Origin of the sequence: Mycobacteroides immunogenum (genome assembly GCF_001605725.1) — a bacterium.
Taxonomy (GTDB): Bacteria; Actinomycetota; Actinomycetes; order Mycobacteriales; family Mycobacteriaceae; genus Mycobacterium; species Mycobacterium immunogenum.
Genome location: NZ_CP011530.1, coordinates 2,973,704 through 3,089,046, shown reverse-complemented (window position 1 = coordinate 3,089,046; position 115,343 = coordinate 2,973,704). Strand labels below are relative to the sequence as shown.

General features: G+C 65.4%; 112 protein-coding genes, 1 pseudogene and 1 riboswitch (2 of these 114 running past the window's edge). Of the genes and pseudogenes, 81 read left to right on the top strand and 32 right to left on the bottom strand.

The window, feature by feature from the left end:
* Together coaBC and metK are read left to right on the top strand one after the other, a co-directional pair.
* Positions 1-296: the 3' end of a bifunctional phosphopantothenoylcysteine decarboxylase/phosphopantothenate--cysteine ligase CoaBC gene (gene coaBC / locus ABG82_RS15060; RefSeq protein ID WP_043075544.1), read on the top strand. It extends 967 nt beyond the left edge of the window; 296 of the gene's 1,263 nt are visible here — the last part of the coding sequence; its start codon lies off the left edge, out of view; its stop codon occupies positions 294-296.
* A gap of 82 nt (positions 297-378) precedes the next feature.
* Positions 379-1,581, top strand: a complete 1,203-nt coding sequence (metK, locus tag ABG82_RS15055) for a methionine adenosyltransferase (RefSeq protein ID WP_043075545.1) — start codon at positions 379-381, stop codon at positions 1,579-1,581.
* Between the two features lie 80 nt (positions 1,582-1,661).
* On the opposite strand, the gene ABG82_RS15050 is transcribed toward metK, so the two are convergent.
* Positions 1,662-2,453 (bottom strand): phosphatidylethanolamine N-methyltransferase family domain-containing protein, encoded by a 792-nt coding sequence (locus ABG82_RS15050; RefSeq protein WP_043075546.1) that lies wholly within the window; start codon positions 2,451-2,453, stop codon positions 1,662-1,664.
* A gap of 169 nt (positions 2,454-2,622) precedes the next feature.
* Between ABG82_RS15050 and ABG82_RS15045 the strand changes: the two genes are divergently transcribed.
* The 4 genes from ABG82_RS15045 to ABG82_RS15030 are packed head-to-tail and all read left to right on the top strand — an operon-like array spanning position 2,623 to position 7,392.
* Entirely contained in the window at positions 2,623-3,471 is an 849-nt protein-coding gene (locus ABG82_RS15045) for a nitrilase-related carbon-nitrogen hydrolase (RefSeq protein WP_043075547.1), read from the top strand.
* A gap of 9 nt (positions 3,472-3,480) precedes the next feature.
* The gene (gene hydA / locus ABG82_RS15040) at positions 3,481-4,902 is read left to right on the top strand and encodes a dihydropyrimidinase (RefSeq protein ID WP_043075548.1); all 1,422 of its coding nucleotides are present in this window, start codon (positions 3,481-3,483) and stop codon (positions 4,900-4,902) included.
* A gap of 25 nt (positions 4,903-4,927) precedes the next feature.
* On the top strand, positions 4,928-5,947 hold the full coding sequence (locus tag ABG82_RS15035; protein ID WP_043075549.1) for a TIGR03842 family LLM class F420-dependent oxidoreductase: 1,020 nt from the start codon (positions 4,928-4,930) through the stop codon (positions 5,945-5,947).
* Positions 5,947-7,392, top strand: a complete 1,446-nt coding sequence (locus tag ABG82_RS15030) for an NCS1 family nucleobase:cation symporter-1 (RefSeq protein ID WP_043075550.1) — start codon at positions 5,947-5,949, stop codon at positions 7,390-7,392. Before ABG82_RS15035 ends, ABG82_RS15030 begins: the two co-directional genes overlap by 1 nt.
* On the opposite strand, the gene ABG82_RS15025 is transcribed toward ABG82_RS15030, so the two are convergent.
* Positions 7,370-8,305 carry an alpha/beta hydrolase gene (locus ABG82_RS15025; RefSeq protein ID WP_043075551.1) on the bottom strand — a complete coding sequence of 312 codons (936 nt, stop codon included), beginning with the start codon at positions 8,303-8,305 and terminating at the stop codon, positions 7,370-7,372. The genes ABG82_RS15030 and ABG82_RS15025 overlap by 23 nt on opposite strands.
* Positions 8,306-8,483: 178 nt before the next feature.
* Between ABG82_RS15025 and ABG82_RS15020 the strand changes: the two genes are divergently transcribed.
* On the top strand, positions 8,484-10,499 hold the full coding sequence (locus tag ABG82_RS15020) for a primosomal protein N' (RefSeq protein WP_078343328.1): 2,016 nt from the start codon (positions 8,484-8,486) through the stop codon (positions 10,497-10,499).
* Between the two features lie 11 nt (positions 10,500-10,510).
* Here the strand turns inward: ABG82_RS15020 and ABG82_RS15015 are convergent, their stop codons facing one another.
* On the bottom strand, positions 10,511-11,077 hold the full coding sequence (locus tag ABG82_RS15015; RefSeq protein WP_043075794.1) for a TetR/AcrR family transcriptional regulator: 567 nt from the start codon (positions 11,075-11,077) through the stop codon (positions 10,511-10,513).
* A 179-nt stretch (positions 11,078-11,256) separates the two neighbouring features.
* On the opposite strand from ABG82_RS15015, the gene fmt reads away from it, so the two are divergent.
* From fmt to ribD, 4 genes are read left to right on the top strand one after another with little or no spacing between them, the layout of a single operon-like run.
* Entirely contained in the window at positions 11,257-12,180 is a 924-nt protein-coding gene (fmt, locus tag ABG82_RS15010; protein ID WP_078343221.1) for a methionyl-tRNA formyltransferase, read from the top strand.
* On the top strand, positions 12,177-13,592 hold the full coding sequence (locus tag ABG82_RS15005; protein ID WP_043075552.1) for an RsmB/NOP family class I SAM-dependent RNA methyltransferase: 1,416 nt from the start codon (positions 12,177-12,179) through the stop codon (positions 13,590-13,592). Before fmt ends, ABG82_RS15005 begins: the two co-directional genes overlap by 4 nt.
* A gap of 22 nt (positions 13,593-13,614) precedes the next feature.
* Positions 13,615-14,298 carry a ribulose-phosphate 3-epimerase gene (gene rpe, locus ABG82_RS15000; RefSeq protein WP_078343327.1) on the top strand — a complete coding sequence of 228 codons (684 nt, stop codon included), beginning with the start codon at positions 13,615-13,617 and terminating at the stop codon, positions 14,296-14,298.
* 1 nt (position 14,299) lies between these two features.
* Complete coding sequence (gene ribD, locus ABG82_RS14995; protein ID WP_043075553.1) at positions 14,300-15,322, top strand: bifunctional diaminohydroxyphosphoribosylaminopyrimidine deaminase/5-amino-6-(5-phosphoribosylamino)uracil reductase RibD; 1,023 nt, start codon at positions 14,300-14,302, stop codon at positions 15,320-15,322.
* Here ribD and ABG82_RS14990 read toward each other — a convergent pair.
* Positions 15,290-16,828 (bottom strand): MFS transporter, encoded by a 1,539-nt coding sequence (locus tag ABG82_RS14990; protein WP_043075554.1) that lies wholly within the window; start codon positions 16,826-16,828, stop codon positions 15,290-15,292. The genes ribD and ABG82_RS14990 overlap by 33 nt on opposite strands.
* Complete coding sequence (locus ABG82_RS14985; protein WP_043075555.1) at positions 16,825-17,502, bottom strand: LppX_LprAFG lipoprotein; 678 nt, start codon at positions 17,500-17,502, stop codon at positions 16,825-16,827. The genes ABG82_RS14990 and ABG82_RS14985 overlap by 4 nt, the downstream gene beginning before the upstream one ends.
* 171 nt (positions 17,503-17,673) lie before the next feature.
* On the opposite strand from ABG82_RS14985, the gene ABG82_RS14980 reads away from it, so the two are divergent.
* The 4 genes from ABG82_RS14980 (at position 17,674) to ABG82_RS14965 (ending at position 21,121) form a co-directional block, all read left to right on the top strand.
* The gene (locus ABG82_RS14980; RefSeq protein WP_043075556.1) at positions 17,674-18,405 is read left to right on the top strand and encodes an Rv1815 family serine proteinase; all 732 of its coding nucleotides are present in this window, start codon (positions 17,674-17,676) and stop codon (positions 18,403-18,405) included.
* 150 nt (positions 18,406-18,555) lie between these two features.
* Positions 18,556-19,422 (top strand): MetQ/NlpA family ABC transporter substrate-binding protein, encoded by an 867-nt coding sequence (locus ABG82_RS14975; protein WP_043075557.1) that lies wholly within the window; start codon positions 18,556-18,558, stop codon positions 19,420-19,422.
* Complete coding sequence (locus ABG82_RS14970; protein WP_043075558.1) at positions 19,419-20,462, top strand: methionine ABC transporter ATP-binding protein; 1,044 nt, start codon at positions 19,419-19,421, stop codon at positions 20,460-20,462. Before ABG82_RS14975 ends, ABG82_RS14970 begins: the two co-directional genes overlap by 4 nt.
* Positions 20,459-21,121 (top strand): methionine ABC transporter permease, encoded by a 663-nt coding sequence (locus tag ABG82_RS14965; RefSeq protein ID WP_043075559.1) that lies wholly within the window; start codon positions 20,459-20,461, stop codon positions 21,119-21,121. The genes ABG82_RS14970 and ABG82_RS14965 overlap by 4 nt, the downstream gene beginning before the upstream one ends.
* Here the strand turns inward: ABG82_RS14965 and ABG82_RS14960 are convergent, their stop codons facing one another.
* From ABG82_RS14960 to ABG82_RS14950, 3 genes are all read right to left on the bottom strand, one after another.
* Positions 21,122-21,835 (bottom strand): hypothetical protein, encoded by a 714-nt coding sequence (locus ABG82_RS14960; protein ID WP_043075560.1) that lies wholly within the window; start codon positions 21,833-21,835, stop codon positions 21,122-21,124.
* 114 nt (positions 21,836-21,949) lie between these two features.
* A complete protein-coding gene (locus ABG82_RS14955) occupies positions 21,950-22,636 on the bottom strand; it encodes an MspA family porin (RefSeq protein ID WP_062826718.1) in 687 nt (228 codons plus the stop codon).
* Positions 22,637-22,693: 57 nt separating this feature from the next.
* On the bottom strand, positions 22,694-23,368 hold the full coding sequence (locus ABG82_RS14950) for an MspA family porin (protein ID WP_043075562.1): 675 nt from the start codon (positions 23,366-23,368) through the stop codon (positions 22,694-22,696).
* 483 nt (positions 23,369-23,851) lie between these two features.
* Between ABG82_RS14950 and ABG82_RS14945 the strand changes: the two genes are divergently transcribed.
* From ABG82_RS14945 to eutC, 10 genes are all read left to right on the top strand, one after another.
* Entirely contained in the window at positions 23,852-24,454 is a 603-nt protein-coding gene (locus tag ABG82_RS14945) for a hypothetical protein (protein ID WP_043075563.1), read from the top strand.
* Between the two features lie 58 nt (positions 24,455-24,512).
* Positions 24,513-25,106, top strand: a complete 594-nt coding sequence (locus ABG82_RS14940; RefSeq protein ID WP_043075564.1) for a riboflavin synthase — start codon at positions 24,513-24,515, stop codon at positions 25,104-25,106.
* 152 nt (positions 25,107-25,258) lie between these two features.
* Complete coding sequence (locus ABG82_RS14935; protein WP_043075565.1) at positions 25,259-26,512, top strand: bifunctional 3,4-dihydroxy-2-butanone-4-phosphate synthase/GTP cyclohydrolase II; 1,254 nt, start codon at positions 25,259-25,261, stop codon at positions 26,510-26,512.
* Complete coding sequence (ribH, locus tag ABG82_RS14930; RefSeq protein ID WP_043075566.1) at positions 26,509-26,991, top strand: 6,7-dimethyl-8-ribityllumazine synthase; 483 nt, start codon at positions 26,509-26,511, stop codon at positions 26,989-26,991. Before ABG82_RS14935 ends, ribH begins: the two co-directional genes overlap by 4 nt.
* Positions 26,992-26,994: 3 nt before the next feature.
* Positions 26,995-27,438 (top strand): PH domain-containing protein, encoded by a 444-nt coding sequence (locus tag ABG82_RS14925; protein ID WP_043075567.1) that lies wholly within the window; start codon positions 26,995-26,997, stop codon positions 27,436-27,438.
* A 103-nt stretch (positions 27,439-27,541) separates the two neighbouring features.
* Positions 27,542-28,822 (top strand): helix-turn-helix domain-containing protein, encoded by a 1,281-nt coding sequence (locus ABG82_RS14920; protein WP_043075797.1) that lies wholly within the window; start codon positions 27,542-27,544, stop codon positions 28,820-28,822.
* A 105-nt stretch (positions 28,823-28,927) separates the two neighbouring features.
* Positions 28,928-30,451 carry an acetaldehyde dehydrogenase ExaC gene (exaC, locus tag ABG82_RS14915; RefSeq protein WP_043075568.1) on the top strand — a complete coding sequence of 508 codons (1,524 nt, stop codon included), beginning with the start codon at positions 28,928-28,930 and terminating at the stop codon, positions 30,449-30,451.
* A 73-nt stretch (positions 30,452-30,524) separates the two neighbouring features.
* Complete coding sequence (eat, locus tag ABG82_RS14910; protein WP_043075569.1) at positions 30,525-31,952, top strand: ethanolamine permease; 1,428 nt, start codon at positions 30,525-30,527, stop codon at positions 31,950-31,952.
* Positions 31,949-33,364, top strand: a complete 1,416-nt coding sequence (locus ABG82_RS14905) for an ethanolamine ammonia-lyase subunit EutB (RefSeq protein ID WP_043075570.1) — start codon at positions 31,949-31,951, stop codon at positions 33,362-33,364. Before eat ends, ABG82_RS14905 begins: the two co-directional genes overlap by 4 nt.
* Positions 33,361-34,134, top strand: coding sequence for an ethanolamine ammonia-lyase subunit EutC (gene eutC, locus ABG82_RS14900; RefSeq protein ID WP_043075571.1), 774 nt, complete (start codon positions 33,361-33,363; stop codon positions 34,132-34,134). Before ABG82_RS14905 ends, eutC begins: the two co-directional genes overlap by 4 nt.
* A gap of 9 nt (positions 34,135-34,143) precedes the next feature.
* Here eutC and ABG82_RS14895 read toward each other — a convergent pair whose 3' ends face one another.
* Complete coding sequence (locus ABG82_RS14895; protein WP_043075572.1) at positions 34,144-36,087, bottom strand: gamma-glutamyltransferase family protein; 1,944 nt, start codon at positions 36,085-36,087, stop codon at positions 34,144-34,146.
* Between the two features lie 60 nt (positions 36,088-36,147).
* Between ABG82_RS14895 and ABG82_RS14890 the strand changes: the two genes are divergently transcribed.
* The gene (locus ABG82_RS14890; RefSeq protein ID WP_043075573.1) at positions 36,148-36,969 is read left to right on the top strand and encodes a molybdate ABC transporter substrate-binding protein; all 822 of its coding nucleotides are present in this window, start codon (positions 36,148-36,150) and stop codon (positions 36,967-36,969) included.
* Between the two features lie 25 nt (positions 36,970-36,994).
* Here the strand turns inward: ABG82_RS14890 and ABG82_RS14885 are convergent, their stop codons facing one another.
* On the bottom strand, positions 36,995-37,627 hold the full coding sequence (locus ABG82_RS14885; RefSeq protein WP_043075574.1) for a hypothetical protein: 633 nt from the start codon (positions 37,625-37,627) through the stop codon (positions 36,995-36,997).
* Positions 37,628-37,644: 17 nt separating this feature from the next.
* Positions 37,645-37,929: a hypothetical protein gene (locus ABG82_RS14880; RefSeq protein ID WP_043075575.1), complete on the bottom strand. Its 285-nt coding sequence runs from the start codon at positions 37,927-37,929 to the stop codon at positions 37,645-37,647.
* A 164-nt stretch (positions 37,930-38,093) separates the two neighbouring features.
* Between ABG82_RS14880 and uvrC the strand changes: the two genes are divergently transcribed.
* The 10 genes from uvrC to tpiA all read left to right on the top strand — a co-directional run bounded on the left by uvrC (position 38,094) and on the right by tpiA (position 50,415).
* Positions 38,094-40,109, top strand: coding sequence for an excinuclease ABC subunit UvrC (gene uvrC, locus ABG82_RS14875; protein ID WP_043075576.1), 2,016 nt, complete (start codon positions 38,094-38,096; stop codon positions 40,107-40,109).
* Positions 40,081-40,986 (top strand): RNase adapter RapZ, encoded by a 906-nt coding sequence (rapZ, locus tag ABG82_RS14870; protein ID WP_043075577.1) that lies wholly within the window; start codon positions 40,081-40,083, stop codon positions 40,984-40,986. Before uvrC ends, rapZ begins: the two co-directional genes overlap by 29 nt.
* Positions 40,983-42,065, top strand: coding sequence for a gluconeogenesis factor YvcK family protein (locus ABG82_RS14865; protein ID WP_043075578.1), 1,083 nt, complete (start codon positions 40,983-40,985; stop codon positions 42,063-42,065). Before rapZ ends, ABG82_RS14865 begins: the two co-directional genes overlap by 4 nt.
* Positions 42,062-43,039, top strand: coding sequence for a DNA-binding protein WhiA (gene whiA, locus ABG82_RS14860; protein ID WP_078343326.1), 978 nt, complete (start codon positions 42,062-42,064; stop codon positions 43,037-43,039). The genes ABG82_RS14865 and whiA overlap by 4 nt, the downstream gene beginning before the upstream one ends.
* A 95-nt stretch (positions 43,040-43,134) precedes the next feature.
* A complete protein-coding gene (locus ABG82_RS14855) occupies positions 43,135-44,910 on the top strand; it encodes an ABC transporter ATP-binding protein (protein ID WP_043075580.1) in 1,776 nt (591 codons plus the stop codon).
* The gene (locus tag ABG82_RS14850; RefSeq protein WP_043075581.1) at positions 44,907-45,905 is read left to right on the top strand and encodes a phospholipase D-like domain-containing protein; all 999 of its coding nucleotides are present in this window, start codon (positions 44,907-44,909) and stop codon (positions 45,903-45,905) included. The genes ABG82_RS14855 and ABG82_RS14850 overlap by 4 nt, the downstream gene beginning before the upstream one ends.
* Before the next feature lie 167 nt (positions 45,906-46,072).
* The gene (locus ABG82_RS14845; RefSeq protein WP_043075582.1) at positions 46,073-47,296 is read left to right on the top strand and encodes an MFS transporter; all 1,224 of its coding nucleotides are present in this window, start codon (positions 46,073-46,075) and stop codon (positions 47,294-47,296) included.
* Positions 47,297-47,352: 56 nt separating this feature from the next.
* Entirely contained in the window at positions 47,353-48,375 is a 1,023-nt protein-coding gene (gene gap / locus ABG82_RS14840; protein ID WP_043075583.1) for a type I glyceraldehyde-3-phosphate dehydrogenase, read from the top strand.
* A gap of 4 nt (positions 48,376-48,379) precedes the next feature.
* Positions 48,380-49,618, top strand: coding sequence for a phosphoglycerate kinase (locus ABG82_RS14835; RefSeq protein ID WP_043075584.1), 1,239 nt, complete (start codon positions 48,380-48,382; stop codon positions 49,616-49,618).
* 11 nt (positions 49,619-49,629) lie between these two features.
* Positions 49,630-50,415, top strand: coding sequence for a triose-phosphate isomerase (gene tpiA, locus ABG82_RS14830; RefSeq protein WP_043075585.1), 786 nt, complete (start codon positions 49,630-49,632; stop codon positions 50,413-50,415).
* 1 nt (position 50,416) lies between these two features.
* Here tpiA and ABG82_RS14825 read toward each other — a convergent pair whose 3' ends face one another.
* Positions 50,417-52,063 (bottom strand): DUF2207 family protein, encoded by a 1,647-nt coding sequence (locus ABG82_RS14825; protein ID WP_043075586.1) that lies wholly within the window; start codon positions 52,061-52,063, stop codon positions 50,417-50,419.
* A gap of 152 nt (positions 52,064-52,215) precedes the next feature.
* Here ABG82_RS14825 and ABG82_RS14820 point away from each other — a divergent pair, with 152 nt between their 5' ends.
* The 5 genes from ABG82_RS14820 to ABG82_RS14800 all read left to right on the top strand — a co-directional run bounded on the left by ABG82_RS14820 (position 52,216) and on the right by ABG82_RS14800 (position 55,291).
* On the top strand, positions 52,216-53,277 hold the full coding sequence (locus ABG82_RS14820) for a neutral zinc metallopeptidase (protein ID WP_276049568.1): 1,062 nt from the start codon (positions 52,216-52,218) through the stop codon (positions 53,275-53,277).
* 57 nt (positions 53,278-53,334) lie between these two features.
* A complete protein-coding gene (gene secG / locus ABG82_RS14815) occupies positions 53,335-53,571 on the top strand; it encodes a preprotein translocase subunit SecG (RefSeq protein ID WP_043075588.1) in 237 nt (78 codons plus the stop codon).
* A gap of 265 nt (positions 53,572-53,836) precedes the next feature.
* Complete coding sequence (locus ABG82_RS14810) at positions 53,837-54,223, top strand: hypothetical protein (RefSeq protein ID WP_043075589.1); 387 nt, start codon at positions 53,837-53,839, stop codon at positions 54,221-54,223.
* Positions 54,220-54,552, top strand: a complete 333-nt coding sequence (locus ABG82_RS14805) for a hypothetical protein (protein ID WP_043075590.1) — start codon at positions 54,220-54,222, stop codon at positions 54,550-54,552. The genes ABG82_RS14810 and ABG82_RS14805 overlap by 4 nt, the downstream gene beginning before the upstream one ends.
* Positions 54,539-55,291, top strand: coding sequence for a hypothetical protein (locus ABG82_RS14800; RefSeq protein ID WP_043075591.1), 753 nt, complete (start codon positions 54,539-54,541; stop codon positions 55,289-55,291). The genes ABG82_RS14805 and ABG82_RS14800 overlap by 14 nt, the downstream gene beginning before the upstream one ends.
* Before the next feature lie 145 nt (positions 55,292-55,436).
* Here ABG82_RS14800 and pgl read toward each other — a convergent pair whose 3' ends face one another.
* The 5 genes from pgl to tkt are packed head-to-tail and all read right to left on the bottom strand — an operon-like array spanning position 55,437 to position 61,934.
* Complete coding sequence (gene pgl / locus ABG82_RS14795) at positions 55,437-56,180, bottom strand: 6-phosphogluconolactonase (protein WP_043075592.1); 744 nt, start codon at positions 56,178-56,180, stop codon at positions 55,437-55,439.
* Positions 56,177-57,085: a glucose-6-phosphate dehydrogenase assembly protein OpcA gene (opcA, locus tag ABG82_RS14790; RefSeq protein ID WP_043075798.1), complete on the bottom strand. Its 909-nt coding sequence runs from the start codon at positions 57,083-57,085 to the stop codon at positions 56,177-56,179. Before opcA ends, pgl begins: the two co-directional genes overlap by 4 nt.
* Positions 57,082-58,632 (bottom strand): glucose-6-phosphate dehydrogenase, encoded by a 1,551-nt coding sequence (gene zwf / locus ABG82_RS14785; RefSeq protein ID WP_043075799.1) that lies wholly within the window; start codon positions 58,630-58,632, stop codon positions 57,082-57,084. The genes opcA and zwf overlap by 4 nt, the downstream gene beginning before the upstream one ends.
* Before the next feature lie 35 nt (positions 58,633-58,667).
* Positions 58,668-59,795, bottom strand: coding sequence for a transaldolase (gene tal, locus ABG82_RS14780; protein WP_043075593.1), 1,128 nt, complete (start codon positions 59,793-59,795; stop codon positions 58,668-58,670).
* A 24-nt stretch (positions 59,796-59,819) separates the two neighbouring features.
* Entirely contained in the window at positions 59,820-61,934 is a 2,115-nt protein-coding gene (gene tkt / locus ABG82_RS14775) for a transketolase (RefSeq protein WP_174544366.1), read from the bottom strand.
* 219 nt (positions 61,935-62,153) lie between these two features.
* Here tkt and ABG82_RS14770 point away from each other — a divergent pair, with 219 nt between their 5' ends.
* Positions 62,154-63,089 (top strand): heme o synthase, encoded by a 936-nt coding sequence (locus tag ABG82_RS14770; protein WP_043075595.1) that lies wholly within the window; start codon positions 62,154-62,156, stop codon positions 63,087-63,089.
* A 112-nt stretch (positions 63,090-63,201) separates the two neighbouring features.
* On the opposite strand, the gene ABG82_RS14765 is transcribed toward ABG82_RS14770, so the two are convergent.
* Positions 63,202-64,179: a quinone oxidoreductase family protein gene (locus ABG82_RS14765; protein WP_043075596.1), complete on the bottom strand. Its 978-nt coding sequence runs from the start codon at positions 64,177-64,179 to the stop codon at positions 63,202-63,204.
* Between the two features lie 167 nt (positions 64,180-64,346).
* Here ABG82_RS14765 and ABG82_RS14760 point away from each other — a divergent pair, with 167 nt between their 5' ends.
* From ABG82_RS14760 to ABG82_RS14745, 4 genes are read left to right on the top strand one after another with little or no spacing between them, the layout of a single operon-like run.
* Entirely contained in the window at positions 64,347-65,624 is a 1,278-nt protein-coding gene (locus ABG82_RS14760) for a neprosin family prolyl endopeptidase (protein ID WP_052510888.1), read from the top strand.
* A 27-nt stretch (positions 65,625-65,651) separates the two neighbouring features.
* Positions 65,652-65,897, top strand: a complete 246-nt coding sequence (locus ABG82_RS14755; protein ID WP_131676206.1) for a hypothetical protein — start codon at positions 65,652-65,654, stop codon at positions 65,895-65,897.
* 9 nt (positions 65,898-65,906) lie between these two features.
* A complete protein-coding gene (locus ABG82_RS14750; protein ID WP_043075598.1) occupies positions 65,907-66,218 on the top strand; it encodes a hypothetical protein in 312 nt (103 codons plus the stop codon).
* Positions 66,200-67,165 (top strand): ATP-grasp domain-containing protein, encoded by a 966-nt coding sequence (locus ABG82_RS14745; protein ID WP_043075599.1) that lies wholly within the window; start codon positions 66,200-66,202, stop codon positions 67,163-67,165. The genes ABG82_RS14750 and ABG82_RS14745 overlap by 19 nt, the downstream gene beginning before the upstream one ends.
* On the opposite strand, the gene ABG82_RS14740 is transcribed toward ABG82_RS14745, so the two are convergent.
* The 4 genes from ABG82_RS14740 to mptB form a co-directional block, all read right to left on the bottom strand.
* Positions 67,118-68,104, bottom strand: coding sequence for a COX15/CtaA family protein (locus ABG82_RS14740; protein ID WP_043075600.1), 987 nt, complete (start codon positions 68,102-68,104; stop codon positions 67,118-67,120). The genes ABG82_RS14745 and ABG82_RS14740 overlap by 48 nt on opposite strands.
* A 68-nt stretch (positions 68,105-68,172) precedes the next feature.
* The gene (locus ABG82_RS14735) at positions 68,173-68,970 is read right to left on the bottom strand and encodes an ABC transporter permease (protein ID WP_043075601.1); all 798 of its coding nucleotides are present in this window, start codon (positions 68,968-68,970) and stop codon (positions 68,173-68,175) included.
* Positions 68,967-69,827: an ABC transporter ATP-binding protein gene (locus ABG82_RS14730; protein ID WP_078343325.1), complete on the bottom strand. Its 861-nt coding sequence runs from the start codon at positions 69,825-69,827 to the stop codon at positions 68,967-68,969. The genes ABG82_RS14735 and ABG82_RS14730 overlap by 4 nt, the downstream gene beginning before the upstream one ends.
* On the bottom strand, positions 69,808-71,598 hold the full coding sequence (gene mptB / locus ABG82_RS14725; RefSeq protein ID WP_043075801.1) for a polyprenol phosphomannose-dependent alpha 1,6 mannosyltransferase MptB: 1,791 nt from the start codon (positions 71,596-71,598) through the stop codon (positions 69,808-69,810). The genes ABG82_RS14730 and mptB overlap by 20 nt, the downstream gene beginning before the upstream one ends.
* A 133-nt stretch (positions 71,599-71,731) precedes the next feature.
* On the opposite strand from mptB, the gene ABG82_RS14720 reads away from it, so the two are divergent.
* The 7 genes from ABG82_RS14720 to ABG82_RS14690 are packed head-to-tail and all read left to right on the top strand — an operon-like array spanning position 71,732 to position 77,956.
* Complete coding sequence (locus ABG82_RS14720; protein WP_043075603.1) at positions 71,732-72,514, top strand: helix-turn-helix transcriptional regulator; 783 nt, start codon at positions 71,732-71,734, stop codon at positions 72,512-72,514.
* An 11-nt stretch (positions 72,515-72,525) separates the two neighbouring features.
* The gene (gene sufB, locus ABG82_RS14715; RefSeq protein WP_043075604.1) at positions 72,526-73,953 is read left to right on the top strand and encodes a Fe-S cluster assembly protein SufB; all 1,428 of its coding nucleotides are present in this window, start codon (positions 72,526-72,528) and stop codon (positions 73,951-73,953) included.
* Positions 73,950-75,110 carry a Fe-S cluster assembly protein SufD gene (gene sufD, locus ABG82_RS14710; protein WP_043075605.1) on the top strand — a complete coding sequence of 387 codons (1,161 nt, stop codon included), beginning with the start codon at positions 73,950-73,952 and terminating at the stop codon, positions 75,108-75,110. The genes sufB and sufD overlap by 4 nt, the downstream gene beginning before the upstream one ends.
* Before the next feature lie 27 nt (positions 75,111-75,137).
* Complete coding sequence (sufC, locus tag ABG82_RS14705; protein WP_043075606.1) at positions 75,138-75,905, top strand: Fe-S cluster assembly ATPase SufC; 768 nt, start codon at positions 75,138-75,140, stop codon at positions 75,903-75,905.
* Between the two features lies 1 nt (position 75,906).
* Complete coding sequence (locus tag ABG82_RS14700) at positions 75,907-77,163, top strand: cysteine desulfurase (RefSeq protein ID WP_043075607.1); 1,257 nt, start codon at positions 75,907-75,909, stop codon at positions 77,161-77,163.
* Entirely contained in the window at positions 77,163-77,615 is a 453-nt protein-coding gene (gene sufU, locus ABG82_RS14695; RefSeq protein WP_043075608.1) for a Fe-S cluster assembly sulfur transfer protein SufU, read from the top strand. The genes ABG82_RS14700 and sufU overlap by 1 nt, the downstream gene beginning before the upstream one ends.
* Positions 77,612-77,956: a metal-sulfur cluster assembly factor gene (locus tag ABG82_RS14690; RefSeq protein WP_043075609.1), complete on the top strand. Its 345-nt coding sequence runs from the start codon at positions 77,612-77,614 to the stop codon at positions 77,954-77,956. Before sufU ends, ABG82_RS14690 begins: the two co-directional genes overlap by 4 nt.
* Here the strand turns inward: ABG82_RS14690 and ABG82_RS14685 are convergent.
* From ABG82_RS14685 to ABG82_RS14675, 3 genes are all read right to left on the bottom strand, one after another.
* Positions 77,953-78,720 carry a DUF5666 domain-containing protein gene (locus tag ABG82_RS14685; protein WP_043075610.1) on the bottom strand — a complete coding sequence of 256 codons (768 nt, stop codon included), beginning with the start codon at positions 78,718-78,720 and terminating at the stop codon, positions 77,953-77,955. The two genes, ABG82_RS14690 and ABG82_RS14685, sit on opposite strands and share 4 nt — an antisense overlap.
* Before the next feature lie 109 nt (positions 78,721-78,829).
* Positions 78,830-79,324, bottom strand: coding sequence for a GNAT family N-acetyltransferase (locus ABG82_RS14680; RefSeq protein ID WP_043075611.1), 495 nt, complete (start codon positions 79,322-79,324; stop codon positions 78,830-78,832).
* 6 nt (positions 79,325-79,330) lie between these two features.
* On the bottom strand, positions 79,331-79,966 hold the full coding sequence (locus tag ABG82_RS14675; protein ID WP_043075802.1) for a DUF5666 domain-containing protein: 636 nt from the start codon (positions 79,964-79,966) through the stop codon (positions 79,331-79,333).
* 182 nt (positions 79,967-80,148) lie between these two features.
* Here ABG82_RS14675 and ABG82_RS14670 point away from each other — a divergent pair, with 182 nt between their 5' ends.
* The 8 genes from ABG82_RS14670 to ABG82_RS14635 all read left to right on the top strand — a co-directional run bounded on the left by ABG82_RS14670 (position 80,149) and on the right by ABG82_RS14635 (position 86,681).
* A complete protein-coding gene (locus tag ABG82_RS14670; RefSeq protein WP_043075612.1) occupies positions 80,149-81,276 on the top strand; it encodes an NADH:flavin oxidoreductase in 1,128 nt (375 codons plus the stop codon).
* A 43-nt stretch (positions 81,277-81,319) separates the two neighbouring features.
* Positions 81,320-81,673: a thioredoxin gene (trxA, locus tag ABG82_RS14665; protein WP_043075613.1), complete on the top strand. Its 354-nt coding sequence runs from the start codon at positions 81,320-81,322 to the stop codon at positions 81,671-81,673.
* A gap of 102 nt (positions 81,674-81,775) precedes the next feature.
* A complete protein-coding gene (locus ABG82_RS14660) occupies positions 81,776-82,489 on the top strand; it encodes a VC0807 family protein (RefSeq protein WP_043075803.1) in 714 nt (237 codons plus the stop codon).
* Positions 82,490-82,544: 55 nt separating this feature from the next.
* Positions 82,545-83,354 (top strand): enoyl-CoA hydratase, encoded by an 810-nt coding sequence (locus tag ABG82_RS14655; protein ID WP_043075614.1) that lies wholly within the window; start codon positions 82,545-82,547, stop codon positions 83,352-83,354.
* 39 nt (positions 83,355-83,393) lie between these two features.
* Positions 83,394-85,022, top strand: coding sequence for an ABC-F family ATP-binding cassette domain-containing protein (locus ABG82_RS14650; RefSeq protein ID WP_043075615.1), 1,629 nt, complete (start codon positions 83,394-83,396; stop codon positions 85,020-85,022).
* 118 nt (positions 85,023-85,140) lie between these two features.
* A complete protein-coding gene (locus ABG82_RS14645; protein WP_043075616.1) occupies positions 85,141-85,326 on the top strand; it encodes a helix-turn-helix domain-containing protein in 186 nt (61 codons plus the stop codon).
* 61 nt (positions 85,327-85,387) lie between these two features.
* A complete protein-coding gene (locus ABG82_RS14640; RefSeq protein ID WP_043075617.1) occupies positions 85,388-86,032 on the top strand; it encodes an AMIN-like domain-containing (lipo)protein in 645 nt (214 codons plus the stop codon).
* Positions 86,033-86,069: 37 nt separating this feature from the next.
* On the top strand, positions 86,070-86,681 hold the full coding sequence (locus tag ABG82_RS14635) for a hypothetical protein (protein ID WP_043075618.1): 612 nt from the start codon (positions 86,070-86,072) through the stop codon (positions 86,679-86,681).
* Here the strand turns inward: ABG82_RS14635 and ABG82_RS14630 are convergent.
* From ABG82_RS14630 to acnA, 3 genes are read right to left on the bottom strand one after another with little or no spacing between them, the layout of a single operon-like run.
* Positions 86,678-87,208, bottom strand: coding sequence for a DinB family protein (locus ABG82_RS14630; RefSeq protein ID WP_043075619.1), 531 nt, complete (start codon positions 87,206-87,208; stop codon positions 86,678-86,680). The two genes, ABG82_RS14635 and ABG82_RS14630, sit on opposite strands and share 4 nt — an antisense overlap.
* Positions 87,192-87,764 (bottom strand): TetR/AcrR family transcriptional regulator, encoded by a 573-nt coding sequence (locus ABG82_RS14625; RefSeq protein WP_043075620.1) that lies wholly within the window; start codon positions 87,762-87,764, stop codon positions 87,192-87,194. The genes ABG82_RS14630 and ABG82_RS14625 overlap by 17 nt, the downstream gene beginning before the upstream one ends.
* Before the next feature lie 27 nt (positions 87,765-87,791).
* Positions 87,792-90,581 carry an aconitate hydratase AcnA gene (acnA, locus tag ABG82_RS14620; protein WP_043075621.1) on the bottom strand — a complete coding sequence of 930 codons (2,790 nt, stop codon included), beginning with the start codon at positions 90,579-90,581 and terminating at the stop codon, positions 87,792-87,794.
* A 281-nt stretch (positions 90,582-90,862) separates the two neighbouring features.
* Here acnA and ABG82_RS14615 point away from each other — a divergent pair, with 281 nt between their 5' ends.
* The 9 genes from ABG82_RS14615 (at position 90,863) to ABG82_RS14575 (ending at position 99,956) form a co-directional block, all read left to right on the top strand.
* Positions 90,863-91,420 carry an Rv1476 family membrane protein gene (locus tag ABG82_RS14615; protein WP_043075622.1) on the top strand — a complete coding sequence of 186 codons (558 nt, stop codon included), beginning with the start codon at positions 90,863-90,865 and terminating at the stop codon, positions 91,418-91,420.
* A 326-nt stretch (positions 91,421-91,746) separates the two neighbouring features.
* Positions 91,747-93,189 carry an NlpC/P60 family protein gene (locus ABG82_RS14610; protein ID WP_043075623.1) on the top strand — a complete coding sequence of 481 codons (1,443 nt, stop codon included), beginning with the start codon at positions 91,747-91,749 and terminating at the stop codon, positions 93,187-93,189.
* Between the two features lie 29 nt (positions 93,190-93,218).
* Positions 93,219-93,941, top strand: a complete 723-nt coding sequence (locus ABG82_RS14605) for an NlpC/P60 family protein (protein ID WP_043075804.1) — start codon at positions 93,219-93,221, stop codon at positions 93,939-93,941.
* A gap of 183 nt (positions 93,942-94,124) precedes the next feature.
* Positions 94,125-95,273, top strand: a complete 1,149-nt coding sequence (gene moxR1 / locus ABG82_RS14600; RefSeq protein ID WP_078343212.1) for a chaperone MoxR1 — start codon at positions 94,125-94,127, stop codon at positions 95,271-95,273.
* Positions 95,270-96,241, top strand: a complete 972-nt coding sequence (locus tag ABG82_RS14595; RefSeq protein ID WP_043075624.1) for a DUF58 domain-containing protein — start codon at positions 95,270-95,272, stop codon at positions 96,239-96,241. The genes moxR1 and ABG82_RS14595 overlap by 4 nt, the downstream gene beginning before the upstream one ends.
* Entirely contained in the window at positions 96,238-97,248 is a 1,011-nt protein-coding gene (locus tag ABG82_RS14590; RefSeq protein ID WP_043075625.1) for a VWA domain-containing protein, read from the top strand. Before ABG82_RS14595 ends, ABG82_RS14590 begins: the two co-directional genes overlap by 4 nt.
* 74 nt (positions 97,249-97,322) lie before the next feature.
* A complete protein-coding gene (fabG1, locus tag ABG82_RS14585) occupies positions 97,323-98,069 on the top strand; it encodes a 3-oxoacyl-ACP reductase FabG1 (RefSeq protein WP_043075626.1) in 747 nt (248 codons plus the stop codon).
* Positions 98,070-98,114: 45 nt separating this feature from the next.
* A complete protein-coding gene (gene inhA, locus ABG82_RS14580) occupies positions 98,115-98,924 on the top strand; it encodes an NADH-dependent enoyl-ACP reductase InhA (protein WP_043075627.1) in 810 nt (269 codons plus the stop codon).
* A 9-nt stretch (positions 98,925-98,933) separates the two neighbouring features.
* Positions 98,934-99,956, top strand: coding sequence for a ferrochelatase (locus ABG82_RS14575; protein WP_043075628.1), 1,023 nt, complete (start codon positions 98,934-98,936; stop codon positions 99,954-99,956).
* Here ABG82_RS14575 and ABG82_RS14570 read toward each other — a convergent pair.
* Positions 99,953-100,780, bottom strand: a complete 828-nt coding sequence (locus ABG82_RS14570) for a hypothetical protein (protein WP_043075629.1) — start codon at positions 100,778-100,780, stop codon at positions 99,953-99,955. The genes ABG82_RS14575 and ABG82_RS14570 overlap by 4 nt on opposite strands.
* 65 nt (positions 100,781-100,845) lie before the next feature.
* On the opposite strand from ABG82_RS14570, the gene ABG82_RS14565 reads away from it, so the two are divergent.
* The 7 genes from ABG82_RS14565 (at position 100,846) to ABG82_RS14540 (ending at position 106,864) form a co-directional block, all read left to right on the top strand.
* On the top strand, positions 100,846-101,271 hold the full coding sequence (locus ABG82_RS14565; protein ID WP_043075630.1) for an NfeD family protein: 426 nt from the start codon (positions 100,846-100,848) through the stop codon (positions 101,269-101,271).
* Between the two features lie 25 nt (positions 101,272-101,296).
* Positions 101,297-102,439, top strand: coding sequence for an SPFH domain-containing protein (locus ABG82_RS14560; protein WP_043075631.1), 1,143 nt, complete (start codon positions 101,297-101,299; stop codon positions 102,437-102,439).
* Positions 102,440-102,494: 55 nt separating this feature from the next.
* A riboswitch (M-box (ykoK) riboswitch) is annotated at positions 102,495-102,663 on the top strand.
* A gap of 233 nt (positions 102,664-102,896) precedes the next feature.
* Positions 102,897-103,034 carry a hypothetical protein gene (locus ABG82_RS28595; protein WP_052510890.1) on the top strand — a complete coding sequence of 46 codons (138 nt, stop codon included), beginning with the start codon at positions 102,897-102,899 and terminating at the stop codon, positions 103,032-103,034.
* 132 nt (positions 103,035-103,166) lie between these two features.
* A complete protein-coding gene (locus tag ABG82_RS14550; protein ID WP_043075632.1) occupies positions 103,167-104,471 on the top strand; it encodes a magnesium transporter MgtE N-terminal domain-containing protein in 1,305 nt (434 codons plus the stop codon).
* Entirely contained in the window at positions 104,468-106,186 is a 1,719-nt protein-coding gene (locus ABG82_RS14545) for an Nramp family divalent metal transporter (RefSeq protein WP_043075633.1), read from the top strand. Before ABG82_RS14550 ends, ABG82_RS14545 begins: the two co-directional genes overlap by 4 nt.
* 97 nt (positions 106,187-106,283) lie before the next feature.
* The gene (locus ABG82_RS29165) at positions 106,284-106,415 is read left to right on the top strand and encodes a hypothetical protein (RefSeq protein WP_005101128.1); all 132 of its coding nucleotides are present in this window, start codon (positions 106,284-106,286) and stop codon (positions 106,413-106,415) included.
* Between the two features lie 53 nt (positions 106,416-106,468).
* Entirely contained in the window at positions 106,469-106,864 is a 396-nt protein-coding gene (locus tag ABG82_RS14540) for a DoxX family protein (protein WP_043075634.1), read from the top strand.
* Here the strand turns inward: ABG82_RS14540 and ABG82_RS14535 are convergent.
* On the bottom strand, positions 106,861-107,592 hold the full coding sequence (locus tag ABG82_RS14535; RefSeq protein ID WP_043075635.1) for a TVP38/TMEM64 family protein: 732 nt from the start codon (positions 107,590-107,592) through the stop codon (positions 106,861-106,863). The genes ABG82_RS14540 and ABG82_RS14535 overlap by 4 nt on opposite strands.
* A gap of 183 nt (positions 107,593-107,775) precedes the next feature.
* Here ABG82_RS14535 and mutA point away from each other — a divergent pair, with 183 nt between their 5' ends.
* The 4 genes from mutA to ABG82_RS14515 all read left to right on the top strand — a co-directional run bounded on the left by mutA (position 107,776) and on the right by ABG82_RS14515 (position 113,477).
* On the top strand, positions 107,776-109,599 hold the full coding sequence (gene mutA, locus ABG82_RS14530; protein WP_043075636.1) for a methylmalonyl-CoA mutase small subunit: 1,824 nt from the start codon (positions 107,776-107,778) through the stop codon (positions 109,597-109,599).
* A 1-nt stretch (position 109,600) separates the two neighbouring features.
* Positions 109,601-111,871, top strand: a complete 2,271-nt coding sequence (scpA, locus tag ABG82_RS14525; protein ID WP_043075637.1) for a methylmalonyl-CoA mutase — start codon at positions 109,601-109,603, stop codon at positions 111,869-111,871.
* Positions 111,871-112,851, top strand: coding sequence for a methylmalonyl Co-A mutase-associated GTPase MeaB (gene meaB, locus ABG82_RS14520; RefSeq protein ID WP_043075638.1), 981 nt, complete (start codon positions 111,871-111,873; stop codon positions 112,849-112,851). Before scpA ends, meaB begins: the two co-directional genes overlap by 1 nt.
* A 77-nt stretch (positions 112,852-112,928) precedes the next feature.
* Positions 112,929-113,477 carry an exonuclease domain-containing protein gene (locus ABG82_RS14515; RefSeq protein ID WP_043075639.1) on the top strand — a complete coding sequence of 183 codons (549 nt, stop codon included), beginning with the start codon at positions 112,929-112,931 and terminating at the stop codon, positions 113,475-113,477.
* On the opposite strand, the pseudogene ABG82_RS14510 reads toward ABG82_RS14515, so the two are convergent.
* Positions 113,466-114,526 (bottom strand): annotated as a pseudogene (locus ABG82_RS14510) (putative nucleotidyltransferase substrate binding domain-containing protein). The gene ABG82_RS14515 and the pseudogene ABG82_RS14510 overlap by 12 nt on opposite strands.
* Before the next feature lie 15 nt (positions 114,527-114,541).
* Positions 114,542-115,343 carry the 3' portion of a LysR family transcriptional regulator gene (locus ABG82_RS14505; protein WP_043075641.1) on the bottom strand. Its footprint extends 71 nt past the window's final position, so only the last 802 of its 873 coding nucleotides appear in the window; its start codon lies beyond the right edge, outside the window — the gene reads right to left on this strand; the stop codon is at positions 114,542-114,544.

Here is a 115,343-nt window from a genome sequence, read left to right as displayed (position 1 = left end):
CGCGCGCCGAGGGGCAGCTGCCCAAGATGCGGGCAATTGTCGGGTTTGCCGCCGAAACCGGTGACGCGAACGGGGACGTGCTCTTTCACGCCCGTGCCAAGCTGAAGCGCAAGGGCTGTGATCTGTTGGTAGTCAACGCTGTTGGCGAGGGCCGGGCCTTCGAGGTGGACAGCAATGACGGCTGGTTGCTTTCCGCCCAGGGCGGCGGCGAGGTCACCGAAGTTGTCCTCGAACACGGCACCAAAGTTCTGATGGCAAGCCGTATTGTGGATGCCGTTGCCGAGCTTTGTCAGTGAACCTGACAATTGGGCATGGCCCCGATCTTGCTTCGTCGGCCATAATGATTAGGACATGTAACGATCTGAAAGGGGCTGCGCTGTGAGCTCAGCTGGACGGCTTTTCACCAGTGAATCGGTGACCGAGGGGCATCCGGACAAGATCTGTGACGCCATCAGTGATTCGATCCTGGACGCCATGCTCGCGCAGGACCCGAAGTCCCGGGTGGCGGTGGAGACACTGGTGACCACCGGCCAGGTTCACGTCGCCGGTGAGGTGACCACCTCCGCTTACGTCGACATCCCGCACATCGTGCGCGAGCGGGTGCTGGAGATCGGCTACGACTCGTCGTCCAAGGGCTTTGACGGCAACTCCTGCGGCGTGAATGTCGCCATCGGCGCGCAGTCTCCCGACATCGCGCAGGGTGTGGACACGGCCCACGAGGCCCGCGTTGAGGGTGCCGCGGATCCGCTGGACGCGCAGGGCGCCGGCGACCAGGGCCTGATGTTCGGCTACGCCATCAACGACACCCCCGAGCTGATGCCGCTGCCCATCGCATTGGCGCACCGGCTGTCCCGCCGTCTCACCGAGGTGCGTAAGGAAGGCCTGCTGCCGTACCTGCGCCCCGACGGTAAGACCCAGGTCACCATCGAGTACGACGGCGACAAGGCCGTGCGGCTGGATACCGTCGTGTTGTCCACGCAGCATGCCGCGGATATCGACCTCGACAACCTGCTGACCCCGGACATCCGCGAGAAGGTGGTCCAGGTGGTCCTTGACGAGCTGAACCAGGACGGCCTGGATCTCTCGAATTACCGGCTGCTGGTCAATCCGACAGGCAAGTTCGTGCTCGGTGGCCCGATGGGCGACGCCGGCCTGACCGGCCGCAAGATCATCGTCGACACCTACGGCGGCTGGGCCCGTCACGGCGGCGGCGCCTTCTCCGGCAAGGACCCGTCAAAGGTGGACCGCTCCGCCGCCTACGCGATGCGCTGGGTCGCCAAGAACGTTGTCGCGGCCGGGCTGGCCGACCGGGTCGAGGTGCAGGTCGCCTACGCCATCGGTAAGGCGGCCCCGGTGGGTCTGTTCGTCGACACGTTCGGTACCGCCACCGTGGATCAGGTCAAGATCGAGAAGGCCATCAACGAGGTGTTCGACCTGCGCCCGGGCGCGATCATCCGCGACCTGGATCTGCTGCGTCCCATCTACGCGCAGACCGCCGCGTATGGCCACTTCGGCCGCACCGACATCGAGCTGCCGTGGGAGCAGACCGACCGTGTCGACGCCCTCAAGGCCGCCATCTAATCACGCACCCGAAAACGCCGAGTGTGAGCACCAGTGCTCACACTCGGCGTTTTTGTCGCACTGGCACTCACACTCGACGGCTAGAAGACGCCGGGAATCAACGCTTTCCGGTCGGCCGGATAGTCGTCGAACTTCTCCCGGTACCAGCGGTGCGTGGCCAGCGCACGGGGGATGAGATTGCCCGCCGTGACTAGCAAGATCACCACGCCGGGCAAGGCCCAGGTCAAGATCGCGAAGCCGGACCACGCGATGAGTTCGCCGAGGTATGCCGGGCTGGTGACGAACCGGAAGCCGCCGCCGAACGGGATGCGGTACTCGGCCGCGCCCGGGTTCTTTTTGTCCCGCAGGTTGCGCACTATCGACTCGGAACTGACCAGCAGTGCGAAGCCGCACAGGTAGAGCGCCAGGCCGACCAGGAATCGCGGGTCACGCAGCCACCCGGTGGAGTACTGCCCGAAGAAGTCGTGACTGAACAGGGTCCCGTTGAGATACCCGTGCATCGACGTCACCAACATGCCCATGACCACGACCGAGATGTTGAAGGTGCTGCGCTTGCCCGGCACCTGGCGGATGGCCAGTGGGAAGAACCAGCCGCGATTGGCGTAGTGCAGCATCCATATCGCGGCGAGCACCAGCGAGGCCGGCTCGAAGCGGTGTGGCCCGGCCAGATAGCAGATGAGAAACACCACAGTCGCGGGAATCTCCATCAGCCACCAACCGAGCTTCGGATTCAGATTGAGCCCGAGTTTCGTGGTGGAGAAGCGCCCGTAGGAGCTTTGGGCGAAAAAGCCTCCGATGATCACGAACGCCGCGAACGCGAAGGCCGCCGTCAACACGGTGTCGTACGCAGAATTGCCGGTATACCAGTGCATGGTGTCTTCCTCGGTGAGCGAGCGGAGTCGCCCTGACGCGAACCGCAAAACTGTAACGTGTTCTACCACGGCCGCGTGGAGTTCTGGGTACTGCCCGGTCGCGGGGCGGTGGGTTGTGCGTTGCGTCGTTTGGCGCGCGCCGAAAGCGTAGTGCGCATAAAGTCGGCCAATGACGGTGATCAGAGCCGCACTGACGCAAGCGACTTGGACCGGTGACAAGGAATCCATGCTCGTCAAACACGAGCGTTTCGTCGCCGAGGCCGCGTCCCGGGGTGCCCAGGTGATCTGCTTTCAAGAGCTGTTCTACGGCCCGTACTTCGGCATCGTGCAGGACAAGAAGTACTACGGTTACGCCGAATCCGTCCCCGGTCCGGTCACCGAGCGATTCGCCGCGCTGGCCAGGGAACACCGCATGGTCATGGTGCTGCCGGTGTACGAAGAGGAGCAACCCGGCGTCCTCTACAACACCGCCGCGGTCCTTGATTCCGACGGCACGTACCTGGGTAAGTACCGCAAGCACCACATCCCGCACCTCGACCGATTCTGGGAGAAGTTCTACTTCCGGCCCGGCAATCTCGGATACCCGGTGTTCGACACCGCCGTCGGCAAGATCGGTGTCTACATCTGTTACGACCGGCATTTCCCCGAGGGCTGGCGCAACTACGGCCTCGCCGGAGCAGAGCTGGTGTTCAATCCTTCGGCCACCAAACCCGGTCTGTCCAATAGGCTTTGGGAACTTGAGCAGCCCGCGGCGGCGGCCGCCAACCAGTACTTCGTCGGCGCAAACAACCGGATAGGCACCGAAAGCGGTGAGTTCGGGGACGCGGCAGTCACCTTCTATGGCAGTTCGTACTTCGTGGATCCGCGCGGCAACTATGTCGGTGACATCGCCTCCGAGAGTGATGAGGAGATCGTGATACGAGATCTCGACCTGTCGCTGGTACGGCAGGTCCGGGATGACTGGCAGTTCTATCGGGACCGGCGTCCCGACACCTACGGTCCGCTCGTGGCGCCGTAGGAGGACACGGTGGCAACGACTTTGATCCGTGGCGGCACCGTGGTGTCGGCGACCGGGCGCGGCGCCGCCGACGTATTGGTCGACGGTGAGAGGATCGCGGCCGTCCTGCTGCCGGGTAGCACCCTGCTGGGGATGGACCTCGCCACCACCGTCGACACCGTGATCGAGGCGCGCGACAAGTACGTCATTCCCGGTGGCATCGACGCGCATACGCACATGTCGATGCCCTTCGGCGGGACCACCGCCTCCGACGACTTCGAGACCGGTACCCGCGCGGCCGCCTGGGGCGGAACCACCACCATTATCGACTTCGCGGTGCAGAAATTCGGTGAGCTGCTGCAGGATTCGCTGCAGGCCTGGCACGAGATGGCGGCCGGGCAGTGCGCGGTGGACTATTCCTTCCATCAGATTGTGGGCGACGTCAACGATGCCTCGCTGGCCGCGTTGCGGGCGCTGGCCGACGAGGGCATCACCAGCTACAAGATGTTCATGGCGTATCCAGGGGTCTTCTACAGCGACGACGCACAGATAGTGCGGGCCATGCAGGTGGGTGCCGATACCGGGCTGATGACGATGATGCACGCCGAGAATGGCCCCGCGATAGATGTTTTGGTGGCCCAGCTACTCGCTGAAGGCAAGACCACTCCCTACTACCACGGCATCGCTCGAGCCTGGCAGCTGGAGGAGGAGGCCACCCACCGCGCCATCATGTTGTCCAACCTGACGGGTGCGCCGCTGTACGTCGTGCATGTCTCGGCAAAACAGGCCGTCGCGCAGTTGGCCGCCGCACGGGACGCGGGCCAGAACGTGTACGGCGAGACGTGTCCGCAGTATCTGTATCTGTCGCTTGAGGACAATCTGGGTGCGCCCGGGTTCGAGGGTGCCAAGTGGGTCTGCTCGACGCCGCTGCGCTCCAAGCACGAGCATCACCAGGATGACATCTGGCGCGCACTGCGCACCAACGATATTCAGATGGTGTCCACCGACCACTGCCCGTTCTGCATGAAGGGGCAAAAGGATATGGGTCTGGGGGATTTCTCCAAGATTCCCAACGGGATCGGATCCATCGAACACCGGATGGATCTGCTGTATCAGGGCGTCGTGGACGGGCGGATCACGGTGGAGCGATGGGTGGAGATCACCTCGACCACCCCGGCGCGGATGTTTGGGCTTTACGGGCGCAAGGGCGTCATCGCCCCCGGGGCCGACGCGGACATCGTGGTGTACGACCCCCACGGGCACACCTCCATCGGCCTGGGCAAGACCCACCACATGAACATGGACCACTCGGCGTGGGAGGGATACGAGATCGACGGTCATGTCGACACTGTGTTGTCCCGCGGGAAGGTAATTGTCGACGGCGGCGAGTATCTCGGCAGCAAGGGGGACGGTGTTTTCCTGCGCCGCGACCTGTGTCAATACCTCATCTGAGATCATCTGATAGAGAGGGCCCGCGATGGATTTCGGAGTTGTCCTGCAATGCGATCCGCCGGCCGCACGCACCGTGCAGTTGGCCAAACTCGCCGAGGCCCATGGCTTTAGCCATCTCTGGACATTCGATTCGCATCTGTTGTGGCAGGAGCCCTATGTGCTCTACAGCCAGATCCTGCATGAAACCCGGCGCATTGTGGTGGGGCCCATGGTGACCAACCCCGCGACGCGGGATTGGACGGTGACGGCGTCGTTGTACGCGACCTTGAACGACATGTACGGCAACCGCACCATCTGCGGTATCGGCCGCGGCGATTCGGCGGTCCGGGTGACAGGTGGGGCACCGACGACACTGGCCGCGCTCCGCGAATCGATACATGTCATCCGGGAGCTCGCGAACTCGCGGCCAGTCGAATATCACGGTGCCACCATGCAGTTTCCCTGGAGCCGGGGGTCGGAGCTGGAGGTGTGGGTAGCGGCCTACGGTCCCAAGGCTCTTGCCCTCACCGGGGAGGTCGCCGACGGTTTCATCTTGCAGCTCGCCGATATCGATATCGCGCGCTGGATGATCGGGGCGGTGCGCGAGGCCGCCGTGGCCGCCGGGCGCGACCCCCGCGAGGTGCGGATCTGTGTGGCAGCCCCCATGTATGTGGGATCGGACTGGGCGCATATGCGGGCGCAGTGCCGCTGGTTCGGCGGTATGGTGGGCAATCACGTCGCCGATATCGTAGCCAAGTACGGCGCCAATGGTGAAGTACCGCAAGCGCTTACCGCATACATCGCCGGACGTGACGGGTATGACTACAACCAGCACGGCCGGGCCGGGAACACGCACGCCGAGTTTGTCAGTGATGACATTGTGGATCGCTTCTGTGTGCTGGGTACCGCCGATGAACACATCGCCAAGTTGTCCGAGCTCAAGGCGCTGGGCGTGGACCAATTCGCCGGGTATCTGCAGCACGACAACAAGGAAGAGACATTGCGGGTGTACGGGGAAACAGTGATTCCCGCACTGTCGCAACACATCACGGCGAAGAGCAGCTGATGGTATTGGAGGCTCCGGGTCCCACGCGCGGCAGATTGAGCAACGAGGATCTGGCGCCTGCCACCGCGGCACAAGCAACCTGGCGCACCTGGGACATCTTCTGTCTCTGGATGACCTCGGCGCACAGCCTGGGAAGTTACGGATTCGCCGTCGGAATGCTGGCGCTGGGGCTCACCGGCTGGCAGACCATGGTGGCATTGTTCACCGGGGTGCTGGTGCTGTGGGTGGGCAGCAACCTGATCGGGGTCGCCGGCCAGCGGGTGGGGGTGCCCTTTCCGGTCTTCGCGCGGGCCACCTTTGGGGTGTTCGGTGCCAACATCCCGGCGCTACTGCGTGGGCTGGTCGCCATCTTCTGGTACGGAATCCAGACCTACCTGGCCTCTACCGCGGTCATCGTGCTGCTCCTGCGCCTGGACCCCGGACTGCGCTCCTGGACCGAGCCGACGTTCCTGGGTCTGCATGCCCTCGGGTGGGCCGCGTTCCTGTCGCTATGGACCGTGCAGCTCCTCATCCTGAACTACGGCATGGAGGTGGTGCGTAAGGCATCGGATGTGGCCGGCCCGGTGGTCTGGATCGGGATGATCGCGCTGGCCCTATGGATGTTGAACAGCGTGAGTTGGAGCATCGACTTCGGTGCCCGCGCCGGCGCCCCGCTGTCGGGGGGTGCCACGGCGCTGGCGTTTACCGGTGTGGCATTCCTGATGGTCGCCTTCATGGCGGGCCCGCTGGTCAACTACGCGGATTTCGCACGCTTCGCACCGAGCAGGCGCGCGATTCTGCGGGGAAACGCGCTGGGCATACCGCTCAATGAGACCGCCTTCGTGGTGATCTCGATCGTCATCTCGCTCGCCGCGCTGAAGAAGTACGGCAGCGCGATGGCGGACCCGGTGGAACTGGTCGCGGATATCGATTCGGACGCCGTCGTGGTGGTGGCCGCGGTGCTCTTCGCGATCGCCACCGTCGGCATCAACGTGGTACTGAACTTTGTCTCTCCGTCCTACGACATCTCCAACGTCGCTCCGAAGTACATCTCGTTTCGCACCGGCGGCATCATCACGGCGGTGCTATCGGTTGCGGTGCTGCCCTGGAAGATCTGGGGAAACGAGGCCGCGATCGTGTACTTCCTGGGCGGGGTGGGCGCATTGATGGGGCCGGTGTTCGGGATTCTGGTGGTGGACTACTACGTGCTGCGACGAGGGCACACCAACATCAGGGACCTGTACTCGGAATCCACGGACGGCGCCTACCAGTACACCCGCGGCGTCAATCCCGCGGCACTGATCTCGCTGGGTGTCGCCGGTGCGGTGGCGGTCGGCATCGCGTTGGTGCCGCGAACACAAAGCCTGACCGCACTGTCGTGGCCGGTCGGGGCTCTGCTGGGCGGCGCCCTGATGTACCTGCTGAGCCGTGCGCCGTACAGATCTAGCCGTGGAGGGCCCTCTTGAGCGCGGCCAGGGAACGGTCACGCTCCTCGGTGGCTGCCGGGACGATATCGGCGTAGCCGAGGTAGCCGTGGATCAGCGTCGGCGCATTGTGCAGCTCCACCGGCACACCGGCGGCGCTCAACAGCTCGGCGTACTTGGCGCCGTCGTCGCGTAGTGGGTCGAACTCCGCCGTGCCGATGAACGCGGGGGCCAATCCTTCGAAGCTCTCCGCGCGGGCCGGAACCAGGGTCGGGCCCGCGGTGGCCGGATTGGTGTCGCCGAGGTACCACTTGCTCAGTGAGGCGACGGTCTTGAAGTCAAGGACGGGTGCCTCGGCGTTCTCCACCATCGACGGCAGCGTCGTATCAAAGGTGGTGGCCGGGTACCACAGCAGCTGGAACGCCAGGTCGATGCCGTTGTCCCGGGCCAGCTGCGCCATGACGGCCGAGAGGTTGCCACCGGCGGAATCGCCGCCCACGGCGAGCCGCGCCGGATCGCCGCCGATTTCGGCGGCGTGCTCGTGTACCCACTGCAGCGCGGCCCAGCAGTCCTCGACCGCGGCGGGGTAGGGGTGCTCGGGCGCCAGCCGATAGTCCACCGAGACCACGACGGCGTCGGCTTGCACGGCGGCGGCGCGGGCCACCGCGTCGTGGGTGTCCAGGTCACCGATCACCCAGCCACCGCCATGGATCAGCAGGAACACCGGACGCGCTGCGCCTTCGGCGGGTGTGTAGATCCGCAGAGGGATTTCTCCGGCGGGACCCGCGATGGTGCGGTCCTCGACCTTGGCCACCTCGATCCACGGCGGGCGCGCCGTGGCGACCGCCCGGTAGGCATCGCGGGAGGCCTGCGGACCGTCCGGCGAAATGAGTTGAATCGGAACAGCTTCCAGAATCTTGATGATGATCGGATCGATACCGGTGGTGGCTGTCATGGCCTCACCTTAGCGGCAGGCTGGGCGGGGCATACCAGGACAGACCGCACCGGCCAGCCTTCGAGTGCGAGTCTGGCGTGGAAAACTGGCCGATTTTCCGCGCGAGGCTCGCACTCGGCGCTGGGCGTCGTGGCGATGGACCCATGGAGGCGTCGGGCGCGTCTGCTACAACGACCAGGTGACTGCGACACGGGTGGTGGCCGAGCACGAGCCCATTGCTCGGGTACTGCCCTTGCTCACCGTGCCGCATCTGGATCGCGAATTCGACTATCTGGTGTCGGCGGAACAATCCGACGACGCCCAGCCCGGCGTGCGGGTGCGGGTGCGCTTTCACGGCCGCCTGGTCGATGCCATCCTGCTGGAGCGCCGTTCGGAAAGTGATCATCCCGGCAAGCTCGGTTGGCTGGATCGCGTCGTGTCCGGCACGCGGGTACTCACCCCCGATGTGCGCCGGCTCGTCGACGCGGTGGCGGCGCGGTATGCGGGAACACGCGCCGATGTGCTGCGGCTTGCTCTGCCGCCGCGCCATGCGCGCGTCGAGAAGGAAAATCGCACCCCGGTCGCCATGGACGTTGCACCGGCGGCGGTGGAGGCCGCGGGCTGGAGTCGGTACCAGCGCGGCGAGCGCTTCCTGGAGGCGCTGTCGCATGGTCGCGCGGCACGGGCGGTGTGGCAGGCGCTGCCGGGCGAGGCGTGGTGCACGCGGCTGGCAGAGGCCGCCGCGGCGACCGCGGCCACCGGAAGGGGAGTGCTGGCGATCGTCCCGGATCAGCGGGACATCGATGCGCTGTCCGCCGAATGCGTGAAACACGTTGGTGCGCAACGTGTGGTGGCACTCGCGGCGGAACTGGGCCCCGCCGAACGTTATCGGAGATGGTTGGCGGTGTTGCACGGCCAGGCGACCGTGGTGATCGGCACCAGGGCCGCGGTGTTCGCACCGGTGACCGATCTGGGGCTGGTGATGGTGTGGGACGACGGTGACGACAACCTCGTCGAGCCCCGGTCGCCATATCCGCATGCCCGGGACGTGGCAATGCTGCGGGCACACCAGTTGCGCTGTGCCGCCGTGATCGGCGGATACGCGCGCACCGCCGAGTCGCAGGCACTCGTCGAGAGTGGTTGGGCGCATGACCTGGTTGGTGCCCGGCCCGTGGTGCGGAAGGCCTGCGCGCGGATCAATGCGCTCGACGACAGCGGGTATGCGCAGGAACGCGATCCGGCGGCGCGGTCGGCGCGTCTGCCGATGGTGGCCCTTGCCGCGGCCAGAGATGCGCTCAAACGCGGACACTCGGTACTGGTGCAGGTGCCGCGCCGTGGCTACGTGCCGGCGCTGGCTTGCACGAAATGCCGAACCGTCGCGCGGTGCCGGCATTGCACCGGCCCGCTCGGATGGGAAGGGCCGGGCGGGGCATCCAACAGCGCCAGCCCGAGCTGCCGATGGTGTGGGCGAGTCGATGCCGATTTACGTTGCGCGCGTTGCGGATCGAATGCGGTGCGGGCGGTGGTGGTCGGTGCTCGCCGGACGGCCGAAGAGCTCGGCAGGGCGCTGCCGGGAGTTCCGGTCGTGACATCCGGTGGTGGTGAGGTGCACGCCACGGTTGATGGGCCGCCCACTCTGGTGGTGTGCACGCCGGGAGCAGAACCGTTGACCCCCAACGGGTATGGCGCGGCGTTGCTGTTGGATGCCTGGGCGCTACTGGGCCGCCAGGATCTAAGGGCGGCCGAGGACACCCTGCGCAAGTGGATGGCCGCTGCCGCCTTGGTGCGCGGGCGCGACGAGGGCGGAACGGTCGTGGTGGTGGCGGACTCGTCTCTTCCCACCGTGCAAGCCCTGATCCGGTGGGATCCGGTGGGGCACGCGGCCGCCGAACTGGCGGCGCGTGCGGAGGTTGGGCTACCGCCGCAGGTGCATATCGCCGCGATCGACGGTCCCGGTCCGGCGGTGGCAGCGCTTGTCGACACCGCCGACCTCCCTGCCGGTGCCGAGCTGCTGGGTCCCGTCGAGCTGCCGGTGGGTGCGCGCCGGCCGGCCGGCATACCCGATGGCGTCGAGGTGGTGCGCATGCTCATCCGCGTTGAACGGGCTGCGGGACTGGAGCTGGCGGCGGCTTTGCGCCGCGGAGTCGCCACCCTGAGTGCCCGGCGGGACGCCGAGCCCGTCAGAGTTCAGATCGATCCACTCCACGTGGGCTGATCTGGCGAATTTCAGGTATTTGCGGTAGCGAGTCTGGCTCTATCGCCGATACCTTCGGCGAAGGTCTCCACGATGTAGCCGATGAGGTCGTCACGAGTCATCATGCGGGACGCACTCCACCAGTTGATGGTCATCAAGACGCCCCCGACCGCAAGCCGCGACCAGATGGGCGCCAGCCGCGTCATCTGGTCGCCGGGGAACTGTGCGTGCAAATGCTCCTCGGTCACCTGCGCGATGAGATCGAAGACTCCGTGATCGAGCTGCTCCTGGGCGGTGAGGTCGCGATCGAGTGCGATGTACAGCTCTGGTTCCGCGCTGATCCAGTCGATCACCAGAGCGGAAAAGGCCCGGATCTGGTCGCGGGTGGTACCGACCATGCTGTGTTGCCACGCTCCGGAGATCAGGCGGTCGGCGTGCCGACGGCTCAGGGAGCGCAGCAGGTCGGCCTTGGTGGGAAATATCGCGTAGCACGCTGACCTGGCGAACCCGGCCTCTCTGGCCACTTCGGCGATGGAGACGGTGCCGCCGCTGTTGCGAATCGCGCGCTCGGCGGCGTCGAGCAACTCCTCGGTTCGCAGCTTGCGATCGTAAGGAGCGCCACTGGGGCGGCCTCGTCCTCTGGTAGCCATCGAAATTATGGTATCGGATGTATCCAGAGTTGTTGCGGCTATCTATGGCGAACCTCATCACGCGCGCTGCGCCGTTCCGCTCTTCTCGGGATTCGATGTGGGCGGTGCATTCTTCCTAGACTGGCGCGGTGCGCATAGTGTTCGCCGGTACTCCGGCCCCGGCGTTGCCGGCTCTGGAGCGGTTGTTGGCGTCCCGTCATGAGGTGGTGGCGGTACTGACCCGGCCCGACGCGCGCGCAGGCCGGGGGAGGGCATCGGCGTCCTCGCCGGTGGCCGAGCTGGCGCGCGCGCATGGACTGCCGGTACTGACCCCGGCGCGTCCGAACGATCCTGAATTCGTCGCCGAGTTGGCGCAGTACCGCGCCGATTGCTGCGCGGTCGTGGCTTACGGCGCCCTGCTCAAACCCGACCTGCTCGCGGTACCCCGGCACGGCTGGGTGAATCTGCATTTCTCGCTGCTGCCGGCTTGGCGTGGGGCGGCTCCGGTGCAGGCGTCCATCGCGGCAGGGGATGAGATCACCGGCGCGACAACATTTCTGATCGAGCCAGCGTTGGACAGTGGGCCCGTATATGGAGTGGTCACCGAACGAATTTCGCCCACTGACACCGCCGGGCAACTGCTGGGCCGACTGGCCGTATCCGGCGCCGGCCTCCTCGAATCGACGATGGACGGGATCGAGGACGGGGCGTTGGTCGCCGTGCCGCAGTCGGCGGACGGCGTGAGCACGGCGCCGAAAATTACCGTGGAACAGGCGCGTATCCGCTGGGAGCTGCCCGCGCATGCGATCGATCGTCACATTCGTGCCATGACCCCGGAGCCCGGTGCGTGGACCACCATCGGCGACAGCCGGGTGAAGGTCGGGCCGATCGGCATTGCCGCCGACGAACAATTGCCGCCCGGTGCCATTGTGGTTCGCAAACGTGACGTCTTGGTGGGCACCGGCACGTCGGCCATCGCGCTCAATGAGGTGCAACCGCAGGGCAAGAAGCTGATGAACGCCGCGGATTGGGCTCGTGGCGTGCGATGGGACGCGGAGGTCACCGCACAATGAGCACCCGACCCTCGCGCCGGCGGCCCAATCAGGAATCCCGCCAGAACTCACGCCCGCAAGAGCGTGCGCGCCGAAAGCTCGATGCACCGCGCCAGGCCGCCCTCGACGTGCTGCGCGCGGTGTCACGCCACGATGCCTACGCCAACTTGGCACTGCCCGCGCTGCTGCGCGAACGCGGTATCACCGGGCGCGACGCTGCCTTTGCGACCGAGCTCACCTATGGAACCTGTAGGGCCCGTGGCCTTCTGGACGCGGTGATTGCTTCGGCGGCGGGCCGCACGATCGACCAGGTAGACGAGGGGCTACGCGATCCGTTGCGGTTGGGGGCGTACCAGCTATTGCGGACCCGGGTGGAACCACATGCCGCGCTATCGACCACCGTCGACGCGGTTGCCGTCGAATTCGACCAGGGTAGAGCGGGTTTCGTGAACGCGGTGTTGCGGACCATCTCGCGCCGGGACGAGGCGGATTGGGTTGGTGAGCTGGCGCCGCCGGAATCAGACCGGATCGGACGGCTCGCGTTCGCGACCGCGCACCCCCGATGGATTGCGCAGGCATTCTCCGATGCGCTGGGGCCGGCGGGAGTGGAACTGGGCGAGGTCTTGGCCAGCGACGACGAGCGTCCACTCGTGCATCTCGCCGCCCGGCCGGGCCGGATCGACGCGGAATCGCTGGCAGAGGCGGTGGGCGGCACAGTCGGCCGCTACTCACCCTTCGCCGTGTATCTCCCCGGTGGGGACCCCGGTCGCTTGGAGCCGGTCCGCGACGGTCTGGCGCAGGTGCAGGACGAAGGCAGCCAGTTGATCGCGAATGCGACCGCGTTGGCGCCACTGGACGGGTCCGATGAGCAGTGGCTTGATCTGTGCGCGGGGCCGGGTGGAAAGGCCGCCCTGTTGGGCGCGCTGGCCGCTCAGCGCGGTGCCCAGGTGACCGCGGTCGAGGTTGCCGCACACAGGGCGGAGCTGGTAGCCGCCGCCACGAAATCGCTGCCTGTAACGGTGGTGACCGCGGATGGGCGCGAGAGTGGTTTGGCACCCGCGTCGTTCGACCGGGTGCTGGTCGACGCGCCGTGCACCGGTCTGGGCGCACTGCGCCGGCGTCCCGAGGCGCGCTGGCGCAGGCAGCCGGGCGACATCCCGGCGCTGGTCAAACTGCAGCGCGAGTTACTCTCCAGTGCAATCGAATTGACGCGCCCGGGCGGAATTGTCGTGTACAGCACTTGTTCGCCACATTTGGCTGAGACGGTGGGCGTGGTATCCGATGCGGTGCGGCGTCATCCGGTGACCGCCGAGGATGCTCGCGGGATGTTTCCCGGTGTGGACAGGCTGGGTGACGCCGGCACGGTGCAGCTGTGGCCGCACCGGCACGGAACTGACGCCATGTTCACCGCCCTGCTGCGCAAACACACCTGAAGTGGCACATAAGCTGAACGGCATGTCGCACCGTGCTCCGATGATCGCCCCATCGATACTGTCCGCCGATTTCGCCCGTCTCGCCGATGAGATGGCGGCGGTTGAGGGTGCCGATTGGCTGCACGTGGACGTGATGGATGGGCATTTCGTGCCGAACCTGACACTGGGACTTCCGGTGGTCGACAGCCTGCTGGCCGCGACCGATATCCCCATCGATTGCCACCTGATGATCGACAACCCGGATCGCTGGGCACCCGGATATGCCGAGGCGGGCGCCCACAATGTGACGTTCCATGCCGAGGCCACCGACAATCCCGTCGCCGTCGCCCGCGACATTCGGGCGGCAGGGGCCAAGGCCGGGCTGAGCATCAAGCCGGGTACCCCGCTGGAGCCATATCTTGAGGTGCTGAAGGACTTTGACACACTTTTGGTGATGTCGGTCGAACCCGGATTCGGCGGACAGTCGTTCATCGCGGGTGTGCTGGATAAGGTGCGCGCGGTACGTAAGCTCGTCGACTCCGGCGAATTGTCGGTACTGGTGGAAATCGATGGCGGAATCAACGCCGACACCATCGAGCAGGCCGCCGAGGCGGGTGTCGACTGTTTTGTCGCGGGCTCGGCGGTCTACGGGACGCAGAACCCCGAGGCGGCCGTGCGGGCACTTCGCGGGCAAGCTGCCAGGGCAGCAGCGCATTTGGCCCGTTGACATGACCGATCAGACCGGTCTCGACACAGCCATGGAGCTGGCGATCCGGGCCGCCGACGAGGTCAAGGGCAGCACCTATCCGAATCCACCCGTCGGTGCGGTCATCCTCGATGCCGCCGGAATGGTGGCGGGTGTGGGTGGTACCCGCCCGCCGGGGCAGGAGCATGCCGAGGTGGTCGCGTTGGCCCGGGCGGGAGCCGCCGCCCGCGGCGGCACCGCAGTCGTCACCTTGGAGCCCTGCAACCATCAGGGCAGAACCGGGCCGTGTGTGGACGCACTTGTCGCGGCCGGTGTTTCACGTGTGGTTTATGCCGTCGCCGACCCGAATCCGCAGGCTGCGGGGGGAGCCGAGCGGCTGCGTGAGTTGGGCGTCGAGGTGTTGGGTGGTGTAGCCGCCGACCGAGTGGCGGCGGGGCCGCTGCGGGAGTGGCTGCACAAGCAACGCACCGGACGTCCCCACGTCACCTGGAAGTACGGCGCCAGCGTCGACGGGCGCAGTGCGGCCAATGATGGCACCAGTCAATGGATCACCAGTGAGCAGTCGCGGGCAGACGTGCACCGGCGCCGCGCTTTCGCGGATGCCGTGCTGGTGGGCACCGGTACCGTATTCGCCGACGACCCGCAGCTCACCGCACGAACTCCGGACAATGAGTTGGTGCCGCACCAACCGTTGCGTGTTGTCGTCGGTATGCGTGAGGTGTCCTCGGACGCAAAGGTTTTGAACGACGACTCGCACACCATGGTGATCCGGACCCACGATCCCGTGGAGGTGCTCGCGGCGCTGGGGGATCGCACCGACATCATCCTGGAAGGCGGACCGACGCTAGCCGGCGCGTTCCTGCGGGCCGGCCTCGTGGACCGCATTCTGGCCTACCTGGCGCCGATGCTGCTGGGTGGCAACGTCCCCGCCGTGGAGGACGTGGGCGTTGCCACCCTGTCGCGTGCGCTGCACTGGGAGTACGACCAGATCGAACGGATGGGCCCGGACGTGCTACTGAGCCTCGTCCCGCGACTTACGTTGTGAACCAATGAATATCGCGATAGCTGCGCCGACCGCACAGACGATTGCGGTAATCGCGAACATCTCGCCGTACATCTGACTGTAAGCGTTGATGAACCGGTCGGCGACTCGTTGCACATCAAGGATGCTCGGCTTTTCGGGCTTGGGTTCCTTGGCGGCCATCTCATCGAATATCTGGTAGAAGCGGTGGATACCCCAACCGCCCAGGGCCGACATCCCGATGAGCATGCCCGTCATCCGGGCCACCACCACCAGAGCCGAGGCGATACCGTGCTGTGCCGCCGGCACTACGCGCAGTGCCGCCGAGGACAGCGGGCCGATCACCAGGCCCAGGCCGACACCGGCTACCGCCAGGTCCACATCCAGTCGGGGCAGGGTGAAGAACCCGAAGTTGTGAACCGCCGACAGTACGTCCACCGGCCAGCCCGAGATCAGGTAATACCCGAACGCGGCGATGAGCAGACCGGCCACCGCGATGATCCGGTCTCCGAATCGGGTCGCCAGCCAACCGCCGATCACCGCGCCGATTGGCAGCGCGACAAGGAATCGCGACAGCAGGAACACCGCGTCGGCCTTGTCCATCCCTAGTACGCCCTGCCCCAGCAGCTCGATGTTCACGAGCGTCACCATCAGCGCGGCACCGGTCGCGAGCGATGCCGCCAGCGCTGCGAAGAACGGTCCGAACCGAACCCCTGCGGGGCTGATCAACCGGGTCGTGGCGCGTGACTCCCACGCGATGAACGCCACAAACGCGATTCCGGACCCGATCAGGACCGGCAACGCCCACTCGGGTAGCGCGGAGACCTTGGGATCGGGGCTGTACAAGCCCACGACCAGCAGAGCCAGCGCGACGGCCAGTAGCGCGCCGCCGACGACATCGACCTTCGGGCGATCCGGGTCGTGTTGGTGCGCGGGAACACTGAACTGAACCAACACGATGGCGATGATCGCCAGCGGCACGTTGACCCAGAAGATCGCCGTCCACGAGCCGAACAACCACACACACAGCACGCCGTACAGCGGACCCAGCACGCTGCCGAGCTCCTGCGCGGCACCGATGCCGCCCAGGACCGTCGCGCGATTGCGCGCCGCCCACAGATCGGCGCCCAGTGCCAGGGTGACCGGGAGCAGAGCGCCGCTGGCCACGCCCTGAATGACACGGCCACTGACCAGCATCGTGAGGTCGGTCGACAGCGCGGTGACCACCGAACCGATCGCGAAGCCCGCCAGTGCCAGCTGCAGGATCAGGCGGCGGCCGAACCGGTCGGAAGCCTGCCCCAGCAGCGGCATCGCGGCGATGTATCCGAGCAGGTATCCCGTGACGATCGGGGTGACCTGCTGGATGTTGTTCAGCGCGATATTGATATCGCGCATGATGTCGGTGATGACGCTGACCACGACATAGGTGTCGAGGGCGCCCAGCATCACCGCCAGGCCTCCGGCGCCTATCGCGATGCTGCGGTGCCGCAGCGGCAGCGAAGTGCCGGGCTCCGTCACTGTGTCCGTCACGAGGCGGGCTTGTCGACCGTGACCGGCTTGCCCCAGTCGGACAACGACATCTCGATCGTGTTGCCCGGGGAGGTGTCAACGCTGATCTTGGTCAGCGCGTGATTGCCGTCCTTGGCGATCCAGGCCTTGGCGGGAATGTCGGAGGTGAGCTTGGTGCCACCGGTGAAGGTGTTCAGCGCGTCCTTGCTCATGGTTCCGGTCACGAGCACGGAGTCGACCCCGTCGATGGTCTCGGTCTTCTCCGACTTGGCGCCGGTGATGTTCGACAGCAGGTTGGCCAGCCCCTTGTTCGGGTCGAGGATCAGCCCCACGTCGTAGATGTCCTTGACGGGCCCCATGCTGGTGTAGGTGGTGCTGAGCTGAGCGAACAGCTCACCGTCGACGACGACGAACGGGAGCTCCAGCCCGCCGGTCTTGGCGGTGCCCTTGGCGGCCACGGCCGGCTTAGTGGTCAGATCGCCGGTGAGGTCGGAGAGCTTGAGCGTGGGCTTGTCGCCGGTGACCTTGAGCACGATATGCGTGCTGGTCTGGGTCTTGGTGGTGGCCGCCGATTCGCTGAGCAGCGTGGCGGCCTCGGGCAGATTGGGGTCGGCCTTCTCGGTCTTGGAGCAGCCGGCCAAGGCGATGGCGGCGACTGCGACAGGAATCAGGGCGAGGCGGATGCGGTTGCGCATGAGTCCGATCGTAGAGGCTGAGCCCGACCCCTGGGAGGCGCGCGACACACGGACGTTGCTGGCGATGAAATTGACACTCCAGCAATCCGCCGCCATGCTCGTTTGCAGGGCGGGATTGTCAACCGAGGGCTGGTTGTTGTGAAAAACATGAGCAGAGCACTGGCATGTGGTGTGTCCGCAGCCGCCGCGATTGCCGGCGTTCTTGTTGCTTCACCTGCGCATTCGCTCGCCGATCCAGCCGCCGAAACTGCTCCCAAGATTGTCGCTTTCCCGGGCATGTCGATTGTTCAGGGCGACAGCCGCTGCACCCTTGGCTATGTCGATCCAGTGTCCCGAATCGGCTTGACCGCGGGACACTGCAACGCCACCGGATCGATCGTCGATCTGGCGGGCAACCGCGTGGGCGAGGTGCTGCTGATGAGCCGCAATCTCCCCACCGGGGGTGCGATCGGGCCAGGCGATGTTGTCTCTGACTACGAGGGCATTTCCTTCGCGCCGGGGGTGGAACTCAGCAGTAACTTGCCCAATGGGCTCGCGCTGCGGATGACGCAGAACGCGGGCCCGGAGCCCGGTCTGCCGGTATGCCTGATGGGATCGGTATCCGGCGAAACCTGCGGCAAGGTTGACGCGATCAACAACGGTTGGTTCACCATGGCGGATATCGGTGGGCAACACGGGGATTCGGGCGGCCCGGTCTACACGGTCACCCAGCCTGGCCAGGCGCTGCTGGTGGGCATCTACTCATTGCGCTGGGGCGGCAAGCCCGCGGCGATGTCGTGGTCGGCGATATCGGCTCAGATGCAGTCACAGTTGGTCGCGCAGATGCCGGCCGCGGGGCCGGGTAACGGAGGGCCCGAGCTGCCGGCACCGGCTACCCCCTCGGTGGTACCGGCAGCCTCTTAGGCTGCGCCCACATACCTCTAGTTTTCGTACGGCCCGTCGCTTTCACGTCTGATATTGTGGCGCCGTTCTGGGGCCCAATAACAATTTGCTGATCCTTCAGATAATACGCAATGTCAATCATTGCGATCATGCTGAATTTGAAAGGCTGATATGAAGCGTATCGCTATTGCTCTTGCCGTGCTTATGACAGCCATAGGAGGTGTGGCGTGCTCCAGTGGCGACGGCGGTGGTGGAAACATCGTGCGTATCGGCACAACTGAGGCCGGCAAGGACTCCTGGGATGTGTTCGTTTCGGAGGCGGGCAAGGCGGGAATCAAGCTTGTCACCACCAACTTCACGGACTATGGGCAGCCCAACGTGGCACTCACCCAGAAACAGATCGACGTGAATCTATTTCAGCACCTTCGTTTTCTGGGTGAATACAATGTGGCGGACAACGCGACGCTCGCGCCGGTGGGTGCGACCTATATTGTGCCGCTCAGTTTGTACTCGCAGAAGCACAAAACACTCGCCGACATTCCGCAGGGCGCACAGATCGCAATACCCAACGACCCGCCAAACCAGGCCCGCGCGCTGTTCGTGCTGAAGGCGGCCGGACTTATCGCGCTCAAGGGTGGACGGTCGACACCGAGTACGGCCGACATCGACAAGGATGCCTCGCGAGTCACGGTGGTGCTTGTCGACGCGGCGCAGACGCCCTTGTCGCTGAAATCGATTGACGGCGCGGTCATCAACAACACCTATCTGGCCCAGTCGAATATCGACCCGAAGAGCGCACTATATTCCGACGACCCCACCAGCCCGGGCGCCGAGCCATACATCAATGTCCTGGTGGCACGTGCTGAGGAGAAGGACAATCCCACCTACCAGAAACTTGTGGAGGTTTTTCACTCTCGGGCCGTCACCGAGGCATACGCCAAGGAAAGCAAGGGAACTCAACGCGCGGTGACCAAGAGCGGGCCGGACTGCGCGGCGATCCTGGGCAGGATCGAACAGCAGATTCGCAACGAAAAATGAGCGGAGAAACCACCGCCGCGGCACCGCTGATCCGATTCGAGAACGTCGTCAAGACCTTTCGGGTGGGTAAGCAGACCGTGACCGCGGTCGACGACGTCTCACTGGATATCAGGGCGGGCGAAGTGTTCGCCATGATCGGATATTCGGGAGCCGGCAAGAGCACACTGGTGCGTCTCATCAACGGGCTGGAGCGGCCTACCTCGGGCCGCGTCGTGGTCGATGGTGCCGACGTGAGCGCACTGGGCGGGCGTGAGTTGCGGGGCCTGCGCACCGATATCGGCATGATCTTCCAGCAGTTCAATCTGTTTCGGTCGCGGACGGTAGCCGGAAACATTGCCTATCCGCTGCGTGTGGCCGGGTGGGCCGCCGAGAAACGCAAGGCGCGGGTGGCCGAGTTGTTGGAGTTCGTCGGGCTTGGGGACAAATCCAAGAGTTACCCGGATCAGCTCTCCGGCGGACAGAAACAGCGTGTTGGCATCGCGCGGGCACTGGCAACGTCGCCGTCGGTCCTGCTGGCGGATGAGGCGACCAGTGCGCTGGACCCGGAAACCACCGGTGACGTGCTGCGGCTGCTGCGTGCGGTCAACGATGAGTTCGGGGTGACCATTGTGGTGATCACCCATGAAATGGACGTGGTTCGCGCTGTGGCAGATCGTGTCGCAGTACTTGCCGACGGCAAGGTGGTGGAGACCGGAACGGTGTTCGACGTGTTCTCCGCGCCGCAGAGCGAGGCGGGCAAGCGTTTCGCCGGCACGGTGCTGCAGAACATTCCCAGCGGGGATGACGTCGTGCGGATATCGCAGCGGCATAAGGGAAGAATCATCTCCGTCGAGATCCTTGAAGGAGTGCAGATCGGCCCTGCGCTGGCCCGCGCCACCCAGTTGGGTGTGCGTTTCGAGGTGGTGTACGGCGGTATCACCACCCTGCAGTCCCGCTCGTTCGGCAACCTCACGCTCGAACTCGATGGGCCTGACGATGAAGTAGCGCAGGTGATCTCGGACCTATCCGCGGTGACGACGGTTCAGCAGGTGAGACGATGACGACAAACTGGGAGCGGCTCCGCCCGCAATTGTTCGAGGCCTTCGGCGACACCCTATACATGGTGTCAATCACCTTGGTGGTGGGCGGTCTCATCGGTTTAGCGCTGGGAATGTTGTTGTATACCACCAGATCTGGTGGCCTGCTACAGAATCGGGTGCTGCACACGTTGCTCAATGTGGTGGTGAACATCGTGCGGCCCATTCCGTTCGTGGTGCTGATCGCCGCCCTCGGCCCCATCACCCTGGGGGTGGTCGGTACCACGATCGGCACCACGGCAGTGGTGTTCGTGATGATCGTCGCGGCGTCGTTCGCGATCGCCCGCATCGTCGAACAGAACCTGGTGACCATCGATCCCGGGGTCATCGAGGCTGCTCGCGCCGTCGGTGCGGGCCCGGTGCGCATCATCCTGACCCTCTTGGTGCCGGAAGCGTTGGGCCCGTTGATTCTTGGCTACACCTTCGTGCTGATCGGCATCGTCGACATGTCCGCGATGGCAGGTTTGGTCGGCGGTGGGGGACTCGGCGACTTCGCCATCGTGCAGGGCTATCAGCGTTTCAATTGGCAGGTGACGATCGTCTCGACGGTCATCATCATCGCGCTGGTGCAGGCAGCGCAGTTCTTCGGGAACTACCTGGCACGCAAGGCGCTGCGGCGGTAGTTACGCGGGAGGCGCCGGTACGGGAGCTGCCGGGGGAGCCGGAGTCGTCCCGGGTGTCGCCGGGGCGGCAGCACCCTCGGGAGGCTCGGGCGGCGTCCAGTGCCACTGCTCTGGCGGGGGTGCCTGCGAGTCATCGCCGAGTCCGGGAATCCGGGTGCCGGGCGGCGGTGCGGTACCGGGCAGAGGCTGGTTGAGCGTCTCTTTGTTTCCGCGATTGACGAAGCCACCGCGGTACTGGCCGTTCTGGTAGCCGTGCCAGAGGTGCTTCATGGCATCGATCTTGGTCAGGTCGGCGTTTTCCTCGCCGGGCTCGACGTCAAACAGCTGTCCCTGCCCGGGTGCCGCGGGCTTGATGTTCTGCGGCATCAGGTACTGGTTGTTGAGCGCGTTGGTGTTGGGTGCGCGCTGCGTGTCGGGGGAGGTGCCGGGCGTGGACGGCGTTTCGTTCTGCGCCAGCACGAACTCGTTGACCGCGCCCTGCTGAAGATCCGGCAGCGGGGTCGGCAGGCCCGCGGGTCCCTCGCCGCGGCCGGTGCTCTGCTCGAGCGGGGAGAACAGGCCCTGCTGCGGTGGCAGGTTCGCGGGCGGGTCCGGTGAATAGGCGTCGTTGGTACCCGTCATGCCGGGTACCGGAGCCGGCGGCGGAGCCGGATCGGCGTTCGCGACCGCCGGAAACGCGAATATCGAACCCAGGGCGAACGCCCCCGCCGCCATCCGTGGGGTAGACGTCTTCCTGGTTGAGCGGCGGTGACTGCCCGTCACTGGCTTCTCCTCTGGGTCCGATATCCGATGCGTCTTTACTAGCTGTGAACGGTCAAAGACCTTGTATCAGAAGGTCTTTGTCACACCGTAGTACGCGACGATGTCGTCATTGTCCTTCGACGAGCTGGTCATCACGGCGTAGGAGCGCAGGAAGGACTGGCCGACGCAACCGTCGATCTTGATGTGCACATCCTTCAGCGTGACGCGGGCTTCCTTGCCCTTGTACTTCTTCTTGTCGACGCTGACGTTGATGACCTCACCGGGCTGCGGGTGGACGTCGATCGAACCGGTGATACCGGCGCTCAGGCTGGGCACACCCGCGGCGCTGATGGCTGGGGTGATGCTGGCACCGCCGTTGAGCTTGACCCACGCCAGGCTGATGCCGCAGCCGATCTGATATCCGGCTTCCAGCGTGCCGCCGCTGAGGGTGGTGCTGCCCGATCCGGTGACCGATCCGGTGAACGTGCCGCCCACCAGGTACTCACGCGAGGACAGCGAGGTGGTCAGCGGGGGGATGGGCAGCTGCGTCTCGTCCTTGGCGGCAACCTTGAGGTTCCAGCCGTCGGGGGTGGTGACGATGCCGGGATCCTCCGAGGCCACCACGCCGGTGTCCGGCGGCGGGCCGTCAGCGGGCGGCGGTGCGTCGGCCACGGGCTGCACCGGGGCCGGTGGGTCGCCGGGGTCTGCGAGGGCGAATGGAGCGGTCACGGCCAGTGCGCACACGGCGGTGGCGGCGGCAAGACTCTTCAGCATGGGGGTGGCGCCTCTCGTGCTCAGGAATGAGAAGTTCGAATGTGTGTCGTTCATGTGTCAGACGGCCTTGGTGACGCCCATGTAGGTGACCACGTCATCGGTGTTGTCGGTGGAACTCGTCATCGTCGCGTACGAGCGAATGAACGACTGGCCAACGCAGCTGTCGATCTTGATGCGGAAGCCGGTGATCGTGGTGCGGGTTGTCTTGCCCTCGAACGCCTTCTTGTTGACCGGCACGATGGTCACCTGTCCCGGCTTGAGGTCGACCTTGACCAGACCGTTGATCGGCAGGGACACGCTGGTCAGACCGCTGGTTCCGAAACCGCCGGAGAGGCCGATACCGGCCGTCAGCTCGACGGGGCCACCCATGATGCCGCAGCCGATCTGGTATCCGGCTTCCAGCGAGCCGCCGGCGAGCTTGGTCTTACCGGCACCCGAGACCGCACCGACGAAGCTTCCGCCCACGATGTATTCGCGGGACGAGAGCGCGGTGGTGAGCGGAGCGACGGGCAGCAGAGACTCGTTCTTTCCGGCGACCGTAACGGTCCAGCCGTCGGGGGTGATCAAGTTTCCTGGCTCAGCAGAAGCAATCTCGCCATCCGGGCCGGGCGGCACGTCGTTGGCTACCGGCTGGGCGGGGGCAGGGGCCGGATCTTCGGGATCGGCAAACGCGAGGGGCGCCGTCAGCGCCAGCGCGCAAACAGTAGTCAGCGAGACGAGACTTTTCAGCATGGGCGATAGGGCCTCTCAGGTCCGTTTGTCCGATATGGGAGCTGTCCCGACGAATGATTGGGTGGCTTTATGTCGGAACGGTAAAGGGACAGATAACAGTTAGCGCCCAATGTCTATCTATTTCGAACGTATGCCTACACCGTTCGAACCGGCGTGATCGTAACTCGAAAACTCATCTGCCTGGGCAATCACGTTCAAGGTGACAGATACCTCACTGTGAGCAATGTGGCTGTTGGGGACTTTGGGGGCACGCGCTGTTCACCGTTTTCAACGAGTGGTGGAAATCCATGCTGCCATCAGTTGTTAATTATGCGTTCAAGCCATCGACAGTTGCGACTGCGCCGATTACCTATAGTCAGATCGGTACGGCATCGCGCAGGGCCCACCTGATTGCCTTATGGTCTGTGGGCGGCGTGGCCGCTGGTCTGTCACGCAGTGTCGCGGAGCCCGCCCTCGTGCAGCCGATCATCTGGAGAGGAATCGATGAGGCTACTTAATATCCGCCGCTACCTTGCCGTTCCCGCCGTCACCGCGTTCGCCGCCGGTCTCGCGGTGGCGCCGGGGTCCTACGCGGACCCGGGCGATGCCGGCCCCGGTGTACCGCCCCCGGCCCCCGCTCCGGCTCAGGTCGCCGATCAGCCGGCGGCCGCCGTACAGGCGCCCGCCAACGCCGAGGCGAGCGCACCGGCCATTGAGGTGCCCGCGGGCGATAGCGACGCGGCGGTCACCGCGTGCTCCACGATGTCCAACGCGATGGCGTACGCCGCCACCAATTATTCGGACTTCGCTAATGAAATGTCGGTAGCTGAGGGTGACTACAACAACGCCATAGCCGCCAACACGAACGTCGTAGGCCGGACCGCCCTGCGGCAGGCCGCGGAGGTGGCCAACGATGCCGCGAACACCCCGGGCCTGGCGCCGGAGCTGGCGACGCCCATGCACGCGTGGTCGGGTGACGCGTACAAGCTGGTGGTCCTGATGGGCCTGCGGATCGGGCAGGACTCGGTCAACGGCAAAGCCGGTGACCTGAACAAGGACGCGCACGACGTGCAGGTGGCGTGCGCGGCCGCGGGAACCCGCGCCTGAAACCGGCTGCCCGATAAGGCGATCAGAAGGGCCGGCGTGGCGGCGCTAGGCTTATCCGATGTTCACCGGAATCGTTGAGGAGCTTGGCGAGATACTGGGCAGGGAAGATCTGAGCGACGCCGCCCGTCTCACCGTGCTCGGACCTCTGGTTGTCGAGGATGCGAAACACGGCGACTCGATCGCGGTCAATGGCGTCTGCCTGACCGTTGTCGAGGTGCGCGAGGGCGGCGTCTTCACCACCGACGTGATGGGCGAGACGTTGTCGCGGTCCAGCCTGGACAAGATCGATACCGGCGCCAAGGTCAACCTGGAGCGGGCGGCAGCGGTCAACAGCCGCCTCGGCGGCCACATTGTGCAGGGGCACGTCGACGGCACCGGGAATGTGCTTTCGCGGACGCCGTCGGAGAACTGGGAGGTAGTGCGCGTCTCGCTACCCGGCGCGATCGCCCGATATGTCGTTGAAAAGGGTTCGATCACGGTCGATGGCGTGTCGCTGACGGTATCGGGGCTGGGACAGGACTGGTTCGAGGTGTCGCTCATCCCGACCACGCTGGGTCTGACCACTTTGGGTGCGGCAGCAGTGGGAACGACGGTCAATCTTGAGGTGGACGTGATCGCGAAGTACGTGGAACGACTGCTCGAGCACCGATGAGCGGCTCCGCGAAGAGCGAAAAGCCCGATGAGTGGCTCCGCGAAGAGCGTAAATACCGCGGTTAGTTCCATTGAGTGAACAGCGCGCGAATCGACGAATCCGCGGTGGTTCATAATTGAGATGCCCACACGCCCCTAACGAGAGTGGTCCCCATGACCAGGTTGGACAGCATCGAACGCGCTGTCGCCGATATCGCCGCCGGTAAGGCCGTCGTCGTCGTCGACGATGAGGATCGGGAAAACGAAGGCGATCTGATCTTCGCCGCGGAGAAGGCCACCCCAGAATTGGTGGCCTTCATGGTGCGGTACACCTCGGGGTACCTCTGCGTGCCACTCGCTGGGGAGGACTGCGATCGCTTGGGGCTGCTGCCTCAGTACGCGGTGAACCAGGACAAGCACGGCACCGCCTACACCGTTACCGTCGATGCGAAAAACGGTATCGGAACCGGGATTTCGGCATCCGATCGCGCCGCCACGATGCGCCTGCTGGCGGACGCCGCGAGCGCTCCGGACGACTTCACCAAACCCGGGCACGTGGTTCCCCTGCGCGCCAAGGACGGTGGGGTACTGCGCCGCCCCGGCCACACCGAGGCATCGGTCGATCTCGCCAAGCTCGCCGGGCTGCGCCCGGCCGCGGTGATCTGCGAGATCGTCAGCCAGAAGGACGAGGGCGCCATGGCCCAGACCGAGGAGCTGCGGGTTTTCGCCGACGAGCACAACCTGGCGCTGGTCTCGATCGCCGACCTCATCGAGTGGCGGCGTAAGCACGAGAAGCATGTGGAGCGGATTGCCGAGGCGCGTATCCCCACGCAGCACGGCGAATTCCGGGCGGTGGGCTACACCAGCATCTATGACGATGTGGAGCACGTGGCGCTGGTGCTCGGCGACATCTCCGGCCCCGAGGGCGACGGCAACGATGTGCTGGTGCGGGTGCACTCCGAGTGTTTGACCGGTGACGTATTCGGTTCGCGCCGTTGCGATTGCGGCCCACAGTTGGACGCGGCGATGGAAATGGTGGCCAAGGAGGGGCGTGGCATCGTGCTGTACATGCGCGGCCACGAGGGCCGCGGTATCGGCCTCATGCACAAGCTGCAGGCCTACCAGCTGCAAGACGCCGGCGAGGACACCGTGGACGCCAACCTGAAGCTGGGTCTGCCCGCCGACGCACGCGATTACGGTTTGGGCGCACAGATTTTGGTCGATCTGGGGGTGAAGTCGATGCGGCTGTTGACGAACAACCCCGCCAAGCGGGTGGGGCTGGACGGCTACGGATTGCACATCATCGAGCGGGTACCGCTGCCGGTGCGGGCGAACTCGGAGAACATCCGCTACCTCCGTACCAAGCGGGACCGGATGGGGCACGATCTGGCCGATCTGGACGATCACCCCGAGGCTGATGGCGCGTGAGCGGCGAGGGGATCCCGTCACTGAAGGTCGGTGACGCGTCGGGTATCAGTCTGGCGATCGTGGCCAGCACATGGCATGACCAGATCTGCACGGCGCTGCTTGAAGGTGCGCTGCGCGTGTCCACCGAAGCCGGTATCGACCGCCCGACCGTGGTGCGGGTGCTGGGTGCCATCGAGATTCCGGTGGTGGCGCAGGCCCTGGCTCGCACGCACGACGCCGTGGTGGCGCTTGGGGTGGTGATCCAAGGCGAGACACCGCATTTCGGTTATGTCTGCGATGCGGTGACCACGGGCCTGACGCGGGTGTCGTTGGACACCAGCACGCCGGTGGCCAATGGCGTGCTGACGGTGAACAACGAGAAGCAAGCCATTGATCGCGCCGGGTTGCCGGGATCTGCCGAGGACAAGGGCGCCCAGGCGGCGGCCGCTGCGCTGGACACCGCGCTGACCCTGCGCCGGCTGCGCCAACCCTGGGCGTGAGGCGTGGCCGACGCTGAATGGGACGTAGTCCTCAAACCGCATCTGTCGCCGTACTTCGTGTACGGGGCCGCCTTTGTCATCGCGGCAGCGCACATCGCCGTCGGGTTCTTGTTGAAGATCTCGCCCAGCGGGGTGATCTTCAAGACCTCAGATCAGGTTGGCATCGCTTTGGTGGGCATCGTCATCGCGGGTGTGGTTCTGATGTTCGCGCGGCCACGTGTGCGAGCCGGCGCGGCCGGCATTGAGGTGCGTAATGTTCTGGGCCCCAAACTCATTCCTTGGTCCGAGGTGGTGGGAGTGTCGTTTCCGCCGGGTGCGCAGTGGGCACGCCTGGACTTGGAGGACTTCGAGTACGAGCCGATGATGGCGATCCAGGCCATCGACAAGCAGCGCGCCGTCGACGCGATGGACACGTTGCGGGAAGTACTGGGCAGATACCGGGGCTGACCCGGCTATCTCGCGTAGTTTCCCCACCCGCCGCTCACCTCCAAGTATCGTGGGAATACCGGCCGTGCCTGCAGGAATGGCGACGGCAGAGAGCTTGGAGAACGTGGCGACGACGAGAACAGCAGCGCATCGCGGGCATACCCCCGCGACGCTGAGTTCCGTTCGCGACGCGCACGACCTCTTCGTGACGGGCCGCGTCGACGGGTCGTATCTTGCGTCGATCCCGCTGCCGCGGCTGGTGACCGACAGCTGGCAGCGAAGCCTGGCCACTGGCGTCGATCCCGACCGCGGCCCTGGGGAGGCGGCCGCAGCAACACGCCTGACGGAATTGCGCAAGAGTCATCCGCTCGCCAGGGCGTTGCCTGTCATCCGCCGCTTGCTGGTGGACCACGCGACCGATTCGGGGGCGCTGGTCGGGGTCACCGCCGCCGACGGCGCTCTGCTCTGGGTGGAGGGTGATTCCGGCGCGGGGCGCAAGGCCGCCGCGATGAACTTTGTGCCCGGCGCCGACTGGAGTGAGCGCGCGGTGGGCACCAACGCCCCGGGAACCGCGCTGGCGCTGGATCGCGAGGTCCAGATCCGCGGCAGCGAGCACTTCTGCAGGCTGGTGCGACCGTGGTCGTGCACCGCCGTCCCGATACACGACCCGCTGACCGGAACACCACTGGGAAGTCTGGATCTGACGGGCGGAGTCGACGTCGCCTCCGCGCAGACATTGGCGCTGGTGCGTGCGACGGCCGTCGCCGTCGAGCACTTCATCGCCCTGGAGTACCCCGATGCGGGGCGTGCGGGGGCCGGCCGCGGCCCCCGGCTGACCATGCTCGGTGCCGACCGCGCGGTTCTGCGCGCTGTCGATGGACGGGAATATCGGCTATCCGGGCGCCATGCCGAAATCCTGGCGCTGTTGCTGCGGCATCCCGAGGGTGTGAGCGCCGATCATCTCGCGATGCTGCTCGACGAGAACGACCTCGACGTGGTGACGGTACGCGCGGAAATGTCTCGGCTGCGCCGCATCGTGGGCGGTGAGCTGATCGGGTCGCGCCCGTACCGGATGCTGAACACCGTGGAAAGCGACCTGGAGGATGTCTTCTCCGCGTTGCGGGCGGGCGATATCGCCACCGCGATGGACCACTATTCTGGGGAGCTGCTCCCACGGTCGGCCGCGCCCGCGATCGCCCGTTTGCGCCTGGAATTGAGCACAAGCCTGCGCGGCGCTGTCCTTGCCTGCGGTGACCTGCGCCTACTGCGGCGCTGGCTCGACCTGCCGGAGGCCCGCGATGACCGCGCGGGATGGCAGGGGCTGCATGATCATCCGGAGGTGAGCGCGGTGATGCGCTCCGAGGCCCGCGGGCACCTCGTCGCCCTGGACTCCGACCTGATGTGAGTGCCGCGCATGCCGGCCACAAAGTTGCAACTGTGCTGCAACGGTGCGCTACCTACCTTGAGTGATCACCGACACATTTGTCGGCCCTGAAGGTAGGAGACCACCGTGACTGTTTACGCCCGCCCGGGTGCGCAGGGATCGCTGATGACATTCGCGTCCCGCTATGAGAATTTCATTGGCGGGCAATGGGTCCCACCAGCGCAGGGGCGATACTTCGAGAACCGCACTCCGGTCACGGGGGAGGTCTTCTGCGAGATCCCGCGATCGTGTGAAGCCGATGTCGAGAAGGCGCTCGATGCCGCGCACGCCGCCTCGGCGGGCTGGGCCAAACTATCGCCCGCCGATCGGGCGCTCATCCTCAACCGCGTCGCCGACCGCATGGAGACCCATCTGGAGTCCATCGCGGTGGCCGAGTCGTGGGACAACGGAAAGCCGATCCGGGAGACCCTCAACGCCGACATCCCGCTGGCAATCGACCACTTCCGGTACTTCGCGGGTGTCCTGCGCGCGCAAGAGGGTTCGCTATCGCAGATCGACGAGGACACCGTCGCCTATCACTTCCACGAGCCTCTCGGCGTGGTCGGGCAGATCATCCCGTGGAACTTTCCGCTGTTGATGGCGAGCTGGAAGCTGGCGCCGGCGCTGGCCGCCGGGAACACCGTGGTGCTCAAGCCCGCCGAACAGACCCCCGCATCCATCCTTTACCTGTTCTCCCTCATCGGCGAGCTGCTGCCACCGGGCGTGGTGAACATCGTCAACGGATTCGGGGTCGAGGCGGGCAAGCCGCTGGCCTCCAGCAATCGGATCGCGAAGATCGCGTTCACCGGGGAGACCAGCACCGGCCGCTTGATCATGCAGTACGCCAGCCAAAACCTGATTCCGGTCACCCTGGAACTCGGCGGCAAGAGCCCCAACTTGTTCTTCTCCGACGTGATGGCCGGCAGTGACGACTTCCAGGACAAGGCCCTGGAAGGGTTCACGATGTTCGCGTTCAATCAGGGCGAGGTGTGCACCTGCCCCTCGCGCAGCCTGATCCAGGCGGACATCTTCGACGATTTCCTGGAGCTGGCCGCTATCCGCACCAAGGCGATCCGTCAGGGCGATCCGCTGGATACCGAGACCATGATGGGTGCCCAGGCATCTCATGAGCAGCTCGAAAAGATCCTGTCCTACATCGACATCGGTAGGTCCGAAGGGGCGCGGCTGGTCACCGGCGGTGACCGCGCCGATCTGGGTGGAGACCTCGCCGGCGGGTTTTACGTCACGCCGACGGTGTTCGCGGGCAACAACTCGATGCGGATCTTCCAAGAGGAGATCTTCGGGCCGGTGCTGGCCGTCACCTCCTTCGCCGACTATGACGAGGCCATCGCTATCGCCAACGACACCCCGTACGGGCTGGGCGCAGGCGTGTGGAGCCGTAACGGCAATATCGCCTACCGCGCCGGACGCGATATCAAGGCAGGCCGGGTGTGGACCAACTGTTATCACCAGTACCCCGCACACGCGGCATTCGGCGGGTACAAGCGGTCCGGTATCGGCCGTGAGAACCACAAGATGATGCTCGACCACTACCAGCAGACCAAGAACCTGCTGGTGTCCTACAGCTCCAAGGCGCAGGGCTTCTTCTGAGCGCCACCCACGGCAATAGCACCGAAAGCGAAGTCATCCAACTGAATTGATTTGTGGAGAGCAAGGAAACGATATGGCGACCACCAAGCACGGCCTTGTCGAGGAGCATCTCGAGAGCGCGGACTATCTGCGTAAGCGCCAACTCAGATCGGGGAGCGCGGGCTGGCTGCTGCTGGCCGGCCTCGGCGTGAGTTATGTGGTATCCGGGGACTACTCGGGCTGGAACTTCGGACTGGGCCAGGGCGGGTTCGGTGGGTTGGCAATCGCCACCGTGGTGATTGCCGGCATGTACCTGGCGCTGGTATTGGGTATGGCGGAACTGTCCTCGGCGTTGCCGACCGCGGGCGGTGGCTATACGTTCGCGCGCCGCGCGCTCGGCCCCTGGGGTGGATTCGCAACGGGTACCGCCATTCTCATTGAATACTCGATCGCACCGGCCGCCATTGCCACCTTCATCGGTGCCTATGTGCAGTCCTTGGGGCTGTTCGGCATCACCAATGGATGGTGGGTGTACCTGGCCGCGTACGCCTTGTTCATCGGTATCCACCTGTCCGGGGTCGGCGAGGCACTGAAGGTGATGTTCGTCATCACTGCGATCGCGTTGGTAGGCCTGCTGATCTTCGCGATCGCCGCGGCGGCTCATTTCGATGTGCACAACCTCACCAACATCGCGGTGGACGAGGGCGCGGCCGGGGCTTCCAGCATCCTGCCGCACGGGTACCTGGGTATCTGGGCTGCCATTCCCTTCGCCATCTGGTTCTTCCTGGCGGTCGAGGGTGTGCCGTTGGCTGCCGAGGAGACGGCCAACCCGGAACGCAATGTGCCGCGCGGCATTATCGCGGCCATCGCGGTGCTGCTGGTCACCTGTGCGACGGCGCTGATTCTGACGACGGGAGCCGGTGGCGCGGAACAGATGTCGGATTCGGGTAATCCACTGGTTGCGGCACTCGGCCAGGGCACCGCGGCCAAGCTGGTCAATTACATCGGCCTGGCGGGGCTCATCGCGAGCTTCTTCTCGATCATCTACGCCTACTCTCGGCAGCTGTTCGCGCTGTCCCGGGCCGGTTATCTGCCCACAGTTCTCTCGGTGACCAACTCCCGCAAGGCCCCGACGCTGGCCCTGATCGTCCCGGGCGTCATCGGATTCGCGTTGTCGCTGACCGGACACGGCGACCTGCTGTTGAACATGGCGGTCTTCGGCGCGGCCCTGAGCTACGTGCTAATGATGGTCAGCCACATCATCTTGCGGATGCGTGAGCCCAATATGCCCCGGCCCTATCGCACCCCGGGCGGAACGCTCACCACTGGCTTTGCGCTCGTCGTCGCGGTACTGGCGGTCATCGCGACATTTCTGGTCAACCCGATAGCGGCCGGTCTGTGCCTGGCGGTGTTCGCGGCCTTCATGCTGTACTTCGCGCTCTATAGCCGCCATCGCCTGGTGGCGAACTCCCCGGACGAGGAATTCGCGATGTTGGCGGAGGCGGAAAGCGAGCTGACGTGAAGTACCGCCAGCAGGTAGCCGGGGTGAGTTACGGCTTCGACGGACTTGTCGACGTGATGGCCAAGGCGACGCCACTGCGTTCGGGCGACGAGCTGGCCGGCTGCGCGGCGGCCTCGGATGCCGAACGGGCCGCCGCCGCCTGGGTTCTCGCAGATCTGCCGCTCGACACATTTCTCAACGAAGCGGTGGTGCCGTACGAAACCGACGAGGTGACGCGGCTGATCATCGACAGCCACGACCGGCAGGCCTACGCCGCCATCTCGCACCTTACGGTCGGTGGATTTCGGGACTGGTTGTTGGAGAGCGCTTCCCGCGACGACGGTGCACAGCGGATCGCCGAGATCTGCGCGGGGGTCACCCCGGAGATGGCGGCGGCGGTGAGCAAGATCATGCGCAATCAAGATTTGGTGGCAGTGGGTGCCGCCATGGAGGTCAGCGCGGCTTTTCGAACCACCGTCGGCGGCAAGGGCACACTGGCCACCCGTCTGCAACCGAACCACCCCACCGACGATCCTCGCGGTGTCGCCGCGGCTGTGCTCGATGGATTGTTGTTGGGCTGCGGTGATGCTGTCATCGGCATCAACCCCGCGACCGATTCACCGGAGGCCACCGCGGATCTGCTGCATCTGCTGGACTCCATCAGATCGCGCTACGACATCCCGACACAGTCGTGCGTTCTCTCGCACATCACCACGACGATCGGACTGATCGAGCGGGGCGCGCCGGTGGATCTGACGTTCCAATCGATCGCCGGGACCGAGGGCGCCAATTCCGCTTTCGGCGTGGATATCGCGCTGCTGCGCGAGGGCCGCGACGCCACCCGGGCGCTGCGCCGGGGCACCGTCGGCGACAACGTCATGTACCTGGAGACCGGCCAGGGATCGGCGTTGAGTTCGCGCGCTCACCTGGGTACCGGCGGTAAACCCGTGGACCAGCAGACCCTGGAGACGCGCGCCTACGCGGTGGCACGCGATCTTGACCCGTTCCTGGTCAACACCGTGGTCGGCTTCATCGGACCCGAATATCTCTACGACGGCAAGCAGATTGTGCGGGCCGGATTGGAAGATCACTTCTGCGGCAAGCTACTTGGCCTGCCGATGGGCGTTGACGTCTGCTACACCAATCACGCCGAAGCCGACCAGAACGACATGGACACACTGCTGATCCTGCTTGCCGCGGCAGGGGTGGCATTCGTCATCACCGTTCCCGGCGCCGACGACGTCATGCTGGGCTACCAGAGTTTGTCGTTTCACGATGTCCTACAGGCGCGCCGGACGTTGGGGCTGCGCCCGGCGCCGGAGTTCGAGCAGTGGTTGCAGGCCATCGGCATGGTCGACGACGACGGTAGGCTCACTCCCTTCGACGTGACGAGTTCGCCGCTGCGTGCGCTGACCATGTCGGGTGCCCGATGACTGCGGGTGACGTTGCCCGCCAAAGATTTTGGAGAGAGCTGAAGCTGAACACGCAGGCCAGGATCGGCCTGGACAGGGCCGGTAACGCGTTGCATACCCGCGACGTACTGGACCTCGCGGCATCCCATGCGATCGCCCGGGACGCTGTGCACGTGCCACTGGAAGTGGAGCGCCTTGCCGTCGAGGTCGAAGGCATCGGCCTGGGGGCGCCCGCCGTGGTGACCAGTCAGGTGAGTTCCCGAGCCGAGTACTTGCGCAGACCCGATCTCGGCCGGTTGCCCGCTGACCTGGGCGCGGTTCCGCGTACGCCCGCCGACATCGGATTCGTGCTCGCCGATGGTCTGTCACCCACCGCCCTGATGCGCCACGGTGTTCCGCTCCTGAGCGAACTCGCTCTGCGGCTTGGTGAGGCGCACACGCTGGCCGCGCCGGTGATCGCGACGCAGGCCCGGGTGGCGTTGGGCGATCACATCGCCGCACAGGGCAGGTACCGGACGCTGATCGTCATCATCGGTGAGCGGCCCGGGCTTAGCGTTGTGGACAGCCTGGGTATCTATCTGACCCATCTGCCCAGCCCCGGTTGCACTGACGCCGACCGCAATTGCATCTCGAATATCCACCCACCCGATGGGCTCAGCTATCGGGAGGCCGCACATATCGCGGCCAGTCTGGTCAGTGGTGCTCTTCAGCTGGGTCGCTCCGGGGTGATGCTGAAGGACACGTCGCGTGTGTCCGGAATCGAGGACGCGGGACAGGCCGCGCTGGGCTGAACCGGGGTGCTATCCGGTGTCGCCCATGACCAGACCCTCGCGGCGGGGGTCCGCGCCGCCGATCCAACCGGTTCCCCGGCGTACCAGCGCGGACAGGCCACTGGACTGATCGGCGACGTCGACGGTGTGACCACGTGCGCGCAGCCCCTGAACCAGGGGATCGTCGGCGCCACCATTGCGGGCGTTGATAGCGGGGTGCTCGCCGCCGACTTTGGTTTTGGGGGAGTTGTTGGCGCCGAAATCCACCAGGGAAACCGCCTGCTGCGGATCGAGTCCCCAATCGAGAATTCCGACAAGGGTTTTCACGACAAACTGGATGATCACCGCACCGCCCGGTGAGCCGACCGCCAGCAGCAGCGCACCGCGCTTGCCGGACTCCGTACGTTCGAACACCAGGGTGGGTGCCATCGAACTACGCGGCCGCTTGCCCGGCTGCAGGCGATTGGCGACGGGCAGCCCATCTTTGCCCACCGGCTCGGCGGAGAAGTCGGTGAGCTGGTTGTTGAGGAAGAAACCGTCCACCATGTGGAACGAGCCGAACGCGGATTCCACTGTCGTGGTGAGCGATGCCGCATTGCCCCGGGCGTCGACGACGGTCACCTGACTGGTGCCATGTTCGGGGGTCGACACCGCCGCGGATGCCGGTATGTTGAATTCGCCGGGCTTGGCGCTACCCATTGTCTTCTCGCCGGAGATCAACTTGGCGCGACCGGCCAGATACGTCGCGTTGACCAGCGTATCGGCTGAATTACCGGGAAGAGCGACGAAATCGGTATCGGCGACGTACTTGTCGCGGTCGGCGTACGCGAGCCGTTCTGCCTCGGCGATGTAGTGCACCCCATCAACGGTCGGCTTGCCGCCGTCGAGATCGATATCGGTGGGACGGAAGGACGCCATCGGGAAGTTCTGCAGGATGCCCAATGTCGCGGCGACCGCGATGCCTCCCGAGGATGGTGCGGGCATGCCGCAGATTTCGTGGTCGCGGTAGGTGGTGCACAGCGCCGGCCGTTTCTTGGCGGTGTACCCCGACAGGTCGGCGGTGGTCATCACACTCGGAGTACGCCCCGCCGAGGTGTCGGCAGCGGCGGCGACGATGGCTGCGGCGATGTCACCTTTGTAGAAGGCATCGGGCCCGTTGGTGGCAATGGCGCCAAGAGTTTTGGCGTATGCCGGGTTGGTGAGTTTGGTTCCCGCGACCTTGGCCGATCCGTCGGTGTTGAGAAAATACATGTCGGCGTCGGGGTCCAGGGCGAGGCCGGCAGCCGAATCGGCGATCGCGGCGCCCAGCCGTGGGCTGATCTCAAAGCCATCATCAGCCAACTGGACTGCCGGAGTGAACAAGTCGCGCCACGGCAGGGTGCCGTGCTCGGCGTGCGCGTCGTGCAGCATACGCAGGATCCCGGGCACGCCGATCGAGCGGCCCGATGATCGCGTATCGGGCTTGGGCGCGGTCCGGTTGGTATCGTCGATCCAACGCAGATAGTTCTCGTTCGCGGCGGCGGGGGCGACCTCTCGCCCGTCATAGGTCTGCACGGCGCCGCTGGCGGCGTCGTAGTAGACGAGGAATCCGCCACCCCCGATCCCCGAGGATTGCGGTTCAACCAGCCCGAGTACTGCTTGCGCCGCGATCAGGGCGTCGGCGGCCGAACCGCCGTCACGCAGCACCTTGCATGCGGCCTGGGTGGCCAGCGGATTGGCGGTGGCGACTGCGTAACTGGCGGTGCGTACGGCAGTCATCCCGGTTCGGTAGCCCGTTGCCACTTCGGGGTTGGTGGAGATGTCTCGTTCGGTAGTGGCCTGCGCGGCACCGGTTTTCGTGACAGGGATACCGTTGGCGGTGATTCCGCACGATTCCGCCGTGCCGCCCGGCCTGCGCGTCACGCCGCTGGTGCAGCCCGCAGAGGCCAGGAGGGTGATTGAGGCGATGGCTAGCGCTCTGGTCAGGGCTCTCACAGTGTGATCACGTTATGCCATGGCCGGCTGAGTGGTCGACCTCCGTGATAGGTTCCGCGCGTGTTCGGAGGCGCGCTTCAGACAGCGCAGCGATCAGCATCCCTCACCGTGGCGCTGACGATGGCGCTGAGCGTCGCGGCATGCGGTTCGGCGCCGCCTCCCGCACCAACCACACGTCCTGGTGATGCCGGCGAGATCGGCGGTTCCGCCGTCCCGATGGCCCTGCGCGTATCCGTTGATCAGCCGATGCGCGCCGCGTTCAGTGAGCTGGCTAAACGATTCCAAATCGATCATCCGGGCACCCAGATTCAGCTGACGTTCAAGAGCTCACCGCAGCTGGTCGACGAGCTGGGGCAGGACCCCGCCCCGGATGTGCTTGTGGTGCAAGACGTGGACATGAGCAAGGCGGCACAGGCGGGACGGGTGAGCGATCCGGCGGCGTTCGCCTCCAACAGGCTGGTGATTGTCACGCCACCGGGCAATCCGAACCACGTAGCCGCCTTCGCCGATGTCACCCGGCCCGGGACACGGCTTGCCGTGTGCGCGCCGGTGCTCGCCTGTGGTGCGGCCACGGAGCGCGTCGCCTCATCGCTCTATGTTCAGCTCGGCCCTGCTCAGACGCAGGACACCGCCAATGCGGTGGTGGATGCGGTGGCCGAAGGTAGGGCAGACGTAGGGCTCACATACTCCTCGTACGCCCATGGCGACGATTCGCGGGTGACGACGTTGAGCTTTCCCGGTGACGCGGTATCGGTTCAGCGGTACTCGATCGCCGTCACCGCCACCTCGCAGAATCAGAACCGGGCCAAGCAATTGGTCGAGTCGGTGCGCGGTGGCGATGGCCACCGATTCATCGCGACCTTCGGTTTTGGTGCGCCGTGAGCGAGGTGAATCCGCGACCCCGGTGCTACGGCGTGGCGTCGACCGGGTGGTAGGAGAAGCCTATTTCGACGGGTGTCTTGGCGAGTTCGGGGTTACGCGCGGAGAACGTCACGGCGCCGTCTGCATCGATCTCGACGGTCAGCGGAACATCGGTGCCCTTACCATTGGTCACCTTGGGCGATGCGAACATTCCCACCAGCATTGACGGCTTATCCGGCGCGCCATCGGATTCGATGAGCAAGGTGGTGCCATGGCGCACCCAGTGGGTGCCCGCGGGCAGCCCGAGTCGCAGGTTGTACTCAAAGGAATCGGCCGGGCTCTTCTTCACGATCGTGAAGTACTCGCCGCCGTCGATCAACGGGGTGATCGTGTAATCGGTATCCGCGGACCGATAGGTCGCCTCCCCATCGGGTCCCCACTGCGCCGGCGCCAGCGGTACGTCGCCGGGCAACTGAATCGTCAGGAGCTCGCCGGGATTGCCGGTTCTGACGCGAATGCCTTCCGCCGCGAACACCGGGAGTATCGCTGTGCGCGAGTCGGTTTCGGATGCCGGCGCGGGTGACGGGGTCTCCGGATCGGCCGAACCGATCGCGGGGGATATCGCGATGCCACTCATCGTGACAAGGGCGACTGCCAAGGAGCCAACACGCAATTTCATCCAACTCGTCCTTATCTTCAGCACGCCAGCGTGACGTGAGCGACCTTGGTGGACACGGGGACCGACGTGGGCCTGTTGCGCATATCGCGCGCGCTGGCCACATTGGATACCGGCGACTGCTGATTGACGGACTGGACGACGCAATTGTCCTGGTGTCCGGAGCCGATCCGGGTTACCGTGACGCGATATCCGCTGGCTTGCAGGCTGCTGATGACAGCATCGGCGTCATTGGCGGGCACCGCCCACGCCTGAACCGCGGTGACGAGAGATAGTCCCGCGATCGCGGTGAGCAGTACGGGCAAGGCCCCCGGGGTAAATCTACGCACCGTCGCCGCTCCTTCGCCTTGAGGTTGAAGTACCCCCCGAGGGTAACAGCGCAGCCGCGACATGGTGGGCCGCCTTGGTCAGATTGATGCCCGATCCGCCGATGGGCGGCGGCGTCGGACCACCAGACTAGCCTGGATGCGTGCCCGATCCCTCGACCTATCGACCGGCTCCCGGCTCGATACCCGTCGAGCCGGGTGTCTACCGATTCCGCGATCCGCACGGCCGGGTCATCTACGTCGGCAAGGCCAAGAGTCTTCGTAGCCGGCTGACCTCGTACTTCGCCGATGTGACGAGTCTGCATCCGCGCACCCGGCAAATGGTCACCACCGCAGGCAGTGTGGAGTGGACCGTGGTGGGCACCGAAGTCGAGGCCCTGCAGCTCGAGTACAACTGGATCAAGGAATTCGATCCGCGCTTCAACGTCCGCTACCGCGACGACAAGTCGTATCCGGTACTCGCCGTGACCCTGAACGAGGAGTATCCGCGGCTGTTCGTGTATCGCGGTCCGCGGCGCAAGGGGGTGCGCTACTTCGGCCCGTACTCGCACGCGTGGGCCATTCGGGAAACGCTCGATCTGCTGACCCGGGTGTTTCCGGCACGTACCTGCTCCAATGGAGTCTTCAAGCGCCACAAGCAGATTGATCGGCCCTGTCTACTGGGATACATCGACAAGTGTTCGGCGCCCTGCATCGGCCGGGTGAGTGCCGAGGAGCACCGCGAGATCGTCCTGGATTTCTGCGATTTCCTCTCGGGCAAGACCGACCGCCTGGCCCGCGACATGGAACGCGAGATGAACCAGGCAGCCCAGGAACTGAACTTCGAGCGGGCCGCGCGGCTGCGCGACAACATCTCGGCGCTGCAGCGAGCGCTGGAGCGGCAGACCGTGGTGTTCGGCGACGGCACCGACGCGGATGTGGTGGCCTTCGCGGACGACGAGCTGGAGGCGGCTGTGCAGGTATTCCATGTGCGCGGCGGCCGGGTGCGTGGTCAACGCGGCTGGATCGTCGAAAAAACGGGAGACCCAGGCGATTCCGATCTCCAGGGGCTGGTTGAGCAGTTCCTCACGCAGTTCTATGGCGATCAGGCCGACCTCGCCCATGCTGTCGGCGCGGATACCGGGGTGGTGCCGGTGCCGCGTGAGGTGCTGGTGCCGGTGCTGCCGCGGGACGCTGAGGGCATGACCTCGTGGCTGACCGGCTTGCGCGGCTCGCGGGTATCGCTGCGGGTCCCGCAGCGCGGTGACAAGAAGGCACTGGCAGAGACGGTCGAGCGCAACGCGAAAGAAGCATTGGCGCAGCACAAGCTCAAGCGGGCCGGGGACCTCACCACGAGATCGGCCGCATTGCAAGAACTTCAGGACGCACTCGGGCTGGAGCAGGCTCCGCTGCGTATCGAGTGCATCGATATCAGCCACGTTCAGGGCACCGATGTGGTGGCGTCGCTGGTGGTCTTCGAGGATGGATTGTCCCGCCGTTCGGACTATCGCCACTACAGCATCAAAGAGGCGGCCGGGGACGGTCGCTCCGATGACGTCGCCTCCATCGCGGAGGTCACCAGGCGCCGGTTCGCCCGGCATGTGCAAGATCAGCAGGCCGTGACCGAGTATGCGGCAGAAGGACATTCACGCAAGTTCGCGTATCCGCCCAACCTCTTCGTGGTCGATGGTGGCGCCCCCCAGGTCAACGCCGCCGCCGCCGAACTGAGCGAGCTGGGCGTCACCGACGTCGCGGTGATCGGTCTGGCGAAGCGGCTCGAGGAGGTGTGGGTGCCCGGAGAGGTGGACCCTGTGATCCTCCCGCGAACCAGTGAGGCGCTGTACCTGCTTCAGCGCGTGCGCGACGAGGCACACCGGTTCGCGATCACCTTCCACCGCAGCAAGCGGTCCCGGCGGATGACAGCCTCTGTGCTCGACGGCATTCCCGGCTTGGGGGAGACGCGCCGGGCCGCGCTCGTCTCGCATTTCGGTTCGGTGGCCCAGCTCAAGAAGGCCAGCGTGGAGGAGATCACCGCGGTCCCGGGTATCGGTGCGGCCACCGCGGTAGCGGTGCGCGAAGCCCTCGCGGGAACTGACAGTTCGGCCCCGACTTCCGGTGCAACCGAAGCGGCACTGCCCGCCATGGTCGAAAATGGAGTCGATGACACTCCATCCCTCTAGCGAGACCACAAACGCCGATATCGACGTCGTGCTGGTCACGGGCCTATCGGGCGCGGGACGAGGCACCACCGCCAAGGTGCTGGAAGACCTCGGGTGGTACGTCGCCGACAACCTTCCGCCCGAACTGATCACCCGGATGGTGGATCTGGGGCTGGCCGCGGGTTCACGCATCACGCAGCTCGCCGTGGTCATGGATGTGCGGTCCCGGGGATTCACCGGTGACCTGGAGTCGGTGCGCGCGGACCTGGCCACCCGCGGAATCAGTCCCCGTGTGCTGTTCCTGGAAGCATCCGATGAGAGCCTGGTGCGCCGGTATGAGAACAACCGGCGCAGTCACCCGTTGCAGGGCGGTCAGACGCTCGCGGAGGGCATTGCCGCCGAACGTGCTCTGCTCTCCTCGATCAGGGCCTCCGCAGATCTGGTGATCGACACCTCGTCATTGCCGGTGCCGGCGCTGCGCGCTGCCATAGAGCGCGCCTTCAGCAGCGAGTCCGTCGCGCATATCAGCGTGACGGTCGAGTCCTTCGGTTTCAAATACGGACTGCCGATGGACGCGGATATGGTTGTCGACGTCCGGTTTCTGCCCAACCCACATTGGGTGGACGAGCTGAGACCGCACACCGGACAACATCCCTCGGTGAGCCAGTACGTGTTGAGCCAACCCGGTGCGGATGAGTTCTTGGACACCTACCATCGGCTGCTGAATCTCGTGATCGACGGCTACCGGCGAGAGGGAAAGCGCTACATGACCATCGCGGTGGGCTGTACCGGCGGCAAGCATCGCAGTGTTGCCATCACCGAGGCGCTGGCCGCTTCGTTGGCGCCCGACGCTGACCTGTCGGTGCGTGTGCTGCATCGCGACCTGGGCCGCGAATGAGTTCCGACATCGTGCAGGACCCCCAGCTGGCCCGGCGGGAGCCCCGCGTCGTCGCACTCGGTGGCGGTCATGGTCTATACGCGACGCTCTCGGCGGCGCGGCGGATCACCCATGACATCACTGCCGTGGTCACGGTGTCTGATGACGGTGGTTCCTCCGGACGCATTCGGTCCGAGCTCGGGATCGTGCCGCCGGGCGATCTGCGGATGGCGCTGGCCGCGCTGGCCTCGGACAGTCCGCGCGGGCGCATGTGGGCCACCGCGATTCAGCACCGGCTCGGCGGCAGCGGCGGCTTGGCGGGACACCCGATTGGCAACCTGATCTTGGCCGGCCTCACCGACATGCTGGCCGACCCGGTCACCGCGCTGGATGAGATGGGACGCATGCTCGGTATCACCGGGCGGGTACTGCCGATGTGCCCGATTCCGTTACAGATCGAGGCCGACGTGTCAGGTCTGGAATCCGACCCGCGGATGAGCCGGGTGATCCGCGGCCAGGTGGCATTGGCGACCACACCGGGCAAGGTGCGCCGGGTGCGCCTCTATCCGGGTAACCCGCCGGCCACCCGACAGGCGATCGACGCGATCATGGCGGCCGACTTGGTGGTTTTGGGCCCGGGCTCCTGGTTCACGAGTGTGATCCCGCACGTCCTGGTGCCCGAGCTTTTTGCGGCCTTGCAGCAGACCCAGGCGCGCAAGGCATTGATCTTGAACCTGGCCCCGGAGCCGGGGGAGACGGCGGGCTTTTCCGCTGAGCGCCATTTGCACGTACTCTCGCAACACGCTCCCGAGTTCGGAGTGCACGACATCGTTGTCGAATCCGCGTCGGCAGACACCACTGAACGCGATCATTTGACCAGGGCGGCCGCCCTGTTCAATGCGCAGGTTCAGTTCGCTGATGTCTCGCGTCCTGGTACACATTTACATGACCCCGCGAAACTGGCGGCGGTCTTGGACCGAGTACGGACGGGAAGTGTGGCTCCGGCCGCAGGAACAGATGCCGAATCCACGGTGCGCCTGGCAGCGAGGGGCGGGCGCACGCAGCATGGAACCCAGAAAGGGGACGCCACGTGGCGATGACCGCCGAGGTCAAAGACGAACTGAGCCGCCTGGTGGTGACTCAGGTCAGCAGCCGCCGCGCCGAGGTCGCGTCGCTGCTGCGGTTCGCCGGCGGGCTGCACATCGTCAGCGGCCGGGTCGTCGTCGAGGCAGAGGTGGATCAGGGCAGCATCGCGCGGCGGCTGCGTAAGGACATCTTCGATCTGTACGGATACAACGCCGTGGTGCACGTGCTGTCGGCCGGTGGTATCCGCAAGACAACCCGGTACGTGGTGCGGGTGGCCAAAGACGGTGAGGCCCTGGCGCGGCAAACAGGTCTGCTGGACTTGCGGGGGCGCCCGGTGCGGGGGCTCCCGGCGCAGGTGGTCGGCGGCAGTGTCGCCGACGCGGAGGCAGCGTGGCGCGGCGCGTTCTTGGCGCACGGATCGTTGACCGAACCCGGACGATCCTCGGCCCTTGAAGTGAGCTGCCCGGGACCGGAGGCCGCACTGGCGCTGGTGGGTGCGGCTCGGCGGCTCGGTGTGAGCGCCAAGGCACGTGAGGTGCGGGGCAGCGATCGGGTCGTGGTGCGCGACGGTGAGGCGATCGGCGCCTTGTTGACCCGGATGGGTGCCCAAGACACCCGGCTGACGTGGGAAGAGCGCCGCATGCGCCGCGAGGTGCGGGCGACGGCGAATCGATTGGCCAACTTCGACGACGCGAACCTGCGCCGGTCCGCGCGTGCCGCGGTCGCGGCCGCCGCACGGGTGGAACGGGCGCTGGAGATTCTCGGCGACACCGTGCCCGACCATTTGGCGGCGGCGGGAAAGCTTCGCGTGGAACACCGCCAGGCCTCGCTGGAAGAGCTGGGGCGCCTGGCCGATCCGGTGATGACCAAGGATGCCGTGGCGGGCCGGATTCGCCGGCTGCTGTCGATGGCGGACCGGAAGGCCAAGACGGACGGCATCCCGGACACCGAATCGGCGGTCACTCCGGAACTGCTGGAAGACGCCTAACGGCTTGTTTTTTCGGTGTTCCCCGGACGCCGTCGTGATCTTGTACTGTGTGGCGACGAAACGGTCGCCAAACCCGGGATGAGGCAACGGTCGCGATGAGATTGATCCTGGAATTGATCCGGCCCTACCGATGGCTGATTGCCTCGATCTTCGCTGTCCTGGTGGTGCAGATTGCCGTGGGCCTGGCGGCTCCCTGGCCACTGAAGGTTGTGCTGGACAGCGTGGTCGGGGACCATCCGCTGCCGGGTTGGCTGCATGGTCTTCTGCAGCCGATGCTCGGTGGCGAGGGGCGGATGCACGTGGCCGGGTTGGCCGCGATCATGCTGGTCGCCATCGCGGTGGTGGGCGCGATCGCGACATATGCGGCCAACTATCTGACCGAGACGGTCGGACAGCGCATCGGTAACGACCTGCGGACCCGCGCGTACCACCACTTGCAGCAGCTGTCCCTGAACTATTTCGACACCCATCGCGTCGGGCCCATACTGAGCACCCTCACCGACGATGTCGACACCATCCAGGATTTCGCCTCGGCCTCCACGCTCGGCATCGCGACGGACCTGCTGACCATCGCGGGAATGTTGGTCCTGATGCTGTGGCTGCAATGGGATTTCACCCTTGTCGCACTCGCGGTCGCGCCGCTGTTGTTGTTGTTCGTATCCCGCATCCGCAAGTCCGTCAAGGCAGCCACTCATGAAGTGCGTCAACGTGAATCAGACATTGTGGCGGTCGCTGAGGAAGGCTTGCAGTCCATCCGGGTCGTCAAGGCGTTCGACAGGGAAGAACTTCAAGAGCGTCAGCTGGCCATCGTCGGCCAGCAGGCGGTCAACGCGGCACTGAACGCGCGACGGGTGAAATCGGTGGTGTCGCCCATTGTCGCCGTGGTGGTGGCCGCCTGCACTGCGCTGGTGCTGTGGCGCGGATCGGCGCTCATCCTGGCAGGGGTGATGACTGCCGGCACCCTGACGGTGTTCATCGCCTATCTGACGTCGTTCTTCAAGCCCGTACAGGACCTGGCCAAGCTGACCAACACCATCGCGATGGCATCGGTAGGGGTCGACCGTGTCAATGCCCTCCTCAATGCGGAGACCGCGATCGAGGAGAAGGCTGACGCGGTGGACCCGGGACGTATCCGGGGCGCGCTCAGTTTCGAGCGGGTGGCATTCAGCTACGACGGGGCGACCCCGGTGCTGCGCGACGTGACCTTCGAGGTGGAGCCCGGTCAGCTGGTCGGCGTCGTCGGACACACCGGAAGCGGAAAATCCAGTCTGGTCAGTCTGATTCCGCGTTTCTACGACCCGAGCGTAGGCACCGTGCGGATCGACGGCGTTGACTTGCGCGACTACAAGCTTCATGAACTGCGCCGCCGCATCGCCTACGTCCTGCAGGACACCGTGCTGTTTCGCGGGACGATCCGCGAGAACATCGCCTTCGGCCGGCCCGATGCCGATCACGAAGAGGTTGTCGAGATGGCCAAACTGGCCAACGCGCACGAGTTCATTTCCGAGATGGCGCTGGGCTACGACAGCCCGGTGGGGGAGCGTGGACTCACCCTCTCGGGTGGCCAGCGGCAACGCATCGGTATCGCCCGTGCGCTCATCCGTGACAGCCCGATCCTCATCCTCGACGAACCGACCGCCGCGCTCGACGCGGAGTCCGAGCGTCTGGTCATGTCCGCGCTACAGCGGCTCATGCGAGACCGCACAGTGATCACGATCGCCCACCGCCTCAGCACGATTCGCGAGGCGGACAAGATCGTCGTGTTGGAAGAAGGGCGTGTCGTCGAGCAGGGCACGCATAAGGATCTGCTTACCGCGGGCGGCAGATACGCCGACCTGCATCGCATCCAATACGAGGACGACACACCGTGACGCGTTCGCTGATCATCCTGCCTGACGACTCGGCGAAGCCGGTTCTGGACGCGATCCACGCCTCCACCCGCTCGGTCCGCATCAAGATGTTCGCCTTCAGCCACCTGCCGTTGTTGGAGGCGGTGGTCGCGGCCCACCGGCGCGGTGTCCAGGTGAAGGTGATGCTCAACCCGGAACGTCGCGACGGCGAGACCGACAATGATGCCGCTCGGGACATGCTGCAGCAGTTCGGAATAGATGTGCGCGAGAGCAATCCGGCCTTCGATCTGACGCACGAGAAATCAATGGTCGTGGACGATGAACACGCCTTCGTGGAATCGCTGAACTGGACCGAGGAGAATTTCACCGTCACCCGCGACTACGCAGTCGTCACCCCCAGCGCCTACGAGGTCGCGGAGATCGTTGACTGCTTCGAAGCGGATTGGGCGCGTGAGGATTTCGATCCTGGCGAGGGGGCACACCTGATCTGGTGCCCGTTCAACGGCAGGCATCGCATCGCCGATTTCATCGACAGCGCCCAGCACACCTTGTTCCTGCAGAACGAGCGGTACCAGGATCCGGTGATCATCGAGCGCCTGGTGCGGGCCGCCCATCGCGGCGTGAAGGTGCACGTCATGGCGCGTGCGGCGCATCACTTGAAGTCGGGAAAGCTACTCGAGGGCGTCAGTGGGATGCGGATCCTTGACGATGTGGGCATCAAGATCCACCGCCTCAAGCATATGAAGCTGCACGCCAAGATGATCCTCGCCGATCACGAGCGGGCGGTGGTGGGCTCGATCAATTTCTCCCCGGGCAGTTTCGACCATCGACGCGAACTCGCCATCGAGGTGACCGACCACCACCTGATCAAGCGGTTGAACGAGGTGGCGCATCACGATTGGAAGCACTCCGAGCCGATGGATCTGTCGGATGCGGGATTGATCGCCGACCTGGTCGGCAGCGACCCGCACGATGTCGACCAGCTCGCCCTGCATGACCTGGACGCCGAGGCGTGAGCGGAAGCTAAAACCGTTGGCGGATTGTCGGAGTGCTTTCGTACCCTGGGTTGATGGGCTTCGCCAAACAGTTGAAAACTGAAGGGGTCCTTGGGGAAAACCCGGGGGACTCTTCGGGCGAAGAACCCTATGGTCAGTCATCCCGCCTCCCGCGGGCGCTGCGCCCCATGCGGCACCGCGACTATCGACTGCTCACCTTGGGCTTGGCCATCACGCTGTTGGGTAACGGCATGTGGACCGTGGCACTGGTCTGGCAGGTCATCCGGATGGGATTGGGGCCCACGCAGGTGGCCGTTGTCGGCACCACGTTCAGCGTGGGTCTGCTGGTCAGTGTGCTACCCGCGGGTGTGGCCGCCGACCGGCTGCCCAAGCTGTGGGTGATGCGGTGCTCGCTGGCGGTGCAGACCGCGCTGATGCTCACCACCGCGACGCTCGCCTTGACCGGCGTGGCCCACATTTGGCATCTGGCACTGAACTCGTTGCTGTTCGGCATTGCCGAGGGGTTCTACATCCCGGCCTACACGGCACTGCTTCCGAGCCTGCTTCCTGCCGACGAGCTGTTGGCCGCCAATGGAATCGAAGGAATTTTGCGGCCGGTGATGCAGCTGGCCGCCGGGCCCGCGGTGAGCGCCGCCATTGTCAGCGTGTGGTCGCCGGGTGGTGCCTTCCTGCTCGAGGGGATGTTGGTGGCCGCGGGCCTGTGCTGTCTGCTGCTGGTCCGGCACCGGCACGAACCACCCGCCGTGGCGGAGGTGCGCCGGCATCCGCTGCGCCGTGCGCTCGCCGATTTGGCGGAGGGTTTCCGCTACATGGTGCACACCACCTGGTTCTTCGCGACCCTGCTGTTCGCGATCGGCTACGTGTTGGTGGTGGTGGGGCCCATCGAGATCCTGCTGCCGTTTGTCCTGCGCGATCACGGCGGGGACCCCGGCACTCACGCCACGGTGCTGGCGCTTTTCGGCCTGGCCGGAGCGGTCGGTTCGTTCATCGTGTCCTCGCTGCCCTTGGCCCGCCGGTACCTGACGGTGATGATCCTGATGTGGGGAGCGGGTTCACTGCCCCTGGTGCTCATCGGATTCACCGGGCATGTCTGGATCATCGCGGTCGCCATGATCGTGGTGGGCGGCACCATGCAGGCGGCCAACGTCATCTGGGGCACGCTGATGCAGCGGCGCGTGCCCGAGGAGATGCTGGGCCGGGCGGCCAGCATGGACTTCTTCGTATCCCTGGTCGGCCTGCCGGCATCCTTCGCCCTGGTGGTTCCGGTGGCACACGTCATCGGTAACACAACGGTGTTCTTCATCGCTGGCGTCGCGCCTCTGGTACTGGCGATTGCCGCCCATATCGTCGCGCGACTGGGCCGGGACGAAATGGCGCACCCCCTGGGCTAATGTGAGTGCCGATAACGGGAACACCACATCTCACACCGACAAAGAGGGAGCGCTACGTGACTGTCCGGGTAGGCGTAAACGGGTTTGGCCGGATCGGCCGGAACTTCTTTCGGGCACTGGACGCGCAGAAGGCTCAAGGGATCAACACCGACATCGAGATCGTCGCGGTCAACGACCTGACCGATAACGCCACCCTGGCCCACCTGCTGAAATTCGACTCCATCCTGGGCCGGCTGCCCTACGACGTCAGCCTCGAAGGTGACGACACCATCGTCGTCGGCGACCACAAGATCAAGGCTCTCGAGGTTCGCGAAGGACCTGCGGCGCTGCCGTGGGGTGACCTGGGTGTCGACGTCGTCGTGGAATCGACCGGCATCTTCACCAAGCGCGAGAAGGCGCAGGGCCACCTGGACGCCGGTGCCAAGAAGGTCATCATCTCCGCGCCCGCCAGTGATGAGGACATCACCATCGTGCTGGGCGTCAACGACGACAAGTACGACGGCAGCCAGAACATCATCTCCAATGCCTCGTGCACCACGAACTGCCTCGGACCGCTGGCCAAGGTGCTCAACGACGAGTTCGGCATCGTCAAGGGCCTGATGACCACCATCCACGCGTACACCCAGGACCAGAACCTGCAGGACGGCCCGCACGGCGACCTGCGTCGCGCCCGCGCCGCGGCCCTGAACATCGTGCCGACCTCGACCGGTGCCGCCAAGGCCATCGGCCTCGTCTTGCCTGAACTGAAAGGCAAGCTCGACGGCTACGCCCTGCGCGTGCCGATTCCCACGGGCTCGGCGACCGACCTCACCGTGGAACTCGCCAAGGCCGCGAGCGCTGCCGACATCAACGCCGCCATGAAGGCCGCCGCGGAGGGCAAGCTCAAGGGCATCCTGAAGTACTACGACGCGCCGATCGTGTCCTCGGACATCGTCACCGACCCGCACAGCTCGATCTTCGACGCGGGCCTGACCAAGGTCATCGACAACCAGGCCAAGGTCGTCTCCTGGTACGACAACGAGTGGGGCTACTCGAACCGCCTCGTCGACCTGGTCGGCCTGGTCGGCAAGTCGCTCTAGCCGCATGAGCATCAAGTCGCTGAACGACCTGCTGGCCGAGGGAGTTTCGGGCAAGGGTGTGCTGGTCCGCTCGGACCTGAACGTTCCGCTCGAATATGGGGACGACAACATCGCCCGAATTTCTGACCCTGGTCGCATCGTGGCCTCGGTCCCGACCATCCGCGCATTGGCGGGTGCCGGGGCCAAGGTCATCGTGACCGCGCATTTGGGCCGTCCGGACGGCAAGCCGGATCCCAAGTTGTCGCTGGCCCCCGTCGGTGCGGCACTCGGTGAGCTCTTGGGTCAGCACGTGCAGGTGGCCGGTGATGTGGTCGGGACCGACGCGCTGGCGCGTGCCGAGGGCCTGACCGACGGCGATGTGCTGCTGCTGGAGAACATCCGGTTCGACCCGCGGGAAACCAGCAAGGACGACGCACAGCGGCTGGCGCTGGCACAGGAGCTGGCCGAGCTGGTCGGCGGTCCAACCGGTACCGGTGGCGCGTTCGTGTCCGACGGGTTCGGGGTGGTGCACCGCAAGCAGGCCTCCGTCTACGACGTGGCGACCCTGCTGCCGCATTACGCCGGTGGTCTGGTGGCTGCCGAGGTCGAAGTGCTCAAGCGGCTGTCCGAATCGACAGAGCGTCCGTACGCGGTGGTGCTCGGCGGGTCGAAGGTCTCCGACAAGCTGGCGGTCATCGAGTCGCTGGCCACCAAGGCGGACAGCCTGGTGATCGGTGGCGGCATGTGCTTCACCTTTTTGGCGGCGCAGGGCCTGCCGGTAGGCAAGTCGCTGGTACAGCCCGAACAGATCGAGACCTGCCGCGACCTTTTGGACAGGTACGCCGACGTCATCCATCTGCCGATGGACATCGTGGCTGCCGACGCCTTCGCAGCCGATTCGCCTTCGGAAATCGTTGCCGCGGATGCGATTCCGGACGGCAAGATGGGCCTTGATATCGGGCCGGAGTCGGTCAAACGATTCGCCGCCGTGTTGTCCAATGCCAAGACCATCTTCTGGAACGGCCCCATGGGTGTGTTCGAGTTCCCGGCGTTCGCCGCGGGTACTCGGGGGGTGGCCGAGGCGATCATCGCGGCCACCGAGAAGGGTGCCTTCAGTGTGGTCGGCGGTGGTGATTCGGCGGCCGCGGTGCGCGCACTGGACCTGCCGGACGATGGTTTCTCGCACATCTCCACCGGTGGTGGCGCATCCCTGGAATACCTTGAAGGCAAGGCGCTTCCGGGTATCGAAGTACTCGAAAGCTAGAGGAGCTCCGCATGAGCCGCAAGCCACTGATCGCTGGCAACTGGAAGATGAACCTCAATCATTTCGAGGCCATCGCCCTGGTCCAGAAGATCGCTTTTTCCTTGCCGGACAAGTACTTCGACAAAGTAGACGTGACGGTCATTCCGCCGTTCACCGACATCCGGAGCGTGCAGACCCTGGTCGACGGGGACAAGTTGCGTCTCACCTATGGCGCACAGGATGTGTCGGTACATGATTCAGGTGCCTACACCGGCGAGATCAGCGGTGCGTTCCTGGCCAAGCTGGGTGTCACCTACGTCGTCGTCGGGCACTCCGAGCGGCGGCAGTACCACGGCGAGGACGACGCCCTGGTAGCCGCCAAGGCGGCCGCGGCCCTCAAGCACGGTCTGACGCCGATCGTGTGTATCGGTGAGGCCCTGGACATCCGGGAAGCCGGGGACCATGTCCAATACAACGTGAACTCCTTGCGGGGGTCGCTGGCAGGTCTCAGTGCTGAGCAGGTTGCGAAGGTCGTGATTGCCTACGAGCCGGTGTGGGCCATCGGCACCGGGCGGGTGGCCAGCGCGGCGGACGCACAGGAAGTGTGTACCGCGATCCGATCCGAGCTTGCGCAGATCGCGAATTCCGGGGTGGCGGCGTCTGTTCGAGTTCTGTACGGCGGCTCTGCCAACGCCAAGAACGTCGGCGAGATCGTCGCGCAGGAGGATGTCGACGGCGCACTTGTCGGCGGCGCGTCGCTGGACGGAGAACAGTTCGCTCAGATGTCGGCCATCGCCGCGGGCGGGCCCCTGCTCTAGCTCAGCTGTGCGGCAGATTCCGCAGATGCGCGCCACGTGCCAGCACCCCGTCCAGGGTGGTGAGGAAGGCGGGCATGTTCGCGGTATCGCCGGAAGCCGTTTCGTACCAATCGATTCCGGGTGAGCCATCGGCGCCGGTGTCGAGTGCTGCCATTGCGTCGAGCCAGGGGCCCAGCTGGCCGAGCACAATGGCGTACGGCGCGGCCCGGGTCAGGACAATCTCAGCGTCGGCGGCATCCAGACCGTCGACACTGAGCTCACCCAGATAGCGGCGCAGCGCGGCCACGTGTGCCACCAGCAGGTGACCGCGCGCCGTGCGGACCGGCAACAACATGCCGGCCAGTGCGCAGACGGCACCCAGGCCGCACAGCGCTACCCCGACCATGGCATTGCCGATGCTGATCGCCAAAACGGCAGTGACCAGGAGGCCGGCCAGCAGCACACCGATTCCGTAGCGGGCCAAGGTACCGAGGTGCTCCGGTGCGCGGCGGAACCACCCGTGGCGCTGGGCGTCGGCGTACATCGCATCGGGGATGTCGCCGAGGTCCAGCCGCGGCCCTGGCAGGTGCAGGCTGGACATGAACACCGTCGGGGTGCCCTCCGGTAACAACATGTCCAGAAGCCCGACCTCATAGGAGATCAACAGGCCGTCCGCCGGGGCGCGGCGGGATATCTGCCAATCGAGCCGACCACCGGGCCCGGTGGTTTCGGCGATCCACAGGTATCCGCGAACCGCCAGGTCGACGACTGTCGCTGTCAGGTCTACCGCGTCGACACGCAGATCGATGACGGTGCCCACCTGGCCCGGCAGCACCCCGTCCGGTGCGGCGAAACGCGTGCCCTTCTCATCGCGCACCAGGGGATCGGTGAGGGTGACGGCGATATCGCGGGCGCGCGCGTCGCGCCGGCGGGCGATGAGCACCCACGCCGCGAGTGCGGCGGAGGCGACGCCGAGGCCGGTCAGGGCAGCGATTCCCGGCGCCGTCAGTGCAAAGGCGCCCTGCTGTCCGGGGAGTGCGGAGAATGATGCGGTTGCCGGTACCGTGCCCGCCGGAATGATCACGGTGAACGTGGCGAGTGTGTCGGGCGGCAGGTCGTCTTGTTGTACCCGAACCACCCCGGTGTGATCCACCTGGGCTGCGGTGCAACGTATTTGAGCTCCCGCGGGGCCCAGCGTGCACGTGGGTGAGCTCGGCTTGGTGCTGGGTGATGCGAATGAACCGGTAACGCCGTGTAGGCGGGAATCCCAGCCGGAGGCGAACGGCCAGAGCACCTGCTGGTGATCGGCGATATCGGCGACCGTCCCGCGAACCGTGTAGGTGACGGTGGCGGGGCCGGCCGCGGTGGTGATCAACGTGTTTCCATCGACGGCCGCCGTCGCGTCGCCGGTGGCGGCGACGTCGCTGACCTCGAAATGTTGCGTCCGATTGCCCTCGACGGCCATATCTAATGCCAGATGGCGTTGCAGGACTTGACCTTTGGCCGGGCTGATGGTTTCGGCGATGTTCAGTGCGCCATCTGCCGTGAGGCTCATGGCAACAGCGACGGTGGCCGGGGGAGGGTCGGCGCTTGCCGGTGCTGCCATGAGAATCGATCCGGCACAAACCGTCAGGCACAACGCCAACCGCACCGCCACCCCGCGAGTCATCTCTCCCACGGCGGTAACCCTAGGTGAGTGTCGATATGCTGGCCCGCATTCACCGAATGTGTTGGGGGGACTAGGTGGGGCCACCGTCGTACTACCAGCCCAGACCCGTACCGGCGTGGGGTGTACCGCTGCCACCGCCGGCCCGCGCCCAGATGGTGCCACCTGCGCGCGGTTGGCTGCCGCCGCCCGGCCCGGTATTTCCCGGATATCCCGTTGCCCAACCCCGGCCCGGATATCGTGTGCCGCCCGCGCGGCCGGTGTATCCGCCGCCGGTGGCCTATGGGGGGCCACCGCGCCGGTCCCGCGGCGGCATGATCATCGCAATCGCGGCCTTCGTGTTGGTTTTGGCCTTGATGCTGGGTGCGGCGGTGGTGTGGGCGCGCCATGTGGGTTCCGGTAGGCGCCAGCCGGTGCGGGCCTCCACCACTTGGCAGTACCCGTCGGCAACGCCGTGGACAAGTCCCACGACGACGCGCCCGCAGCCACCAGCCGGGCCACAGCCGGTCTACGCGCTTGGCGACAACCCGTTGTTTCGGGACCGGGATGCGGGGTTCCGCAATACGCCCTGCTCCACGAGCACATGGCCATTTGATATTCCGCATGCTGAGGCGTTTTACGGAGATCTGCGGGGGTGCTTGGATCCGGAGTGGAAGCGGCTACTGGACTGGTCCCACTTGCCCTGGTCATCGCCGGGATTGGTAGTGGCAGGAAGCTATGTGGACTCACCCTGTGGGGACGAGGACTTCGTGGGCGGCGAGACAGCTGCTTTCTACTGCTCATCGAACAACACGATCTACATGTCGACGGTGAGCATGTCGCCGAACAGGTACGGCAATCACGACGGCTTTTACCTTGCCGTTTATGCGCACGAGTACGGGCATCACGTTCAGGAGCTCAGCGGAATATCGTCGGAGGAGTGGAATCAGCGTGTTGCCGCGGGTGTGGATTCTCCGGTGGGGCTGGAGCTGTCCCGGCGTAGCGAACTTCAGGCCCAGTGCTTCTCAGGAATGTTCGTCGGGTCGCGGCGCGGGGGCACCATCACCCAGCACGAACTCGACCTCGCGTGGAATGACCAGGATCGGGGCGATGGGCAACGGTCGAAGCGCGACCATGGTTCCAATGAACACTCCGAGGCATGGTGGCGGCACGGCTCGGAGACGAACCGGTTGTGGGAGTGCAACACGTGGCTCTCGCCGAGTGACCAGGTGAGCTGATCGGACTCGGTTCATCCCTGCGCAAGAGAGCGCACCGCGAGCCGGTAAGCTGGCCGCATGGAATTGGCGTTGCAGATCGTCCTGGTGATCACGAGCTTGCTGGTGGTCCTGCTGGTGCTGTTGCACCGCGCGAAGGGTGGCGGTCTGTCGACGCTGTTCGGCGGCGGTGTTCAGTCCAGCCTGTCGGGTTCGACCGTGGTGGAGAAGAACCTGGACCGGCTTACCTACTTCGTCACCGCGATTTGGGTGATCTCAATTGTTGGTGTCGGGCTGCAAATCAAGCTCGGCGGATAGCGCCTGAACGTTTCACCCACAGCGGACTACTGCACAGGTAGTCCGCTGTTTTGTCTCTGGGACATATGTTCTCGCAGGTAATTGACGTTTCATTCATTTGCCAAGAAATTTCTTCAAAATTCATGGAACCGATTCACGTCCTCGGCGCATCAATCTCTATGTATGGCACAGAAGTCGACATATGCCATCAGCGGTCGGTGGACCGGGGACGCGGAGGGGACGTTCCCGTTTCACCGGTCGTGTCCTCGGAAAGGAGCCCCTCGTCATGTCGGAGTGCCGTGGTGACCCCCGCCAATGGATTCGTGAGTATCAGGATCGCCTGGAGGTTCTTGGGCAGCGTGCCCAGTACGTGCAGCAGACCGTGGGGCTGGTTCGCGGTCATGCGAAGGACGACGTGGGGGTAGCGGTGACCGTCGGTTCGGGGGGACGTATCGAGGCGCTGGATCTGGACGAGTCGACGCTGTCGATGGATGCGAGGGATCTGTCGGCCATCATCACCAGGACAATTGCGGCGGCGCAGGTCAACGCGGCCAGTCAGATCCACAGCACACTGCACGACCTCACCGGTGACGGACCGGCGATGGACTACGTCAAGGGCTACCTGGACGGGGGGCACCTTGGGGAGGGCGATCATCTGGGACCGGACTCATGAGCGACGAGACGGGGACTTTCCGGTTTGATCGCGATGTGGTGCTGCGTGAGGCAGCGAACCTGGAAGGCGCTGGGGGGTCGCTTCGGTTTCTGCTCGAACACCACGGAGAGGGGCTGGGTGACCGTGACCTGGGGGCGGTGTCGTCGGACTTTGTGATGTCGGTGCGGGGGAGCATCGACCAATTGACCGACGCGGTGCGCACTCTTGGTGATGTGATTGTGGAGACGGGGCAGCGTCTGCATGATCAGGCCCGACGGATTGCCGATTCCGAGGACCAGAGCGTCGCCGCGATGACGAAGATTGGTGAAGGGTTCGGTGGACACCCTTGATGCCGAGCTGAAACCGCTCACTCGCCTTGACGATGCCGGATTGGGCTTCGTGGTCGAGCATGTCCGGTTCCTCGAAGAGCCGCTCGACGCGCTACGCGGTGATCCGGTGGCGGCATCCGCCGAAGCAACTTTCTGGCGATACTGCATCGCCGATGTCACCAACGTGCAGCAGGAACTGGCGGCCGTGCTGAAAGCACTCGATGACGGCCATAGCGGTTCGGCGGCAACGGGATTCGGTGAAACGTCGGGTGCGATCGATGATGCCCTGCAGGAGCTGCGACTTGTCGCGGCGAATATCAATCAACGCATCAATGTGGTGACCGACCTGGTCACCCATACCCGCAGCATGCTCGGGCAATGGGTTGAAGGCTATGTCGACGACATCATCACCGAGTTCACGGCGGCGAGGGCGGCATCACCGATCACCCAGGGCGGCAGTGTCGCGACCACTATCGCTTCGGCGGTGGCAGAGGCCTCCGAACTCGGAAACAAGATGGGGCGCACGCTGTCTCAGCTGCTGGACCGCTTGGACGAGCATGCGGCCGCGATCGCGGACGGAGTCGCCGAGTTCGCGGTCAACGTGGAACGGCTGCGCACCCCGGCGCCGGGGCCCGCGATTGCCACTCCGGTTCCGGTTGCCGCGGTGAGCAAATCACAGCCACCCGCCGCGCCGTCCGAACATGGTCTTGCCGTTGACCCCGACGCGCTCTTCGCGGCCGGGCAGGGGAACGACAGCTAGCGCGCCGCGCACACGGTGTACGTCAGGATTCCGTGGACGACAAGTCCCCACGTAGCACACAATGTTTGAAGCCACCGCCCTCAGTACACGCTGCCGCGAACGGAGCGAGCGGTGAGCGGACGTGGTTGGCCCGAAAAATCGCGCGCTAGCCCAGTTGGCTTGCCGCGGCCTCATCAAGCAGCCACACCGTGCGTTCGATGCCCTTGGCGCCGGCCGCGGGCACGTCAATGGGATCGGCCCCGCCGATAGCCGCGGCGACCGCCTCGGCCTTGGCTTCGCCGGAAACAACCAGCCAGACCTCGCGTGAGCGCTGAATTGCGGGCAATGTCAGGGTGATTCGCTCGGGTGGCGGCTTGGGGGAGTCGGGCACTGCCACAACCAATCGGTGCGTCTCCTTGACGGCATCGGTGTGTGGGAACAACGAATTGATATGCCCCTCACCGCCCATGCCCAGCAGGTGGACATCGAAGGTGGGGCAGTCCTGACCGGGTTCGGCGTTGGCCGCCAGCAGCTGCTCATAGGCGAGCGCCGCCGCGTCCAGGTCGGTGCCGTACTCACTTTCGCTATTGGGCATGGCATGCATGTTGCGCAGCGGAAAGTTCACATGCTCGAGCAAGGCCTCCCAGGCCTGCCAGGCATTGCGTTCCGGATCTGTCTTCGGGACGTATCGATCATCCCCCCAGAACACGTGGACATTGGCCCAGTCGAGGTCGCTGGCGACCTCACGCAGGTGCTTGAGCAGGCCGATGCCGGTGCCACCGCCGGTGAGTACGATCATCGCCTTACCGCGTTCGGTGAGGGCGCCGGTGATCGCCAATGCCAGCCGATCGCCCGCGGCGGCCACCAAAGCATCGGTGTCCGCGTACTTTTCGATGATCGTCTCACTCATACGTATTGCACCTTCGCGATTCCCTCGAGCGCCGTGCGGTAGATCTCGTCGGGGTCGAGGCGGCGCAAGTCCTCGGCCAGACAATCGCGTGTCTCCCTGCGCGGCAACGGAAGTGACGCCGTCGGGCGCCCGGTGCGGGCCAGCGTCGCAATGGCGCCGGTCTGCGGGCGGCTCAGCGTGACGATCTCGCTGTCCCGGTGCAACTCCACCTTCAGCTCGCCGACCACGCGGGTGACCGGGCCGTTGATGCGTGAGGCCAGCCATCCGGCGGTGACGTCCAGTGCCGGTTCGGTGGCCAGCCCCGATACCACCGCGGAATTGATGCCTTCGTACGGCGGCTGATCCAGCGCCGAAGCCAGCAGTGCCCGCCAGTAGGTGATGCGGCTCCACGACAGGTCGGTGTCGCCCGGGGTGTAGCCGGTGAGCCGGTTCTTGATCGCCGTCATCGGATCGGGTGCCGTTGTCGCATCTGTGATGCGGCGAATAGCCAGGCGGCCCACCGGATGTTCCGCCGGAATCGCGGGTGCCTGGTTGGGCCACCAGGCCACCACTGGGGTGTCGGGCAGCAGGAACGGAATCACCACGCTGTGCTCATGGGCGGCCAGCGGGCCGCGCAGGCGCAACACGACGACCTCGCCGGCCCCCGCGTCTCCTCCCACTCGGATCTGCGCACTCAGCCCGGTGGCCGGAGCAAGGGGGTTGCGTTCCAGCACGATCACACGGCACGGGTGCTCGTGGCTGGCGCCGTTGGCGGCTTCGATCACCTCTTCGACATTGTCGCCGGCATCGGTGATGACCACCAGGGTCAGCACGCGGGCCATGGTGACGGCTCCGCCGGTCTCCCGCAGCTCCACCAGCTTCTTGTTGACGTCGTTGGTGGTGGTATCGGGCAGATCGATGATCACGGCCGCCTCCATTCCCGGCCGCTGCGGGCCAGCATCTCCACGGCCGATTGCGGCCCCCAGGTACCTGACTCGTAGGTGTCCGGCTTGCCTTCCGAGGCCCAGAAGTCCAGGGCGGGATCAAGGATCCGCCAGGACAATTCGACCTCGGCGTTCACCGGGAACAGTGACGGTTCGCCCAACAGCACATCGAGGATCAACCGCTCGTAGGCCTCAGGTGATTCCTCGGTGAAGGCCTGTTCATACGAGAAGTCCATGTTCACGTCACGCACTTCCATGGCGCTGCCGGGGACCTTGGAGCCGAAGCGCAACGTGACCCCCTCGTCGGGCTGCACCCGGATCACCAGGGCGTTGGCGCCGAGCTCCTCGGTCATGGTGGAGTCGAAGGGCAGATGCGGAGCCCGCTTGAACACCAGGGCAATCTCGGTAACCCTGCGGCCCAGGCGTTTTCCGGTGCGCAAGTAGAACGGAACCCCGGCCCAGCGCCGGCTGTCCACTTCCAGCGTGATGGCCGCGTACGTCTCGGTGGTGGAGGTTCTGGAGAAACCGTCCTCCTCCAACAGCCCCGGCACCTGCTGGCTGCCTTGCCAACCGGGGCCGTATTGACCACGAGCGGTGGTCTCGGACAGCGGTTCTGCCAGCCTGGTCGCCGAGAGCACCTTGATCTTCTCGGCCTGCAGTTCGGCGGGGGAGAAGTTGATGGGCTCCTCCATCGCGGTGAAGGCCAGCAGCTGCAGCAGATGGTTCTGGATGACATCGCGTGCCGCGCCGATACCGTCGTAATACCCTGCGCGGCCGCCTAATCCGATGTCCTCGGCCATGGTGATCTGCACGTGGTCCACGAAATGCGCGTTCCAGATGGGGTCGAACAGCTGGTTCGCGAAACGCAGGGCCAGGATGTTCTGCACCGTCTCTTTTCCGAGGTAGTGGTCGATGCGGAAGACCGACTCTTCGGGGAACACCTCGTTGACCACCGCGTTGAGTTCGCGGGCGCTCGTGAGATCGTGGCCGAACGGCTTCTCGATCACCACGCGCCGCCACGCACCGTTCACCGGCTGCGCCAGACCGGACTTGGACAGCTGTTCGCAGACCGTCGGGAAGGCCTTCGGCGGAATCGACAGGTAGAACGCGTGATTACCGCCGGTGCCGCGCTCCTCGTCGAGCGTCTGCAGGGTCTTCTTGAGCTGTTCGAAGGCCGCGTCATCGTCGAAACTGCCCTGCACGAACCGGATTCCCTCGGCGAGGCGATCCCAGACATGCTGACGGAAGGGCGTCCGCGAATGTGCCTTGACGGCGTCGAGCACGATCTGCCCGAAGTCCTCGTTGGCCCAGTCCCGGCGGGCGAAGCCAACCAGTGCGAACGATGGCGGCAACAGCCCGCGATTGGCCAGGTCGTAGATGGCCGGCATCAGCTTCTTGCGCGCCAGGTCGCCGGTGACCCCGAAGATCACCAGCGAGCAGGGACCCGCGATACGGGGCAAGCGCTTATCGCGCTTGTCCCGCAACGGGTTTTTCGCGGACGCTGCGTTGGTAGGCAGAACCTCGGTCATGGATGAGCCTTTCGTGTGAAGACCGTCATCCACGCTCAGTCCTTGGTGGATACCGCGTCGAGTTGGGCTTGGGTGGCATCGATGAGCTCGTTCCAGGCGACCTCGAACTTATCGACACCCTCGTTTTCGAGCACCTCGAACACGTCGTCCAGGTCGATTCCGGCGCGCGTCAGCTCATGGAACACCGCGTGTGCGCCGTCGTAGGTGCCGTGAATGGTGTTGCCGGTGACGATGCCGTGGTCGGCAACCGCCTCCAGGGTCTTCTCCGGCATGGTGTTCACGGTGTGCGGCGCCACCAGATCCACGACATACAGCGTGTCGTCGTAGTCGGGGTTCTTCACGCCCGTTGACGCCCACAGCGGACGCTGCACCCGTGCGCCGGCATCCTTGAGCGCCGCGAACCGATGTCCGTGCTCGAAGACCTTCTCGTAGGCCTGGTAGGCCAGCCGGGCGTTGGCGACCCCGGCCCGGCCGCGCAAGGACAAGGCCTGACCGCTGCCGATGTCCTCCAGGCGCTTGTCGATCTCGGTGTCCACCCGGGACACGAAGAACGAGGCCACCGAGTGGATCTTGGACAGGTCGCGGCCCGCCTCCTTGGCGGCCTCCAGGCCGGTCAGGTACGCGTCCATCACTTCCTTGTGGCGATCCACCGAGAAGATCAGGGTGACATTCACCGAGATGCCCTCGGCGATCACCGCCGAGATCGCGGGCAGACCCGCCTTGGTGGCCGGAATCTTGATCAGCAGATTCGGGCGGTCCACGATCTTCCACAGCTCGATCGCCTGCAGGATCGTCTTGTCGGTGTCATGGGCGAGACGCGGGTCCACCTCGATGGAGACCCGGCCGTCGACACCTTCGGAGGCTTCGTACTGCGGGGCCAGCACATCGCACGCGGCGCGCACATCGTCGGTGGTTGCCGTCCGGATCGCCGAGTCGACATCGGCACCACGCTCGGCAAGCTCGGCGATCTGCGCGTCATAGGCGTGCCCCTTGGACAGGGCAGCCTGGAAGATCGCCGGGTTCGTGGTGACCCCGACGACGCTCCTGGTGGCGATCAGCTCGGCGAGATTGCCCGAGGTGAGTCGGTCCCGGGAGAGATCGTCGAGCCAGACGGCGACTCCGGCTTCGCTCAGTTCGGCGAGATTGGCGTTCTGATCAGTCATCGATCTATCCCTTCAGATTCGGGGTTATTGAGCTGCGGCGATTGACCTTTCGGCCGCCGCAGCCACTGCGTCTGGCGTGAAGCCGAATTCGCGGAACAACGTCTTGTCGTCGGCGGAAGCCCCGAAGTGCTCCAGGGAGACAATCTGTCCGGCGTCGCCGACGAACTTGTACCAGCCTTGCGCGATGCCGGCTTCCACGGACACCCGCGCACGCACAGACGGCGGCAGCACGCTGTCGCGGTATTCCTTTGGCTGGGACTCGAACCATTCCACACAGGGGAACGACACGACGGAAGCCGCAATTCCCTTGGCGGCAAGAATCTTTTTGGCCTCAACGGCAAGCTGCAGTTCCGAGCCCGTGCCGATGAGGATCACATCGGGTTGGCCCTCGGCGGCGTCCAGCACGTAGCCGCCCTTGGCCACACCGTCGCGGCTGGTGCCCTCCAGGATCGGTACACCCTGGCGTGTCAACGCCAAACCGACTGGGCCAGTGCTGGATCGACGTTCCAGGATGGTTGCCCAGGCGTAAGCCGTCTCGTTGGCGTCTCCGGGCCGGACCACTGACAGGTTGGGAATGGCGCGCAGAGCGGCCAGGTGTTCCACCGGCTGGTGGGTGGGGCCGTCCTCACCGAGACCGATCGAGTCATGCGTCCAGACATAGATCGGGTCGATGTTCATCAGCGCCGCCAGTCGCACCGCGGGACGCATGTAGTCGGCGAACTGCAAGAACGTTCCGCCGTACGCGCGGGTGGGGCCGTGCAGCACGATGCCGGACAGAATCGAACCCATCGCATGCTCGCGGATGCCGAAATGCAGTGTGCGGCCGTACGGTTGGGCGTTCCAGTCCGACGTCGCGATCGCCCGCGGGCCGAAGGAGTCGGCGCCCTTGATGGTGGTGTTGTTGCTACCGGCGAGGTCGGCCGAGCCGCCCCACAGTTCGGGCAGCTTGGGGCCGAGGGCCGAAAGGGTGTCGCCGGACGCGGCACGGGTGGCCACCCCCTTGGATCCGGGCTCCCAGGACGGCAGCTCGGCATCCCAGCCCTCGGGCAGCGCGCGCGCCTCAAGTCGGTCCAGCAGCGCCTTGCGCTCCGGTTCGCGGGCCGCCCAGGCGTCAAAGCCCTTGTCCCACTCAGTATGTGCCTCTCGGCCGCGCGTCACCAGTTCGCGGGTGTGGGCGATGACCTCGGGGGCCACGTCGAAAGATTTATCCGGATCAAAGCCCAGGATTTTCTTGGTGGCGGCCACCTCGTCGGCGCCCAGGGCCGAGCCGTGCACGCCACCGGTGTTCATCTTGGTGGGGGCGGGGTAACCGATGATGGTGCGCAGCGCAATGAACGACGGGCGGTCCGTGACGGCTTTAGCGGCCTCGATGGCTTCTTCAATTCCTGCGACGTTCTCCCCGCCGACCACGGTCTGCACATGCCAGCCGTACGCCTCGTAGCGGGCGGCGGTGTCCTCGGAGAGCGCGATCTTGGTGTCGTGCTCGATGGAGATCTTGTTGTCGTCCCAGATGACGATCAGATTGCCGAGCTGCTGGGTGCCCGCGAGCGAGGATGCCTCGGAGGTCACGCCCTCTTCGATATCGCCGTCGGAGGCGATGACGTAGATGAAGTGGTCGAACGGGCTGGTGCCGGGCGCCGCGTCGGGATCGAACAGGCCACGCTCGTATCGGGAGGCCATCGCCATGCCGACGGCAGATGCCAGGCCCTGGCCGAGCGGACCGGTGGTGATCTCGACACCCTTGGTGTGGTGGTACTCGGGGTGGCCGGGGGTCAGCGAGCCCCACGTGCGCAGTGCCTCGATATCGGAGAGCTCCAGGCCGAATCCGCCCAAGTACAGCTGCAGGTACAGGGTCAGGCTGCTGTGTCCGCAGGACAGCACGAATCGGTCGCGACCGATCCAGGTGGTGTCACTGGGATCATGGCGCAGCTGACGCTGAAAGAGCGTGTACGCCAAGGGTGCCAGGCTCATCGCGGTGCCGGGGTGGCCGTTGCCGACCTTCTGCACGGCATCGGCTGCCAGCACCCGTGCGGTGTCTACCGCACGCGAGTCCAGCTCTGTCCAGTCATCCGGGTGAGTGGCCCGGGTGAGGGTTGGGATATCGGTCGGGATCTCGTCGATCGCGGTCACGGGACCTATCGTAGTGCTGCCGATTTCACACCGCTGCCTCAAGGCCGGGTGACGCCGCACAGGCAATGTGCTAGTCCGGTGGTAGACAACCGGTGTTCACTTCGCAGGGCCGACCTTGGTTGTCGACGCCTGACCCTGGCGGTCTACCATCGTGTGTAGTAGAGCGCTCAGTGCCGCGGGTCGGCTGGCTCACCAGGAAAGCTACCCAGGAGGATCAGCGCGGTGCGGATGCGAGAGACGCAGGGCGCGCAAGGCCGTGGCCGGAACGCACCCCCCTTTCTCCGCACCATCCTGGCGTATGTCGCGCTGACGAAGCCGCGCGTCATCGAGTTGCTGCTGGTCACCACGATCCCCGCGATGCTGCTAGCCGACCGCGGTCACGTGAATCCGCTGCTCATCCTGAACACGCTGCTGGGTGGTGTGATGGCCGCGGCCAGTGCCAATACGCTCAACTGCGTCGCCGATGCCGATATCGACAAGGTGATGAAGCGCACCGCGCGGCGGCCGCTGGCCACGTCGACGGTGACCACGCGTAACGCCCTGATCTTCGGTGTGGTGCTGGGTGTTGGAGCCTTCGCCTGGCTGTGGTGGACCGCCAACCTGCTGTCCGGGCTGCTCGCGGTGGCCACGATCGCGTTCTACGTGTTCATCTACACGCTGGTGCTCAAGCGCCGCACCGCGCAGAACGTGGTGTGGGGTGGTGCCGCCGGATGTATGCCGGTGATGATCGGCTGGTCGGCGGTCACCGGCACGATCGCGTGGCCGGCGCTGGTGATGTTCGCGATCATCTTCTTCTGGACGCCGCCGCACACCTGGGCGCTGGCGATGCGGTACAAGGAGGACTATCGGGCCGCGGGTGTTCCGATGCTGCCGGTGATCGCCACCGAGGAGAAGGTCACCAAACTGATCCTCGTCTACACCTGGCTCACCGTGCTGGCCACCCTGGTGCTCGCGCTGGCCGCCGGTGTCATCTATGCCGTGGTCGCGTTCTTGGCCGGCGTCTGGTTCCTGACCATGGCACACCAGCTGTACTCGGGTGTGCGCAAGGGGCAACCGATCAGGCCGCTGCGCCTGTTCCTGCAGTCGAACAACTATCTGGCCGTCGTCTTCTGCGCACTCGCTGTCGACTCCGTGGTCGGCTGGCCCACCCTGTTCCAGCTCTGACCGCGAGCGCGGCGTTAGGCACGCCGCACACGGTTCCAGCTCTGACCGCGAGCGCGGCGTTAGGCACGCCCGCACACGGCGTGTCCGCGTGCGCAACGCCGCGCTCGGTGGATCAGGGGATGAGCACCACAGACCCGGTGGTCTTGCGTGCCTCCAGATCGATATGGGCCTGGGCGGCCTGGTCGAGTGCGTAGCTGGCGCCCACAGTGATCTTCAGCGTGCCGCGCGACACCAGGTCCAGTACGTCGTTGGCACGCCAGGCGAACTCTTCGGGGTTCCGGATGAAATGCCCCATGGTGGGACGGGTCAATACCGCCGATTTCGCGGTGAGGCGCTGCGGGTCGAAGGGCGGCACCTGCCCGCTGGCCGCCCCGTACAGGGCAATCAGGCCACGCACCCGGACCGCCGCCAGGCTTGCCTCGAAGGTGGACTTGCCGACTCCGTCGTAGGCGACCGCGACACCTTCGCCCGCGGTCAATTCCAGGATTTGTGCGGCGAATTCGGAGGGATCGTCAGGGTTCGGGTACGAGAGTACCTCCGCCGCGCCGGCCTCCCGGGACAGCTTCTCTTTCGCCTCGCTCGACACGGTGGTGATGACCCTGACTCCCCGATACGTTGCCCACTGGGTCAGCAGCAGACCCATGCCGCCGGCACCGGCGTGCACCAGCACGGTGTCACCGGCCGCAACGGGGTAGACCGAGGTCAACAGATAGTGCGCGGTGATTCCTTGTAGCAGGGAACTCGCCGCCACCTCGGCGGAGAGACCCTCGGGTACCTTGGCGGTGTAATCGGCAGGGGCCGTGGTCGATTCGGCGTATCCCCAGGCCGCGACCGGGCTGGCGACGCGATCGCCGGGAACCAGGCTGTGCACACCCTCGCCGACCGCACTCACCACGCCGCTCACCTCGGAACCCGGGATGTGGGGGAGCGGTGCGGCATAGCTGCCGTTGCGCAGATAGACGTCGCGGAAGTTGACTCCCACCGCGTCGACGTCGATGAGCACTTCGCCGGGACCCGGCGTGGGGTCGGTCTTTTCGACGAGAGTGAGGACGTCCGGTCCTCCGGTCACGGGTACCTCGATGGCGCGCATGGGTTCCAGTATTCAGCAGTCCCAGGCCAAGATGTGGCCGCCGAATCGAGTAGCCCGCTACTCGTGTCCCGCGTCATCTTTTTCGCGAGCGTTGAACCGTCACTGCCGCCCCGGCATTGGCAACTCTCGAGTTCATTCATGAGACCAGCGCGATAAGGAGAAGGGTAATGACCAGGCCACGAAAGCCAGCGGCTCCGAAAGGGATTCAGTCGCTGCGTGATTTTCGGGACTCACTGGAGTCCGCCAGCTTCACCGCGCATGCCGCCGTCGCGGCAGCGCGAGTCACCCACGAGGACGCCTTCGAAGACATGCGGGCACACCTCGTGCGACTGTACGACGGCGTCGACGCCGCACACAGTTTCGTCGATGAGACCGGGGCGGTCTTCGACTGCATTCCGGTCGAACAGCAGCCGGCGCTGCGCGGCTCGTCCGAGCGGGTGGCCAAGGCGCCCGATCTGCCGACCATCGGGGGCGGCACCGAGGCCGTCGACGAGGACGAAATCAGGACCGCGGCGGCGGCCAGCCCGGAGACAGGGGCGCAGCGTAAGGACTGGTACGGCAACGCGATGCAGGGCCCCGATGGGACCATTCCGATGCGCCGGATCACGCTGACCGATTTGGCGCGCTTTCCGTCGCTGAAGGCGTTCATGCGTAAGGGACCCGGTGGTGCTGGGCGGCCTCCGCGTGCGGTCGAGCCGCCCACCGTTCCCGCCACGCACCGCTGGGCGCATGCGTACCAGAACGTCACCAACGGCGGCGGGCACAGCTTTTTGAATCTGTGGCGGCCCGGCATAGGCGCGAATCAGGTGTTCTCGCTGTCTCAGCACTGGTATGTCGGCGGCAGCGGCGGCGGTCTGCAAACCGTCGAATGCGGGTGGCAGGTCTACCCGCAGCTGTACGGAGACGCCCAGCCGCATCTGTTCACCTATTGGACGGCTGATGATTACGGCTCGACCGGCTGCTACAACTTGAGCTGCCACGCCTTCGTGCAGACCTCATCGTCGTTCTCGCCGGGTATGGCCCTCGGTCCGATCAGTGTTCCCGGCGGCGCCCAGTACCAGATCGAACTGGCCTACTGGCATACCGGCGGTCGCTGGTGGCTCTATTTCAACGGCACCCAGGGCAGCAACGCCATCGGCTATTACCCCGACACGCTGTTCGGCAACGGGGCACTGAAGACGAGCGCCGCCGAAATCGACTACGGCGGTGAAACCGTGGGTACCACCAGTTTTCCGGCCATGGGCAGCGGCGCATTCGCCAATCAGGGTTGGCAGCATGCCGCGTACCAGCGGCAGATCGGCTACTGGCCGCCGCAGGGCGGCGCGATGATCAATGCCAACCTGACGCCGTCGCAGGGATGGCCGGCGTGGTACACCGCGCAAGTCAATCTGTACGCGGCGCCCTGGAGCGAGACGCTGTGGTTCGGGGGCCCGGGTGGCAGCTGATCCGGATCGGTTCGTCGGCGGGGCGTCGTGAGTAGGGTCCGAATGGTGCAGTACCACGAGATCTATCACGGAGTGCGTTTGGTCATCACGACGACCGAGCTCGTGGGTGGCGCCTGGTCCTGGGAGGTCCGGTTTGAGGCCGACCAGGGGCAGGCGCTCATCGCGGAGCAGCCCGCTGTCAGCTATCCGGCCGAGGAGCAGGCGCTGACCGCGGCCCGGTCCGCGGTTGCGGCGACCGTGGACCGTTCGCGCATCGCTCGTGGCAAGCCGTAGTCTTTACTCATGTCTGAGGATGCCAAACCCACGGTCCCGTCCACCGTGCACCGCGCACTGACGGCCTTCGTGAAGGCGCACCACATGCCTACCAAGGCAGTGTTGCAGCCCGTAGGAGAGGCTGGGGTGCGCATCACCCTCGTGGGTGCCGATGGGATTCTGGGCGATCAGGTAGTCGCCGACCTGGAGACCGCCCACGCGGCCGTCGCTGCTGTGGAAGGCATCGAGGTCGCCGAAGGCTGGGATCGCGAGCTGGTCAGCACCGCCAACCCTGCGCCGGGTCACGCCAAGAAGATGGCCGGGTGGGTCGCCCGGACGTAAGGCTGGGACGGCCGGATATCTTCCATCCGCGCATCGTTCTAGCCGGTTGTCCGCAGCTCGTCTCCGGTGACGGTGACGACGCCGAACTCGTTGCCGCACTGCGGGTTCGTGATCTGCATGCACGGTGGTTGTCCTGGGACGATCCTGAGGTCGCGCAGGCAGACCTGGTGATTCTGCGTGCCACCTGGGACTACCCCGAACGCCTCGAGGAATTCCTACGGTGGGCAGGATCGGTACGCAATGTGCTCAACCCGCTGCCGGTGGTGCGTTGGAACACCGACAAGCGCTATTTGAATGATCTTGCCTCAGCAGGTATTTCGACGGTGCCTAGCACGTTCTTCGCCCCCGGCGATCCGATCGTGCTGCCCGATGGCGAACTCGTCATCAAGCCGGCGGTGGCGGGCGGATCTCGCGGCGCCGGCCGCTTCACCTGCCCAGAAGCCGCGCGCAATCATGCGGAGGGCCTGCAGGACGAGGGGCGCACCGTACTGATTCAGCCCTACGACTCGCGGGTCGACTCGCATGGAGAGACGGCGCTGGTCTTCCTCAACGGCGAACCCTCGCATGCGTTCACCAAGGGCGCGCTGCTGGCGCCGGCCGGGTCCGCCGCGGCGGTGGACGAGTCGGGGCTCTTCCATTCCGAAACGCTGGCGCCGGTCAGGCCGTCGTCGGCACTGTGGAGATTTGGCGCTGCCGCATTGGCCGCGGCGGCAACAAAATCCGGTGTCGCGATGAACGAGCTGCTCTACGCACGTGTCGATGTGATCGGCGGGGTGCATGACAACGATCCGCGGCTGCTTGAGCTCGAGCTGGTCGAGCCTTCCCTGGGCTGGCGGCAGCTGGAGACCGAGGAACGCGATCTCGCTCAGCGCAAGTTCGTGATCGGTGTCGAGGATGCGTTAGAGCGCTTGGGTCTCGGCCCGCTGGGGCAACGCGGTCGCGGCTAGCTCGGGCGTGGTGAGGGCAGCCCAGAGCGCCGCGGTGGCGGCGGTGCAGGCCGCCGCGCCGGCGACGTGCACCGCGACAAGCACGGCCGGCACGCCGGTGTAGAACTGCACGACCCCGACGAGCGCCTGCGCCGCGGTGAGCGCGAGCAACACGGTGAAGCGGACCCAGATGCGTCGGGTCACCCCCACGGCGGCCAGCCCGAAGCCGAGCCCCAGCAGCAATGCGAGGTAGGCGATGAGCAGCGTGCCGTGCAGGTGCACCAAGGTGGTGATCTCGATCTGCAGCCGGGGCACCACCCGGGTGATGCTCTTATCGCCGGCATGTGGCCCGGCGCCGGTGACCAGCGTGCCTGCCACCAAGACCGCGGCCAGCGTGATGCCGATCAACGCGGTGAGCCGGCCCAGTGGTGCGGGCGGCGGCGGCACCGTGGGTAGATCGGAAACGACGTCGGGCTCACCGACTTTCACGTACAAGAGCGTCGCCAGCCACACCATGCCCATCGAGACGAGCAGATGGATCGCGACGGTCCACCAGAGCAGGCCGGTGCGCACGGTGATGCCGCCGATGACGGCCTGGAGCACCGTCGAGGCCGGCATCAGCCAGGCGTACACCAGCACCTCGCGGCGACGGCGTGCGCGGGTGACCGCGAGCACCGCCAGCGCCGCGGTGATGACGACGAGGAAGCTGATCATCCGGTTGCCGAATTCCACTGCCTGGTGAATGCGCGGAACCTCGGCAACGGCAACGGGAGTGAAGCTCCCGGGGAAGCATTGTGGCCAGGTGGGGCAGCCGAGCCCGGACGCGGTGACGCGGACGACAGCGCCGGTGACGGCAATGCCACCCTGTGTGAGCACCACTGCCGCGGCGATGAGCCGCTGCGTGCGCAAGCTCGGCATCGGCAGCAGATCGACTACCCGCAGAAACGCTCGATATAGCACGTGCAGAGTCTATGCCACCCCCAACTACGGCTCGTAGTAGTTGGGTAGGTGAGCTCCGTGTGCCTCGGTCAGGTGAACTTGAACCAGCGCAGCGCGCCGTAGCCGGCCAACGCACCCCACGCCGCGAGCACGGCGATCGCGAACCAGTCCACGGAAAGGGTCATCGCGGCCGCGAGCGCCTCCGAGAGCGCGCCCGAGGGGGAGAGCCGCGCCAACAGCACCACGGCGCGGGGAATCGCATCGGTGGTGCGGCCGTCTTCAAGGGTGAGCGCCCCGAGGCCGGCGAAGATGAACCAGAGCAGGTTGGCCAGCGCCAGCACGATCTCCGCGCGCAGTGTGCCACCCAGGAGCAGGCCCATCGCCACGAAGGTCGCGGTGCCGATCGCGATCACCACCGCGCCCAGCAGCAGCCCCACCGGGTGCGGGCGCCAGCCCAGCGCGCCGCCGATCGCACCGATGACGGCAGCCTGCAGCACCACCACGGTGACCACGGCCAGTGCCTTGCCCGCGATGATTCCCCACACCGGTAATGCGGTGGCGCCCAAGCGTTTCAGGGCCCCGTAACGGCGATCGAAACCGACCGCGATCGCCTGTCCCGTGAATGCGGTGGAGATGACCGCCAGCGCCATGATGGCGGGCACGAAGATGTCGGTGCGTGAACCAGGGAACTGGCCCAGTGGCAGCAGCGTCAAGCCGATCAGCAGGGTGATCGGAATGAACATGGTGAGCAACAGCTGCTCGCCATTGCGCAGCAGCAGCTTGAGTTCCAGCCAGAACTGCGCGAACAGCATGGTGTGCACGGCACTCGGCCGTGGGTCGGGGGAGAAGGTGCCCGGATCGAAGCGGGGTGTGGTGGTGTCGGTCATCGCAATTCCCTGCCGGTCAGGTCGAGGAACACGTCCTCGAGGCTGCGCTTCTCGACGCGCAAATCGGTGGTCAGCACGTCCATCCGCGCGCACCAGGCCGTGACGGTGGCCAGCACCTGCGGGTCGACGACGCCTTCCACCCGGTACTCGCCGGGGGTCACCTCCGCGACCTTGTAGCCCTCCGGCAGGGCAGAGGTGAGCAGGGTCAGGTCCAGGCGCGGGGGTGCGGAGAAGCGCAGTTGATTCTCGGCGCCGGACTGCATCAGCTCAGCGGGAGTGCCGGCGGCGACCACCGAACCGTGATCGATGATCATCAACTGGTCCGCGAGCTCCTCGGCCTCCTTCATGTGGTGGGTGGTCAGCACCACTGAGACGCCGTCGCGGCGCAGGCAGTCGATCAGCTCCCACACCACCAGCCGTGCGTGCGCGTCCATGCCTGCGGTGGGCTCGTCGAGAAAGACCAGTTCGGGCCGGCCCACCAGTGCGCAGGCCAGCGCGAGGCGCTGCTGCTGCCCGCCGGATAGCCGCCGGTAGGGGGTGCGGGCGGCATCCGTCAGTCCGAGCGTGTCCAGAAGCCACTGTGGGTCAAGGGGATTGGCGGAGTAGGAGGCGACCAATCCCAGCATCTCGCTGGCCCGGGCGGTGGGGTAGGCGCCGCCGCCCTGCAACATGACGCCGATGCGTGCGCGCACCGCGGAGTTCTTGGCTACCGGATCCATTCCGAGCACTTCGACGGTGCCCTCGTCGGGGTGCAGGAAGCCTTCACATAGTTCGACGGTGGTGGTTTTTCCGGCGCCGTTGGGACCGAGTAACGCAAAGACCTGCGCCTCCTGGACCTCAAGGTCCAGGCTGTCCAACGCGGTGATCGGTGCTGCGTTCGTCCCGTATCGCTTGGTCACCGACCGCATCCGCACTGGTGGTGCTGTCCTGGTCGATGCTTGCGTCACGGTCAGTCAGCGTAAGCGGCGCCTCTTGGTCACCGTTAGGCAGCCGACGCCATGGCAGATAGTCGTGCGTGATAGCGATGAGCAGAAGCGCGATGATCGCGCTTGCCACGGTGGCGTCGATGATCTGGAACAAGGCGAACCTGTCGCCGTTGGCGGTGGGCCCGAAAATGCCCACGAGCAGCGTGATTCCGATCGCGGTGCCGCGGAAGGCGGGGCGCGTGGCCCAGGCGGCCAGCGGGATGATGGCCCACAACAGGTACCAGGGCTGTACCACCGGGAAGAGCAGCACGGTGATGCCGAGGGCCACACCCAGCCCGCCGACGGGATGCAGGCGTCCGCGCAACACGGCGAACAGCAGCCAGGACACCGCGATGGCGATGATGCCGATACCGATGCCGCGGGTGAGCGACAAAATCGCGGTGGTGTGATCGCCGAGACCGAGCAGGATGCCGACCTGCCCGGTGCCCAGCGCCACGAGGGTGGGCGGCGACATCCAGCTGCGCACCGCGTTGGCGGTGCCGAGCGTGTAAATCCAGCCGAATCCGAGCCCGCTGGCCCAGCCGATGAGCACGGTGACGGCACCGGTGACGGCTCCGAGCAGCGCCCCGGCCTGCAATAGCCCCCGGAACCCGCCACCCCACCTGCGGGCCAGTGCCATGCCGACGAACCCGAGTGCCAACAGAGATGGCAGCTTGACCTGGGATGACGCCGTGATCAGCACGGTTCCGGCCAGCAGATTGCCCAAGGGGGCCCAACTGGCCCACTGGGTGCGTGAACGCGGCCAATGCCTGACCCCGGCGAGTGATCGCGTCGAATCGACGCCCCGCATGGCCAGTTCGGTACCGGCCAGCATCAGGCCCAGCATGAGCGCCTCGTTGTGGATTCCGGCGATCAGGTGCATCAGCAGCAGCGGGTTGGCGGCGCCGAGCCACAGTGCGCTGACCTCCGCGACGCCGCAGCGCTGCGCCAGGCGTGGGGTGGCCCAGATGATCAGCAGCACCCCGAGGAGTTCGACCAGTCGATGGCAGAGCGCACCGGCGACGATGTCGTCGCCGGTGAGCCGGGAGATGCCCTTGCCGATCCACAGGAACAACGGGCCGTAGGGCGCGGGTGTTTCTCGCCACAGGCTGGGTACCGAGAGTGTGAACACGTGATCCAGGCCGAGGGCGACCGCCGGGCCCTCGGTGTACGGGTCCTTGCCGAGCCGGGCGATCTGGCTTTGTGCCAGATAGGAGTACACGTCCTTGGAGTACATCGGCGGCGCGACGAGTAGCGGCAGGATCCACAGCAGCAGGGTCCGGTCGAGCTGTCCCCGTGACATCCTGCGCACCGGTCCGCGCTGGCCGTTGGCGTTCTTGTTGCGCAGGCTGCCGATGGCGAAGCGGCCCAACATGAGCCAGGCCAGCGTCATCATCACGGCGCCGGTGGTCGTCATCGTCAGGGACACTGTCTGGATGCGCGACGGCAGGTTCAGCAGCCGCACTCCGAAGATCGGATCCTGGATGACGGGCCGCGCCCCAGCCCCGAGCGCACCGATCGCCATCAGCGCGGTTCCGGTGGCGCCGAACAGCCGCGTGCGGTTCATGGCGGTGAGCTCGCGCTCATTGAGCGGAGCCGACGAACGCTCGTCGTCATGCAGATGCGAGAGCGACGAGCTCAGCCATTGCCCACGTACCGACACGCCAGCAGCGTATCGGCCCGGTGCGCTCGTGCCGCGGAACCAGTCGGGCAGGGCCTGTCCGGCAGGCCGGGTGCCGGTCAACATAGGTAACCCTTGCTAGACGTGGCATTCCGAATTGCGTCACACTGGTGTTGTGAAATTCGGTTCGGGTGTTTCAGCAGGGGCTGCCGCCACGGCAGCGCCGGCGCTGAACGCTGCCCCGGCCGTATCCACCGAGGGGCAGACCCGGGCTGCGGTGGTTCGCCTGCTTCTCGAATCGGGGCCTGTCACTGCAGGTGAGATCGGCGAGCGGCTCGGCCTGTCGGCCGCGGGCGTGCGCCGGCACCTGGACGCGCTCATCGATGCCGGTGATGCAGTCTCGAATCCCGCCGCCTCCTGGCAGCACAACGGTCGGGGCCGCCCGGCCAAGCGATTTCAGCTCACGGCCGATGGCCGCGCCAAGTTGAACCATGCCTATGACGACCTGGCCTCGGCGGCCATGCGTCAGCTGCGTGAAATCGGCGGCGACGAGGCGGTGCGCACCTTCGCGCGGCGCCGGATCGACGCGATCCTGGGCGATCTCACGATCGGAGCCCCCCAGGACGATCTGCCCGCGGCCGTCGGCCAGGTGGCCGATGCGCTGACCCGCGCGGGGTATGCCGCCTCCACTCAGAAGGTGGGTGGCTCCGGTGGATTTCTGCAGGGCGTGCAGATCTGCCAACATCATTGCCCGGTGTCGCATGTCGCGGCGGAGTTCCCCGAATTGTGCGAGGCGGAACAGCAGGCCTTCGCCGCGGTGTTGGGAACACATGTACAGCGTTTGGCGACCATCGCCAACGGCGACTGTGCCTGTACCACCCACGTGCCGCTGCACAGCAGCCCCGAACACAGCAGCCCTGTCCCGGTGCCCAGCCCGCACCGGATGTCGAACGAGTAGAAGGAGTCACGATGACCCTCGAACGTGAGGTCTTGACCCAGGACGAAACCATTGCGTCGCTGGGCACGTACGGCTATGGCTGGTCGGACTCCGATGTCGCGGGGGCCAGTGCGCAGCGTGGGCTCTCCGAGGCCGTGGTCCGTGATATCTCGGGAAAGAAGAACGAGCCCGAATGGATGCTGGACGTTCGCCTCAAGGCATTGCGCACCTTCGACAAGAAGCCCATGCCCAACTGGGGTTCCAACCTCGATGGCATCGACTTCGACAACATCAAATATTTCGTGCGCTCCAGTGAGAAGCAGGCCGCGTCCTGGGACGAGCTGCCCGAGGACATCAAGAACACTTACGACCGGCTCGGCATCCCCGAGGCGGAGAAGCAGCGGCTGGTGGCCGGTGTCGCGGCGCAGTACGAATCGGAAGTCGTTTACCACTCGATCCGTGAGGATCTCGAATCCCAGGGCGTCATCTTCCTGGACACCGACTCGGGCCTGCGCGAGCATCCGGAGATCTTCAAGGAGTACTTCGGCAGCGTGATCCCCGCCGGTGACAACAAGTTCTCGGCGCTCAACACCGCGGTGTGGTCGGGAGGCTCGTTCATCTACGTGCCGCCGGGTGTGCACGTGGACATCCCGCTGCAGGCCTACTTCCGGATCAACACCGAGAACATGGGTCAGTTCGAGCGGACGCTCATCATCGCCGACGAAGGCTCCTATGTGCACTACGTCGAGGGATGTACTGCCCCGATCTACAAGTCGGATTCGCTGCACTCGGCCGTGGTGGAGATCATCGTGAAGCCGAATGCGCGCGTGCGGTACACGACCATTCAGAACTGGTCCAACAACGTCTACAACCTGGTGACCAAGCGTGCCCGCGCCGAGGCCGGCGCCACCATGGAGTGGATCGACGGCAACATCGGGTCCAAGGTCACCATGAAGTACCCGGCGGTCTGGATGACCGGTGAGCACGCCAAGGGTGAGGTGCTTTCGGTGGCGTTCGCCGGCGAGGGTCAGCACCAGGACACCGGCGCCAAGATGCTGCATCTGGCCCCGAAGACGTCTTCGACCATCGTCTCCAAGTCGGTGGCCCGCGGCGGCGGCCGCGCTTCCTACCGTGGCCTGGTGCAGGTCAACAAGGGTGCGCACGGATCGCATTCATCGGTGAAATGTGATGCGCTGCTTGTCGACACGATCAGCCGCAGTGACACCTACCCGTATGTGGATATCCGCGAGGACGACGTCACGATGGGCCACGAGGCCACGGTCTCGAAGGTCAGCGAGGATCAGTTGTTCTACCTGATGAGCCGCGGCCTCACCGAGGACGAGGCGATGGCCATGGTGGTGCGTGGGTTCGTCGAGCCCATCGCCAAGGAACTGCCGATGGAGTACGCGCTCGAGCTCAACCGCCTCATCGAGCTGCAAATGGAAGGTGCGGTGGGATGAGCCAGTTGACTGAAGCGGTCGAGGGAACCAATAAGGGCGAGCTGTTCAGCTCCTACGACGTCGAGGCATTCGAGGTGCCCGGCGGCCGCGACGAGCTGTGGCGGTTCACCCCGTTGCGCCGCCTGCGTGGCCTGCATGACGGGACGGCCGTCGCGACAGCACCGGCCGCCGTATCCGTGAACGCCAGCGACAGCGTGACCGTCGAAACTGTCGAGCGTTCCGATGAACGACTCGGTCAGGGTGGCGTGCCGTCGGATCGGGTAGCGGCGCAGGCGTATTCGTCATTCCTAAAGGCGACCGTGATTTCGGTCGGCAAACAGCAAGCAGTCGCCGATCCGATCGAGATCGCCCTCACCGGCCCCGGCGAAGGGCAGGTCGCTTACGGCCACACCCAGGTCCGCGCCGGTGAACTGTCCGAGTCGGTGGTGGTGATCGACTATCGCGGCAGCGGAACCTATGCCGAGAACGTCGAATTCGTAGTGGACGCCGCGGCCCGGCTGACCGTGGTGTCGATTGCCGACTGGGCTGATGACGCGGTCCACGTGACCACCCATCACGCCAAGCTGGGCAAGGATGCGGTGTTGCGACACATCGCCGTCACCCTCGGCGGTGACCTGGTGCGTCTGACCGGCACCGTCCGTTTCGGTGCGCCGGGCGGCGACGCCGAGCTGCTGGGTCTCTACTACGCCGACGAGGGACAGTTCTTCGAGCACCGCCTGCTGGTCGATCACGCCCAGCCGAACTGCAAGTCGAATGTTGTGTACAAGGGTGCGCTGCAGGGCAATCCGTCTTCGGATAAGCCCGACGCGCACACCGTGTGGATCGGCGACGTGCTCATCCGCGCCGAGGCGACCGGAACCGACACCTTCGAGCTGAACCGCAACCTGATCCTCACCGATGGGGCCCGCGCGGATTCGGTTCCGAACCTGGAGATCGAGACCGGGGAGATCGCCGGGGCCGGACATGCCAGCGCCACCGGCAGATTCGATGACGAGCAACTGTTCTACCTGCGCTCGCGGGGTATTCCGGAGGAGGACGCACGCCGTCTGGTCGTGCGCGGCTTCTTCCAGGACATCATTGGCCGGATCGGTGTCGAGTCGGTACGTGACCGCCTCACCGAGGCCGTCGAACAAGAACTGCAAGCGAACGCGAACTAAGTCGAACTCGTAGATAGAAAGCAACTCATGACCACGCTAGAAATCAAGGATCTGCACGTCAGCATTTCGCCCAAGGAGGGTGAGTCGATCGAGATCCTCAAGGGTGTCAACCTCACCGTGAACTCGGGCGAAACCCACGCCGTGATGGGGCCCAACGGTTCCGGTAAGTCCACGCTGTCCTACGCGATCGCCGGACATCCCAAGTACGAGGTGACCTCCGGGTCGGTCACGCTCGACGGCCAGGACGTCCTGGAGCTGTCTGTGGATGAACGCGCGCGCGCTGGACTGTTCTTGGCGATGCAGTACCCCGTCGAGGTGCCCGGCGTCTCGATGTCGAATTTCCTGCGGACCGCCGCCACCGCCGTGCGCGGCGAGGCCCCGAAGCTGCGCCACTGGGTCAAAGAAGTCAAGGAAGCCATGGGGGAGTTGGAGATTGAGTCCACTTTCGCCGAGCGCAGTGTGAACGAGGGCTTCTCCGGCGGCGAGAAGAAGCGTCACGAAATCCTGCAGCTGGGACTGCTCAAGCCGAAGATCGCGGTGCTGGACGAGACCGATTCCGGCCTGGACGTCGACGCGCTGCGCATCGTCTCCGAGGGTGTGAACCGCTATGCCGAGCGTGAGCACGGCGGCATCCTGCTCATCACGCACTACACCCGGATTCTGCGGTACATCCAGCCCCAGTTCGTGCACGTCTTCGTTGGCGGCCGCATCGTGGAGTCGGGCGGCCCCGAGCTGGCCGATGAGCTGGAAGAAAACGGCTACGTGCGCTTCACCCAGGCGACCGCGGGAGCCTGAGATGACAGCGACGGCGGACTCGTTGACCGGGTTCGACCTCGACGGCATCAGGGCGGATTTCCCGATCCTGAGCCGGACCGTGCGCGGTGGTAAGCCGTTGGCGTATCTGGATTCTGGGGCCACCTCGCAGCGCCCCTCGCAGGTTCTGGATGCCGAACGGCGCTTCCTCACCGAGCACAACGCCGCCGTGCACCGCGGCGCGCATCAACTGGCCGAGGAAGCCACCGACGCCTACGAGGGTGCGCGCACCGCGATCGCCCGATTCGTGGGGGTGGACGACGGCGAGGTCGTCTTCACCAAGAACGCCACCGAATCGCTGAACCTGGTGGCCTACACGCTCGGTGACGATCGGTTCGATCGTGCGGTGGGGCCCGGCGATGAGATCGTCATCACCGAGCTGGAACACCACGCGAATCTGGTTCCGTGGCAAGAGCTGTGCCGTCGCACGGGTGCCACCCTGCGTTGGTACGGCGTCACCGAAGACGGCCGCATTGATCTGGACTCGCTCGATCTCACCGAGGCCGTGAAGGTGGTGGCCTTCACCCACCAATCCAATGTGACGGGTGCGGTGGCTCCCGTCGTGGAGCTGGTACGTCGCGCCAGATCCGTTGGTGCCCTTGTCGTCTTGGATGCCTGCCAGTCCGTCCCGCACATGCCGGTGAACTTCCGGGAGCTGGACGTGGATTACGCGGCGTTCTCTGGGCACAAGATGCTCGGTCCCTCGGGTGTCGGCGTGCTGTACGGCCGGCGCGAGCTGCTGGAGGCCATGCCCCCGTTCATCACCGGTGGCTCCATGATCGAGACGGTCACCATGGAGGTAAGTACCTACGCACCGCCTCCGCAGCGATTCGAGGCCGGCGTCCCGATGACCTCGCAGGTGGTGGGTCTGGGCGCTGCCGTCGATTACCTCAACGCGGTGGGTATGGAGACGGTTGCCGCACATGAGCATCAGCTGGTCTCGGCGGCCCTCGCCGGGCTCGCGGACATCGCGGGCGTGCGCATCATCGGACCCGCCGAGAACGTCGATCGGGGCGGGGCGGTGTCCTTCGTGGTCGACGGTATCCACGCGCACGACCTGGGCCAGGTGCTCGACGACGAGGGTGTTGCGGTGCGGGTGGGGCATCACTGCGCATGGCCGTTGCATCGCCGATTCGGTATCGCCGCCAGTGCCCGTGCGTCCTTTGCCGTCTACAACACTCTGGACGAGGTTGACCGGCTGGTCGCCGGAGTCCGTCGCGCACAGGAGTTCTTCGCGTAATGCGCCTGGAGCAGATGTACCAGGAAGTCATCCTGGATCACTACAAGCATCCGCATCATCGCGGGCTGCGCGAACCCTTCGCGGCCGAGGTGCATCACGTGAACCCCACCTGTGGTGATGAGGTCACACTGCGAGTCACCTTGGACGACAACACAATCGCCGACGTGTCCTATGACGGGCAGGGCTGCTCCATCAGCCAGGCCGCGACCTCGGTGCTGACCGATCAGGTGATCGGGTTGACGGTGGACGAGGCGCTCAAGACGGTGGCCTCCTTCAACGAGATGATCTCGTCACGCGGCACCATCGATGGCGACGAGGACATCATCGGCGACGGTATTGCTTTCGCTGGGGTTTCGCGCTATCCGGCCCGCGTCAAGTGCGCGCTCCTAGGATGGATGGCGTTCAAGGACGCGTTGGTACAGGCAACCGAACATCACGAGGTGAACCGATGACCGAGGTATCAGAAGAAGTAAAGCTCCTCGAGGACGTGGAGGAGGCGATGCGTGACGTCGTCGACCCCGAGCTCGGTATCAACGTCGTCGACCTGGGCCTGGTGTATGGGCTGAACGTCGAGGAGAGCGAGACCGGGAAGGTCGCGGTCATCGACATGACATTGACCTCGGCGGCGTGTCCGCTCACCGATGTCATCGAGGATCAGTCGCGCAACGCGCTGGTCGGCGCGGGACTGGTCAAGGAGATCAAGATCAACTGGGTCTGGGTGCCGCCGTGGGGCCCGGACAAGATCACCGACGATGGTCGGGAGCAGCTCCGGGCCCTCGGCTTCACCGTCTAGCGCTGGTGGTGGCCCTCGTGGCCGCCGCCCTCACATGCGCCGTCCTTGGCGGCCCGCAGGGTGATGCTGGCGGCCTGCAGATTCCCTGACGCGTCGTTGGCCCCGTGCGCGGCGACGCACTTGCCCGCGACTATGGCGTTGTGATCCGCCGGTGTCCGCTTGGCGTAGGTGGTGTCGTTGGTGACGGTCACGGTTGTCGGGCCTGCCGCTCCGCCGTTGGAGTCGGCGCCGGTCACCGTGATGGTGTTCCCGCTGACCGAGGCGACGGTGCCACGCACGGCCTGATGCTCGGGGCGTTTGCCGGACGTCGGAGCCGGGGAGGACGACTCCTGCTGCTCCTTGGCATGTTCAGCGGTGCAGTTGCCGTCCGCGGCCGGCCAGATCATCACGCGCCGTGCCGTCGCGGGGCTGGTGTCCTGTTGAGTCATGGCCGCGATACAGCTGCCCGCGGTGACGTCCGACAGTTGCGCGGCGGAGATCTCGGAAACCTTCGTCGACTGGCTGAAGTCGACGGTCGCGCTGCCGTCCTTCTTGGTGACCTGGATGGTGTTACCCGATACGGACGCGATGAGCCCGGCGACGTGGTCTTTTCCGTTGTGTTCGCCATGTGCGGATGAGGAGGTGGGCGCCGACGATGTGGTGGAGGCACCGGTGGTGCTGCTGGGTGCACCGCACGCGGCGATCGAGAATGCCGTCAGTCCGGCGAGTGTGAACAACGCTCCGCGAACGGATCGTGGCTGGGCAAACGTCTGGGTTGGGGACATCGATGTTCTCCATGGTCGGCGAATAGGACACCTCAGCGTGCTTGCGCAGGCTGAGGTTGTGCTCCGGGCTGTGTGAGAAGTTGCTGTGGGTTGCATCGTGCGTGCGGGTTCACGCGAGCTTCCGGACGAAACAGATGCGATCTTGGCCGGGGCCGTCGTAGTCGGTATGTACGGGTAAACCGGCTACCTCCTTATCTCCCGATTGGGGCTCGAATCCGAGCGCAAGGTGATAGCTGATCGATCCGGTGTTGCGTGGTGATGTGATCGCCTTGACGGTGTTGCGGCCGGCCTCGCGGGCCTGAGTGAAGAACAGCTCGTAGAGATGTCGGGCTACTCCATGACCGCGGTGTGCGGGATCGACGCCGACAAAATGTATGTATGCCTGCTCGTCGTGATCGGCGGAATGAAAACCGATCAAGAAGCCCGCCAACGCATCCTTCTCTTGCGCGATCCAACTGGTGGAACCGAAGTGCTGCAGGAAGAGTGGCGGTACGAGCAGGCTGAGTTCGCGCGCCTGTTCCTGGGTGCGCGAACCGGCCCACCATCGGGGGATGGCGTTTTTGATCGCCGGATGGTCGGCAGGCCTGGCATGGCGGATATCCATACGGATTCACCGTACTGGCGGTCCGCACCTTTCATCGGCGGCGGGGCCGAGGTTGATCTTGGTGGCCTGCAGTACTCCCTGCGCGTCCTTGGTGCCTCGGGCGTCCGCGCATTTGCCAGTGGCGATGACGGTGGCCTCCACCGGCTGGCGCTTGTCGTATTTGGTGTCGGCGGTCACGGCGATATTGCTCTGAATCTCCGCCGCGCCGGTGGGGTCGGTGTTGGTGACGACGATCGTGTTGCCGTTGACGGACGCGACAGCGCCGTGCACGGTGGGGCCGTCGAAAGGCGGTGCGCCCGGGGGCGGTCCCTCCGGGCCGGCGGGAGGCGGCCCCGGTGCTATGCCCGGCGGTGGCGCACCACCGGGCGGCGTATCGACAGCGCATTTATTGTCCTCGGCGGCACTGATCTGCACCCGCTGTGCGGTGATGGCATCCGACGCGTCGGCGGGCGCCGCGAGCACGCTGACACAGCTGCCGACGATGACGTCCGAAAGTTCGCCGGGTTGCACCTCGGTGAGCTTCGTCATCGTGTTGAAGTCGATATCGGCGGTGCCGTCCGGGGTTTTCACCTGGATGGTGTGGCCGGACACCGAGGAGATCAGACCGCCCACCCGATCATGGCCACCGGCGTGACGTGTCACGGTTGTCGACGCGGGGCCGGGCGAAGATGCCGTGGGTTTGTTCTCGGACCCCGCGCACGCCGCGGTGGACAACACGACGGCGCCGGCGATCACCAGGAGCGCGGGCCGGGGCCACAGATTTGGTGACATGGTTGACCACGTTATCCCGGAATGGATGCCCTCCCGGCGTAGTTTGACACCTCGTGACCGACGTGAGACCAGACGTAGCGCCGTTGTTTGAACCCTTCACCGTCAAATCGCTGACCGCGCCCAACCGGTTCGCGATGGCGCCGATGACACGGTCGGCGTCGCCGGGTGGTGTGCCCGGCGAGGATGTGGCCGCGTATTACCGGCGCCGTGCCGCCGGTGGTGTGGGGCTGATCATCACCGAGGGCGTCTTCATTCCGCACGAGGCGGCGGGCGGTCAGTCCGCTGTGCCCCGGCTGACCGGGGATGAGTCGCTGGCGGGCTGGTCGGCGGTCACCGAGGCGGTGCATCAGGAGGGCGCGGTGATCGCGGCCCAGCTCTGGCATCAGGGTGTCGAGCGCGGCGCCGATCCGGAATTCAATCCCGACGTGGAGTCGGTGAGCCCGTCGGGTTTGGCGGGCGATGCGTCACCGAGTGGGCGCGCGCTGGCGACAGGGGAGCTGGCCCCGCTCGCCGACCAGTACGCGACGGCGGCCCGCAACGCGCGCGATGCGGGGTTCGATGCGGTCGAGCTGCATGGCGCGCACGGCTATCTGCTCGATCAGTTCCTCTGGGAGCGCACGAACATCCGGTCCGACGGATATGGCGGCTCGGCAGCCGATCGGTTGCGCTTCCCGGCGGAGGTGGTGCGTGCAGTACGTGCCGCTGTCGGGCCGGATTTCCCGGTCCTGTACCGATTTTCGCAATGGAAGCAGGCGGATTACACCGCCACGCTGGCGGACAGCCCGGCCGCGCTGGAACGTCTGTTGGCGCCCCTGGTCGAGGCCGGTGTGGATGTTTTCCATCCGTCCACGCGCCGGCACTACGTGCCCGCGTTCCCACATCTGGGGGGAGCCGACGGAGAGCTGAGCCTGGCGGGCTGGACCAAACGCGTGTCGGGGCTGCCGGTCATCGCGGTCGGCTCGGTGGGACTGCAGACCGAGTTCAAGCCGTCGGATGTGCGCGATATCGAGCCCGCGCCGGTTGAGGCGGTATTGCGGCAGTTCGCCAACAATGAGTTCGACGTGATCGCGGTCGGCCGCGCGTTGTTGTCGGATCCGGAGTGGGTGAACAAACTGCGGGCCGGCAGGCAGGACGAGTTTGTGGGATTCAATATCGGTAAGGCACTGTCCTCGCTCTACTGAGCGCTGGCGGAACATCGGACACCTGGGGAGCGTTGAGGACAACATGGCAACACGTGACATCACCGCGGACGCGTTCAATGATCTGATCCACGACAACGACATCGTGCTGGTCGACTTCTGGGCGTCGTGGTGCGGACCTTGCCGCCAGTTCGGTCCGGTGTTCGAAGCATCCTCGGAGGCCAACCCGGACGTCGTTCACGCCAAGGTGGATACCGAGGCGGAACAGGCCTTGGCGTCGGCGGCGAACATCCGGTCCATCCCGACGCTGATGGTGTTCAAGCAGGGGCAGCTCGTGTTCAACCAGCCGGGCGCGCTTCCTCCGGCGTCGTTGGCAGATTTGGTGCAGCAGGTCCGCGATCTCGACGTCGAGGCCGCGCTGCGCGAACAAGAGGCCTAGCCGGAGCCGAAGGCTGCGAGAGCGAATAAGCCTAGGCTATGCTTATTTCTCGTGGCTGAGCGTGTTCCCAGTGATGGCGGTGTTTCCCCGGACCAAGGCGATGTGAGCGCGGAAACGCCGACGAGTCTGCGGGAGTACGTCAAGACCACCGCGATAAACACGCTTCCTCCGCTCATCGCGTACTACGCCCTGCGGGCCTTCGGTGTTACCCCGTACCTCGCCCTGGCGGGTGCGATCGTCACTGCCGTCGTGCAGGGGATCTTGAACATGGCGATCAAGCGCAAGTTCGAACCGGTGAACGGGCTGGTGATCGTCGCCGCGGCCTGCTCGCTGACTGTCGCGTTCACCACCAAGAACCCCCGCATCGTGCAGGTCACCGAGCTCATCCCGGTGTCCATGATCGTGTGGTCACTGGTGGTCAGTGCGCTGCTGCGCAGGCCCGCCTCCAAGAAGTTCGCGAGCGCGATCGCGCCGAGGCTGGCCGACGGGGCGTTGCCCGGGCGCGGCTGGACGGAGCAGGACATCGCGGACTGGCACGGGCTGCACACCCGGATCTGTCTGTGGTTGGGCCTGCTCTGCGGCATGTTTCCGGCGCTGGCGATCTTCCTGATCTTCACGTTGTCGGTAGACGTCTCACAGATTCTGATCGTCGCGATCGGCCCCACCCTTCTGGTCGTGTCCATCGTCAGCGCGGTGACCTTGCTTCAGCGGTTCGTAACACAGCGCGACCAGTTGGCGGCGGCACGTTCGGCCGCCCCGGCAGGCGATGCCGCGGACCCGGTGACCGCCGGCCGGCTTCCCGACTCGGCTCACTGACCGCCTGACCGCACAGCGATTTGGTACAGCCCGGCAGGGTCGGTTATATGGATTCATGAGTTTCGTCCTGGTGGACCGTCCGCGTCCGGAAATTGCCCTGGTCACCCTGAACCGGCCCGAGCGGATGAACGCCATGGCGTTCGACGTGATGCTGCCCTTCAAGCAGATGCTGATCGACATCAGTCACGACAACGATGTGCGTGCCGTCGTCATCACCGGTGCCGGTAAGGGCTTCTGTTCTGGTGCCGACCAGAAATCGGCCGGACCCATACCGCACATCGGCGGCCTGACCCAGCCGACCATCGCCTTGCGCTCCATGGAACTGCTCGACGAGGTCATTCTCACGCTGCGCCGGATGCACCAGCCGGTCATCGCTGCCATCAACGGCGCGGCCATCGGCGGTGGGCTGTGTCTGGCACTGGCCTGTGATGTGCGGGTGGCCTCGGACACTGCCTACTTCCGGGCGGCCGGCATCAACAACGGACTGACGGCCAGCGAGCTGGGCCTGAGCTATCTGCTGCCGCGCGCCATTGGTACCTCGCGCGCCTCTGACATCATGTTGACCGGCCGCGATGTCGACGCCGACGAGGCCGAGCGCATTGGATTGGTATCCCGGAAGGTGCCGTCCGAATCGCTGCTGGAAGAGTGTTACGCCATAGGGGAACGCATCGCCGGGTTCTCCCGTCCGGGAATCGAGTTGACCAAGCGCACCATTTGGAGTGGGCTGGACGCCGCTAGCCTGGAAAGTCACATGCACCAAGAGGGCCTGGGGCAGCTCTATGTCCGGCTGCTCACCGACAACTTCGAAGAAGCCACCGCCGCCCGCAAGGAGCGGCGCGAAGCAACCTTTAGAGACAAGCGCTGAGAAGTGCGTGACACGCACACAGCATCCAAGGAGTAAGTAGTGATTACCGCGACGGACCTCGAGGTCCGCGCCGGCGCCCGCACGCTCGTCTACGCGCCGGGCCCCGCGTTACGCATCCAGCCCGGTGACCGGATCGGACTGGTGGGACGTAACGGGGCCGGCAAGACCACCTCGATGAGAATTCTCGCCGGCGAGGGTGAGCCGTATGCCGGTTCGGTGGCCCGGATCGGTGAGATCGGCTATTTGCCCCAGGATCCCAAGGAAGGCAACTTGGACCTGTTGGCCCGCGATCGGGTGCTGTCGGCGCGCGGCCTGGACACCATCATCAGTGAGATGGAGAAGCAGCAGACGCTGATGGCGGAGCTGGCCGACGATGAACAGCGCGACAAGGCCGTGCGCCGCTACGGCCAGCTCGAGGAGCGCTTCTCCTCGCTGGGCGGATATGTCGCGGAAAGTGAAGCGGCCCGGATTTGTTCGAGCCTCGGGTTGCCGGAGCGGATTCTGCTGCAACCGCTGCGGACGCTTTCCGGCGGACAGCGCAGGCGGGTTGAGCTGGCGAGGATCCTGTTCGGCGCCTCCGAGGGCGGCGCGGGGTCGAGTATGACGCTGCTGCTGGACGAGCCGACCAACCACCTGGACGCCGACTCGATCGGCTGGTTGCGCGGATTCTTGCAGAATCACGATGGTGGGCTGGTGGTGATCAGCCACAACGTGGAGCTGCTGGCCGATGTCGTGAACAAGGTGTGGTTCCTGGACGCGGTGCGCGGCGAGGTCGACGTCTACAACATGGGGTGGCAGAAGTACTTGGACGCGCGGTCGCTGGACGAGCAGCGCCGCCGGCGTGAGCGGGCCAACGCGGAGAAGAAGGCCTCGGCGCTGCGTACACAGGCGGCCAAGATGGGCGCAAAGGCCACCAAAGCCGTTGCCGCGCAGAATATGTTGCGCCGCGCGGAGAAGATGCTGTCGGGTCTTGACGAAGAACGGGTGGCCGACAAGGTGGCCCGCATCAAATTCCCGACGCCTGCCGCTTGTGGGCGAGTTCCGTTGGTGGCCAAGGGATTGACCAAAAACTACGGGTCCTTGGAGATCTTCACCGGGGTGGACCTGGCCATCGATCGCGGTTCTCGCGTTGTGGTGCTTGGGCTCAACGGTGCGGGTAAGACGACGTTGCTGCGGCTTCTGGCGGGCGCCGAGACGGCGGACGCCGGCGAACTGGAGCCGGGCCACGGGCTCAAGTTGGGCTACTTCGCGCAGGAGCATGACACCCTGGACGACCACGCGACAGTCTGGGAGAACATCCGCCATGCCGCGCCCGACACGGGGGAGCAGGAACTGCGCGGAATCCTGGGCGCGTTCATGTTCAGCGGCCCGCAGTTGGAGCAGCCCGCCGGAACGCTGTCCGGCGGTGAGAAGACTCGTCTGGCGCTTGCGGGTTTGGTGGCCTCCACCGCGAATGTTCTGTTGCTCGATGAGCCGACCAACAACCTGGATCCGGCGTCGCGCGAGCAGGTTCTGGACGCGCTACGCAGTTACCAGGGCGCTGTCGTGCTCGTCACCCACGACCCCGGCGCGGCGGAAGCACTGAATCCGCAACGCGTGGTGTTGTTGCCGGATGGTACCGAGGACTACTGGTCCGACGAGTATCGGGACCTCATCGAGCTGGCCTAACCTTTTTCTTTACCCTCCCGCCGCGTCTCGTGCACATGCGTGATCACATTTGCGCTATGGTGCAACCGGGTCGAGCTGTCCAGCAGGGCTGCGGAATGGAGTCGGGAGAGAGGTCGCGATGGCCAAAACGCGCGACGAGGAACGTGCCGAGCTGAAGGCCGGGTACGAGAAGGGTGCGAGTATTCGCACGCTTGCCGCGGACACGGGCCGATCGTATGGCTACGTGCACCGTGCGCTCGTGGAATCCGGGGTAACCCTACGTGGACGCGGTGGCCCGAATCGGCGGGTGCGCAAGTCTCAGTAGGGCTTCGACACGCGATGTGCCCGTTGAGCTTTCGGGTGCCAATTGTTGCTAACGTGGTGCGATGCGAGCACACGGTGGTATCCGGAACATCGGCGTACTGGCACTGGCGGCGCTGACCGCGTCCGGGTGCGCGGGTCAGGGGCGCGAGCTGGGCGAGTTGGTATCGCCGGTGGCCACCACCACGGCGCTTCCGCAAACGTCGACACCGGCCCCGGAGACCTTCCGCGTCACGGCCTGCGAGACGGTCAGCGGTGGCGGAGGAACCAATGTGGCCCCGCTGCTGCGCGATGTACGCGTCGGAAAACAAGACGACTACGACAGGGTCACCTTCGAATTCGGTCCGGATCCGAAAACCGACGCCAAGAACAAGGTGCCGCTTGATGAGCTGGTAGTTCCCAAGTACTCGGTGGATAGTCCCGCCAGTGTCTCCGCGGGCCCCAAGGGCGACAGCGTCGTCGTGGCCGGGAGTGCGCTGCTGGGTGTGTTGTTCACGGGCGCGTCCGCGCATGACGCGGATAAGCCGATCCGTTCCTACCCGGGGCCCAGCGAGATCAAGCCGAAGGACTTCCCGGTCCTTGCCGAGGCCAAGCAAGGCGAGGACTTTGAAGGAAAGGTCCGGTGGGCGCTGGGGCTGAACAAGCAGCGCTGTCCGCAGGTGAGCACGCTCACCAATCCGCCGCGCCTCGTGGTGGACCTGCCGCATTAGCGACATTTGTGACAGGTCACCACGCATCGGCGGGTGATTGACCACCGGCGACAATCAGTGGCGGAACGCCGACAATACGGTGCGGGACGCCGTACATTCGCTAACCATGTATCGATACCTGGTACCGCTTGTACTAGTAGTCGGCTCGCTGGTGCCGTCTCCGCACGTGGGGGCGGCTCCGGCGTGCCCCACCGTGACCGACGGCGGCACCGAGAACTACGCCAACATCCTGCACGATGTGCGTATCGAAGCGCTCGACGACCTCGACCGCGTGACCTTCACCTTCGGCCCGGACAAGCTGGCACCACCGGTAGGCCCGGTGACCTACTGGCAAACACCGCCGTTCTCCGTCACGCCGGTGGACGGGGGATATGCGGTGGCCTTCCGTGGCGCCGCCGCCCACGACACCGTGGTGGGAACCTTTGACCGGCCGCAGAACAGGCAGGTGAAGTCGTTTCCGCAACCCGACGATCTCGGGGCGCCGCCCGGTACACCGGTGGTGCGCTCGGCGCGCCTGCTGCAGGACCCGGACATCTTCAAAGACCGCAATGGCGTGCTGGCGTGGAAGGTCGCCGCCCGAGAGTCGAAATGCCCGGTGGCCTATATCACCGATACACCCTCACGGGCTGTGATCGATTTCCCGCACTAATCCGTCGGCTGGCGGCACACATCGTGCAGGTGATGCACCGGGTCGTGCACGAAGTACAGCCCCAGCGTCTCCACGGTGAAAACCGAACCGTTGCTTCGCCGTCCCCGACGATCCAGGGCGTCGCGTGGTACCTCGGCGAAGGCCTGGGCGACCGCCGCGCCCGCCGCCGCGAGCTCCGCCGCCACCGCGGCGGGGTCCTGGTCGGCGTAGCGGTCCTCGACCGCGGTCTGGTCCTGGTCCCAGTTCGCGAACAGCGGATCATCCTCGGCCAGCATGAGTTGAAGCCGAGTCAGGAAGATGCGGAACACATCGCGGACGTGTGCGCCGTATTCCAGTGCCGACCAGGTCTGCTCGTCGGGACGCAGGCGTACCTCGGGGCCGGCCAGCACAGGCTGCCAAGCCGCCAGATTCTCGCGCACGAGATCAGGTATCTGGTCGAATGATGTTGTGGCCGGATCAAATCCGCATTCGCCGCACCGGCTCTCCAAGACCCACGTCCAGTCTTTGGTATCAGGCGTGATCGGCACGGCGCACCGAGTCCTCCACGAGATCTAGCACGCGGCTAAGGCTTTCCGTCGATTCACCGGCGGCCAGGCGGGCCACCAGCCCGTCAAGTATCAAATCCAGGTAACCCAGGATGACCTCACTGGGCACATCCTCACGCAGCCGGCCCGCCTTCTTCTGGCGTTGCAGCCGCGCCAGGGTGGCGGTGTTGAGTTCTTCGGAACGCTGATTCCAGCCGCGCCGAAACTCCGGATCGTTGCGCAGCTTGCGGGCGATTTCCAATCGCGTTGCCAGCCAATCGAATTGATTCGGATCGGCGAGCATGTCCCGCATCACCTGCACCAGACCCTCACGGCTGGCTACGTTTGCCATCCGTTCGGCGTCCTCGCGCGCCAGTGCGAAGAACAGCGTGTCCTTGTCGCGGAAGTGGTGGAAGATCGCTCCCCGTGACATGCCGATGGTGTGTTCCAGACGGCGCACGGTGGCGCCGTCGTATCCATACTCGGCAAAACAGCGCCGCGCGCCATCGAGGATCTGGCGGCGACGAGCCGCGAGGTGATCCTCGCTAACGCGCGGCACTGTGTAGGCCCCTGGTCCTGGCTGCGACTAGCCGGCCAGCATGTTCCGCAGCACGTACTGCAGGATGCCACCGTTGCGGTAGTAGTCGGCCTCGCCGGGTGTGTCGATCCGGACCACAGCATCAAACTCAGTACGGGACCCGTCCTGCTTGGTGGCGGTCACGTGCACGGTCTTCGGCGTCGAGCCCTCGTTGAGCTTCTCGATACCGCTGATGTCGTAGGTCTCGGTGCCGTCGAGCTTCAGCGAGGCCGCGGACTCTCCGGCCGGGAACTGCAGCGGAATGACGCCCATACCAATGAGGTTCGACCGGTGGATACGCTCGAACGACTCGGTGATAACGGCCTTGACGCCCAGCAGGCGAGTGCCCTTGGCCGCCCAGTCACGGGACGAGCCAGAGCCGTATTCTTTGCCGCCCAAGACCACCAGCGGGATGCCCGCCTTCTGGTAGTTCACCGACGCGTCGTAGATGAACGACTGCGGCCCACCGTCCAGGGTGAAGTCGCGCGTGTATCCACCCGAGACATCGTCGAGCAGCTGGTTACGCAGGCGGATGTTCGCGAAGGTGCCGCGCACCATCACCTCGTGGTTGCCACGGCGCGAGCCCAGCGAGTTGTAATCCTTGCGCTCCACGCCGTGCTCGTCGAGGTACTGGGCGGCGGGGGTGCCCGACTTGATGGAACCGGCCGGCGAGATGTGGTCGGTGGTCACCGAGTCGCCAAGCAGGGCCAGCACACGCGCGCCCTTGATGTCGGTGACGGGGGTGGGCTCCAGCGGCATGCCGTCGAAGTACGGCGCCTTGCGCACGTAGGTGGACGTGTCGACCCACTCGAAGGTGTTGCCTTCCGGGGTGGGCAGGCTGCGCCAGCGCTCGTCGCCCTTGAAGACATCGGCGTAGGAGCTGGTGAACATCTCGCGGTTGATCGACGAGGCGATGGTCTCCTCAATCTCCGAGGCGCTGGGCCAGATGTCCTTGAGGAAGACCTCGTTGCCGTCGTGGTCCTTGCCCAGCGGGTCGGTGTCGAAGTCGAAGTCCATGGTTCCGGCGATGCCGTAGGCGATGACCAGCGGCGGGGAGGCCAGGTAGTTCATCTTGACATCGGGGGAGATACGGCCTTCGAAGTTGCGGTTACCGGAGAGCACCGCGGTCACCGACAGGTCGTTGTCGTTGATGGCCTTGGAGATCTCGTCGGGCAGCGGGCCGGTGTTACCGATGCACGTGGTGCAGCCGTAGCCACCCAGGTAGTAGCCCAGCTTCTCCAGGTACGGCCACAGGCCGGCCTTGTTGTAGTAGTCGGTGACGACCTGCGACCCGGGAGCCATGTTGGTCTTGACCCATGGCTTGGTGGTCAGGCCCTTTTCGACGGCCTTCTTGGCCAGCAGGGCGGCGCCCAGCATGACCGACGGGTTGGAGGTGTTGGTGCAGGAGGTGATACCAGCGACCACCACCGCGCCGTGATCCAGCACGAAGTTGCCGCGCTCGGCGGAGGTCACCTTGACCGGCTTAGACGGACGGCCTTCGCCACCGTTGGCCGCCGACGGGATGACGGCGTCGTCCTCGGCGAAGGACAGCACCGCCGAATCGCTTGCCGGGAACGACTCTTCCACGGCCTCATCGAGGTTCGTGTGCGGTGCCGGGTGGTTCTCTTCCACGTAGTTGTGGATGTCCTTACGGAACGCGTTCTTGGCATCGGAGAGCTCGATGCGGTCCTGCGGACGCTTGGGGCCCGAGATCGAGGGCACCACGGTGGACAGGTCCAGCTCGAGGTACTCCGAGAACGCCGGCTCGTGATCGGCGTCGTGCCACATGCCCTGCTCGCGAGCGTAGGCCTCGACGAGCGCCAGCTGCTGGTCGTCGCGACCGGTCAGGCGCAGGTAGTTGATGGTCTCGTCGTCGATCGGGAAGATCGCTGCGGTAGAACCGAATTCGGGGCTCATGTTGCCCAGCGTGGCGCGGTTGGCCAGCGGCACCTCGGCCACACCCTTGCCGTAGAACTCGACGAACTTGCCCACCACGCCGTGCTTGCGCAGCATGTCGGTGACGGTCAGCACCACGTCAGTGGCGGTGACGCCGGGCTGGATCTCACCGGTGAGCTTGAAGCCGACGACGCGCGGGATGAGCATGGAGACGGGCTGGCCCAGCATGGCGGCCTCGGCCTCGATACCGCCGACGCCCCAGCCGAGTACGCCGAGGCCGTTCACCATGGTGGTGTGTGAGTCGGTGCCCACACAGGTGTCGGGGTAAGCCTGGCCATTGCGGGTGAAGATGGTGCGGGCCAGGTACTCGATGTTGACCTGGTGCACGATGCCGGTGCCCGGCGGGACGACCTTGAAATCGTCGAAAGCGCCCTGGCCCCAACGCAAGAACTGGTAGCGCTCGGCGTTGCGCTCGTACTCGAGTTCGACGTTGCGCTCGAAGGCGTCGGCGGTGCCGAAGACGTCCAGGATGACCGAGTGGTCGATCACCATTTCGGCGGGGGACAGCGGGTTCACCTTGTCGGGGTCGCCACCGAGGGCCGCGACCGCTTCACGCATGGTGGCCAGGTCGACCACACAGGGCACGCCGGTGAAGTCCTGCATCACCACACGGGCCGGGGTGAACTGGATCTCCACGCTCGGCTCGGCCGAGGGGTCCCAGTTGGCCAGTGCCAGGATGTGGTCCTTGGTGATGTTCGCGCCGTCTTCGGTGCGTAATAGGTTCTCTGCCAACACCTTCAGGCTGTAGGGCAGCTTTTCGGTACCCGGTACGGCGTTGAGTCGGAAGATTTCGTATGACTCATCGCCAACCTGCAGTGTGCCGCGCGCGCCGAAGGAATTCACCGATTCCGTCTTGTTAGGACTGCTAGTCACATCAGCTCCAAAGCTCGAAGGCCACCCGCCGGCGGGCTGTGCCAGGCGGGGTTCCGGAGGCGCCACCGCAGATGGCTGCCTTCCATCGCTAGTCTAACAGTACGCTTGTCCCGTAATAAGGGGGATGTCCAAATTTCACCCGCCATTCCCGCCGTGGCATTCGCCGCCCGCGGCGAAGGCGGCGATATGCACGTCAAATACGGCGTGTCCAGGTGCGCAATGCGGCGCTCGGCGGGGGTTAGATTGGTCGCGTGACGCCGCAGCACCTGCCGACCTTCATCCCCGCTGAACTGTGCCAGGCGGTGGGTGTGTCTATTCAGACGGCGGGAGCCGATCCCGTGGGCTGGTCGGCCAAGTGCCTGGAGATGGCACGCGCGGACGTCAACGAAGATGGCGTCGCGGCTCAACCGGCCGATGTCCAGGGACTGAAGGATGTCGTGGCGAAAGCGCACGCCAAGAACATCGACCTGAAGGTCGTCGCGCTGCCCGGCAATCCCTGGATCGACACCCCGCTGCGCGATATCGCCACCGAGATCGGCAAGGACCACCCGGACTCGACGATCCTGGTCATCAGCCCGTCCTATGCCGGTACCTACAGCGCAAAGTACGACCGGGTCACGCTGGAAGCGGGCCAAGACGTCGCGAAGACCGGGAATCCGGTGCTGTCGGCGAACAACTTCGTCGACGAGCTGGGGCGTGAGCACTTCTCGTGGACCGCGCTGACCATTGTGCTCGTTGTGCTTGTCGCCGCAGCGTGCGCCGGAATTGCGCTCGTTCGTGGCCGCTTTGCGAATGACTCGGTTAAGTAACGTTTTGCAAACCATTCGTACAGCCTGTTTCGCCACGAAATAGCCGCCCGCACTATGGAACCCGGATGAACTGCCGGTTTTCAATTCACGGCAATTAACCGTCAGAAGACGTCTCTTCAATTGCCGGTTAGAGGGCAATTAATTACACGTCTGTAATTTGTGACTAAAGTTTCATTAGTTGCAAAAGTGACGTACGGTGCAAGTGGCGCCAATGTTGTTAGTGCGTCTTATGTGACAACTGGGAGCGTGTCGGGGAAGGGCCGCTGATGACCGAGAAGGCTCGACCAGCGCAGAGGCTTGGCAGGAACAGAGAGACGGCAGGCTCAATGGAGCAGACAGTCCCGCAGAGTTTCGCGGACCGTTTCGCGGTCCGTGGCAAACGAACCGTGGCGACCGCACTGGCGGTGCCGCCGCTGATGGTCGCTGGTCTGATGATGTTTCCCGGCACAGTCGCGGTCACCTCGGCCGAGCCGAACGACATGGCGTCCTTGATCACGCAACTGGCCGACACGAACCAGCAGATCGAACAGCTGACCGCCGATGTGCAGACCCAACAGGAATCCATCAATAAAGGGCTGGTGGATCTGCAGGACGCGCGGGACAACGCGGCCAGCGCCGCCGCGCAGGTCGCCGAGGGCCAACGGGCCGTCGATGCCGCCAACGATGCCATCGGCGACGCGCAGGGCAAGTTCGATCGGATGGCGGCTGCCACCTACATGGCCGGCCCGTCCACCTCATATCTGACCGCGACCAATCCGGACGACGTGGTGCGCCTGGCTTCGGTGACCAAGAGCGTCGAGGCGAGTTCGCAGACCGTGATGGACAACCTGCGCCGGGCGCGAACCGAGCAGGTCAACAAGCAGTCGCAGGCACGTGCCATCCAAGAGAAGGCCGACCAGGCGGCCACGGATGCCCAACAGCAGCAAGACGATCTGGTGTCCGCGATGAAGGATGTCCAGACGAAGCTCGAAGCGCAGCGGGGTGTCGCCGCGGACCTGACGGCCAAGAAGAAGAGCGCCGAGGCGCAGCTCGCGGCCGCACGTGGTCCGGCCTATGCGGCATCGACCGCGACCGTACGGGTGATCAACCCCAGTGCCGCCATCGCGGGTAACGGCAATGAGTGGACCGAGGGCCCGGCTCCGGCCGCGGGCGGCGGCGAATGGGACACCACGCTCCCGATGATCGCCAGCGCCAACGTGCCCACCGATCCGACACAGACCATCAACATGGTGTTGGGCATCGGCAACACCGCGGCCAATGTCGGCCAGTCCGCGGTATGCGGTGTGATCGGCATCTTCTGCCCGAAGGCGGCCCCAGCGGCGGCACCTTCTGGCGAGGGTGGCGAGTACCTCCCGAAGGTCTACGGCCGGGAGAACGTGGAGCGGGTGATCGCGCGCGCCGGCAGTGCCATGGGCACGCCGTACTCCTGGGGTGGCGGCTCGTACAACGGCCCGACCCGAGGCATCGATTCGGGTGCGGGGACCGTCGGCTACGACTGCTCCGGGCTGATGATGTACGGCTTCGCCGCGGTGGGTATCCGGATGCGGCACTACACCGGATACCAGTACAACTCCGGACGCAAGGTGCCCAGCGCGGAAATGAAGCGCGGCGACATGATCTTCTACGGCCCCAACGCAAGTCAGCACGTTGCGCTGTACCTGGGCAACGGACAGATGCTCGAAGCGCCGAACACCGGCGACGTGGTCAAGGTGTCGCCGGTTCGCACCAGCGGCATGACGCCCTATGTAACCCGGATGATTGAGTGGTAGAAGTGGTGAAGGCAGCAAAGGTGCTCAAAGTGCAGGGACTGTTCCTGCTCCGGTCCGCGATCGCGGTGACCATCGCCGTCGCGCTGGTCTTGTTCATGGGAGTCCCACGGGCCACGGCCGACGAGAACCCGCTCGGTCCCAACGTCGGCACCGCTTTCCTGAACGCTCTTGGGCTGAATCCGACGGGCGGGCAGTACGACAGCACGCTGCCCTTCGCCGGTCCGAGTCAGGGTGCGGATCCCACCAAGATCATGAACGGCGTCATGGGGGTCGGCCAGACCGCATTGGGTGCGCTCGGAATCGGTGGCAACAGCGCGTCCGCGGGCGCGGGACGTCCGCTGGTCTACGGCCGCGCCGCCGTGGAGCGTGTGATTCAGCGAGGCGGAACCCAGCTCGGCGTGCCGTATTCCTGGGGTGGTGGCACGGTGCGTGGGCCCAGCGGCGGAGTCGACTACGACTCGGGCAAGGTGGGCTTCGACTGCTCCGGCTTCACCATGTTCTCTTATGCGGCCGCCGGCGTGAAACTGCCGAAGTACTCGGGTGATCAGTACAACGCCGGGCAAAAGGTTCCGGTTTCGCAGGCAAAACGCGGCGACCTTCTGTTCTATGGTCCGGGCGGCTCTCAGCACGTGGTGATCTACCTCGGCAACGGTCAGATGCTGGAGGCCAGCGGCAGTGCCGCCAAGGTGACGGTGTCTCCGGTGCGCACCGGCGGCATGACTCCTTACGCCGTTCGCATCATCGCGTGGTAGCTCTTCTGATCCTTCAGGTGAGCTAGAACGGCGCGCCAGCGAACGGGTACGTGGACCAAATCCCGGGATGCTGGAATAGTGGACCGAAGGCGCCGCCCAGGGTTGGGTGTCGCTTGTATGGACATGGCCACCAAGAAGCCACCGAAAAGCATGAAATCGTCAGGCAGAGCCGGAGGGAAGTTGATGTCATCACCAGGGTCGCCAGGGGGAGGCGCCGGGTACCCCGGCGGAAGCGTTGGCCCCGCGTCGCACGCCGCCCCGCAGGGTGCGACATCTCCGGCCCTGGCTGCCGAGGTACAGAACCTTGAGCGCGCCATCTTCGAGGTAAAGCGCGTCATCGTGGGCCAGGACCGGCTCGTGGAGCGAATCCTCGTCGGCCTGCTGGCCAAGGGGCACGTGTTGCTCGAGGGTGTGCCCGGCGTTGCCAAGACGCTCGCGGTGGAGACCTTCGCCAAGGTGGTGGGCGGCTCGTTCTCACGTGTTCAGTTCACCCCTGACCTGGTGCCCACCGATATCATCGGTACCCGCATCTACCGCCAGGGCAAGGAAGAGTTCGATATCGAGCTCGGTCCGGTGGTCGCGAACTTCCTGCTGGCCGACGAGATCAACCGTGCGCCCGCCAAGGTGCAGTCGGCGTTGCTCGAAGTCATGGCCGAACGGCATGTCTCCATCGGCGGCAAGACCTACCCGATGCCCAAGCCGTTCCTGGTGATGGCGACCCAGAACCCCATTGAGAACGAGGGCGTGTACCCGCTGCCCGAGGCGCAGCGCGACCGCTTCCTGTTCAAGATCAATGTCGACTACCCGACGGTCGAAGAAGAGCGCGAGATCATCTACCGGATGGGTGTCACGCCGCCGGAGCCCAAGCAGATTCTGTCGGCCGATGCACTGCTGCGCCTGCAGGACCTGGCTGCCAACAACTTCGTGCACCATGCCCTGGTCGACTACGTGGTGCGGGTCATCGCGGCCACCCGTAACCCGGCCCAGTTCGGCCTGGGCGACGTCGCCAACTGGATCTCCTACGGTGCCAGCCCGCGTGCCTCGCTGGGCATCATTGCCTCGTCGCGTGCGCTGGCGCTGGTGCGGGGACGCGACTACGTGATTCCGCAGGACGTCATCGAGGTGATCCCGGATGTGTTGCGCCACCGTCTGGTGATGAGCTACGACGCGCTGGCCGACGAGGTGTCCGCCGACACCGCGATCAACCGGATTCTGCAGACGGTAGGCCTGCCTCAGGTGAATGCTGTTCCGCAGCAAGGAAATTCGGTGCCGCCGGCGATGGTTGGGACCAACAACCCGGTCCCGGCCGGCCATAACGCCGCACCCAGGTGAGCACGGCAAGTCCGGCCTCCGGCCGGCCGGTAGACATCCCGTCGCTGCGTCGTGGTGAGATCCGTGATCCGCAGCTGTCGGCGGCATTGCGGACTCTGGAACTGAAGATCCGGCGCAAGCTCGACGGGGTGCTGCACGGCAACCACCTCGGCTTGATCCCCGGTCCGGGGTCGGAGCCGGGGGAGTCACGGCTCTATCAGCCCGGTGACGATGTACGGCGGATGGACTGGTCGGTGACGGCACGGACGACGAGCCCGCACGTGCGCCAGATGATCGCCGACCGCGAGTTGGAGACGTGGCTGGTCGTCGACATGTCGGCAAGCCTGGACTTCGGCACCAGTAACTGCGAGAAGCGTGATCTCGCGGTCGCGGCCGCCGCCGCGATCATCTTCCTCAACAGTGGTGGGGGCAACCGGCTGGGCGCGATCATCGCCAACGGCGACAAGATCGTTCGGTTGCCCGCACGTTCCGGTCGTGCCCACGAGCAGGACATTCTGCGCAGCATCGCCACCATGCCCAAGGCCCCACAAGGCGTGCGCGGTGATCTGTCGGTGGCCATCGACGCGCTACGCCGCCCGGAACGCCGTCGCGGTATGGCCGTGATCATCAGCGACTTCCTTGGCCCCATCAATTGGATGCGGCCGCTGCGCGCCATCGGCGGACGGCATGAGGTGCTGGGTATCGAGGTGCTGGACCCGCGTGATGTCGAGCTGCCGGATGTCGGCGAAGTGCTGTTGCAGGACGCCGAGACGGGCATCACCAAGGAATACCGGATCGACGAGAATCTGCGCCGGGATTTTGAGCAGGCCGCGGCAAGGCATCATGAAGAAGTGGCACGTACATTACGTCGTTGCGGTGCACCGATTTTGAGCCTGCGGACCGACCGTGACTGGATCAGCGACATCGTGAGATTCGTCTCGCAGCAGCGCCGCGGTGCGGGCGCCGGAACGGGGGCGCCGACGCGATGAACGACGTTCCGTTCTTCGGGCCGATGACATTGACGGGCTTCGCCCACCCGTGGTTCTTCTTGGTGCTGCTGTTGGTTGCGGCCCTGATCGCGCTCTACGTGGTGGCCCAGTACATGCGCCAGAAGCGGGTGCTGCGGTTCGCGAACACCGAATTGCTGGACTCGGTGGCCCCGACCCGTCCCCGGACGTGGCGCCATGCCGCGACAGCGTTGTTGGTGGTCGGTTTGATGGTGCTGACCATCGCCCTGGCCGGCCCGACGCACGACGTGCGGATACCGCGTAACCGCGCCGTCGTGATGCTCGTCATCGATGTCTCGCGTTCCATGGAGTCGACCGATGTGGCGCCCAACCGTTTGGGTGCCGCGAAGGAAGCCGGCAAGGAGTTCGCGCGCAACCTCACCCCGGGCATCAACCTGGGTCTCATTGCCTACGCGGGTACCGCGACGGTGCTCGTCTCGCCGACCACGAACCGCGACGCCACCGTCAACGCCCTGGACAACCTGCAGCTCGCCGATCGCACCGCGACCGGTGAGGGCATCTTCACGGCACTACAGGCCATCGCCACGGTGGGCGCGGTCATCGGTGGTGGCGACAAACCGCCACCGGCCCGCATCGTCCTGATGTCCGACGGTAAGGAAACCGTGCCGTCCAACCCGGACAACCCGAAGGGCGCCTACACCGCCGCGCGTACCGCCAAGGACCAGCAGGTGCCCATCTCGACCATCGCGTTCGGTACCAAGGACGGATACGTCGAGATCAACGGACAGCGCCAGAACGTCCCGTACGCACCGGACATGATGGAGAAGGTGGCCAAGCTTTCCGGCGGCGAAACCTACACGGCATCGACGCTGGGGCAGCTCAAAGAGGTGTACGCCAACCTGCAGCAGCAGATCGGCTACGAGACCATCCGGGGCGACGCGAGCGTCGGCTGGCTGCGCCTGGGTGCGCTGCTGGTGCTGGCGGCGGCTTTTGTCGGGCTGGTCATCAACCGGCGTCTACCCAACTGATTCGGTACCCGCTGGGCCGATTCCTTGGGCCAGTCGTTTAGGAAGAAGTCTAAGAAGACGATAAGTTGGCTTCCATGTCTGATGCTCTCGGCGCTAGCGTCGCCCGTCCCGAGTTTGTCTCTCGTTCCGTTTTGGTCACCGGTGGCAACCGGGGTATCGGCCTGGCGATCGCGCAACGTCTCGCCGCCGATGGGCACAAGGTGGCGGTAACCCACCGCGGCTCCGGCGTGCCGGAGGGCTTGTTCGGGGTGGAATGCGATGTCACCGACAACGATGCCGTCGATCGGGCCTTCAAGGAGGTCGAGGAGCACCAGGGCGCCGTCGAGGTTCTGGTGTCCAACGCGGGTATCACCCAGGACGCGTTCTTGATGCGTATGACGGAAGAGAAGTTCGAGCAGGTCATCAACGCGAACCTGACCGGGGCATTCCGGGTGGCCCAGCGCGCCTCGCGCAGCATGCAGCGCAAGCGCTTCGGCCGGATGATCTTCATCGGCTCGGTCTCCGGTACCTGGGGCATCGGTAATCAGGCCAACTACGCGGCCTCCAAGGCCGGTGTGATCGGGCTGGCGCGTTCGATCGCCCGCGAGTTGTCCAAGGCGGGCGTGACCGCCAACGTGGTCGCACCGGGTTTCATCGACACCGAGATGACTCGCTCGCTCGATGAGCGGATCCAGGAGGGCGCTCTGGAGTACATCCCGGCCAAGCGGATAGGTACGGCCGCCGAGGTCGCCGGGGCGGTCAGCTTCCTGGCGTCCGAAGATGCCGGCTACATCTCCGGTGCCGTCATTCCGGTTGACGGCGGCATGGGTATGGGCCACTAGCGCGCACAGCGACAAGACCAGCGGCAACACAACTTAAGGAGAATCGTGGCAGGACTACTCGAGGGCAAGCGGATCCTGGTGACGGGCATCATCACCGATTCGTCGATCGCATTCCATATCGCGAAGGTGGCGCAGGAGCAGGGCGCCGAGCTGGTGCTCACCGGGTTCGACCGGTTGCGGCTCATCGAGCGCATCACCCAGCGCCTGCCCAAGCCGGCGCCGCTGCTGGAGCTGAACGTGCAGGACGAGAAGCATCTCGACTCCCTCGCCGAGCGCGTCACCGAGGCGATCGGGGAGGGCAACAAGCTCGACGGTGTCGTGCACTCGATCGGATTCATGCCGCAGACCGGCATGGGGCTGAATCCGTTCTTCGAGGCTCCTTTCGAGGACGTCGCGAAGGGTTTCCACATCTCCGCCTTTTCGTACGCGTCCCTGGCCAAGGCTTTGCTGCCCATCATCAACCCGGGCGGCAGCATCGTGGGCATGGACTTCGACCCGACGCGGGCGATGCCCTTCTACAACTGGATGACCGTTGCCAAGAGCGCGCTGGAGTCGGTGAACCGATTCGTCGCGCGTGAGGCGGGAGCGGTCGGAGTTCGTTCGAATCTCGTTGCGGCCGGGCCGATCCGGACGTTGGCCATGAGTGCCATCGTGGGTGGCGCGCTGGGTGAGGAAGCCGGCCAACAGATGAGCGTGTTGGAGGACGGCTGGGACCAGCGGGCCCCGATCGGCTGGGACATGAAGGATCCGACGCCGGTGGCCAAGACGGTGTGTGCCCTGCTTTCCGATTGGCTGCCCGCCACCACCGGCGACATCATCTTCGCCGACGGCGGCGCGCACACCCAGCTGCTCTAGTGGGCTGTCGTGCAGTTTGACGCGGTGCTGCTGCTGTCCTTCGGGGGTCCCGAGGGGCCGCAGGAGGTTCGGCCGTTTCTGGAGAATGTCACGCGTGGCCGTGGTATTCCTCCGGAACGTCTCGATGAGGTTGCCGAGCACTACTTTCATTTCGGTGGCGTCTCTCCCATCAATGGCATCAATCGGGCGCTGATAGACCAGATCTCGCGTCAACTCGAGTTGGCCGGGCGTCCTTTGCCGGTGTTCTTCGGGAACCGCAATTGGCATCCCATGGTGGAGGACACGGTTGCGCAGATGCGGGACAGGGGAATTCGGCGAGCCGCTGTCTTCACCACCTCGGCGTGGGGCGGCTACTCGGGTTGCAAGCAATACGTGGAGGACATTGCGCGTGCCCGCGCCGCTGTGGGCGACGGGGCGCCGGAGCTGGTGAAACTTCGCCAATACTTTGATCATCCGGTGTTGGTGCAGCTCTATGCGGAATCGGTCACCGCTGCCGTGGCACGTCTGCACGGCGAGCCGCGACTGGTGTTCACCGCGCACTCCATTCCACTGGCGGCGGACCGGCGCCATGGCCCAGAGCTCTATAGCAGGCAAGTGCGCTATCTCGCGCAATTGGTCGCCGCCGCAACCGGTCACCACGATTACGACGTGGTGTGGCAATCACGCTCAGGCCCGCCCCAGGTTCCATGGCTCGAACCAGACATTGTCGATCACCTTGCGGCACTGAAGGATCAGGGCACGCGATCGGTGGTGGTCGCGCCCATCGGATTTGTGTCGGACCATCTGGAGGTGGTCTGGGACTTGGATAACGAGGCCCGTGAGTACGCGGACGAGCACGGTATCGAGTTCGTGCGGGCGGCCACACCGGGAGCCGATGCACGTTTCGCGCGCCTCGCGGTCGACTTGATCGGGGAGGTCGAGGAGGCAAGACCGGCACTCCGGGCCACCGGGGTAAACCCTGTCCCCGGATACGGATTCAGCGTGAACGGGGCCCTGTGCTCACCGCTGTGCTGCGAGCCGCGGGGCGACTAGCGCGCCGCCGCGATGATGGCCGTGGCCGCTGCCATCCGTGCTTCACGCACCACCACAATGAGCGGCCGCAACGCATCGGCCACCGCGCCGTCGTCCAGGGCGCCGGGTAGCTCCATGATCTCGGCCGCGGCGGTGGCGATGGCCTCCACCTGATTGGCCGAGTCGAGCACCCGGGTCGCGCGGTGTGGTGCGTAGTCGGGTAGGCGATGCCCGCGGAGCGTGGACAGCACGTCTTCGACCAGGGCTCGGGGGTCGGCATCGGTTGTGCCCACGGCGCGGTCCAGGCGTCCCAGTGTCGCGGTGGCGGTACGCACGGCCTGCCGCAGTTGGAACTCGGCTTCCCCGAGATCGGGTGCTGTTTGCGGGAGGACATGGGTGGGCAGCGAGTATACGGTCCATGACAGGCCGGTGGTTTCGTCGCGATCCTCGTCATATTCCACTGCCGGAACCAATCCTATTGCGGTGGACTCATTCTGAAGATCGCTGAGGATGATCGCCTCACTGGCTTCCAGGGCGTCACGCTGGAATTGAGTGCCGGCGGGCAGACCACGGGGATCGCCGGGTGCGGGCAGGATCACCTGTATGTCGGGCGTGCCGTGGGGCTGACCGGTAGCGGTCCTGATCGTCTGCAGGAGGCCGATCGGGCCGTTATCGTCCATGTCCGGCCAGGACAATCCGGTGTGGCCCGCCGCCACCGCATCGTAGGCCGTGACCAAATGTCTTGGTGCCCAGGCGATGAGCGCATCAATGACATCATCGGGCGCCGCTCGGCCCGCCAGCCACGCGCTCGCCCACACCGCCAGGGACACACTCGGATTCGCCATGATGCTCGCAGTCTAAGGCGCCGCAACCGCCCCCACCAGTTGCCCACGCGGGCTAATGTGGATACATGCCGATTGTGTGGCTCGTCGCAGGCATCCTGCTCGCGGCCGCCGAGCTGATGACAGGGGACATGTTCCTGTTGATGCTGGGCGGTTCGGCGCTGGTCACGGCCGGTGCGGGGTGGGCATTCGGCATGCCGTTGTGGGCCGAGGGGCTGGTCTTCGTGATCAGTGCCGTCGTGCTGCTGCTGGGTGTGCGGCCCGCGCTGCGGAAACGTCTGACGGCGGGCCCGGTCATACACACCAACGCCAAGGCGTTGGAGGGCAAGAGCGCCATTGTGATTGAGCCCGTCGATGATCTCCATGGGCTGGTCAGGCTGGGCGGTGAGATGTGGTCGGCCCGCAGCCTGGAGAAGTCGGGTCGCTTCGAGCAAGGCGAGACCGTGACGGTGGTGCAAATCGACGGCGCCACCGCGGTTGTCGAGAAGATCTAAGAGTCACACTGAGGGGAGTACGGGTATGGGCGTAGCAGCCGGAGTCTTTGTCCTGATCGTCTTGATCATCCTGGGCGTCACCATCGTGCTGAAATCCGTGGCGCTGGTCCCGCAAGCTGAAGCCGCGGTCATCGAGCGGCTGGGTCGCTATTCGAAGACCGTGAGCGGGCAGTTGACCATCCTGGTGCCATTCGTCGACCGCATCCGGGCCAAGGTTGACCTGCGTGAACGTGTTGTGTCGTTCCCGCCTCAGCCGGTGATCACCGAGGACAACCTGACGGTGAACATCGACACGGTGGTCTATTTCCAGGTCACCAATCCGCAGGCGGCGGTGTACGAGATCAGCAATTACATCGTGGGTGTGGAGCAGCTCACCACCACCACTTTGCGCAATGTCGTTGGCGGTATGACCCTGGAGCAGACCCTCACCTCGCGCGACCAGATCAATGGTCAGCTACGCGGCGTGCTGGACGAAGCCACCGGACGCTGGGGACTGCGCGTGGCCCGCGTGGAGCTGCGGTCCATTGATCCGCCGCCGTCGGTGCAGGAGTCCATGGAAAAGCAGATGAAGGCCGACCGCGAGAAGCGCGCCATGATCCTGAATGCCGAGGGTGTGCGTGAGGCGTCCATCAAGCAGGCCGAGGGTGCCAAACAGTCGCAGATTCTGGCGGCGGAAGGAGCCAAGCAGGCAGCGATTCTTTCTGCCGAGGCAGACCGGCAGTCACGCATCCTGCGTGCCGAAGGTGAACGTGCCGCCCAGTATCTGCAGGCGCAGGGACAGGCCAAGGCGATTGAAAAGGTCTTTGCCGCAGTGAAATCCGGTAAGCCAACGCCAGAGTTGTTGGCATACCAGTATTTACAGACACTGCCCAAGATGGCTCAGGGGGAGGCCAACAAGGTGTGGCTGATTCCCAGCGACTTCGGCTCTGCGCTGCAGGGGTTCACCAAGCTGCTGGGTTCGCCGGGTGACGACGGCGTGTTCCGGTACGAACCATCTCCGGCCGACGAGCCCGCCGAACGTCCCGAGGATGATTCGGCCGATGTCGCAGGCTGGTTCGAGACCAAGGCGACCCCGGAGGCCGCGGCGGCGGTCGCCGAGGCGCAGTCGGCCGCCAAAGAGATCGGGCAGATCGATCCGGTCAGCCGCCACCAGCTCCCCGAGGCGTGACACGGGCGTTGCTCGCTTGACAAGGCGATTTCTCCGGCCCATCATGGTTACCGGTTCAGCACCTTGCTAGGTGAGGCTCCTACGTGAATACAGGCCACTGATCTGACGACGTCGAGAGACGCCCAAGGTTAGGACAGGTCTTCCCGGACTAAGGGATGACCCGAAGTGGCTTCCGCTAGCGGACACGTCACGTAGTGCCGAAGCCCTGACGAGAGGGGTGCGTGCCGGGCGGCGTCGCTGTTCGGCAATTCCTTCTCGTGGTCGCTGTGCCTACAGTTGGCGCCCGCGTGCGCCCCGGCGGCAAGGAGGTGAGGCACACCCGTGATATCCGGCGATAGTCCGCATAGACAACAGCTGCCGCATACCTTGTCGCTCGTTCAAGGATGAATCTTCTTTTGAGTCAACGTCTTTGACGTTTGAGCTTGGGTATGCGGCTCTCCCGATAAGGAGCCCGATCATGACCATGACATTCAACGCAGTCCGCCGGATGTGGACTCGGCACCGCCTGACCCCGCAAGAGCGCGCCAACCTGCAACTGGCGTACTCGCCGCTCGCCGTTGTTTCGGCGTCGCTCGGGGCGCACCCGCCGCGGTAGTTCGGCGGCCAAATATCACCACGCACAGCTGATTCACAGTTCGTGGACATTCGGAATTCATTCGAGGCCAATACGCTTCGCCCGCCCACCAGGGCGGACGGAGCGTATTGGTTCAAACGCTGAGGAGTCGGCATGGCTACTTCGAATAAGGCGGCTACGCCGCGAGTAATTCAATTCTCCGATCTGCTGAAGGCGCCGGTCGTCGCGCGTTCGGGCGACGCCATCGGCCGCCTGGAGGATGTGATCGTTCGGCTTCGCGGCTCGGATGAGTACCCGCTCGTTACCGGGTATGTGGTGGACATGGGCGGACGCACCGTCTTCGTCTCGTCGGACGTGGTCTCTGCCGTCGCACCGCATCGAATTGAGTTGAGTAAGAACAAGGTTGACCTCAGGGGATTTGAACGTCGCGGCGGTGAGTACCTGCTGGACGAGGACGTGCTCGACCACCGCTTCATCGACGTCGACAACGCCGAGCTGGTGCACGCCTACGACATCGAGCTCGTGGAAACCGCCGAGGGATGGATTCTCGCTCGTCTCGATACCCGCCGTCCGGCAAGGTTCTTCGGATTGATCAAGGCTGGAGCGGGCCAGGCGGGTAGGGATTGGAAGGCCTTCGAACCCATGATCGGGCACGGCGGTTCGCTCCTGGCGCGCCGCGTCGGCGGGCGGGTGAACACCCTCAAGCCCGCCGAAATCGCGGACCTACTGGAGGAGGCCACCAAAGAAGAGGGCGGGGAGATCCTGGACCGGGTCCGTGCCAACCCCGAACTTGAGGCCGACGTGTTCGAGGAACTCGACTCCGAGAAGGCCAGCAAGCTCTTCGAAGACATGTCGGATTCTGATGTCGCGGCCCTGCTGGGCCGCATGCGCGCGGACGACGCGGCGGACGCGGTCTTCGACCTGCGGCAGTCTCGCCGCAGGGCTGTCCTGGACCTGATGCCGGCACCGCAACGCACCAAGGTGGTCACCTTGATGGGGTTCAGCCCGGAGTCGGCCGGCGGTCTGATGAACGTAGACATCGTGTCCTGCGTCCTGGGCAGCACCATCGGCGATGCACTGGCCGCGATCTCCGCCGCCACGTCTCTGCAGCCCGAGGCGCTGCTGAAGGTGCATGTGGTCGCCGACAACGGCGAATTGGTGGGTGTGGTGTCGGTGATCCGTCTCCTGCAAGCCGACAGCGGAGCCGCCGTGGAATCCATCATGGACGACGATCCGGTGCGGGTGGCACCGGAGGCCGACCTCACCGATGTCGCGTTGTTGATGGCGGACTACAACCTGGCGTTGATCCCTGTCGTCGACGAGGGCGACAAGGTGCTCGGCGTGGTCACCTATGACGACGTGCTGGCCGCACTCATCCCCGAGGATTGGCGCCGTCGTGAACCGGCCCCGCGTCCGGTGCGTCAGGTCGCATCGAACCCGGATGGGGTCACGCCATGACCGAAAACGGGATCTTCGGCGGCCCCGTCAACGGCGCGGAAACCGCGGCGGCACCGCTGAAAGTGCAAGCCCCGCAGCCGAAGAGCGCGGTGCTTGACTCGGCGCACCTGGGCGATATCGAAGGTGCGTTCGGCAAGATCAGCGTCAGCGATCCCGTGCAGGCTCGCACCTTCAAGACGCGGATGGCCACCATGGCCGCAATCCTGGGACCGGGCATCATTGTGATGGTCGGTGACAATGACGCGGGTGGTGTCGCCACCTACGCCCAAGCCGGTCAGAGCTACGGGTACAGCCTGCTGTGGGTGCTGTTGCTGCTGATTCCGGTCCTGATTGTCAATCAGGAGATGGTGGTCCGGCTCGGCGCCGTCACGGGGGTTGGGCATGCCCGGTTGATCAATGAGCGATTCGGCCGGGGCTGGGGCTGGTTCTCGGTGGGTGACCTGTTCATCTTGAACTTCCTCACCCTTGTCACCGAATTCATCGGTGTCGCACTGGCTTCCGAGTATCTCGGAGTATCGAAGTACTACACGGTGCCCTTCGCGGCCATCGCACTGATATTGATCATGGCCACCGGGAGTTTCCGGCGCTGGGAGCGTGCCATGTTCGTATTCATCGCAATCACGTTGTTGCAGATCCCGATGTTCCTGATGTCTGATCCGCAGTGGGGAAGGGCCGCACACGATTTCGTGGTTCCGGGTATCGACGGCGGTATCAGCTCGGGTGCGGTATTGCTCATCATCGCCATGGTGGGCACCACCGTGGCGCCGTGGCAGCTCTTCTTCCAGCAGTCCAACATCGTCGATAAGCGCATCACCCCGCGGTTCATCGGGTACGAGCGCGCCGACACTGTCATCGGTTCGCTCGTGGTGGTGATCGGCGCTGCCGCACTGGTGATGACCGCCGACTACGCCGCCCGTGCGACCGGTAACTCGGGGCCGGACAAGTGGGGCGATGACGGCGACGCCGGCATGATCGCCGACTGGCTGGGGCAGGTACAACCGCTGCTGGGCAAGATCTTCGCGATCGTGCTGCTGGACGCGTCGATCATCGGTGCTGCGGCCGTTACCTTGGCGACCAGCTATGCGTTCGGTGACACCTTTGGCCTCAAGCACTCGCTGCACCGCAGTTTCAAGGACGCCAAGCCCTTCTATCTGTCGTACACCGTGATGGTCGGTGTGGGAGCTGCCATCGTGCTGATCCCGAACGCTCCGCTTGGGCTCATGACCACCGCGGTGCAGGCGCTGGCCGGTCTGCTGTTGCCCAGCGCGAGCGTATTCCTGCTGTTGCTGTGTAACGACAAGGCAGTGCTGGGCCCGTGGGTCAACAAAACCTGGCTCAATATTGTTGCCGGGCTCATCGTCGGGGTGCTGCTGTTTCTTTCCGGCATTCTGATGGCCACCACCCTCTTTCCCGATTTGGACGTCGTAGAGGTCGCCCGTGATCTTGCGGTGGGCGTCTCGATTCTGGCGGTACTGATCGGGATCGGTCTGTGGTGGGTATCGAGCAGGCAACGCGCGGACCCGGCGGCGGTGGCGTTGAACAAGGCTCTGGAAGGCGTCGACGCGCGGACCTGGCGCATGCCGCCGCTCGCATTGCTCGAACCGGTCAAATGGAGCCCCGGGACGAAACTGGGCATGCTCGCGCTTCGGGGCTACCTGGTTGTCGGTGCCATTCTGTTGGTGGTCAAGGCTATTCAGCTCGCGCACGGGAGCTGAATAGGCATTGGCAGCGTGTGATCGCGCTGCGTAATGAATTCGTTGGGATATCGCGGCCGCACTGGATTGTGTCGGTGCGGCCGCGTCCAATGAATACATGAGTATTCGCGCGTTGCGACTTTTCTGGGAACGTCGTCGGCTCACCCCGCAGGAACGCGCCAACATGCAGCTGGCGCTGTCGCCGTTGGCCGTGATATCCGCGTCTTTGGGCGCGCACGCGCCGCACTAGCGGGAATCGGTCGTGCCATCGTCGGCTCGCTGGAGTAGTGGTTCACTGGAGTGATGAGCAACGACGCTTTGGTATCACCCCGGGTTTTGGCGAAACCCAAAGTCTTGGCGGCGCTGGCGGCCATGCAGGTCGCCGACGCCGCAGCATGTATCGGCCCGATCAAGCCCGTCAAAGAGTCGCTGGAGACAGTCGGTCTCCCACAACGCATCTGGTGGGTGCTTCCCGTCGTGAAGACTGCGTCAGCGGCGGGACTCCTCGGTGGAATCCGGTGGCCCGCACTGGGCAGGCTGACCACCTTCATGCTGACCGTCTACTTCACCTTGGCGGTGGGCGCACACATACGTGCCCACGACAAGGTGGTGAACGCCTTGCCCGCGGCGAGCCTGCTCTCCCTGTTCGCTCTTCTGACTGCCAAGGGATTCGACGAAGCGCCGCCGGTGCGGGCCTAGCTGCCGACGCGTTCGGGTTCGCCCGAGACTTCGGGGCCCGCGATCTCGGCGTGCGTGCGCTTGTAGCGCCGGATTTCATACAGGATTCCCAGTACCCCGACCATCGAGGTGGCCAGGGAGACCGCGAACAGCGTCGGGCTGATGTGCCCGGTCAGCGCGTCGCCCAGCACGACCACCGCCAGCGTGCCCGGTAAGAGCCCGACAAACGTGGCCAGCGTGTAGGGCAACGCACGTACGGCCGAGGCACCTGCTGCGTAGTTGAGCACAGAGAACGGCACCGCCGGGATCAGCCGCATCGACATCACCGCGATCCATCCGCGGCGCCGCAATTGGTCGTCCACGCTTTTCACCGCGGGCCGATGGTGCAGGGCGCTGAGCTTCCATCCCAGCGCCCGGACCGCCCAGAGGGCCAGGACCGCGCTCGCGGTGCTCGCCACCACAGCCAGCAGAACACCCAGTTGTGTCCCGAAGAGCAGCCCGGCGGCCAGCGTAAAGGCGGTCCGCGGAAAGGGCAGCACCGTCACCAGCGTGTGTGCGCCCAAGAAAGCGAGTGGGAACCATGGGCCGAGGTCGTGCGCCCAATCGCGCATCTGGAGGGCCGTTGGCAGTGGCACAAACCGGACGGCGGCGATCACAATGAGAAGAGCGGCGCCGGTCCACAGCAGTTGGCGGCGCGGTATCCGTCGCAGTGTCGCGACTCCCGCTCGCCAGATCTGCCGGAACTCCATGGTGATTAAGCGTACGGAGCCTGCGTGAATGCTGGGTACCGGGACACGGTCGTTGGGGATGGGTCGGCCCCCGTACTGGGAAGTAATGGGCGGCGTCATTTAGCCTGATGAGTAAGTGTGATAGGCATTTCGGCATGGAGTGCCATATATGTCGCTCGACGACGAGCAGCTGGGAGCAGTTCTGTGACTGTTGAGGTACCCGAGATTCGGCGTGACTTCGCCCGATGGCAGAAGGGCGTCGCCGGAGTGCTGGCGAAGTCGACCCGCAAAGCGGTCGAGGATCTGCCTGCCGACCCCGAGCGCTTGCTCGATTCGCCCACGTATGACGGGATCGCTATCCGTCCGTTGTACACGGCGCTTGACGAGCTCCCCGAGCCCTCGCTGCCCGGACAGTGGCCGTTCGTACGTGGCGGTGATCCGCGCCGCGATGTGAACAGCGGATGGAAGGTTGCCGAGCTGTTCGACGGTGCGGCCGATGCGGCGCTGGTGAACGAGGCCATCCTCGACGCACTGGGTCAGGGAACCAGCGCCATCGTGCTGGCCGGCGCGCGACCGGAGGCGATCGGGCGGGTGCTGCAGGACGTGTACCTCGACCTGGCGCCCATTCAGATTGAGGCGGGCGCGGAGCTCGCGGCAGTGACCGAGGCCCTTTTCGCGACTCTCGATGCCTATGACGGAAACGCAGCGGCGGTGGTGATCGACCTGGGTGCCGACCCGCTCGGTGATGCCTTCGCGGATCGCGTGGGCGTTTCGGCCGACGAGACCGTGGCCCTGGCGCGTCGGGCCGCCGCACGGACCGAGCTAGTGCGCGCCATCACCGTCGACGGCACGCTCGCGCATGAGCTGGGTGCCAGTGACAGCCAGGAGCTTGCGGTGGCGGTGGCCGCCGGCGTCGCGTATCTGCGTCTGCTACAAAATTCCGGGCTGAGTATCTCAGAAGCGTTGCAGCAGATCAGTTTCCGATTCGCGGCGACAGATGATCAGTTCTTGTCCATCGCCAAGTTCCGCGCCGCGCGGGTGCTCTGGGCGCGAGTGGCCGAGGTGGCGGGCGTGCCCGATGGCGGTGGCACCGTCATGCATGCGGTGACCTCCGAGCCGATGATGGCCCAGCGTGATCCGTGGGTGAACATGCTGCGCACTACGCTGGCCGCCTTTGGCGCCGGCGTCGGCGGCGCCGATAGCGTTCGAGTGCGGCGATTCGACGACGCGATTCCCGGCGGTCTGGGTTCGGTGTCCCCGGCCTTCTCCGCCCGCATCGCGCGCAACACCCAGCTGCTGCTCATCGAGGAGTCGCATGTCGGGCGGGTGCTCGATCCTGGTGGTGGCTCCTGGTTCATCGAAGACCTGACGGAAACCCTTGCGCAGCAGGCGTGGTCGCTGTTCGCCGAGATTGAAGGCGCGGGCGGCTACGAGGCCGCGGCCGGGCTGATCCGGGAACGTGTCGCGGCGACCCGTGCCGCGCGTGCCGACGATATCGCCCATCGCCGCACGTCGGTGACGGGAGTTAATGAGTTCCCCAACCTGTCGGAGGAGCCCTTGCCGCCGCATCCTGCCTCGGGCTACCGGTATGCGGCAGATTTCGAGGCACTGCGGGATCGTTCGGACGTCTTCCTGGCGTCCTCCGGCGCGCGTCCGCTGGCGCTGCTGCTGCCGCTGGGGCCGCTGGCTGAGCACAACGTGCGCACCACATTCGCCGCCAACCTGTTGGCCTCCGGCGGCATCGAAGTCGTCAACCCGGGCACACGTGACGCGAGCACGGTCGCTGCCGCGGTGACCGAAGCCGGAGCGCGTATCGCCGTCATCTGCGGCACCGACGCGCGGTATGCCGCCGAGGTGGCTGCGGTTGTCGACGCGGCCCGGGCGGCCGGCATCACCGACGTCTACCTCGCAGGCCCCGAGAAGGCCGTGGCCGAGGTGGCGGACGCGTCACGGCCGGACGGATATCTGACCATGAAAATCAATGCTGTCGAAGCGCTTTCGGCCATGCTGACCAAATTGGGGGCGTGACATGACTGACCTGGCTACATCCACGGGCACGCTGGGCAGCTTTGCGGATGTCCCACTGCATGGTGAGCGCACCTCCGTCGCGCCGGACGCCGCCGCCGTCACGGCCGCGGTGAGCGATGCCGCCACCGCGCACGGATACACCCCTGAGCAGCTTGATTGGGAGACGCCCGAGGCGATTACGGTCAAGCCGATCTACACGGCGGCCGACCGCGCGGCGGTGCAGGCCGAGGGATATCCGTTGGATACCTTCCCCGGCCAGGTGCCGTTCCTGCGCGGGCCTTACCCGACGATGTACGTCAATCAGCCGTGGACCATCCGTCAGTACGCGGGCTTCTCCACCGCCGCGGAGTCCAACGCCTTCTATCGCCGCAACCTCGCCGCGGGCCAGAAGGGCCTGTCGGTGGCCTTCGACCTGGCGACCCACCGCGGATACGACTCGGATCACCCGCGAGTGCAGGGCGATGTCGGAATGGCGGGCGTGGCCATCGATTCCATTCTCGACATGCGTCAGCTGTTCGACGGTATCGACCTGGGTTCGGTGTCGGTCTCGATGACCATGAACGGTGCGGTGCTCCCGATCCTCGCGCTGTACGTGGTGGCCGCCGAAGAACAGGGCGTCGGCACGGAGAAGCTGGCCGGGACCATCCAGAACGACATCCTCAAAGAGTTCATGGTCCGCAACACCTATATCTATCCGCCGAAGCCCTCGATGCGGATCATCTCGGACATCTTTGCCTACACCAGCGCCAAGATGCCGAAGTTCAACTCCATCTCGATTTCCGGTTATCACATCCAAGAGGCCGGTGCCACAGCGGATCTGGAGCTGGCGTACACCCTGGCCGATGGAGTCGAGTACATCAAGGCGGGCCTGGCCGGAGGTCTGGACATCGACGTGTTCGCCCCGCGTCTGTCGTTCTTCTGGGCCATAGGCATGAACTTCTTCATGGAGGTCGCGAAACTGCGGGCCGGGCGCCTGTTGTGGAGCGAGCTGGTCGCGCAGTTCGATCCGAAGAGCTCCAAATCGCAGTCACTGCGCACACATTCACAGACTTCTGGGTGGTCCCTGACCGCGCAGGACGTCTTCAACAACGTGGCGCGCACCTGTATCGAGGCCATGGCCGCGACTCAGGGGCACACCCAGTCGCTGCACACCAACGCACTCGACGAGGCGCTGGCGCTGCCCACCGACTTCTCGGCACGCATCGCGCGCAATACCCAGCTGCTCATCCAGCAGGAGTCCGGCACGTGTCGCCCGATCGACCCGTGGGGCGGTTCGTACTACGTCGAGTGGCTGACCCACCAGCTCGCCTCGCGTGCGCGCGAACACATTCGGGAAGTCACCGAGGCAGGCGGCATGGCGCAGGCCATCGATCAAGGCATCCCGAAACTGCGCATCGAGGAGGCTGCCGCGCGTACGCAGGCACGCATCGACTCGGGTCGCCAGCCGGTGATCGGTGTCAACAAGTATCAGGTTGCCGAGGACCAGCAGATCGAAGTTCTCAAGGTCGAGAATTCTCGCGTGCGGGCCGAGCAGCTGGCGAAGCTGCAGCAACTCCGTGCCGAACGCGATAACGATGCGGTACAGGCCGCCCTGGCCGAGTTGACTCGCGCGGCAGCTGATTCCAGCCGTTCCGGGGAAGACGGGTTGGGTAACAACCTGATGGCGCTGGCCATCAATGCCGCCCGGCACAAGGCGACGGTCGGGGAAATCTCGGACGCGCTGGAGAAGGTCTACGGACGCCACCAGGCCGAAATCCGTACCATCAGCGGGGTGTATCGGGACGAAGTGGGGCGAGGTGGCACGGGTGGTGCCGTCACCCAAGCGACCGAGCTGGTGCAGAAGTTCGCCGACGCCGACGGCCGGCGGCCCCGTGTGCTCGTCGCCAAGATGGGGCAGGACGGGCACGACCGTGGGCAGAAGGTGATCGCAACGGCCTTCGCCGACATCGGTTTCGACGTCGACGTGGGTCCGCTGTTCCAGACACCCGAGGAAGTCGCGCGGCAGGCCGCCGACAACGACGTGCACGTGGTTGGCGTGTCTTCGCTGGCGGCGGGTCACCTGACCCTGGTTCCGGCGCTGCGTGAGGCGCTCGCCGAGGTGGGACGCCCCGACATCATGATCGTGGTGGGCGGCGTGATCCCGCCGGGTGATTTCGACGAGCTGTACGAGGCGGGCGCCGCGGCCATCTTCCCTCCGGGAACGGTGATCGCGGAGGCCGCGATTGGCCTGTTGCACAAGCTGGCTGAGCGGCTCGGGTACGACCTATCCTGATGCCGGAAACACTGTCACCTGACAATCTGGCGGAACTGATCCGGTCGGGAGACCGTTCCGGGCTGGCACGGGCGATCACCCTGGTGGAGTCGACCCGTCAGGATCACCGCGCGCGGGCACAGCAGTTACTGCTGGAGCTGTCTCCCGAGGGCGGAAATGCGCTGCGCGTAGGCATTACCGGAGTGCCCGGGGTGGGGAAGTCGACCACCATTGAGGCACTCGGGATGTACCTCATCGAGCAGGGGCACCGCGTGGCCGTGTTGGCCGTCGACCCGTCGTCGACGCGCACCGGTGGGTCCATCCTGGGTGACAAGACGCGGATGGGCCGGCTCTCGGTGCATCCCGACGCCTACATCCGCCCATCGCCGACTTCGGGAACCTTGGGCGGGGTGGCCAAGGCCACCCGTGAGACGGTGGTGCTGCTCGAGGCCGCGGGCTTCGACGTCATTCTCATCGAGACGGTCGGTGTCGGACAGTCCGAGGTAACCGTCGCCAATATGGTTGACACCTTTGTCTTCCTGACATTGGCGCGTACCGGAGATCAGCTGCAGGGCATCAAGAAGGGTGTGCTGGAGCTCGCCGACATCGTGGTGGTGAACAAGGCAGACGGGGCGCATGCCATCGAAGCCAAGAAGGCCGCCCGCGAGCTGTCCGGGGCCTTGCGCCTGATCTACCCGCATGACACCTTGTGGCGCCCACCGGTTCTCACCATGAGCGCGTTGGAGAACACCGGCGTGTCCGAGATGTGGGACACCGTGCTGCGGCACCGTGCGGTGCTCACCGAGGCGGGCGAGTTCGAGGCCAAACGCCGTCGCCAACAGGTGGACTGGATGTGGGCGATGGTGCGCGACGCGGTACTGGACCGGGTGCTCAACGCGCCCGATGTGAGGGCGTCACGCGCCGATATCGAGCAGCAAGTGCGTGAGGGCACCTTGACCCCCGCGCTGGCCGCCGAACGATTGCTCAGCCTCAGCTCGTAGACCGCGGGCGCGGCGTTGCGCACACAAACACGTCGGTATGTGCCTACCTGAGGTGTCGCTCGCGAGAGGATGTCCGCATGGCGCTGGTTTTTCTCGACACCGAGACCACCGGACTTCACCCCGGGCGTCAGCCATGGGAAATCGCGATCATCCGTAGGACCGGGGAAGGGCAGCGGCAGCTGCACCTGTGCGTCGATGTGCAGGACCTCGATCTGGAGACTGCTGATCCGGCGGGCCTGGAGATCAGCGGTTTTCATAAGCGGCACCCGCAGGTGCGCATGCGGCCGCTGCAGTTTCCCCGCGTATTCCGTGCCGCCGAGGCGGTTTCGCTTGTCGAGGAGTGGACGGCCGGCGCCACCATCGTCGGTGTGATCCCGCGGTTCGACACGGAGTGTTTGACGCAGATGTTTGTCAACCATGGGGTCCGTCCCGCGTGGAATCCCGAGCCTGTCGATGTGGTCGCCACGACAGCATCACGGCTGCGGGCACGCGGGCTGATACCGGATGCCGACTATGCCAATCTCTCACTGCAATTCGGTGTGAAGACACCGTCCGCGGGCCAGCGGCACACGGCCCTTGGTGACGCCCGCTGGGCGATGCGCTGGTACGACAAGCTATTGGAATGAGGATGTGGACGACAGATAGATCAGCTTGCGTCTGATCCCCGCGATCTCGCGGGCGATACCGCGCAACATGGCACGTTCCTGTGGGGCAAGAGCGGACAGCGAGACGGTATCGGACATCTGCCGGCCCTCCTGCCACGCGGTCGCCCGTGAGTGCCAGCGAAATCGCAGCAGCCAGCCGAAACAATCGCGCAGAGTCGAAGCGTCGTCGGCGTCCAGCACTTCGGCCGCCGCTGCCGCGTCCAGCCGCGCGGGAGTGCTGAGCACATCCGTTCCGGCCGACAACGCCGCCCAGCGGGCGATCTTGACCACGGGGTCAATCGCCGCGACCTTGAGGTCGACCGCATCGGATTGGGTCGCAAAGATCTTCAGTCGCGAAGGAAATCCCGCACGAACGGCGACGGCGTCTTGCAGCATCGCAAGACGGATCGGGTAGTGGCGCCCTGCGCAGCGGCGCAGCGGACGTTCTCGCTGCGCAGGGCGTGGTCCGGCAGCGACGAACCGGTGCCCACCCCCTGTGAATCCGACATCAAGCCAGCCATCACGACTCCGCGGTCTGCGGGCGGATTGGCGCACCAGCGTTCGATTCCTTCGAACCAATTGCTGGTACGGCGGCAGAATCGGCCCCGGCTTGCCAGGACCCCGTTGGCATCGCTGCCGATGCCGCCGCGTTCGAGCATCGCGTGGACCAGCGCGGCCAGCTCCATGATCTGAGTTTTTCCGTCGGCGTCGATGGTGTCGTCGACGGCGATCAGCGTCTCGACATCCGATCCCGGTGCGGCCTCGCCGCGCGCGACGCTTCCGGAAACGAACCAGGTCCATCCGGGATTCACTCCACCGGTCACGAGCCGGGCCGCCGCCCGGACGCTGTGGCGCAATGCCTCCGACCATGCCGCGGCCAGCGTCGCCTCCGGCGTACGGGCGCGCACCTCCAGGGCTATCACCATCCGGGCGGCGCCCACGGCCGTGCAGAACGCCGCCTCGTCTGTCGCGGAATCGATCTGCGCGATGGCGTGGGCTATCCCGTTCTCGGGTGGCACCGGGGCAGACATGGAGATGATTGTTACCTACGTCGATGCGACAGCGTGGGATATGAAATCGCGGACGGGGCGTGACAGCGGCTGCCCGGAGCTCCAGATGATGCCGACATCCCGGTGCGCGTCGGCATCGATGAGGGGGAGCATCCGGAGGTCGGGAGGGTAGGTGGTGGCATCGACGGGGAGCACGGTGATACCGAGACCGGCCGCGACCAGACCCGCCACCGTGGTCAGGTTGCTCGATTCGAGCACAATGCGTGGCTGGAATTGCGCGGTGGCGCACAGTTCTTCGAGCAGGCGGCGCATACCGAATCCTGGCGGCATGGCCACGAATGGCTCATCGGCGAGATCGGCCATGGACACGTCTTCGGCCTGTGCCAGGCGGTGGTCGGTCGGTACGGCCACACCGAGGCGCTGCCGGAATAGGTTGCGCCAGCCGAGATTGGCGCGGCGGGGGCGTGGGGAGACGATGGCGACATCGAGGTCGCCATTCGCGACGAGATCATCAAGGCTGCCGGCCGCGCCCTGTTCCAGCACGAACCGCACATGCGGCGACGACGCCGCGAATCCCGCGATCAATCCGGCGACCAAGGCGGGGCCGAAGGTGTGCAGAAACCCGAGCCGGATCTCGCCTTCGGCGGGGTTCGCGAGGTCGTTGATCGCGCGGCGCGCGGAGTCCAGTTCCATTTGAGCGCGGCGCGCGTGCTGATAGAAGATGCGGCCGAACGGATTGAGGGTGAGTCGCTTACCGTGCCGGTCGAAGAGCCGCACGTTGAGATGCTGTTCCAAACGGGCCAGCATGCGCGTGAGGGTCGGCTGCGCAAGCTGCAGC

Bases quoted from the DNA above. Each gene is read 5' to 3' on its own strand.
- ABG82_RS14820 (WP_276049568.1), top strand. From the start codon at position 52,216: ATGGTGCCACCTGCGCGCGGTTGGCTGCCGCCGCCCGGCCCGGTATTT.
- ABG82_RS14535 (WP_043075635.1), bottom strand. From the start codon at position 107,592: ATGGAGTTCCGGCAGATCTGGCGAGCGGGAGTCGCGACACTGCGACGG.
- ABG82_RS14970 (WP_043075558.1), top strand. From the start codon at position 19,419: ATGAGCGGAGAAACCACCGCCGCGGCACCGCTGATCCGATTCGAGAAC.
- ABG82_RS15035 (WP_043075549.1), top strand. From the start codon at position 4,928: ATGGATTTCGGAGTTGTCCTGCAATGCGATCCGCCGGCCGCACGCACC.
- sufD (WP_043075605.1), top strand. From the start codon at position 73,950: ATGAGCCAGTTGACTGAAGCGGTCGAGGGAACCAATAAGGGCGAGCTG.
- ABG82_RS29165 (WP_005101128.1), top strand. From the start codon at position 106,284: ATGAGTATTCGCGCGTTGCGACTTTTCTGGGAACGTCGTCGGCTCACC.
- ABG82_RS14700 (WP_043075607.1), top strand. From the start codon at position 75,907: ATGACAGCGACGGCGGACTCGTTGACCGGGTTCGACCTCGACGGCATC.
- ribD (WP_043075553.1), top strand. From the start codon at position 14,300: ATGACCGATCAGACCGGTCTCGACACAGCCATGGAGCTGGCGATCCGG.
- ABG82_RS14960 (WP_043075560.1), bottom strand. From the start codon at position 21,835: ATGGCGGCGGGGGCGTTCGCCCTGGGTTCGATATTCGCGTTTCCGGCG.
- secG (WP_043075588.1), top strand. From the start codon at position 53,335: ATGGAATTGGCGTTGCAGATCGTCCTGGTGATCACGAGCTTGCTGGTG.
- ABG82_RS15030 (WP_043075550.1), top strand. From the start codon at position 5,947: ATGGTATTGGAGGCTCCGGGTCCCACGCGCGGCAGATTGAGCAACGAG.
- ABG82_RS14540 (WP_043075634.1), top strand. From the start codon at position 106,469: ATGAGCAACGACGCTTTGGTATCACCCCGGGTTTTGGCGAAACCCAAA.
- ABG82_RS14835 (WP_043075584.1), top strand. From the start codon at position 48,380: ATGAGCATCAAGTCGCTGAACGACCTGCTGGCCGAGGGAGTTTCGGGC.
- scpA (WP_043075637.1), top strand. From the start codon at position 109,601: ATGACTGACCTGGCTACATCCACGGGCACGCTGGGCAGCTTTGCGGAT.
- ABG82_RS14855 (WP_043075580.1), top strand. From the start codon at position 43,135: ATGAGATTGATCCTGGAATTGATCCGGCCCTACCGATGGCTGATTGCC.
- ABG82_RS14760 (WP_052510888.1), top strand. From the start codon at position 64,347: ATGACCAGGCCACGAAAGCCAGCGGCTCCGAAAGGGATTCAGTCGCTG.
- ABG82_RS14940 (WP_043075564.1), top strand. From the start codon at position 24,513: ATGTTCACCGGAATCGTTGAGGAGCTTGGCGAGATACTGGGCAGGGAA.
- rapZ (WP_043075577.1), top strand. From the start codon at position 40,081: ATGGAGTCGATGACACTCCATCCCTCTAGCGAGACCACAAACGCCGAT.
- ABG82_RS14515 (WP_043075639.1), top strand. From the start codon at position 112,929: ATGGCGCTGGTTTTTCTCGACACCGAGACCACCGGACTTCACCCCGGG.
- moxR1 (WP_078343212.1), top strand. From the start codon at position 94,125: ATGTCATCACCAGGGTCGCCAGGGGGAGGCGCCGGGTACCCCGGCGGA.
- whiA (WP_078343326.1), top strand. From the start codon at position 42,062: ATGACCGCCGAGGTCAAAGACGAACTGAGCCGCCTGGTGGTGACTCAG.
- ABG82_RS14690 (WP_043075609.1), top strand. From the start codon at position 77,612: ATGACCGAGGTATCAGAAGAAGTAAAGCTCCTCGAGGACGTGGAGGAG.
- ABG82_RS14825 (WP_043075586.1), bottom strand. From the start codon at position 52,063: ATGACTCGCGGGGTGGCGGTGCGGTTGGCGTTGTGCCTGACGGTTTGT.
- sufU (WP_043075608.1), top strand. From the start codon at position 77,163: ATGCGCCTGGAGCAGATGTACCAGGAAGTCATCCTGGATCACTACAAG.
- eat (WP_043075569.1), top strand. From the start codon at position 30,525: ATGGCGACCACCAAGCACGGCCTTGTCGAGGAGCATCTCGAGAGCGCG.
- fabG1 (WP_043075626.1), top strand. From the start codon at position 97,323: ATGTCTGATGCTCTCGGCGCTAGCGTCGCCCGTCCCGAGTTTGTCTCT.
- ABG82_RS14590 (WP_043075625.1), top strand. From the start codon at position 96,238: ATGAACGACGTTCCGTTCTTCGGGCCGATGACATTGACGGGCTTCGCC.
- ABG82_RS15005 (WP_043075552.1), top strand. From the start codon at position 12,177: ATGAGCACCCGACCCTCGCGCCGGCGGCCCAATCAGGAATCCCGCCAG.
- tpiA (WP_043075585.1), top strand. From the start codon at position 49,630: ATGAGCCGCAAGCCACTGATCGCTGGCAACTGGAAGATGAACCTCAAT.
- ABG82_RS14810 (WP_043075589.1), top strand. From the start codon at position 53,837: ATGTCGGAGTGCCGTGGTGACCCCCGCCAATGGATTCGTGAGTATCAG.
- ABG82_RS14885 (WP_043075574.1), bottom strand. From the start codon at position 37,627: ATGAAATTGCGTGTTGGCTCCTTGGCAGTCGCCCTTGTCACGATGAGT.
- ABG82_RS14560 (WP_043075631.1), top strand. From the start codon at position 101,297: ATGGGCGTAGCAGCCGGAGTCTTTGTCCTGATCGTCTTGATCATCCTG.
- ABG82_RS15045 (WP_043075547.1), top strand. From the start codon at position 2,623: ATGACGGTGATCAGAGCCGCACTGACGCAAGCGACTTGGACCGGTGAC.
- ABG82_RS14945 (WP_043075563.1), top strand. From the start codon at position 23,852: ATGAGGCTACTTAATATCCGCCGCTACCTTGCCGTTCCCGCCGTCACC.
- pgl (WP_043075592.1), bottom strand. From the start codon at position 56,180: ATGAGTGAGACGATCATCGAAAAGTACGCGGACACCGATGCTTTGGTG.
- ABG82_RS14770 (WP_043075595.1), top strand. From the start codon at position 62,154: ATGCGAGAGACGCAGGGCGCGCAAGGCCGTGGCCGGAACGCACCCCCC.
- ABG82_RS14680 (WP_043075611.1), bottom strand. From the start codon at position 79,324: ATGGATATCCGCCATGCCAGGCCTGCCGACCATCCGGCGATCAAAAAC.
- ABG82_RS14645 (WP_043075616.1), top strand. From the start codon at position 85,141: ATGGCCAAAACGCGCGACGAGGAACGTGCCGAGCTGAAGGCCGGGTAC.
- ABG82_RS14655 (WP_043075614.1), top strand. From the start codon at position 82,545: ATGAGTTTCGTCCTGGTGGACCGTCCGCGTCCGGAAATTGCCCTGGTC.
- ABG82_RS14950 (WP_043075562.1), bottom strand. From the start codon at position 23,368: ATGCTGAAAAGTCTCGTCTCGCTGACTACTGTTTGCGCGCTGGCGCTG.
- sufC (WP_043075606.1), top strand. From the start codon at position 75,138: ATGACCACGCTAGAAATCAAGGATCTGCACGTCAGCATTTCGCCCAAG.
- trxA (WP_043075613.1), top strand. From the start codon at position 81,320: ATGGCAACACGTGACATCACCGCGGACGCGTTCAATGATCTGATCCAC.
- ABG82_RS14735 (WP_043075601.1), bottom strand. From the start codon at position 68,970: ATGACCGACACCACCACACCCCGCTTCGATCCGGGCACCTTCTCCCCC.
- ABG82_RS14845 (WP_043075582.1), top strand. From the start codon at position 46,073: ATGCGGCACCGCGACTATCGACTGCTCACCTTGGGCTTGGCCATCACG.
- meaB (WP_043075638.1), top strand. From the start codon at position 111,871: ATGCCGGAAACACTGTCACCTGACAATCTGGCGGAACTGATCCGGTCG.
- eutC (WP_043075571.1), top strand. From the start codon at position 33,361: ATGACTGCGGGTGACGTTGCCCGCCAAAGATTTTGGAGAGAGCTGAAG.
- ABG82_RS14865 (WP_043075578.1), top strand. From the start codon at position 40,983: ATGAGTTCCGACATCGTGCAGGACCCCCAGCTGGCCCGGCGGGAGCCC.
- ABG82_RS15025 (WP_043075551.1), bottom strand. From the start codon at position 8,305: ATGACAGCCACCACCGGTATCGATCCGATCATCATCAAGATTCTGGAA.
- ABG82_RS14965 (WP_043075559.1), top strand. From the start codon at position 20,459: ATGACGACAAACTGGGAGCGGCTCCGCCCGCAATTGTTCGAGGCCTTC.
- ABG82_RS14955 (WP_062826718.1), bottom strand. From the start codon at position 22,636: ATGCTGAAGAGTCTTGCCGCCGCCACCGCCGTGTGCGCACTGGCCGTG.
- ABG82_RS14570 (WP_043075629.1), bottom strand. From the start codon at position 100,780: ATGGCGAATCCGAGTGTGTCCCTGGCGGTGTGGGCGAGCGCGTGGCTG.
- ABG82_RS14935 (WP_043075565.1), top strand. From the start codon at position 25,259: ATGACCAGGTTGGACAGCATCGAACGCGCTGTCGCCGATATCGCCGCC.
- ABG82_RS14550 (WP_043075632.1), top strand. From the start codon at position 103,167: ATGGCTACTTCGAATAAGGCGGCTACGCCGCGAGTAATTCAATTCTCC.
- ABG82_RS14610 (WP_043075623.1), top strand. From the start codon at position 91,747: ATGGAGCAGACAGTCCCGCAGAGTTTCGCGGACCGTTTCGCGGTCCGT.
- ABG82_RS14750 (WP_043075598.1), top strand. From the start codon at position 65,907: ATGTCTGAGGATGCCAAACCCACGGTCCCGTCCACCGTGCACCGCGCA.
- ABG82_RS14765 (WP_043075596.1), bottom strand. From the start codon at position 64,179: ATGCGCGCCATCGAGGTACCCGTGACCGGAGGACCGGACGTCCTCACT.
- ABG82_RS14985 (WP_043075555.1), bottom strand. From the start codon at position 17,502: ATGCGCAACCGCATCCGCCTCGCCCTGATTCCTGTCGCAGTCGCCGCC.
- ABG82_RS14565 (WP_043075630.1), top strand. From the start codon at position 100,846: ATGCCGATTGTGTGGCTCGTCGCAGGCATCCTGCTCGCGGCCGCCGAG.
- rpe (WP_078343327.1), top strand. From the start codon at position 13,615: ATGTCGCACCGTGCTCCGATGATCGCCCCATCGATACTGTCCGCCGAT.
- sufB (WP_043075604.1), top strand. From the start codon at position 72,526: ATGACCCTCGAACGTGAGGTCTTGACCCAGGACGAAACCATTGCGTCG.
- ABG82_RS14685 (WP_043075610.1), bottom strand. From the start codon at position 78,720: ATGTCCCCAACCCAGACGTTTGCCCAGCCACGATCCGTTCGCGGAGCG.
- ABG82_RS14545 (WP_043075633.1), top strand. From the start codon at position 104,468: ATGACCGAAAACGGGATCTTCGGCGGCCCCGTCAACGGCGCGGAAACC.
- ABG82_RS28595 (WP_052510890.1), top strand. From the start codon at position 102,897: ATGACCATGACATTCAACGCAGTCCGCCGGATGTGGACTCGGCACCGC.
- zwf (WP_043075799.1), bottom strand. From the start codon at position 58,632: ATGACCGAGGTTCTGCCTACCAACGCAGCGTCCGCGAAAAACCCGTTG.
- ABG82_RS14640 (WP_043075617.1), top strand. From the start codon at position 85,388: ATGCGAGCACACGGTGGTATCCGGAACATCGGCGTACTGGCACTGGCG.
- ABG82_RS14805 (WP_043075590.1), top strand. From the start codon at position 54,220: ATGAGCGACGAGACGGGGACTTTCCGGTTTGATCGCGATGTGGTGCTG.
- tal (WP_043075593.1), bottom strand. From the start codon at position 59,795: ATGACTGATCAGAACGCCAATCTCGCCGAACTGAGCGAAGCCGGAGTC.
- ABG82_RS14975 (WP_043075557.1), top strand. From the start codon at position 18,556: ATGAAGCGTATCGCTATTGCTCTTGCCGTGCTTATGACAGCCATAGGA.
- ABG82_RS15050 (WP_043075546.1), bottom strand. From the start codon at position 2,453: ATGCACTGGTATACCGGCAATTCTGCGTACGACACCGTGTTGACGGCG.